Source organism: Pseudomonas sp. S12(2018), assembly GCF_024355235.1.
Classification (GTDB): domain Bacteria; phylum Pseudomonadota; class Gammaproteobacteria; order Pseudomonadales; family Pseudomonadaceae; genus Aquipseudomonas; species Aquipseudomonas palmensis.
This window is the reverse complement of sequence record NZ_QLAD01000009.1, coordinates 1-112,238: the sequence shown is the minus strand read 5'-3', so window position 1 is coordinate 112,238 and position 112,238 is coordinate 1. Positions and strand designations below refer to the sequence as shown.

Genomic DNA, 112,238 nt, shown 5'->3' with positions numbered 1-112,238 from the left:
GGGGCTGCGTCAGGGGCTGGTGCGCTACCGGGCCGCGCTGTTCGTCGCGCTGATCGGCATGTGCGCCACCCCCTTCGGCCTGCTGCTGGCGCATCGCCTGCCCAACGCGCCGCTGGCGCTGGGGTTCAGCGTGGTGCTGGTGTATGCCTGCGCACGCATGCTGCGCAAGGCCCGGCGCGAGCTGCGGGGCGAGCCGCCCTGCGCGGATCGTGCCCTGCAGCCCTGTGTGCTCAACCCGTTGCAGGGGCGCTTGCGCTGGACCCTGCCCTGCGCCCGCGCGTTGGCCTTCACCGGCTTGCTCAGCGGCCTGCTGTCCGGCCTGCTCGGGGTCGGTGGCGGGTTTGTGATCGTGCCTGCCCTGGGGCGCTACACCAACCTTGAGATGAAAAGCATCGTCGCCACGTCGCTGGCGGTGATCGCTCTGGTGTCGCTGGGCAGCGTGTTGAGCGCCAGCCTCAGCGGGGTAATGCACTGGGGTGTCGGCGTGCCGTTTGCCGGCGGTGCGGTGGCGGGCCTGGTGGTTGCGCGCCAGTTCGCCCACCGCCTGGCCGGGCCGCGTCTGCAACAGGGCTTTGCGCTGGTGGGGATAGCGGCTGCACTGTTGCTGGCGGTCAACACCCTGGCGCGCTGAACGCCGCTCACTCGGCGAGCAGTTCGCCCTGCTCGTCGGCGCACAGCGCCAGCAGGTAGTCCCACACTACCCGCAGGCGCACCGACTTGTGCAGTTCGCGCCGGGTGCTGATCCAGTAGCTGCGCTGGATGGTTTCGCTGGGCAGCACGCGCACCAGGTGCGGGTCGTGGCGGGCCATGTAGTTGGGCAGTACCGCGATGCCCAGCCCGGCACGCGCCGCATGCTGCTGGGCGATCACGCTGGTGCTGCGAAACACCACGTTCGGTGCGCGGCAGAAGCTGTTGAGAAACAGCAACTGCTGGCTGAACAGCAGGTCGTCCACGTAGCCGATCCAGCTGTGCCGGGCCAGGTCTTCGCGGCTGTTGAGCGGCGCAGCCCTGGCCAGGTACTCGGGGCTGGCATACAGCGCCAGGCGGTAATCGGTGAGTTTTCGCGTGATCAACAGGTCGGCATGCGGGCGTTCCAGGTGAATGCTGATCTCTGCCTCGCGGTTGATGATGCTGACAAAGCGCGGCACTGCAACCAGCTCCACCTCCAGCCCCGGGTAGCGTTCGAACAAACTGCCCATGCGCGGGGTGAAGAACATGATGCCGATGCCCTCGGTCACCCCCAGGCGAATCTTGCCCAGCGGCGTGATGGCCTGGGTGATCTCCTCCTGCGCCAGCAAGGCGACGTTCTCCATGGCTTCGGCGTGCTTGAGCAGGGCCTGCCCGGCCGGGGTCAGTTCATAGCCCTGGGCGTGCTGCACGAACAGTGCCGTGCCCAGGCTGCTCTCGATGCTCTCGATATGCCGGGCCACGGTGCTATGGGTGGTGTTGAGGCGCTTGGCGGCGGTCAGCAGGCGGCCGCTACGCTGCAACTCGAGAAAAAACCGCAGGTCATTCCAGTCGAACATGCTTTTCCTTGTGAATCAGAGGTTCACTTGCGTTGTTCTAAAACGCACAGCCGTTGCGTGAAATCTAACGTGTTCAACTCGAAAATAATCAATAACACTGGCCTGGACAAGAATAAAAATCAGGCGCGAGGTCTTCATGGCACCAGCCGATCATTCCTACGACTACGTGGTAGTCGGTGCCGGCCCTGCCGGCTGTCTACTGGCCAATCGGCTGTCTGCCGACCCTGGCTGCCGCGTGCTGCTGCTCGAAGCCGGCGGTCGCGACAACTACCCCTGGATCCACATTCCGGTGGGCTACCTCTATTGCATTGGCAACCCGCGTACCGACTGGTGCTTCAAGACCGAAGCGCAACCGGGGCTCGACGGTCGCAGCCTGGGCTACCCACGGGGCAAGGTGCTGGGCGGGTGTTCCTCGATCAACGGCATGATCTACATGCGCGGTCAGGCCCGCGACTACGATCACTGGGCCGAACAGGGCAATCCCGGGTGGGCCTGGAATGACGTGCTGCCACTGTTCAAGGCCAGCGAAAACCATTTTGGCGGCGCCAGCGAGCTGCACGGCAACGCTGGCGAATGGCGGGTCGAACGCCAGCGCTATTCGTGGGCGATCCTCGATGCGTTTCGCGAGGCGGCAGCCCAGAGCGGCATCGCCAGCATCGACGACTTCAACGGTGGGGATAACCAGGGCTGTGGATACTTTCAGGTCAACCAGCGCAGCGGCGTGCGCTGGAATGCGGCCAAGGCATTCCTGCGCCCCGTGCGCCACCGCCCCAACCTGACGGTGCTGACCGGCGTCGAGGTGGACAAGGTGCTGCTCGACAATGGTCGCGCTTCGGCCGTTCAGGCGCGCTGGCAGGGCAGCGAACAGCGTTACCAGGCCCGCCGCGAAATCATCCTGTGTGCCGGGGCGGTGGGCTCGCCGGGCATTCTTCAACGCTCCGGCATCGGCCCGCGGCCATTGCTGGAACGCCTAGGCATCCCGGTACTGCACGAATTGCCCGGCGTGGGCGGCAACCTGCAGGATCACCTGCAACTGCGCCTGATCTACAAGGTCAGCAACGTGCGCACCCTCAACCAGGTGGCCAACACCCACTGGGGCAAGCTGGGCATGGGCCTGCGCTATCTGTATGACCGCAGCGGCCCATTGGCCATGGCGCCGAGCCAGCTGGGGGCGTTCGTGCGCTCGCACCCCGAGCAGCCCACGCCCAACCTGCAGTACCACGTGCAGCCCCTGTCGCTGGACCGCTTCGGCGAGCCGCTGCATCGCTTTGCCGCATTTACCGCCTCGGTGTGCAACCTGCGCCCGCTCAGCCGCGGGCGTGTGGATATCCGCTCGGCCAACCCGGGCGATGCACCGGTCATCGACCCCAACTACCTCAGCGAGCCTGAAGACCTGCGCGTCGCCGCCCAGGCCATCCGCCTTACCCGACAGATCGTGCAGGCCCCTGCCCTCGCCGCTTTTGCACCGGTCGAATACCTGCCAGGCGCAGCACTCGATACCGAGGAGCAGTTGCAGCAGGCTGCCGGGCAGATCGGTACCACCATTTTCCACCCGGTAGGTACCTGCCGCATGGGCAACGGCCCGCTGGATGTGGTGGACGCACAGTTGCGCGTGCATGGCGTGGCGGGGTTGCGCATCGCCGATGCCTCGATCATGCCGCAGATCACCTCTGGCAATACCTGTTCACCCACCCTGATGATCGGCGAAAAGGCCGCGCAACTGATTCTTAAGGCCGCACCCGCAGCCAGCAACAGCAGTGGCAAGACCGCGTTAGCGACGCCCTGAGGGCGGCGTGCAGTGACGTCGGCAGCAGTCGGCCGGCGACGACAGTGGAACAACAACAAGAATCACTGTGCCCGCAAGGGCCGAGGACAGCACGATGTCGGACACTCTTCAACAGCAGGGCGCTGCAGCAGCGGGCAACAGCCGCCGCGAAGAACGCAAGATCATTTTCGCGTCATCCCTCGGGACGGTTTTCGAGTGGTATGACTTTTTTCTCTATGGGGCGCTGGCGGTCGTCATCAGCAAGCAGTTCTTTGCCGGGGTCAACGACACCACGGCGTTCATCTTCGCGCTGATGGCGTTCTCCGCCGGGTTCCTGGTAAGGCCCTTCGGCGCTCTGGTGTTCGGGCGCCTGGGCGACATGATCGGGCGCAAATACACCTTCCTGGTCACCATCGTGCTGATGGGCCTGTCGACCTTCGCGGTGGGCCTGCTGCCCAACTACGCCAGCATCGGCATTGCCGCGCCGATCATCCTGGTGGTGCTGCGCATGCTCCAGGGCCTGGCCCTGGGCGGCGAATACGGCGGCGCGGCCACCTATGTGGCCGAGCACGCGCCGCCCGGCAAGCGCGGCTTTCACACCGGGTTCATCCAGTCCACCGCTACCCTCGGCCTGCTGCTTTCGCTGCTGGTGGTGCTGGGCAGCCGTTACCTCACGGGCGACCAGTTCGAGGTATGGGGCTGGCGCCTGCCGTTTTTGCTGTCGATCGTGCTGCTGGGTATCTCCACCTGGATCCGCATGAGCATGCACGAGTCGCCGGCCTTCGTGAAAATGAAAGCCCAGGGCAAGACCAGCAAGTCGCCGATTCGTGAGTCGTTCGGCTCGTGGGCCAACCTCAAGATCGTGCTCACCGCACTGTTCAGCATCAACGCCGGCCAGGCGGTGACCTTCTACACCGCGCAGTTCTACGTGCTGTTCTTCATGACCCAGATGCTCAAGATGGACCCGGCCCAGGCCAATACCCTGCTGATCATCAGCGTGGTGATCGGCGCGCCGTTCTTCGTGTTCTTCGGCTGGCTGTCGGACCGGATCGGGCGCAAGCCGATCCTGATGCTCGGCCTGCTGCTGGCCACCGTGCTGTACTTCCCGCTGTTCAAGGGCCTGAGCCACTACGCCAACCCGCAGATCGACGCGGCCAGCCGCCAGGCGCCGATCGTGGTGATGGCCGACCCGCAGGGCTGCACCTTCCAGTTCGACCCGGTGGGCAAGGCACGTTTCGACAGCACCTGCGACAAGGTCAAGACCTTCCTGGTCAAGCAGGGCCTGCCGTACAGCTCGCAATCGGTGCCTGCCGGTACCGAGGTGGTGGTGACCATCGGCGAGCAGCGTATCGACGGCTTCGACGAAGCGGCCATGCGTGCGGCCATCGAAAAGGCTGGCTACCCGGCCAAGGCAGACCCGGCCAACGTGAACCAGCCGATGGTGGTGCTGCTGATCGTGGTGATGATCCTGATCGCGACCATGACCTATGGTCCGCTGGCGGCGGTGATGGTGGAGCTGTTCCCCACGCGCATCCGCTACACCTCGATGTCGCTGCCGTATCACATCGGCAATGGCTGGTTCGGCGGCTTCCTGCCGACGGTATCGTTCGCGCTGGTGGTGTATACCGGGGATATCTTCTACGGGCTGTGGTACCCGGTGCTGATTACCGGGGTGAGCCTGGTGGTGGGGATCTTCTGCCTGAAGGAGACCAACAAGGTGGACCTGGACAAGGTGTGAAAGGGCCTTAAGTAATCCACAAAAAAACCGGCCTAAAAGCCGGTTTTTTTATCGCGCGAAAAAACTTATGCACGATTTTCGCAAAACAGTCATACAGAGAAATAAGCAGTTAAATCATAAGGTTAGCGAATTTTTCTGAAAGAAATCCAAATACTGTACACACGTTATCCACAGAACGGTCAGGTCACCGGCTGGGCGTCGTCTGGGGCGTGCGCCGGCAGCGAACCGAGGTCGCGCTGGGTTTGCTCGTTCCATGCCGCCGCACGGTCGTTGAGCGCTGCGATGGCGCGTGGCCCGGTGCCTTCGGCATACATAGGCTCGCCGATCACCACCTCGATGGTGCCGGCGCGCTTGCCCCAGCCTTCCTTGGGCCAGTACTTGCCGGCGTTGTGCGCGATCGGCAGCACCGGCAGGTTGGCATTAACCGCCAGCGCGGTACCGCCACGGGAGAACTTGCCGATCTTGCCGAACGGCACGCGGGTACCCTCCGGGAAGATCAGCACCCACACACCGTCCTTGAGCAGCTTGTCGCCTTCGGTGGCCACCTGCTTGAGCGCAGCCTTGGGATTGTCGCGGTCGATGGCGATGGGCCGCAGCATGGCCATGGCCCAGCCGAAGAACGGCACGTACAGCAGTTCGCGCTTGAGCACCTGGCTCAAGGGCTGGAAATAGGCGGAGAGGAAAAACGTCTCCCAGGTGCTCTGGTGATTGGAGAGGATCACGCAGGGTTGCGCCGGAATGTTCTCGGCCCCGGTGACGTTCACCCGAATGTTCAGGAAAACACGCACCAGCACCAGCGCAAAACGGCACCAGTACACATTGATGAAGCGGTAACGGGCGCGGAACGAAAGGAACGGCGCGATAAAGAAGCTCAGGGTGCACCACAGCAACGAGCTGGTACCCAGCAGCAGGTAAAAAAGAAAAATTCTGATCGCCTGCAGGATCGACATAGCGGAATGTACCGTTGCGGGCTAACCCGCCTGTGTGTGGATAAGTGCACTGGCGATCGACGCCAGGTCATCGAAAATCAGCGTTGCCTCGGGCACGCCCTTGCTCAGGGTCTGCTCGCCTTTGCCGGTCATTACCAGAACCGGTTGTGCATCGACGGCGCGCGCGGCTTCCAGGTCACCCTTGCTGTCACCCACGAACCACACCCCGGCCAGGTCGACCGCGTAATGGTTGGCAATGGTGCGCAGCATGCCCGGCCTGGGCTTGCGGCAATCGCAGCCGTCGTCCGGGCCATGCGGGCAATAGACGATCAGGCCCACCTCGCCGCCCTGCGCCGCCACCAGCTCGCGCAGGCGCGCGTGCATGGCGTCGAGGGTGGCCAGGCTGTAATAGCCACGGGCGATGCCCGACTGGTTGGTGGCCACCGCCACCGTCCAGCCGGCCTTGCTCAGCTGCGCAATGGCCTCGATCGAACCCGGGATGGGAATCCATTCGTCCAGCGACTTGATGTAGGCGTCGGAGTCCTGGTTGATCACCCCGTCCCGATCGAGAATCAGCAGCTTCACGTCCTACCCCAGCAGCGAGATGTCGGCCACGCCCAGGAACAGACCGCGCAGGCGGCTGAGCAGGGCATAACGGTTGGCTCGCACGTTGGCGTCGTCGGCGTTGACCATCACCGCCTCGAAGAACGCATCCACCGGCTCGCGCAGCGCGGCCAGGCGCGCCAGCGACTCGCTGTACTGACGCGCAGCGGCCATCGGTTGTACCGCCTGATCGGCCTGTTGAATGGCCGAGTACAGCGAGAACTCGTTGGCGTTGTCGAAGTACTTGGGCTCTACCGAGGTAGCCACCGAACCTTCGGCCTTGCTCAGCAGGTTGGACACACGCTTGTTCACCGCAGCCAGGGCTGCGGCTTCCGGCAGCTTGCGGAACGCCTGCACGGCTTGCACGCGCTGGTCGAAGTCCAGTGCCGAGCCTGGCTTGAGCGCACGTACCGACAGGTAGGTGGCCACGTCGATGCCTTCATCTTCATAACGCGCACGCAGGCGGTCGAAGACGAATTCCAGCACCTGCTCGCTAAGGCCGGCAGCCTTGACCTTGGCACCGAACTGGGCGACGGCGACGTTCACAGCCTCGTTCAGGTCCAGGTCCAGCTGCTTCTCGATCAGGATACGCAGCACGCCCAGGGCGGCGCGGCGCAGGGCATAGGGGTCCTTGCTGCCGGTTGGCAGCATGCCGATGCCGAAGATGCCGACCAGGGTGTCGAGCTTGTCGGCGATGGCCACGGCCGCACCGGTCAGGGTCGAGGGCAGTTCGGCACCGGCACCGCGCGGCATGTACTGCTCGTTCAGGGCCAGGGCGACGTCTTCGGGCTCGCCGTCGTTGAGGGCGTAGTAGTAGCCGGCAACGCCCTGCATTTCAGGGAACTCGCCAACCATCTCGGTGGCCAGGTCGCACTTGGACAGCAGGCCGGCACGCGCTGCGCGCTGGGCGTCGCCGCCGATGCGCTGGGCAATGAACGCAGCCAGCTTGGCCACGCGCTCGGCCTTGTCGAACACGCTGCCCAGCTGTGCCTGGAACACCACGTTCTGCAGGCGCTCGTTGAAGCTTTCGAGCTTCTGCTTCTTGTCCTGCTTGAAGAAGAACTCGGCGTCGGTCAGGCGCGGGCGCACGACCTTCTCGTTGCCTTCGATGATCTGCTTCGGATCGCGGCTCTCGATGTTGGCCACGGTGATGAAGCGCGGCAGCAGCTTGCCGTCCACGTCCAGCAGGCAGAAGTACTTCTGGTTGTCCTGCATGGTGGTGATCAGGGCTTCCTGCGGCACCTCGAGGAAACGCTCCTCGAACGAGCACACCAGCGGCACCGGCCATTCGACCAGCGCGGTCACTTCGTCGAGCAGGGCCGGCGGCACGATCGCGGTGCCTTCCTGCAGGGTGGCCAGTTCGGCGGTGCGTTTGCTGATCAGCTCGCGGCGCTCGTTGGCGTCTGCCAGCACATAGGCGGCGCGCAGGTCGGCCAGGTAGTTGGCAGGCGAGGTGATGCGCACGGCTTCAGGGTGGTGGAAGCGGTGGCCACGCGAGTCGCGGCCGGCCTTCTGGGCGAGGATGGTGCAATCGATGACCTGGTCACCGAGCAGCATCACCAGCCACTGGGTCGGACGCACGAATTCTTCCTTGCGTGCACCCCAGCGCATGCGCTTGGGAATCGGCAGATCGTTGAGCGAGTCTTCGACGATGGTCGGCAGCAGGCTGGCGGTCGGCTTGCCGACGATGTTCTGGCTGTAGCGCAGCTTCGGCCCGCTCTGGTCGATTTCACTGAGGTCCACGCCGCACTTCTTGGCAAAACCCAGGGCGGCCTGGGTCGGGTTGCCGTCGGCGTCGAACGCGGCCTGGCGTGGCGGGCCGTCGAGGTTGACGCTGCGGTCCGGCTGCTGGGTGGCCAGGGCGGTGATCAGCACCGCCAGGCGACGTGGCGCGGCGTACACGGTCTTGCTCTCGAAGCTCAGGCCGGCCGCTTGCAGGCCCTTGTCGATGCCGGCCAGGAAGGCTTCGGCCAGGGTGTTCAGGGCCTTGGGTGGCAGCTCTTCGGTGCCCAGTTCTACCAGGAAATCTTGAGCACTCATTGTGCAGCCTCCAGCTTGGCCAATACTTCGTCACGCAGGTCCGGGGTCGCCATCGGGAAGCCCAGCTTGGCACGGGCCAGCAGGTAGGCCTGGGCCACGGCACGCGCCAGGGTGCGCACGCGCAGGATGTACTGCTGACGCGCGGTCACCGAGATGGCGCGGCGTGCATCCAGCAGGTTGAAGGTGTGCGAGGCCTTGAGCACCATTTCATAGCTTGGCAGCGGCAGCGGCTGGTCCAGTTCGATCAGGCGCTTGGCTTCGCTCTCGTAGAAGTCGAACAGTTCGAACAGCTTGTCGACGTTGGCGTGCTCGAAGTTGTAGGTGGACTGCTCCACCTCGTTCTGGTGGAACACGTCGCCGTAGGTCACCTTGCCGAACGGGCCGTCGGCCCATACCAGGTCGTAGACCGAGTCCACGCCCTGCAGGTACATGGCCAGGCGCTCCAGACCGTAGGTGATCTCGCCGGTGACCGGGTAGCACTCGATGCCGCCGGCCTGCTGGAAGTAGGTGAACTGGGTCACTTCCATACCGTTGAGCCAGACTTCCCAGCCCAGGCCCCAGGCGCCCAGGGTCGGCGACTCCCAGTTGTCTTCGACGAAGCGGATGTCGTGCACCAGCGGGTCCAGGCCCACGTGCTTGAGCGAGCCCAGGTACAGTTCCTGGAAGTTGTCCGGGTTCGGCTTCAGGACCACCTGGAACTGATAGTAGTGCTGCAGGCGGTTGGGGTTTTCGCCGTAGCGGCCGTCAGTCGGGCGACGACTGGGCTGCACATAAGCGGCGTTCCAGGTTTCCGGGCCGATGGCGCGCAGGAAGGTGGCGGTATGAAAAGTGCCGGCGCCTACTTCCATATCGTAGGGCTGAAGTACCACACAACCTTGCTCGGCCCAGTACTGCTGCAGGGCGAGGATCAGGTCTTGGAAGGTACGCACGGCTGGCGTAGGCTGGCTCACGAAATTCACCTTTTCCAGGGCTGCGAATATAAAGAGCGGGAGTATAACCCGATTCGCCCCCGCCTCTACCCTTGGAGCCTTATGCCACGCTGCTTTTGGTGTACCGATGATCCGTTGTACCAGGCCTACCACGACAGCGAGTGGGGCACGCCCCAGCGCGAGCCTGGCGCGCTGTTCGAAATGCTGCTGCTCGAAGGCTTTCAGGCCGGGTTGTCGTGGATCACGGTGCTGAAGAAGCGCGAGCGCTACCGTGAGGTGCTGTTCGGCTTCGACCCGCAGCGCCTGGCGCAGATGACCGATGCCGAGATCGAGGAGCGCATGCTCGACCCCGGCATCATCCGCAACCGCCTCAAGCTCAACGCCGCGCGGCGCAACGCCAGGGCCTGGCTGGCGCTGGACGAGCCGGCGCAGTGGCTCTGGTCGTTCGTCGGCGGGGTGCCGAAAATCAATCATTTCAGCCAGCGCAACGAGGTGCCGGCCGTGACCGACGAGGCCACGGCCATGAGCAAGGCCCTGAAGAAGGCCGGCTTCACCTTTGTCGGGCCGACCATCTGCTATGCCTTCATGCAGGCCACTGGCATGGTCATGGATCACACCACCGATTGCGATCGTTACGCCGCTCTGCGCCGCTGACGGTTACAATGCGCGGCTTGCAGAAGGAGGAACCTGCCTGTGGATAAGTTCAAGGGCGCCTTGATGGTCGGGGCGTTGCGATTGTTTGCCAAGTTGCCCTGGGGCGCGGTGCAGCGGGTTGGCGCGGCCATCGGCTGGATCATGTGGAAGGTGCCCAACAGCTCGCGCAACGTGGTGCGCATCAACCTGGCCAAGTGTTTCCCCGAGATGGACCCGGCCGAACGCGAGCGCCTTGTGGGCCGCACGCTGATGGATATCGGCAAGTCGTTCACCGAAAGCGCCTGTGCGTGGATCTGGCCAGCGCAGCGCTCCATCGACCTGGTGCGCGAGGTCGAGGGCCTGGAGGTGCTGCACGAGGCACTGGCATCGGGCAAGGGCGTGGTGGGCATCACCAGCCACCTGGGCAACTGGGAAGTGCTTAACCACTTCTATTGCAGCCAGTGCAAGCCGATCATCTTCTACCGCCCGCCCAAGCTCAAGGCGGTGGATGACCTGCTGCGCGAACAGCGCGTGCAACTGGGCAACCGCGTGGCGGCGTCGACCAAGGAAGGCATCCTCAGCATCATCAAGGAAGTGCGCAAGGGCGGCCAGGTGGGTATTCCGGCCGACCCGGAGCCGGCGGAATCGGCGGGGGTGTTCGTGCCGTTCTTTGCCACCAAGGCACTGACCAGCAAGTTCGTGCCGAACATGCTGGCCGGTGGCAAGGCGGTGGGGGTGTTCCTGCATGCGTTGCGCCTGCCGGACGGTTCGGGCTTCAAGGTGATCCTGGAAGCGGCGCCGGATGCGATGTACAGCACCGACGTGGAGACCTCGGCGGCGGCCATGAGCAAGGTGGTGGAGCGTTATGTGCGCGCGTATCCAAGCCAGTACATGTGGAGCATGAAGCGCTTCAAGAAGCGCCCGCCGGGCGAGACGCGCTGGTACTGAGCGCCCCTTCGCGGGTCAAGCCCGCTCCCACAGGGATATCAGTGATCTCAGGATCTGCTCTGTACCTTTGGGAGCGGGCTTGACCCGCGATGGGCTGCACAGCAGCCCTAAACAGCCTTGTCGAGCTTCCTGAGAAACACCGTCATCTCCTTCTCCGCCTGCTTGTCCCCATGCGCCTGCGCTGCAGCCAGCCCTTCGGTCCAGGCCTGGCGCGCGCCGGCCACGTCGCCCTGCACCTGATACGCCTTGCCCAGCAGCTTCCACGCCGCCGAGTACTTGGGGTCGAACTCCACGCAGCGGCGCAGGTGCAGCGCGGCCTCTGCGCCGTTGCCCTCATCCAGCCAGGCCTTGCCCAGGCCGAAGCGCAGCAGCGAGTTATCCACACCCTTGGCCAGCATCTTTTCCAGTGATTCGCGCATTCCGGTTTCTCCCTAGAAGAAGCTCAGGCCCACGTGGAACAGCTTCTCCACGTCGCGGATGTACTTTTTATCCACAACGAACAGGATCACGTGGTCGCCGGACTCGATCACCGTGTCGTCGTGGGCGATCAGCACCTGCTCGTCGCGGATGATCGCACCGATGGTGGTGCCCGGCGGCAGCGCGATGTCCTCGATGGCCTTGCCGATCACCTTGCTCGACTTCGAATCGCCGTGGGCAATGGCCTCGATGGCTTCGGCCGCGCCACGGCGCAGCGAGTGCACGCTGACGATGTCGCCGCGGCGTACGTGGGCCAGCAAGGTGCCGATGGTGGCCTGCTGCGGGCTGATGGCGATGTCGATCTCGCCGCCCTGCACCAGGTCGACATAGGCCGGGTTGTTGATGATGGTCATCACCTTCTTCGCGCCCAGGCGCTTGGCCAGCAGCGAGGACATGATGTTGGCTTCGTCATCGTTGGTCAGGGCCAGGAAGATGTCGGCGTCGGCGATGTTCTCTTCCAGCATCAGGTCGCGGTCCGAGGCGCTGCCCTGCAGCACCACCGTGCTGTCGAGGGTGTCGGACAGATAGCGGCAACGGGCCGCGTTCATCTCGATGATCTTGACCTGGTAGCGGCTCTCGATGGCCTCGGCCAGGCGTTCGCCGATCTGCCCGCCGCCGGCAATCACCACGCGCTTGTTGGTTTCGTCGATGCGGCGCAGCTCGCCCATCACTGCGCGGATGTGGTTCTTGGCGGCGATGAAGAACACCTCGTCGTCGGCCTCGATCACCGTGTCGCCCTGTGGCTTGATCGGCCGGTCGCGACGGAAGATCGCCGCCACGCGGGTGTCCACGTTGGGCATGTGCTCGCGGATCTGGCGCAGCTGCTGGCCCACCAGCGGGCCGCCGTAGTAGGCCTTGACCGCCACCAGCTGGACCTTGCCCTCGGCGAAGTCGATCACCTGCAGGGCGCCGGGGTGCTCGATCAGGCGCTTGATGTAGTGGGTGACCACCTGTTCGGGGCTGATCAGCACGTCGACCGGGATCGCCTCGTTGTTGAACAGGCCGCTGCGGGTCAGGTAGGCCGACTCGCGAACCCGGGCAATCTTGGTCGGGGTGTGGAACAGGGTGTAGGCCACCTGGCAGGCGACCATGTTGGTCTCGTCGCTGTTGGTCACCGCCACCAGCATGTCGGCATCATCCGCACCGGCCTGGCGCAGCACCGTCGGCAGCGAGGCGCGGCCCTGCACGGTGCGGATGTCGAGGCGATCGCCCAGATCGCGCAGGCGGTCGCCATCGGTGTCGACCACGGTGATGTCGTTGGCTTCGCTGGCCAGGTGCTCGGCCAGCGTGCCGCCGACCTGCCCCGCGCCCAGGATGATGATCTTCATCCGCTCTCCCTTGTGCTGGTTAGTGTCCGCGAACGGCGGCGATCTTGATCAGCTTGGCATAGTAGAAGCCATCGTGGCCGCCTTCCTGCGCCAGCAGCTGCCGGCCATGGGGCTGGCGGATGCCGGCCTCGGTGGCCAGGTCCAGCTCGCGCGCGCCCGGCGTGCGGGCCAGGAACGCCTCGATCACTTCGGTGTTCTCGGTCGGCAGGGTCGAGCAGGTGGCGTAGAGCAGGATGCCGCCCACTTCGAGGGTTGGCCACAGCGCGTCGAGCAGCTCGCCCTGCAGGCTGGCCAGGGCAGCGATGTCATCGGCCTGGCGGGTCAGCTTGATGTCCGGGTGGCGACGGATCACACCGGTGGCCGAGCAGGGAGCGTCCAGCAGGATGCGCTGGAAGGTCTTGCCGTCCCACCAGCTGGCGGTGTCGCGGGCATCGCAGGCGATCAACTGGGCCTCCAGGCCCAGGCGGTCGAGGTTTTCACGCACGCGGGTCAGGCGCTTGGCTTCCAGGTCGATGGCCACCACCGCCTCCAGCCCGGCATGCGCCTCGAGCAGGTGGCAGGTCTTGCCCCCGGGGGCGCAGCAGGCGTCGAGCACGCGCTGGCCGGGCGCCAGGTCGAGCAGGTCGGCGGCCAGCTGCGCGGCTTCGTCCTGCACGCTGATCCAGCCCTGTTCGAAGCCCGGCAAACCGCGCACGTCGCAGGCCTCGGCGAGCAGGATACCGTCACGGCTGTACGTGCACGGCGCGGCATCGATGCCGGCTTCGCGCAGCAGGCCCAGGTAGGCATCGCGGCTGTGGTGGCGGCGGTTGACCCGCAGGATCATCGGCGGGTGGGCATTGTTGGCGGCGCAGATGGCTTCCCACTGCTCGGGCCAGAACGCCTTGAGCGACTTCTGCAGCCAGCGCGGGTGCGCGGTGCGCACCACCGGGTCGCGTTCGAGTTCGGCAAGAATCTCGCTGCTCTCGCGCTGGGCGCGGCGCAGCACGGCATTGAGCAGGGCCTTGGCCCAGGGCTTTTTCAGCTTGTCGGCGCACCCGACCGTTTCGCCGATGGCGGCGTGGGCCGGCACGCGGGTGTACAGCAGCTGGTAGAGGCCCACCAGCAGCAACGCCTCGACATCCGCGTCGGCGGCCTTGAACGGCTTTTGCAGCAGGCGCTCGGCCAGTGCCGACAGGCGTGGCTGCCAGCGTGCGGTACCGAAGGCCAGGTCCTGGGTGAGGCCGCGATCGCGGGCCTCGACCTTGTCCAGCTGGGCGGGCAGCGAACTGTTGAGCGAGGCCTTGCCGCTGAGCACGGCGGCCAGGGCGCGGGCGGCGGCCAGACGCGGGTTCATTGGCCCAGCACCGTGCCGCTGGCGAATTTTTCGCGGCGGCTGTTGTACAGGTCGCTGAAGTTCAGCGCCTTGCCGCCGGGCAGTTGCAGGCGGGTCAGGCACAGCGCCTGCTCGCCGCAGGCCACGATCAGGCCGTCCTTGCTGGCAGACAGGATCTCGCCCGGCGTGCCCTTGCCATCGGCCAGGCGCGCACCCAGCACCTTGAGGGCTTCGCCGCCCAGGGTGCTGTGGCAGATCGGCCACGGGTTGAAGGCGCGGATCAGGCGCTCCAGTTCCTCGGCGGGGCGCGACCAGTCCAGACGCGCCTCGTCCTTGTTCAGCTTGTGGGCATACGTGGCCAGCGCGTCGTCCTGCACTTCGCCGTGCAGGGTGCCCGCGCCCAGGCCGTCGATGGCCTGCAGCACCGCGGGCGGGCCCAGTTCGGCCAGGCGATCGTGCAGGCTGCCGCCGGTGTCGCTGGCGCTGATCGGGGTGCTGACCTTGAGCAGCATCGGCCCGGTGTCCAGGCCGGCCTCCATGCGCATGACCGTCACGCCGCTTTCGGCGTCGCCGGCCTGCACCGCGCGCTGGATCGGCGCGGCGCCGCGCCAGCGTGGCAGCAACGAGGCGTGGCTGTTGATGCAGCCCAGGCGCGGAATATCCAGCACCGCCTGGGGCAGGATCAGGCCGTAGGCCACCACCACCATCAGGTCGGGCTTGAGTGCGGCCAGCTCGGCCTGCGCCTCGGGGCTGCGCAGCGTCGGCGGTTGCAGCACCGGGATGGCGTTATCCACAGCCAGCTGCTTGACCGGGCTGGGCATCAGCTTCTGGCCACGGCCGGCCGGGCGGTCTGGCTGGGTGTAGACCGCGACGATTTCATGGGGGCCGGCCAGCAGGGCCTTGAGGTGTTCGGCGGCAAACTCGGGGGTGCCCGCGAAGACGATGCGCATGCAGTTCTCGCTTAAAAAGAAAAAGGCTTGCCGGAGCAAGCCTTCTGGAATGAGGGATCAAGCGTTCTGGCGGTGCTGCTTTTCCAGTTTCTTCTTGATGCGGTCGCGCTTGAGGTTCGACAGGTAGTCGACGAACAGCTTGCCGTTGAGGTGGTCGCATTCGTGCTGGATGCACACGGCCAGCAGGCCTTCGGCGATCAGTTCGAAGGGCTTGCCGTCGCGATCCAGGGCCTTGACCCTGACCTTCACCGGGCGGTCGACGTTCTCGTAGAAGCCGGGTACCGACAGGCAGCCTTCCTGATACTGGTCCATGTCGTCGGTGAGCATTTCCAGCTCGGGGTTGATGAAGACCCGCGGTTCGCTGCGGTCTTCGCTCAGGTCCATGACCACCACGCGCTTGTGCACGTTGATCTGGGTGGCGGCCAGGCCGATGCCAGGGGCTTCGTACATGGTTTCAAACATGTCATCGATCAACTGACGGATGCTGTCGTCCACTTCCGTCACCGGTTTGGCGATGGTGCGCAGGCGCGGGTCCGGGAATTCGAGGATGTTCAAGATGGCCATAAGCGTATGAGCTGCACTGTGCGATGGGTTGCAAACATGAATGCACATAATAAAGGTATTCGGCGCGTTCGGCACCCTTCTCAAGGTCGGCTAGGGTTTTGAAGGCGACTGGCGGCCCGCACCGGGCGGCGAGTTGTCAAACTATTATCAACAGAGTTATCCACAGGTTTTCACGCGTGGCTGACCCGCCTTCGATCAAGGATGATCCGATGCCCCTCCCGCCTGTTGCGGCGTGCTCGCCGGTTGAACTCGAGGCACGTCTGCGCCTGCACCGCCTTCCCGATATCGGGCCAAAGGGCTTTGGCCTGCTGCTGGAAGCCTTTGGCAGCGCGGCCGCCGCGCTTGATGCGCCCGCCACACAATGGCGGGCGCTGGGCCGCAGCCCGGCCAGCATAACGGCCCGCCACAGTGCCGAGGCTTACGCCGGCGCAGCGGCTGCAATGGCCTGGCTAGAGCGGCCCGGGCAGCATCTGCTGATGTGGGACGCCCCCACCTACCCTGGCTTGCTGGCCGAGCTTTGCGATGCCCCGCCCCTTCTGTTCATTGCCGGCGACCCGATGATTCTGGAGCAGCCGCAGGTGGCCATCGTCGGCAGCCGGCGTGCTTCACGCCCGGCCCTGGACACCGCGGCCGCGTTTTCCAGGCAACTGGCCCAGGCCGGTTTCGTGATTACCAGCGGCCTGGCACTGGGGGTCGACGGTGCCGCTCACCAGGCTGCAATGGATGCTGGCGGACGCACTATCGGCGTGCTCGGCACCGGCCTGCAAAAACTTTATCCACAGCGACATCATGCCCTCGCGCAGGCCATGGCCGAGCGCGGTAGCGCAGTGGTCTCGGAGTTCCCGCTGGATGCCGGACCGGTGGCGGCCAACTTCCCGCGGCGCAATCGCATCATCAGCGGGCTGTCGCTCGGCGTGCTGGTGGTGGAGGCCAGCCTGGCCAGCGGTTCGCTGATCACCGCGCGCCTGGCGGCCGAACAGGGGCGCGAGGTGTACGCGATTCCTGGCTCCATCTACTATCCGGGGGCCAGGGGCTGCCATCAATTGATACGTGATGGCGCGATGCTGGTGGAGAGCATAGAGCAGATTCTGGAAAGTTTGCGTGGCTGGCAGAACCTTCCGTCGGCCGCCCCCGAGCCGGTGGTGCACCCGCTGCTGGGGTTGCTGCTGGCGGCGCCGCACACCACCGAGGCGTTGGCGCTGGCCAGCGGTCAGGCCCTGCCCCAGGTGCTGGCCACGCTCACCGAACTGGAGCTGGACGGGCGTGTGTGCAGTGACGCGGGGCGTTGGTTTGCCCGGCCGGGCTAAGTACACTGCGTACCAGCCTTTGAACGCGGAGTGACAACGATGGTGAACAGTTGGCGTGTGCAACAAGCCGCGCGGGAAATTCGGGCGGGTGCGGTACTGGCCTATCCGACCGAGGCGGTCTGGGGCCTGGGCTGTGACCCGTGGAACGAGGAGGCGGTGGACCGCCTGCTGGCGCTCAAGTCCCGCTCGGTGAACAAGGGGCTGATCCTGATTGCGGACAACATCCGCCAGTTCGACTTCTTGTTCGAGGACTTCCCCGAGCTGTGGCTGGACCGCATGGCCAGCACCTGGCCGGGGCCCAATACCTGGCTGGTGCCGCACCAGGGCATGTTGCCGGAATGGATCACCGGCGTGCATGACACCGTGGCGCTGCGGGTCAGCGACCACCCGGTGGTGCGCGACCTGTGTTCGCTGGTGGGCCCGCTGGTGTCGACCTCGGCCAACCCGCAGGGCCGGCCGGCAGCGCGCTCGCGCCTGCGCGTGGAACAGTACTTCCACGGGCAGCTGGATGTGATCCTGGGCGGCAGCCTGGGCGGGCGGCGCAACCCGAGCGTGATTCGCGACCTGGCCACGGGGCAGGTCGTCAGAGCGGGTTGAAGGCCCTTCGGGCCTTTTTCGCGGGTCAAGCCCGCTCCCACAGGCGTTGTGGATAACCTTGTGGGAGCGGGCTTGACCCGCGATGGCGTCACTGCTGAATCAAGGCAACAACACCGTAGACCCCACCGTCCGCCGCGCCGACAGCTCTGCCTGAGCCTTGGCCGCCTCGGCCAGCGGATAGCGCTGCTGGATATCCACAGCCAGCTTGCCGCTGGCGATCATTTCGAACAGCTCGTCGGCCATCGCCTGGGTGTTCTCGGCATTGTTGGCATAGCTGGCCAGCGTCGGCCGGGTCACATACAGCGAGCCCTTCTGCGCCAGGATCCCCAGATTGACTCCGCTCACCGCGCCCGACGCATTGCCGAAGCTCACCATCAGCCCGCGCGGCGCCAGGCAGTCCAGCGAGGTCAGCCAGGTGTCCTGGCCCACGCCGTCGTACACCACCGGGCACTTCTTGCCGCCGGTCAGCTCCAGCACGCGCTGCGCCACGTCTTCACGGCTGTAGTCGATGGTTTCCCATGCACCCAGGGCCTTGGCCCGCGCCGCCTTCTCCGGCGAGCTCACGGTACCGATCAGCTTCACGCCCAGGGCCTTGGCCCACTGGCAGGCCAGCGAACCCACCCCACCGGCGGCGGCATGGAACAGCACCGTCTGGCCGGTCTGCAGCGCGTAGGTCTGGCGCAGCAGGTACTGCACGGTCAGGCCCTTGAGCATCACCGCGGCGGCCTGCTCGAAGCTGATGCTCTCGGGCAGCTTCACCAGGTTTGCTTCAGGCAGCGTGTGCACCTCGCTGTAGGCACCCAGCGGACCGCCAGCGTAGGCCACCCGATCGCCCACCTTGATCCGCGTCACGCCCTCGCCCACCGCCTCGACCACGCCGGCAGCTTCGGTGCCCAGGCCCGAGGGCAGTGCCGGCGGCGCGTACAGCCCGCTGCGGAAATAGGTGTCGATGAAGTTCAGACCAATGGCGTGGTTGCGCACGCGGACCTGTTGCGGGCCGGGCGCGGCGGGTTCGAAGTCCACCAGGGTCAATACCTCGGGGCCGCCATGCTGGCTGAACTGGATACGCTTGGCCATCTGCACTCTCCTGCTGGATCCGGGAAAACCCCTATCGGACGCCTTTGCTTGATCGCCGTCAACTGCGGGTGGCCTGCCGCCGGTGGTATGCTACGCGCCGAATTCAGCGCCGGCCCCCGCCTGGCCCGGCCCTAGCCCGTTTCCAAGGTGACCTGATGACTACCCGCACCGAGGCCGTGAAGGCCTACCTGCTCGACCTGCAAGACCGGATTTGCGCCGCCCTGGAAAGCGAAGACGGCGGCGCCCGCTTCGTCGAGGACGCCTGGGTACGCGAAGCCGGTGGCGGTGGGCGCACGCGGGTGATCGGCGAAGGCAACGTCATCGAAAAAGGCGGGGTCAACTTCTCGCACGTGTTCGGCAGCGGCCTGCCGCCGTCTGCCAGCGCGCACCGCCCCGAACTTGCTGGCCGTGGTTTCGAGGCACTGGGGGTGTCGCTGGTGATCCATCCGCACAACCCCCATGTGCCGACCTCCCACGCCAACGTGCGCTTCTTCATTGCCGAGAAGGAAGGCGAAGAGGCGGTATGGTGGTTCGGCGGCGGCTTCGACCTCACGCCCTACTACGCCCACGAAGAAGACTGCATCCACTGGCACCGCGTGGCCGAGCAGGCCTGCGCACCGTTCGGCGCCGATGTGTACCCGCGCTACAAGGCCTGGTGCGACCGCTACTTCCACCTCAAGCACCGGGGCGAGCCGCGGGGCATCGGCGGCTTGTTCTTCGACGACCTGAACGAGTGGGACTTCGACACCTGCTTCGCCTTCATCCGCGCCATTGGCGATGCCTACGTCGAGGCCTACCTGCCCATCGTGCAACGGCGCAAGGCGCAGCCGTACACCGCCCAGCAGCGTGAATTCCAGGAGTTCCGCCGCGGGCGCTACGTGGAATTCAACCTGGTGTACGACCGTGGCACCCTTTTCGGCCTGCAATCGGGCGGCCGTACCGAGTCGATCCTGATGTCGCTGCCGCCGCAGGTGCGCTGGGGCTATGACTGGAAGGCTGCGCCGGGCAGCGAAGAAGCACGCCTGACCGAGTACTTCCTGCAGGACCGCGACTGGCTGGGCCTGGACAAGGCCGCTCACTGAACCCATTGTGGATAACGTGCCCGATTCGCCGGGCGGACTCAGGAAACGCGTCATGGACCAGTACGTTGTATTCGGCAACCCGATCGGCCACAGCAAGTCGCCGCTGATTCACCGGCTGTTCGCCGACCAGACCGGCCAGCAGCTGGAGTACAACACCCTGCTGGCGCCGCTGGACGACTTCAGCATGTGCGCGCTGGGCTTCTTCAAGCAGGGCAGTGGCGCCAACGTCACCGTGCCCTTCAAGGAGGAAGCCTACCGCCTGGTGGGTGACGGCCTGACCGCACGCGCCTGGCGAGCCGGGGCGGTGAACACGCTGACCCGGCTGCCCGACGGCAGCCTGCAGGGCGACAACACCGACGGTGCCGGCCTGGTGCGCGACCTCACGGTGAATGCCGGGGTCGAGCTCAAGGGCAAGCGCATCCTGCTGCTGGGGGCCGGCGGCGCGGTGCGCGGGGTGCTCGAGCCGTTGCTGGCGCATGAGCCTGCGTCGCTGGTGATTGCCAACCGTACGGTAGAAAAGGCCGAGCAGCTGGCCCGCGAGTTCGATGACCTGGGGCCGGTGGCCGCCAGCGGCTTCAGCTGGCTGGAAGAGCCGGTGGACCTGATCATCAATGCCACCTCGGCGAGCCTGGCCGGCGAGATGCCGCCGATTGCCGCGAGCCTGATCGAACCGGGCGTGACCGTGTGCTACGACATGATGTATGCCAAGGAGCCCACGCCGTTCTGTCGCTGGGCCACCGAGCACGGGGCGGCCAAGGTGCTGGACGGGCTGGGAATGCTGGCTGAGCAGGCGGCGGAGGCGTTCTTCATCTGGCGCGGGGTGCGCCCGGACACCGGGCCGGTGCTCGATGAGCTGCGCCGGCAGCTGGCGCGGGGCTAGAACGCGCGCTGCCTTCGCCGGCAAGGCCGGCCCCTGTAGGCGCCGGCCTTGCCGGCGAAGGGCGCAACTCAATCCTCAAACTGGACCGGGCAATCAGCCGTCCCTTCCAGCTTCTGCAACTCCTCCACCACCTGCCCCCTCGCTCGCCGCAGCACCAGCTGACGGCCCTGCCGGCGCAGCCGCCGCGCCTCCTGGTGCAGCATCTCCACCCCCGAGTAATCGATGAAGTTGATCTGCCGCGCATCGATCACCACCACAGGTGCCTGGCACCGCTGCAGGCGCACCTGCAGATAATGGCTGGCGCCGAAGAAGATCGAGCCGAACACCCGCAGCACATCCGCCTCGCCTTCGCGCGACTGCTGTACCCGTGGCTGCGAAGTGCGCTTGAGGTAGAAGAACAGCGATGCCAGCACCCCGGCATAAATCGCCGTCTGCAGTTCCAGCAGCAAGGTAGCGACGCAGGTCAGCAGCATCACCAGAAACTCCGGCCGGCTGACCCGGTACAGCGCCCGAATCGCACGGTAATCCACCAGCCCCCAGCAGATCAGCAGGATGCTGCCGGCCATCGCCGGGATCGGGATGTGCGCGATCAGGCTGGCGCCCGCCACGGCGAACAGCGCCACCCACAGGGCCGAGAACACCCCCGCCAGCGGTGACTGCGCCCCGGCCTCATAGCTGAGCCCGGAACGGGTGAACGAGCCCGACGACAGGTAGCCGGAGAACCACGCACCGCCCAGGTTGGACAGGCCCTGGGCGCGGATCTCCTGGTTGGCGTCGATCAGCTGTTCGGAGCGGATCGACAGCGAGCGCGCAATCGACAGGCTGGTGACCAGCCCCAGCATGCCCACCGCCACGGCACTGGGCAGCAGGCGCAGGATCAGCTCCAGGTCCAGCAGCGGCAGCGGGCTCAGCGGTGGCAGCCGGCCAATGAACGCCGGCACCAGCGCCACATGGCCGAACAGTGCCGGCCACAGCCACACCAGCAGGCTGGCGCCGGCAAGGCTGATCAACAGCGCCGGCCAGCGCGGCCGTGCGAGCTTGATCGACAGCCCCAGCAGCAAGGTGCCCAGCCCCAGCAGCAGCGAGGGCCAGTCGATGTCGCCGGCATGCTGCAGCAGGCCTTGCAGGGTTCTGAGGGCGGTGGCCTGGCTGGCGAGGTCGAGCCCCAGCAGGTTCGGCACCTGGCCCAGCGCGATCACCACTGCAGCGCCGAGGGTGAAGCCGAGCACCACCGAGTGCGAGACGAAATTCACCAGCGCGCCGAAGCGCAGCATGCCCAGCAGCCACTGGAACACCCCGGCCAGGAAGGTCAGCAGCAGGATCAGGCGGATGTAGTCGTCGCTGCCGGGCACCGCCACGGGGCTGATGCTGGCGTAGAGCACGATGGAGATGGCGGCGGTGGGCCCGCAGATCAGGTGCCACGACGAGCCCCACAGGCACGCGATCAGCACCGGCACGATGGCCGCGTACAGCCCGTACTCGGCGGGCAGGCCGGCGATCAGCGCATAGGCGATCGACTGCGGCAGGGCCAGGATCGCCCCGCTGAGCCCCACCAGCAGGTCGCGCCGCACGCTGGCACGGGTTTGCCGAGGCAACCAGGCGAGAAAGGGAAACAGACGGTGGCGCTCTAGCCAGGCCATGAAGCTCTCTATGCAGTGCGGTGAAGGCTCAGGGTGCAGGCTATGGCGGCCCGGTGCAAGTCAGGGGGCCTCGATGAAATTCACCTGTTCGCCAACATGCAGGTTCAGGTCCAGCAGGTCGGCAATGCCCGCAGCGATGCCTGCCAGGCTGTCCGGGTGCTCGCTCAGTGGCGTGTTGACCAACGTCCAGCGCAGGCCGCCGGCCTGCAACAACTCCGCCAGCGGCGCCGCGCCGCCGCCAAACTGGCCCACCAGCACGATGCGACGCAGGGGCGTGCGGGCCATGCCCGCGAGCAGGGCCTGGGTCATCAGCCCCTGGCGCGAGAAGTCGCCGGGCGCCAGGCCGTCGAGCAGGCACACCACGGCCGAGCCGCCGGCGATGCTCTGTTCGGCCTGGTCTGCGCTGGCCAGGCCGCCGTTCTTGACGTGCAGGCCGGGGCGCGCCTGGGGCTGGTTGAGGTCGTCGAGGATCAGGGTCACCTCGTGCTGGCGCTGCAGCAGTTCGCTTACCAGCGCATCGCCCAGGGTGCACTGGCCGCCGAGCAGGATCAGTTTGAAGACAGGTGTTTCGGCGTTTTTCACGATAGCGCTCCGGGGGTATCCTGATGGCTTTTGGACCTGCGGGAGCACCTGGGGGTTCGGTCGAATTCAGGAGGCAGCGTGCAGCGGATAAAGGGGTATCACGCCCATGTGTATTACGACGCAGGTACGATGGAGCAGGCGCGGGCGCTGTGCGAGGAAGCGGCCACGCTGTTTGGCGTGAGCATGGGGCGCATGCATCAGAAACCGGTGGGGCCGCACCCGGACTGGAGCTGCCAGCTGGCATTCGGGCCGGAGATGGTGGGCGTGGTGCTGCCGTGGCTGGCGTTGTACCGCAAGGGGCTGGTGGTGTTTCTGCATCCGCTGACCGGCGATGAGCTGGCCGATCATCGGGACCATGCGATCTGGATGGGGGCCGTGCGGCCGCTGGATCTTTCGATGTTCGAAGGGGCCTGAAGCGGCGGTGAGGCTTTCGCCGGCAAGGCCGGCTCCTACAGGACTGCGGTGTCTGTAGGAACCGGCCTTGCCGGCGAATGAGGCGACGCGGTATCAGCCTTTGCGCGCGCCGCGCACACCTTCGGCCAGCGCCGAACACAGCGCCAGCACATCGCTTACCGCCTGCTCGCCCGTGCTGGCGTTGGCCACCTTGTCCACCAGCGCCGAACCCACGACCACACCATCGGCCAGCCGCGCAATGGCTGCCGCCTGTTCAGGCGTGCGAATGCCGAAGCCTACGCTGATCGGCAGGTCGGTGTGGCGGCGCAGGCGCTCGATGGCGCCGCTTACCTGATCGCTGGTCGCCGAGCCTGCGCCGGTCACGCCGGCTACCGACACGTAGTACACAAAGCCCGAACTGCGCTCCAGCACGCGTGGCAGGCGCGCGTCATCGGTGGTCGGGGTGGTCAGGCGGATGAAGTCGATGCCCGCGGCCTGGGCCGGGGTGGCCAGCTCGGCGTCGTGCTCCGGCGGCAGGTCGACGATGATCAGGCCGTCCACGCCCGCATCCCTGGCCTCGGCCACGAACTTCTCCACGCCGAAGCGGTGGATCGGGTTGTAGTAACCCATCAGCACGATCGGCGTGGTGGCATTGCCGGTGCGGAACTCGCGCACCATCTGCAGGGTTTTGGCCAGGGTCTGCCCGGCCTCCAGCGCACGCAGGGTGGCCAGCTGGATGGCCACGCCGTCGGCCATCGGGTCGGTGAACGGCATGCCCAGTTCGATCACGTCGGCACCCGCAGCCGGCAGGCCCTTGAGGATCGCCAGCGAAGCGTCGTAGCCCGGGTCACCGGCGGTCACGAAGGTCACCAGGGCAGCGCGACCCTCGCGCTTGAGGTCGGCAAAACGTTGTTCAAGACGGCTCATGCCTGCTTCTCCTGCGCGGCCATGTGGCTCATTACGGTTTGCATGTCCTTGTCGCCACGCCCCGAAAGGCACACCACCATCAGGTGGTCCCTGGGCAGGGTGGGCGCACGCTTGATGGCTTCGGCCAGCGCGTGGGAGGTTTCCAGCGCCGGGATGATGCCTTCAAGGCGGCAGGTGGCGTGGAACGCATCCAGCGCCTCGTCGTCGGTGATGCTCACGTACTCGACGCGCTTCACTTCGTGCAGGTAGGCGTGCTCCGGGCCGATGCCGGGGTAGTCCAGGCCGGCGGAAATCGAGTGGGCGTCGGTGATCTGGCCATCGGCGTCCTGCAGCAGGTAGGTGCGGTTGCCGTGCAGCACGCCGGGCACGCCGCCGTTGAGGCTCGCTGCGTGCTTGTCGGTGTCGACCCCGTGGCCGCCGGCCTCGACGCCGATGATCTGCACACTGGCGTCATCGAGGAAGTCATGGAACAGGCCCATGGCGTTGGAGCCACCACCCACGCAGGCGATCAGGCTGTCGGGCAGGCGTCCTTCCTTGGCCTGCAGCTGCTCGCGGGTTTCCTTGCCGATGATCGACTGGAAGTCGCGCACCATCGCCGGGTACGGGTGCGGGCCGGCCACGGTGCCGATCAGGTAGAAGGTGTCGTCGACGTTGGTCACCCAGTCGCGCAGCGCTTCGTTCATGGCGTCCTTGAGGGTGCCGGTGCCGGCGGTGACCGGCACGATCTCGGCGCCCAGCAGCTTCATGCGGAACACGTTGGCCTGCTGGCGCTCGATGTCGGTGGCGCCCATGTAGATCACGCAGGGCAGGCCGAAACGTGCGGCCACGGTGGCGGTGGCCACACCGTGCATGCCGGCGCCGGTTTCGGCGATCAGGCGCTTCTTGCCCATGCGCTTGGCCAGCAGCACCTGGCCGATGCAGTTGTTCACCTTGTGCGCGCCGGTGTGGTTGAGCTCTTCGCGCTTGAAGAAGATCTTCGCCCCGCCGCAGTGTTCGGTGAGGCGCTCGGCGAAGTACAGCGGGTTAGGACGGCCGATGTAGTCGCGCTGGAAGTACGCCAGTTGCTCGTTGAACTCGGGGTCGGCCTTGGCCGCTTCGTATTCACGGGCCAGGTCGAGCACCAGCGGCATCAGGGTTTCGGCCACGTAGCGGCCACCGAATGCGCCAAACAGGCCGTTGGCATCGGGGCCGCTGCGGAAGTTGGTCTGGGTCATGGGTCGCTCCAGGGCGTGGGTATGAGGTCGCAATGGGCCTACTCTACCCACGACACGCGCCGCTGAAAACCGATAAGATCGCCACAACCTGTCAGGAAAACTCACACGTCAATGGCCAGAGAACTGCCCCCGCTCAATGCCCTTCGGGCCTTTGAAGCCACCGCCCGGCTCAACAGCGTCAGCCAGGCTGCCGAGCAACTGCACGTGACCCACGGTGCGGTGAGCCGGCAGTTGAAGGTGCTCGAAGAGCACCTGGGCGTGAGCCTGTTCGTCAAGGAAGGGCGCGGCATTAAACTCACAGATGCCGGTGTGCGCCTGCGCGACGCCAGCAGCGACGCCTTCGAGCGCCTGCGCAGCGTGTGCGCCGAGCTGGGCCAGGACCGCGCCGACGCACCGTTCGTGCTGGGTTGTTCAGGCAGCCTGCTGGCGCGCTGGTTCATTCCGCGCCTTGGGCGCCTGCAGGCCGACCTGCCGGAGCTGCGTCTGCACCTGTCGGCGGGCGAAGGCGACCTGGACCCGCGCCGGCCGGGGCTGGATGCGCTGCTGGTATTCGCCGAGCCGCCGTGGCCGGCCGACATGCAGGTGCACGTGCTGGCACAGGAATGCATCGGGCCGGTGCTCAGCCCGCACTTTCCAGGGTTCGACCGCCTGCGTCAGGCGCCAGCCAGCGCCTTGCTGGGGGAAACCCTGCTACACACCACCTCACGGCCCCAGGCCTGGCCCGACTGGGCCCGCCAACAGCACATCGACCCGCAGGCAATGCGCTACGGGCAAGGTTTCGAGCATCTGTATTACTTGCTGGAGGCAGCTGTGGCCGGCCTGGGGGTGGCGATCGCCCCGCAGCCGCTGGTGGCCGATGACCTGCGTGCCGGCAGGCTGGCGGCACCGTGGGGCTTTGGTCCTACGCGGGCGTCATTGGCCCTGTGGGTGCCCCGGCGCGCCGCGGACGGGCGCGCCGAGCAGCTGGCGCACTGGTTGCGCGCCGAACTGGGGCGGCAGGCGCTTTAGTCGCCGCGCTTGCACAGCAGGTAGGCGGCCAGCAGGCCCAGTGCGCCCACGGCCACGCCGGCGGTGGTCCAGGGGTGTTGCTGGGCATAGTCACGGGTGGCGATGCCGGTTTCGCGGGTCTTGGTCTTGACCTCTTCATAGGCATCGGTGAGCAAGCTGCGCGAGTGACGCAGGGCATTTTCGGCATTGCCCTTGAGGCTCTTCAGGGTCTTGCGCGACTCGTCCGAAGCATCGTCTTTGAGGTTTTCCAGGGATTTGAGGAGACTTTCGATTTCCGCTTCCATGCTTTGCAACGAGGCTTTACGTAGCGAGCTATTGGCCATGGTGGCTCTCCTTCAGGGTTTGAGTGGCATGTGAAGAATGGGACTGCGCAGTGCCGCGAAAGTGCAGAGCAATCGAACTTTTGCCAGGTTTTTACCCACACAGGTAAACCTGCCTGGCGCTGCTAGGCTCAATGCACACCATTGATGGAGAGTAGTCATGTCTGATCACCACACGTACAAGAAGGTCGAACTGGTCGGCTCCTCGCCCAGCAGCATCGAGGACGCGATCAACAATGCCCTGGCCGAAGCGGCCAAGAGCATCAAGCACCTGGAGTGGTTCGAAGTGACCGAGACCCGGGGCCATATCAAGGATGGCAAGGCGGCGCATTTTCAGGTAACCATCAAGGTGGGCTTCCGTATCGCCAACAGCTGATGGCGGCCGGCTGGCCCTGAACCCTTTTTGATCTGAACAAGGAATGCGATCGATGAAGAAGCTGGTATTGGCGTTTGGCTTGATGACCCTGGCCGGGACTGCGCTGGCGGCGGGCAAGCCGTGTGAAGAATTGAAGAGCGAGATTGCCGCGAAGATCGACGCCAATGGCGTACCGCACTATTCGCTGGAGATCGTCGACAAGGGCGCTGCGACCGATGGCAAGGTGGTGGGGTCGTGTGAAGGCGGTACCAAGGACATCGTGTACAAGCGCGGCTGATCGGTGAGTCTTTCGCCAGCAAGGCTGGCTCCTACGTAGGAGCCAGCCTTGCTGGCGAAAGGGACTTCAGTTGCCCTTGATGACCTGAGACAGAATCTCGTAGGACCGGATCCGGTCCGCATGCTCGTACAGGTCGCTGGTAAAGATCAGCTCATCAGCACCGGTCTGCTCCAGCAGCACGTCCAGTTTGGCGCGGATCTTCTCTGGCCCGCCCACCATCGCCAGGCCCAGGAAACTTCCCACTGCCTCCCGCTCATGGGGCTGCCACAGGCCGTCCATGCTGTCGACGGGCGGGCGCTGCACCAGGCTCTGCCCACGCATCAACGCCAGAATTCGCTGATACACCGAGGTGGCCAGGTACTCGGCCTGCTCGTCGGTATCGGCCGCCACCAGCGGTACACCCAACATCACGTAGGGCTTGTCGAGCACCGTCGAGGGCTTGAAGTGGTTGCGGTACACGCGGATCGCTTCATGCATCATGCGCGGCGCAAAGTGCGAGGCAAACGCATACGGCAAGCCGCGCATCCCCGCCAGCTGTGCACTGAACAGGCTCGAGCCCAGCAGCCAGATCGGCACCTCGGTGCCATACCCCGGCACGGCAATCACTTTCTGGTCGGGCGTGCGCGGGCCCAGGTAGCGCACCAGTTCCTCTACATCGTCCGGGAAGTCGTCGGCGCTGCCCGAGCGCTCGCGGCGCAGGGCGCGGGCGGTCATCTGGTCGGAGCCCGGCGCACGTCCCAGGCCCAGGTCGATACGGCCCGGGTACAGGCTGGCCAGGGTGCCGAACTGCTCGGCAATCACCAGCGGCGCGTGGTTGGGCAGCATCACCCCGCCTGCACCCACGCGGATCGTCGAGGTACCACCGGCCAGGTACCCCAGCAGCACCGAGGTGGCGGAGCTGGCAATGCCGTCCATGTTGTGGTGCTCGGCCACCCAGAAGCGGTTGTAGCCGAATTTCTCCACGTGTTGCGCCAGGTCCAGCGAGTTGCGCAGCGACTGGGCCGGGCCGCTGTCCTGGCGTACCGGTACCAGGTCGAGGGTGGAGTATTTGATGTCCGCGAGTCGCGTCATGGCGTGTACGCCTCCTGAATGGTTAGGCCGACAGCATGCCGCGACCTTTCTGACTCTGTATGGGCAGATCACAGGTATTCAATGCCTGCCCCTGCAATCGGGCTGAACTTGCCCGTGGTGACGCCCTCTGAATTGAACGCCAGGCGCGATCCCCCGCGCTCTCAGGCACTCAGGAGGCTTTATGAGTTCGATAAAAAAGACAGCATCGGCAATTTGGCAAGGCGACCTGAAGACCGGCAAGGGCCAGCTCTCCACCGAGAGTGGCGCCTTGAAGGCCAACCCCTATGGCTTCAACACCAGGTTCGAAGGCCAGCCTGGTACCAACCCTGAAGAACTGATCGGCGCTGCCCATGCAGGCTGCTTCTCCATGGCCTTTTCGATGATCCTCGGCGAAGCCGGCCTGACCGCCGAGCGTATCGACACCATCGCCGAAGTGACCCTGGACAAGCAGCCCGATGGTTTTGCCATCACCGCCGTGCACCTGATCCTCAAGGCCAAGGTGCCCGGTGCCGACAAGGCGAAATTCGAGGAGCTGGCCAACAAGGCCAAGGCGGGATGTCCGGTATCCAAGGTGCTCAAGGCCCAGATCAGCCTGGACGCCACCCTGGTGGACTGACGCCGGCGCAGATCAGAACGACGCACGGCTTCTTGTGGTCAAATGGCTGTCGGCAGATGGTCTGCCGCCACAAGGAGCTGTTCTGATGACTCGTATTGCATTCGCTGTGCTGACCTCGTTGCTGGCCACCAGTGCGCTGGCCGCGCCCAAGGACTGCGCCGAGCTCAAGGCCGAGATCGAAGCCAAGATCCAGGCCAACAATGTCTCTTCCTACACCCTGGAAATCGTGACCAACGATGAAGTCCATGACCAGAACATGGTGGTGGGCAGCTGTGAGAACGGTACCAAGAAGATCATCTACCAGAAAAACGATCGCTAGCCGTCACGGGATGCAGAAGATGTCGTTCTGTTCTTCGGCGACCAGCTTGCGCTGCGCGTCGTACAGATAGGCACTGGGCTGCATGGCCGGGGCGCGGGCTTCGATGCGGTAGCGCTGGCCGGCCTGGAAGTCGTCGTAGCGAATCTTCAGGTAGCAGGTGCGTTCGGTGGGGTCGGTGCTGAAACCGCCTGAATACACCTCGAAATCAAAGCGCACCACCAGTTCATGTTTGCCCGGCGTGACCTGGAAGAAACGACCGTCGTTCAGGCGCTGACCATCCAGGCGGTCGGCCATGAGCACCTTGCCCGGCGTGACGGTATACAGGTCGATCCAGGCCTGCTTGCTGTTGACCGGTGGCAGGGGACTGGCACAGGCCCCCAAGGTACTGATGGCAAGCAGCATCATGGGCTGGCGCATGGCAATCTCCGCTGGCGGGCTACAAGCTACAAGCATAGCGCCATTAGTCTGTTCAGGTACGCTGGCATCCGGCAGGCAAACCGGTGCCGACCAGTTTGCGCTGCTCGTCGTAGAGCTTGGCCCAGGGCCTGAAGCCGATGCTGCCGGCCTGCAACTGATAGCGCTGGCCGGCATTGAAATCCTTGAATTTCACGTTCAGCTGGCAATCGCGCCACAGCGGTTCGTCCACCGGCCCGATGTTGCCGGGCGCTACCGCGAACTGATAGCGCACCGTCAACTCGTGACTGCCCGGCGTGACTTCGAAGTAGCGGGTGTCGGCCCAGCTGCGCTCGTCCACCTCCAGCGCGTGCAGGGTGTCGTCGGCAGCGGGCTGGAGGTCGACCCAGGCCTGGTTCGGGTCGGCGGCGGGCAGGCCGGCGCAGCCGGTCAGAGCCAGCACAGCGCTGGCGGCAAGCATCGTACGCATGGCAAAACTCCGGGCAGGCAGGATAGTCTTGGGCCGATGAGCACTTGAGCGAGACATCCCTGCACATGGTTCGAATTTTTTTCTGGTTGCGCTCAAGCCCCGGGGCACTCGACCGCGTTTTCCGCGGGTTGGTTCCCGTGCTGCTGCTCGGGCTGCTCAACGGTTGCACCAGCCTCGGCTACTACAGCCAGCTGGCCAGCGGGCAATGGCAGCTGCTGCGCGCGCGCGAGCCGGTGGCGGTGCTGGTGGCCGACCCGGCCACCCCCCCTGCCCTGCGCCAGCACCTGGCGAAAGCGCAGCAGGCACGCGCTTTTGCCAGCAGCCACCTTAAGCTGCCGGACAACCGCAGCTACCGGGTGTACGCCGATATCGGGCGCCCGTTCGTGGTGTGGAACGTGTTCGCCACCCCGGAGTTTTCGCTGGAACCGCATACCTACTGCTTTCCCATCGCCGGTTGCGTGGCCTATCGCGGCTACTACAGCCAGGGTGCGGCGCGCGGGGCGGCGGCGTTGCAGAAGGCGCAGGGGCAGGATGTGTATGTGGGCGGGGTGGAGGCCTATTCGACCCTGGGCTGGTTCGACGACCCGATTCTCAATTCGATGCTGGGCTGGGGCGACGAGCGCCTGGCCACGGTGATCTTCCACGAACTTGCGCACCAGCGCGTGTACGTGAAGGACGACACGGCGTTCAACGAGTCGTTTGCCACCTTTGTGGAGCAGGAAGGTTCGCGCCAGTGGCGCGCGGCCCGCGGGCTGGCGCCCTTGCCGCAGGGTGGAGCGCGCCAGCGTGACGAGTTCGTGGGGCTGGTGCTGGCCAGCCGCGAGCGGCTCAAGACATTGTATGCACAGCCGCTGGACGAGGCAGCGATGCGCGCGGGCAAGCAGGCCGAGTTCGAGCGCCTGCGCAGCGAGTACCGGGTGCTGCGCGATACAAGGTGGCAGGGCGACAAGCGCTATGACGCGTGGATCAACGCGCCGATGAACAACGCCAAGCTGCTGCCGTTCGGGCTGTATGATCAGTGGGTGCCTGCGTTTGCAGCGTTGTTCCGGGAGGTTGGCGGAGATTGGGCGGTGTTCTACCAGCGGGTCGAGGCCTGGGGGCGGTTGCCGTTCGAGCAGCGCCAGCAGGTCCTGGAAAGCTCCGCCGGCAAGGCCGGGTCGCACCCCCTGTAGGAGCCGGCATTGCCGGCGAAAAGGCCTTCAGGACCGCATGAAGGCCCGATGCAGCTCGCCCAGCGTGTCGAAATGATACGCCGGCTGCTCTGCGGTCAATTCCTCGCGGCTGCCAAACCCGTAGCCCACCGCCACTGCTTCCAGCCCGTTGCTGCGCGCGCCGATCAGGTCGTGCTTGCGATCGCCGATCATCAGCGTCTGCGCCGGGTCCAGGTTTTCTTCGGCCAGCAGGTGCGCAATCAGCTCCACCTTGTTGGTGCGCGTACCGTCCAGCTCGCTGCCGTAGATGACCTTGAAATGCCGGGCAAAATCGAAGTGCCGGGCAATCTCGCGGGCGAACTCCCAGGGCTTGGAGGTGGCGATGTACAGCGTGCGCCCCTGCGCCTGCAGCCCTTCGAGCAGCTCGCTCACGCCTTCGAACACGCGGTTCTCGTACAACCCGGTGACCTTGAAGCGCTCACGGTAGAAGTTCACCGCCTGCCATGCCTTGGCCTCGTCGAAGCCGTAGAACTGCATGAACGCCTGCAGCAAGGGCGGGCCGATGAAGTGTTCCAGGCGGGTCAGGTCCGGCTCGTCGATGTCCAGCTTGGCCAGGGCGTACTGGATGGAGCGCGTGATGCCTTCACGGGGGTCGGTGAGTGTACCGTCGAGGTCGAACAGAATGGTTTGCTGGTGCATGACAGTCTCGAAAAAAGGGGGCTGTGGATAACTCACTCGGGCTGGTCGAAGCCTTCGGCCAGGTGCAGGTCCTTGAGCTTCACGTAGTTGGCGGCGCTGTAGGGGAAGAACGCGCGTTCCTTGTCGGTCAGCGCCCGTGCCTGCTTCACCGGGCTGCCCACGTACAGGAAACCGCTCTCCAGCGTCTTGCCCGGCGGTACCAGGCTGCCGGCACCGATGATCACCTCGTCCTCGACCACCGCGCCGTCCATGATGGTGCTGCCCATGCCGACCAGAATGCGGTTGCCCAGGGTGCAGCCATGCAGCATGACCTTGTGGCCAATGGTCACGTCATCGCCGATCAGCAGCGGGTAGCCGTCGGGATTGAACGGCCCGGCATGGGTGATGTGCAGCACGCTGGCGTCCTGCACGCTGGTGCGCGCGCCGATGCGGATGCGGTGCATGTCGCCGCGGATCACCGTCAGAGGCCATACCGAGCTGTCCTCGCCGATCTCGACATCACCCAGCACCACTGCGCTGCGGTCGACGAAGGCGCGGGCGCCGAGACGCGGAATGTGTTGCTGGAAGCTGCGGATGGCCATGAATAGTGTCTCTCTGTAAGGCTGATAGCTGCGGTCAGCGTCGATTGTAATTAAGATGGAGCGGTGTTTCTTCTGCCAAGGTGTTTAACCGTGAGTGCGAACAACCCGCTTCTGCAGTCTTATGACCTGCCGCCCTTCTCGGCGATCCGTGCCGAGCATGTGCTGCCGGCGATCGAACAGATCCTGGCCGACAACCGCAGCGCCATCGCCTCGATCCTGAAAACCCAGGGCCAGAACCCCACCTGGGCCGGCCTGGTGCTGGCCATGGACGAACTCAACGACCGACTGGGTGCCGCCTGGAGCCCGGTCAGCCACCTCAACGCGGTATGCAACAGCGCCGAGCTGCGCGAGGCCTACGAGGCCTGCCTGCCGGCCCTGAGCGCCTACGCCACCGAAATGGGCCAGAACCGCGAGCTGTTCCAGGCCTACGAAGCGTTGATCGCCAGCCCCGAAGCTGCCGGCTTCGATGTGGCGCAGAAAACCATCCTCGAACACGCCCTGCGTGACTTCCGCCTGTCGGGTATCGACCTGCCGGCCGACCAGCAGAAGCGATATGCCGAGGTGCAGAGCAAGCTCTCGGAGCTGGGCAGCCGTTTCTCCAACCAGCTGCTCGACGCCACCCAGGCCTGGACCAAGCACGTCACCGACGAGGCCGCACTGGCCGGCCTCACCGAATCGGCCAAGGCGCAGATGGCGGCCGCCGCGCAGGCCAAGGGCCTGGATGGCTGGCTGATCAGCCTGGAATTCCCCAGCTACTACGCCGTGATGACTTACGCCCACGACCGTGCCCTGCGCGAAGAACTGTACGCGGCCTACTGCACCCGCGCCTCGGACCAGGGCCCCAACGCCGGCCAGTTCGACAACGGCCCGGTGATGCGCGAGATCCTCGACCTGCGTCAGGAGCTGGCCGAGCTGCTGGGTTATGCCAACTTCGCCGAGCTGAGCCTGGCCACCAAGATGGCCGAGTCCAGCGACCAGGTGCTGAGCTTCCTGCGTGACCTGGCCAAGCGCAGCAAACCCTTCGCCGCCCAGGACCTGGCCCAGCTCAAGGCCTACGCCGCCGAGCAGGGCTGCCCGGACCTGCAGAGCTGGGACAGCGGTTTCTATGGCGAGAAGCTGCGCGAACAGCGTTACAGCGTGTCGCAGGAAGCCCTGCGTGCCTACTTCCCGATCGACAAGGTGCTGTCGGGCCTGTTCACCATCGTGCAGCGCCTGTACGGCATCGAGATCGCCGAGGTGAAAGGCTTCGATACCTGGCACCCGGACGTGCGCCTGTTCGAGATCAAGGAAAACGGCCAGCACGTGGGGCGCTTCTTCTTCGACCTGTACGCCCGCGCCAACAAGCGCGGCGGTGCCTGGATGGACGGCGCCCGCGACCGTCGCCGCACGGCCGATGGCAGCCTGCAGAGCCCGGTGGCCAACCTGGTGTGCAACTTCACCCCGGCCGCCCCGGGTAAGCCGGCACTACTGACCCACGATGAAGTCACCACCCTGTTCCACGAGTTTGGCCACGGCCTGCATCACCTGCTGACCCGCATCGAGCATGCCGGGGTATCCGGCATCAATGGCGTGGCCTGGGACGCGGTCGAGCTGCCGAGCCAGTTCATGGAGAACTGGTGCTGGGAGCCCGAAGGCCTGGCGTTGATCTCCGGTCATTACGAAAGTGGCGCTGCCCTGCCGCAGGACCTGCTGGAGAAGATGCTGGCGGCGAAGAACTTCCAGTCGGGCCTGATGATGGTGCGCCAGCTGGAGTTCTCGCTGTTCGACTTCGAACTGCACGCCAGCCACGGCGATGGCCGCAGCGTGCTGGAGGTGCTCGAAGGGGTGCGCGACGAGGTTTCGGTGATGCGCCCGCCGGCGTACAACCGCTTCCCCAACAGCTTTGCGCACATCTTCGCCGGCGGCTACGCGGCCGGTTACTACAGCTACAAGTGGGCTGAAGTGCTGTCGGCCGATGCCTTCTCGCGCTTCGAGGAAGAGGGTGTGCTCAACGCCGAAACCGGTCGCGCCTTCCGCGAGGCGATTCTGGCCCGTGGCGGCTCGCAGGCGCCGATGCGCCTGTTCGTCGACTTCCGTGGCCGTGAGCCGTCGATCGATGCGCTGTTGCGCCACAGTGGCCTGAGCGAGGACCTGGCGGCATGAGCAAGACCAAGAAGCGCTTCATTGCCGGGGCCGTATGCCCGGCGTGCAGCGAGCCGGACAAGCTGATGATGTGGAGCGAAGACGGCGTGCCACACCGCGAGTGCGTGGCCTGCGGGTTCTCCGACACGCTCAACGAACAGGGCCTGTCGGTGCCCAAGGAACTGGGCACCCGCGTCAACCAGGCCGAGGCCAAGGCGCCCCAGCCTGCGGTGCAGACGGTGCAGTTCTTCCCCAATCCGAAGCTGAAGAAGCCCTAGCGGGCCGTGTGGCTGGTGCAGGGGCATACATAGTTAGCCCCTGGCGCACCGGCAACCCTTGAAAGTGACGGGACCTTCCCGTCACTCAAGGAGCTGCCCATGACCAGCAATCCCCTGCTCGCCCCCCTCGATCCGCCAGCCTACGCCGACATCCGCCTGGAACACCTGACGGCGGGCATCGACCAGATCATCCTCGACAACCACAACGCCCTGGCCCGCATCATCCTGGCCCAGCGTGGCCTGCCCACCTGGGACGACCTGGTGATGGCCATCGATGCACTGGATGCACGCCTCAACAACGCCGTTCGCCTGATCGTGCCCCTGTACACCCGCGGCGAGGCCTGGAAGGCGGCCGTGGACGAGTGCTGGCTCAAGACCCAGGCCTATCATCAGGCAAAGCTGCAGAACGCCACGTTGCTGGCGCTCTATCAGCGTCTGGCCGACAGCGCCCACGGTGCGCTGTTCAGTCACGAACGCAGGATGTCGCTGCAGCAGTCGATCAAGGCCTTTCGCCTGAGCGGCGCCGAGCTCGGTGAAACCGAGCGTGCCCGCCTGATGGCCCTGCAAACCAGCATCAGTGCCCAGCGCAACCTGTTCCTCGACAACCTGGCACACGCCACCGGCGCCTGGACCCTGCTGATCACCGATGCCCGGCGCCTGCAGGGGGTCGACGCGCTGGAGACCGCCGCCATGGCGCGCAAGGCCCAGGCCAAGGGCCTCGAGGGCTGGCTGGTGACCTTGGAAGAGGCCCCGTGCCTGGCGATCCTGCAGCAGGCCACAGACCGTAGCCTGCGTGAAACCGTGTATCGGGCCTACCATGGCCGCGCGTCGGAGCTGGACGCAGGCCCCGACAACGGCCCGGTGCTGCTGGAGTTGCGACGACTGCGCCATGAGCAGGCGCAACTGCTGGGGTTTGCCAGCTTTGCCGAACTCAGCCTGCAGACCAAGACGGCAGAATCGACGCAACAGGTCACGCGGTTTCTGCAGGACCTGAGCACCCACAGCGCCGCCTGGCGTAGCGCCGAAACCGCGCGGTTGCGGGCCTTCGACCAGCAGGCGCGCCTGGGTGGCCTGCAACCCTGGGACATCGCCTTTTACGCGCAGCGTGCGCATCGGCACCCGCTGGCGCTGTCTGGCGAGGAAATGCGTGGCTACTTTCCGCTGGAGCAGGTGGTGCTGGCCATGACGCAACTGGCCGATACCCTGTTCGGCGTGCAGATCACACCGTCCAGCACGTTGCAGGCCTGGCATGCGGATGTGCGGTGCTTCGAGGTAACCCAGGGCCATGCGTTGGTGGGGTACCTGTACATGGATGCGATCACCCGCCCGGGCAAGGAGGACTACGCCTGGAGCCTGCGAGTATGGAACCGCCACGTGGATGCCGAGGGTCGTTTTCACAAGGGCGCGGCGGCGCTGTTCTGCGCAGTCGAGCGTGGCGACGGGGTTGCCCCACCGTTGCTGACCCACCTGGACCTGCGCAAGCTGTACCACGAGTTCGGTCACTGCCTGCACCAGCTGCTGGTGGCCACCACCGATTACCGCCTGTCCGATATCGACAGCCTGGGGCCGGACGGGATCGAGTTCTTCAGTGAGCTGCTGGAGCGCTGGTGCTGGTCGGCCGAGTACCTGGCCGGTATCTCCCATCACTACCAGACAGGCAAGGCACTGCCGCAGTCCACGGTGCAGGCGTTTCTCGACCAGCAGAAACAGCAGCAAGGGCTCACGTTTGCCCGAGACCTGGCAATGGCGCGCCTGGACCTGCACCTGCATGGCGAGACCTACCCGGCTGCTGCGCAAGGCCTGCAGCAGCAGGTGGTGGAACAGTTCGACGCAGTGCTGCCCTGGCCGCTGGGCGATTTCGAGCTCCCGGCCCAGGCCTTCGATCACCTGGCCAGCGGCTACGAGGCGGGCTATTACAGCTACCTGTGGTCACGGGTCTACGCGATCGATGCCTTCGCCCGGTTCGAAGCCGAAGGCGTGCTCAACCCGGCCACCGGGCGTGCCCTGCTCGAGGCCATTGTTGCCCCGGGGGCCGGGCGCTCGATCACGGCAGGGTTCAAGGTGTTTCGCGGGCGTGACGTGAGCCCCCTGCCGTTTCTGCAGTGGCATGGCCTTAACCCGTAGCCACGTCGGGCGCCGAGCGGTGCTGGAGGTCCTGATGGCGATGCAGTACTGTATATAAAAACAGTACAGGGGCTCGACATGTTCACTCCAGCGCCAGTGCGTGGTCGCGGTACCGCGCACAACCCGCACAACCGCTTCGCCCCTGCCCGCTCTGTGGCCGAGGATGATGGCTGGTACCAGGAGGTGCCGCTGACCCAGGGTACCGAAGTCCGCATCGAGACGGCCAAAACCATCATCACCCGTAACACCTCGCCCGACCTGCCCTTCGACCGCTCGATCAACCCCTACCGAGGTTGCGAGCATGGTTGCATCTATTGCTATGCCCGCCCCAGCCACGCCTACTGGGACCTGTCGCCGGGGCTCGATTTCGAGACCAAGCTGATCGCCAAGACCAACGCGGCGGCGGTGCTGGAACAACAGCTGTCGAAGAAAGGCTACGTGTGCGCCCCGATCAACCTGGGGTCCAACACCGACCCGTACCAGCCCATCGAGCGCGAACAGCAGCTGACCCGGCGCCTGCTTGAAGTGCTGCTGCGCTACCGTCACCCGGTCACCATCGTGACCAAGGGCTCGCTGATCCTGCGCGACCTCGACCTGCTGGCCGAACTGGCACAGCAGCGCCTGGTGTCGGTGATGATCAGCCTGACCACCCTCGACGACGAGCTCAAGCGCACCCTGGAACCGCGTGCCGCCGCGCCCAAGGCGCGGTTGCGGGCGATTCGGGTGATGCGCGAGGCGGGTGTGCCGGTAGGTGTGCTGTGTTCGCCGATGATCCCGATGATCAACGACAGCGAACTGGAGCACCTGCTGGAGGCGGCCAAGCAGGCCGGCGCGCTGCACGCGGCCTACATGCTGCTGCGCCTGCCGCTGGAGGTGGCGCCGCTGTTCGAGCAATGGCTGCAGGATCATTACCCGCAACGTGCGACCCATGTGCTGAGCCTGATCCGTCAGAGCCGTGGCGGCGAGCTGTACGACAGCCGTTTTGGCGCACGCATGCGGGGCGAAGGCGTGTTTGCCGACTTGCTGGCGCAGCGTTTCGACAAGGCCATGCGCCGCCTGGGACTGAACCGGCGTGAAGGCCATGCGCTCGATTGCAGCGCGTTCTGCCCGCCCGGTGGGCAGTTGTCGCTGCTGTAATGCATTAATGGGTAGTTGCCATTAATGCTTTTTTGCTAGTATCTGAGGCCCGCCCTTTTGTTCTGGAACGCCCGTTCTAGAGCCTCCAAATTCAGTTTGAGTTAAGTTTTTCCGCGTAGCGTGAAACGCCAGGCAGCCGCACTGTGCTTTATTGAGCGTGAGCGACATCCAAGCTTCATTGCGTTGTCTGAATCTTGAACCGGTAAAATGGACTTACCTTCAAACCGTCAAAGAGGATCAACAATGAAAGACCAGGACCCCTCTCAAAACGGCCCGGCTGATCAAGCCGAAAGCGCCGATGCCGCACTGAAGCATATCGTCGACGGCTTTTTGCATTTTCATCATGAAGTCTTCCCGCAACAGGAAGAGCTCTTCAAGAAACTCGCCACTGCGCAGAAGCCGCGGGCGATGTTCATTACCTGCGCCGACTCGCGCATCGTGCCCGAACTGATTACCCACAGCTCCCCTGGCGACCTGTTCGTGACCCGCAATGTGGGTAACGTGGTGCCGCCCTACGGGCAGATGAACGGTGGTGTATCCACGGCCATCGAATACGCGGTGATGGCCCTGGGTGTGCAGCACATCATCGTGTGCGGGCATTCCGATTGCGGGGCCATGCGTGCCGTGCTCAACCCGCAGAGCCTGGAGAAGATGCCCACGGTCAAGGCCTGGTTGCGGCATGCCGAGGTGGCGCGCACGGTGGTCGAAGACAATTGCCATTGCCACAACGAACACGAAAGCATGCAGGTGCTGACCAAGGAAAACGTCATCGCCCAGTTGCAGCACCTGCGTACCCACCCTTCGGTCGCCTCGCGCCTGGCGGCCGGCCAGTTGTATATCCACGGCTGGATCTACGACATCGAAACCAGCGAAATCACCGCCTATGACGCGGTAAGCGACCGCTTCCTGCCCCTGCAGAGCGGCCAGCCGATTCCCTGCGCCACCCCGCGCGGGCGCTACTAGCCACACCTCATTCGCAACAGGGTGACTGAAGGCTGCACGTTCGCGTGCAGCCCAGGTAGTCGGCTGCCTTGAATTTCCATGAATGCCTTGCTGGCCTGCCGGCGGCTTGCGGCTGCCCGCGTGGCGGCGTTACTGCGGCGTGCGGGCCAGCGGAATGGCCCGGCGTGATCGATAGAGGGAGAATCAAGGTGAACATGACGCAATTGAAAGCGGCCCTGCCGCGTGAACTGCTGGCTTCGGTGGTGGTGTTTCTGGTGGCGCTGCCGCTGTGCATGGGCATTGCCATCGCTTCCGGCATGCCCCCGGCCAAGGGTCTGATCACCGGCATCGTCGGTGGCCTGGTGGTGGGGTTCATCGCCGGCTCGCCATTGCAGGTCAGCGGCCCGGCGGCGGGCCTGGCGGTGCTGGTGTTCGAGCTGGTACGCCAGCATGGCATGGCCATGCTCGGGCCGATCCTGCTGCTGGCGGGCCTGCTGCAACTGCTGGCCGGGCGTCTGCGCCTGGGCTGCTGGTTCCGGGTCACGGCGCCAGCGGTGGTGTACGGCATGCTCGCCGGTATCGGCGTGCTGATCGTACTGTCGCAGGTGCATGTGATGTTCGACGCCAGCCCGCAGCCTTCCGGGCTGGCCAACCTGACGGCGTTCCCACAGACCGTATTGCAGGCGCTGACCCCGGAAGGCCCCGGCAATGCCTGGCAGGCGGGTGCGTTGGGCCTGGGCACCATCGCGATCATGTGGGGCTGGGAGCGCCTGCGCCCGCAGCGTCTGCGCTTCGTGCCGGGGGCCTTGCTCGGGGTGGCGCTGATGACCCTGCTGAGCCTGTGGCTGGCGTTGCCGGTGAACCGCGTGGTGGTGCCGGACAACCTGGCCGAGGCCATCGATTGGCTGCGCCCCGCCGACCTGCTGCAACTGGCCGACCCGCACCTGCTGGTGGCGGCGCTCGCCCTGGCATTCATCGCCAGTGCCGAGACGCTGCTGTCGGCGGCGGCGGTGGACCGCATGCACAGTGGCCAGCGTTCGGACTTCGACCGTGAACTGTCGGCCCAGGGGGTGGGCAACATGCTCTGCGGCGTGCTGGGGGCGTTGCCGATGACCGGGGTGATCGTACGCAGTTCGGCCAACGTGCAGGCCGGTGCGCAGACGCGGCTGTCGGCTATTCTGCATGGGGCATGGCTGCTGGCGTTCGTGGTGGTGCTGAGCAGTGTGCTGCAGCAGATCCCGGTGGCGAGCCTGGCAGGTGTACTGGTGTACACCGGCTTCAAGCTGGTGGACTTCAAGGCGTTCCGCGGGTTGGGGCGCTATGGGCGCATGCCGATGTTCACCTACGCGGCGACCGCACTGGCGATCATCTTCACCGACCTGTTGACCGGCGTACTGCTGGGTTTCGCCCTGACTTTGCTCAAGCTTGCGCTGAAGGCGGCGCGGTTGAAGATCAGCGTCAACCACCTGGATACGCCGGGGCACCTGGAGCTTCGCTTGAGCGGTGCGGCGACGTTTCTCAAGGTCCCGGCACTCGCCCGGGCGCTGGATAACGTACCGGTATGTACCACGTTGCATGTACCGCTGGCCCAGCTCAGCTACATCGACCACGCGTGTCTCGAGCTGCTGGAGGACTGGGGCCGGGCGAATGCGGGCAATGGATCGGTGCTGGTGATCGAGCCGCGCGGGTTGAAGCGGCGCACCGAGGGGCGGGCGCGCATGGCGGCAGGGCTTGGCGCGTGAACGATTCGCCAGCAAGGCTGGCTCCTACACGGGGTGCAATCCTGTAGGAGCCAGCATTGCTGGCGAAGGCTGCGCCGCCGAGCCGATCAGGCCGACTGATCCAGCTCCAGCCCCACGCCCAGCTGGCGCGACAGGCACGGCCAGCGCTTCCACGCCGCGCCGGTGTCCGGGCTGCTCAGCTTGTCTCGGTAGGCCTCCACCGATTCGAGCGCGAAGCTTTCGTCGTTGAGCATTTCGTCCACCGAGTGGTGCACCACCTCATCCAGCTGGTTGGCGAATGCCTCGCCGATCAGCTGATGCGCGATCAGGTTGGCCACGGTGGTATCCAGTGGGATCAGTGGCTGCTTGAAATGCTTGATGTACAGGTCGTTCACTTCCTCCACCAGGCGGTGCGCCAGGTAGGCCTCATCCAGCAGGCAGCCCAGGCCGACCTGGCCTTGCATGATCGCCGGCGGCTGCAGGAAATAGGCTTCGGCAATTTTCAGTACCGGTTTGATCTGCGACTCGATGCCCGCCTCGCGCGCCACCGCATTGGCGGCCTCCAGCAATTCGGGTACCTGATCGATGTACGCGTCGACAAACCCCACAAGCGCCGCATGCGGGTCTTGCTCAGGCAGGTTGATCGAGGGATGCAGGTGGGGCAGTTGCACTTCAAGTTGCTTTTTCAACTGGCCGGTTTGGACCTCATGTTGACGGGCACGGGTGATCTGCTCGCGCAAAGCGGCGATGTTCATGACAACTCCAGGGACAAGGGAAACACACGGATGACATAAGGTAGCTCGGTTCGAAAAAGAGTTAAGACGGATTTGTCATAAACGATGTGCGTTTATGTCGCTGTAAGGCATATCAAATGGCCATCAACCCCCTCTCGGCGATTTTTTGCGCGGTCCGGGCGGCTGTCTATACTCCGCTTTGAAAGTGATTGGTTGATGAGGCCCGCCTGCTGTCCAGCAGGGGCTCGCCGTCGAAGTTCGCCGTCTTGACGCCGTACCCTTAGCCGTAGGCCCTGCCTCCGGGATAACAAGAATCATAAGGGGAACCCGCAATGATGCGACATCCACATGCCTGGATGGGCCTGCTGTTGTGGTCACTGTTCACGCCGGCACATGCCGCCTGGACCGTGAATATGGCGCCGGGGGCGACTGAAGTCAGCAACGCCGTGTTCGACCTGCACATGACCATCTTCTGGATCTGCGTGGTGATCGGCATCGTGGTGTTCGGCGCGATGTTCTGGTCGATGATGGTGCACCGTCGCTCCACCGGCCAGCAGCCGGCGCATTTTCATGAGCACACCTGGGTCGAGATCATGTGGACGGTGGTGCCGTTCCTGATCCTGGTGGCCATGGCCATCCCCGCCACCAAGACCCTGGTGGACATCTACGATGCCAGCGAGTCGGACGTGGATATCCAGGTCACCGGCTACCAGTGGAAGTGGCACTACAAGTACCTGGGCCAGGACGTGGAGTTCTTCAGCAACCTGGCCACCCCCGCCGATCAGATCCACAACAAGGCACCCAAGGACGAGCACTACCTGCTGGAGGTCGATCAGCCGCTGGTGATCCCGGTGGGTGCCAAGGTGCGCTTTCTGGTGACTGCCGCCGACGTCATCCATTCCTGGTGGGTGCCGGCGTTCGCGGTCAAGCGCGATGCCATCCCCGGTTTCGTCAACGAGGCCTGGACCCGTGTCGAGAAGCCGGGCATCTACCGCGGCCAGTGCACCGAACTGTGCGGCAAGGACCACGGCTTCATGCCGGTGGTGGTGGAGGTCAAGTCCAGGGCCGACTACGACACCTGGCTGGCCGAACGCAAGGCCGAGTCGGCCAAGCTCAAGGAGCTGACCAGCAAGGAGTGGACCCTGCAGGAGCTCAGCGAGCGCGGCGACAAGGTCTACCACACCACCTGCGTGGCCTGTCACCAGGCCGAAGGCCAGGGCCTGCCGCCGATGTTCCCGGCGCTCAAGGGTTCGAAGATCGCCACCGGCCCGATCAAGGATCACCTGAACATCGTCTTCCACGGCAAGGCCGGCACGGCCATGGCGGCGTTCGGCAAGCAGCTCTCGGAAGTGGATATCGCCGCCGTGATCACCTACGAGCGCAACGCCTGGGGCAACAACAAGGGCGACATGGTCACGCCGAAGGATGTGCTGGCGCTCAAGCAGGCCGACAGCCAATGAACCGGGGAGACAGGACATGAGTACAGTCATCGACGACCACGGTCATGCCGCCCATGACCACGCCCACGGCCCGGCCAAGGGCCTGATGCGCTGGGTGCTGACCACCAACCACAAGGACATCGGCACGATGTACCTGTGGTTCGCCTTCGCCATGTTCCTGCTCGGCGGCTCGTTCGCCATGGTGATCCGCGCCGAGCTGTTCCAGCCCGGCCTGCAGATCGTGGAGCCGGCATTCTTCAACCAGATGACCACCATGCACGGCCTGATCATGGTGTTCGGTGCGGTGATGCCGGCCTTCGTCGGCCTGGCCAACTGGATGATCCCGCTGATGATCGGCGCGCCGGACATGGCCCTGCCGCGCATGAACAACTTCAGCTTCTGGCTGCTGCCGGCAGCGTTCCTGCTGCTGGTATCGACCCTGTTCAGCCCCGGCGGCGGGCCGAATTTCGGCTGGACCTTCTATGCCCCGCTGTCGACCACCTACGCACCGGCCAGCGTGACCTTCTTCATCTTCGCCATCCACCTGATGGGCATCAGCTCGATCATGGGCGCGATCAACGTGATCGCCACCATCCTCAACCTGCGCGCCCCCGGCATGACCCTGATGAAGATGCCGCTGTTCGTCTGGACCTGGCTGATCACCGCGTTCCTGCTGATCGCGGTGATGCCGGTGCTGGCCGGTGTGGTGACCATGATGCTGATGGACATCCATTTCGGCACCAGCTTCTTCAGCGCCGCCGGTGGTGGCGACCCGGTACTGTTCCAGCACGTGTTCTGGTTCTTCGGTCACCCCGAGGTGTACATCATGATCCTGCCGGCGTTCGGCGCGGTCAGCTCGATCATCCCGGCGTTCTCGCGCAAGCCGCTGTTCGGCTACACCTCGATGGTCTACGCCACCGGGGCCATCGCTTTCCTGTCGTTCATCGTGTGGGCGCACCACATGTTCGTGGTCGGCATCCCGGTGGTGGGCGAGCTGTTCTTCATGTACGCCACCATGCTCATCGCGGTGCCCACCGGGGTGAAGGTGTTCAACTGGGTGAGCACCATGTGGGAAGGTTCGCTGACCTTCGAGACGCCGATGCTGTTCGCCATTGCCTTCGTCATCCTGTTCACCATCGGCGGTTTTTCGGGGTTGATGCTGGCCATCGCCCCGGCCGACTTCCAATACCACGACACCTACTTCGTGGTGGCGCACTTCCACTACGTGCTGGTGCCGGGGGCGATCTTCGGCATCTTCGCCTCCGCCTACTACTGGCTGCCCAAGTGGACCGGGCACATGTACGACGAAACCCTCGGCAAGCTGCACTTCTGGCTGTCGTTCATCGGCATGAACATGGCGTTCTTCCCGATGCACTTCGTTGGCCTGGCGGGCATGCCGCGCCGGGTGCCGGACTACAACCTGCAGTTCGCCGACTTCAATATGGTGTCGTCGATCGGCGCGTTCACCTTCGGCGTCACGCAGATCTTCTTCCTGTTCATCGTGATCAAGTGCATCCGTGGCGGCAAGCCGGCCCCGGCCAAGCCATGGGATGGCGCCGAAGGGCTGGAATGGTCGGTGCCCTCGCCCGCGCCCTACCACACCTTCCAGACCCCGCCGGAAGTGAAATGAGGGTGCTGCCATGAACGAGCGCACGTCGCTGCGGCGACTGGTGACGCGGCTGATGCTGCTGACCGTGGTGATGTTCGCCTTCGGCTTTGCCCTGGTGCCGATCTACGACGTGATGTGCAAGGCCTTCGGCATCAACGGCAAGACCGGCGGGCAGTACGCAGGCAGCCAGGTCAGCGACCCCACGCGCTCGGTGAAGGTGCAGTTCCTGTCGACCAATGCCAGCGACATGGTCTGGGACTTCTACTCCACCGCCGACCAGATCGACGTCAACCCGGGCGCGGTGAACCAGATGATCTTCGTGGCGCGCAACCCCACCGACAAGCCGATGACCGCCCAGGCTATCCCCAGCATCAGCCCGGCGGAGGCGGCCGCGTACTTTCACAAGACCGAATGCTTCTGCTTCAGCCAGCAGGTGCTGCAGCCGGGTGAGCGCATCGAGATGCCGGTGCGCTTCATCGTCGACCGCGACCTGCCCAAGGATGTGAAACACCTGACGCTTGCCTACACGCTGTTCGATATCACCGCTCGCCAGCCGCCGGTGGCCCACGTGGCCACCCAGACCGTACAGAGCGCCCGATAAGGAGAACGATCCATGGCTGCTCATCAGCACTACTACGTACCGGCGCAGAGCAAGTGGCCGATCATCGCCACCCTCGGGATGCTGATCACGGTGTTCGGCCTGGGCACCTGGTTCAACGACATGAAGGCCGGCCACGAGGACTCCCATGGCCCGCTGATCTTCTTCGTCGGCGCACTGTGCCTGGCCTACATGCTGTTCGGCTGGTTCGGCGCGGTGATCAAGGAAAGCCGCGCCGGGCTCTACAGCCCGCAGCTGGACCGCTCGTTCCGCTGGGGCATGTCGTGGTTCATCTTTTCGGAGGTGATGTTCTTCGTGGCCTTCTTCGGTGCGCTGTTCTACGTGCGCCACCTGGCAGGCCCGGCGCTGGGTGGGGAAGGTGCCAAGGGCGTGGCGCACATGCTGTGGCCGAACTTCCAGTTCGCCTGGCCGCTGCTGCATACCCCCGACCCCAAGCTGTTCCCGCCGCCCAGCGATGTGATCGACCCGTGGCACCTGCCGCTGATCAACACCATTCTGCTGGTCAGCTCCAGCGTGACCATCACCATCGCCCACCATGCCCTGCGCAAGGATCACCGCGGCGCGCTGAAATTCTGGCTGGCGCTGACCATCGTGCTGGGCGTGGCGTTTCTCATCCTGCAGGCCTACGAGTACCACGAGGCCTACACCGAACTGGGCCTGACCCTGCATTCGGGGATCTACGGTGCCACCTTCTTCATGCTCACCGGGTTCCACGGGGCCCACGTGACCATGGGCACGATCATCCTGTTCGTGATGCTGATGCGCATCCTGCGCGGGCATTTCAGCGCCGACAAGCACTTCGGCTTCGAGGCGGCCAGCTGGTACTGGCACTTCGTGGATGTGGTGTGGGTGGGGTTGTTCATCTTCGTGTATGTGCTGTAGCCGCGCCTAGAACGGCGCGTGGGACACCAGTTGGCCGCTGTAGAAACCCCAGGCGACCAGCGCCAGGGTGATGGCGGCCAGGCTGACACGGATTTTCAGGGCGGTGAGCAGGCGGGTCGAGTTGTCATCGTCCTTGACCAGAAAGAACAGGCCGCTGAACAGGCTGATCACGGTCGCCAGCAGCATCAGGACAATCGCGGCTTTGAGCATGGCGGTACTCCGGGGGATGCGATGACTACAACAAGTATAGCGACAGCCGTTGCGGGGCCCCGATGAGGCCGTTCCGCCCCGGCCGGGTGCCGACCCTGGTGGTGATGTTGCTGCTGCCGGGGCTGATTGCGCTGGGCTGCTGGCAGCTGGGGCGCGCCGCCGAAAAGCGCGAGTTGCTGGCCACCTATGCAGAGCGCCGGGTGGCAGCGCCCCTGGCCAGCGAGCAGCTGGCGCAGGCGAGCGACCCGGCCTATCGCCGGGTGCACCTGTATGGCCGTTTCGACCGCACCCACAGTGTGCTGCTCGACAACCGCCTGCGCGACGGCCAGGCCGGGGTCGAGCTGCTGCAACCCTTTCACGACCAGGCCAGCGGCCTGTGGCTGCTGGTCAATCGCGGCTGGCTGCCCTGGCCCGACCGGCGTGTGGCGGTGCAGTTCAGCACCCCCGAGACACCGCTTGCCCTGCAGGCCTGGGTCTATGTGGCGCCGGGCAGCACCTTCCAGTTGCACGCCGACCCGCAAGGGGGCCGCTGGCCGCACCTGCTCACGGCGGTGGATGCCGCGCAGCTGTGGCCGCAGCTGGGCCGCGAGGGCTTTGCCCATGAACTGCGCCTGGAACCGGGCCCGGCCAGCTACCGGCTGGACTGGCCGGTGGTAGCGATGGGCCCGGAGAAACACCTGGGCTACGCCGTGCAATGGTTTGCCCTGGCCGCGGCGCTGGTTGCGCTGTACCTCTATTTCGGCTGGCACAACGACAAGGAGAACCACCATGGGCGCCGTCATGCATCCATCCGGCACGTCTGAAGTGCCGCGCCGTCGTTGGCGCGGGCGGTTGCAGCTGATTCTGATCCTGCTGGTGGTGGTGGGGCCGATGATGCTCGCCACCGGCATGTACAAACTGCAGTTCTGGGTGCCGGAAAGCCGCAGCTACCACGGCGAACTGATCGGCAACGGCCAGGGCCGCGCCGAGCTGGGGGTCGCGACCGACGAGGCGCGTTGGCAACTGCTGGTCAGCACCCCTGGTGACTGTGACGCAGACTGCCAGCAACTGGTGTACCTGGCGCGCCAGGTACAGATCGGCCTTGGCCGCGACGCCGCCCGTGCCAGCCACGCGCTGGCCGCCGGGCAACCGTTGAGCGAGGCGTATCAGGCCAGGCTTGCGCGCGAGTACCCGCAACTGCAGCGCTATGCGCTGGGGCTGGCGCAGTACAGCAGGGCCGCCGGGAGCCTGAAGGGCGCGCAGCTGTGGATCGTCGACCCCCACGGCAACCTGGTGTTGCGCTACGACGCACGGGTCAAGGGCAAGGACCTGCTCAACGACCTGCGCCATCTGCTCAAGCTGTCCAACATCGGCTAGGAGGCACGCACCATGGCCAGACCCGGATACCGCCTCGCCGTGTTCGCCACCTTCCTCGCGCTGGTGGTGGTGCTGCTGGGGGCCTATACCCGCCTGACCCACGCCGGCCTGGGCTGCCCCGACTGGCCGGGCTGCTACGGCTTCATCAGCGTGCCCAAGACCGAGGCGCAACTGGCACATGCCGAACGCCACTACCCGGACACGCCGGTCGAGGCCCACAAGGGCCGCAACGAGATGGTGCACCGTTATTTTGCCGGCACCCTGGCGCTGGTGATCGCCATGCTGGCGGTGCAGGCGCTGCGTCGGCATGGGCACAACGGCCAGCCGTACCGCCTGCCGCTGCTGCTGTTGGCGGTGGTGTTCTTCCAGGCCGCGTTCGGCATGTGGACGGTCACCCTCAAGCTGTGGCCGCAGGTGGTCACGGCGCACCTGCTGGGCGGCTTTGCCACCCTGAGCCTGCTGTTTCTGCTGAGCCTGCGCCTGTCGCGCGCGTTCATGCCCCTGCCCGGCCTGCCGCTGCGGCTAAGGCGCCTGGCGGCACTGGCGTTGCTGCTGGTGATCGGGCAAGTCGCCCTGGGCGGCTGGGTGAGCGCCAACTATGCCGCGGTGGCCTGCGTCGACCTGCCGACCTGTCACGGCCAGTGGTGGCCCGAGGCGGATTTTGCCAACGGCTTTCACCTCACCCAGCACATCGGCCCCAACTACCTGGGCGGACAGCTCGACAGCGAAGCGCGCACCGCCATCCATATCACCCACCGCCTGGGGGCGCTGCTGGTCACGCTGGTGTTGCTGACCCTGGCCTGGCAGCTGCACGCTATCGGTCTGCGGCGCCTGGCCAGGCTGGTGCTGCTGGCGCTGGCGGTGCAGGTGGGGCTGGGCATCAGCAATGTGGCGTTCGGGCTGCCGCTGGCGGTGGCGGTGGCGCACAACGCCGGTGGCGCGGCGCTGCTGCTGACGCTGGTGCTGGTCAACTACCGCACGCGCCTGGCCACGCAGCCCAAGGCGCGCAGGGTCAGCCAGGGCTGGCGCCTGACGCCGCTGCGCCCGGTGGGCGTGGTGCATTATCTGGGAGAGAACCCATGGCAACGCTTCTGAACCCCGCGCGCCAGCAGGCGCTGTGGCGCGACTACCTGGAGCTGACCAAGCCCAAGGTGGTGGTGCTGATGCTCATCACCTCGCTGGTGGGGATGTTCCTGGCCACCCGCGCGGGCGTGCCGTGGACGGTACTTGTGTTCGGCAACCTGGGCATCGGCCTGTGTGCGGGTGCCGCGGCGGCGGTCAACCATGTGGTGGACCGGCGCATCGACGCACTGATGGCGCGCACCCACAAGCGGCCGCTGGCCGAGGGGCGCGTCGCACCGCTGGCGGCGCTGGCGTTCGCCTTGCTGCTGGCGGTGCTGGGCATGGTGCTGCTGCTGAGTTTCACCAACGCACTGACCGCCTGGCTGACCCTGGCCTCGCTGCTGGGCTATGCGGTGCTCTACACCGGCTTTCTCAAGCGGGCCACGCCGCAGAACATCGTGATCGGCGGGCTGGCCGGGGCGGCGCCGCCGCTGCTGGGCTGGGTGGCGGTGACCGGGCATGTGGGCGCCGAGCCCCTGTTGCTGGTGCTGATCATCTTCGCCTGGACCCCGCCGCACTTCTGGGCCCTGGCCATCCATCGCAAGGAGGAGTACGCCAAGGCCGATATCCCGATGCTGCCGGTGACCCACGGCGAGCACTACACCAAGCTGCACATTCTGCTGTACACCGCCGCCCTGCTGGCGGTGAGCCTGTTGCCTTACGTGATCCACATGAGCGGGCCGCTGTACTTGGCGTGCGCCGTGGTGCTGGGCGGGCGCTTCCTGCACTGGGCCTGGGTGTTGTACCGTGGCAGTCGGCCGCACGCGGCGATCAGGACCTTCAAGTACTCTATCGCGTACCTGTTCCTGCTGTTCATCGCGCTGCTTGTTGACCATTACCTACTGTTGAACCTATGACTCGAACCCAGAAAACCGTTTTCATCCTCGTTGCCCTGGTCGCACTGATTCTCGGGCTTACTATCAACAAGGTGCTGAGCAATCGCAGCCAGGGCGACCCCACGGCGCTGATCGATGCCGGGATCATCCTGCTGCCGCAGAGCCGCCAGGTGCCGGCGCTGCAGATGACCGACGAGAACGGCCAGCCGGTGGTGCTGGACCAGCTCAAGGGCAAGTGGTCGCTGCTGTTCTTCGGCTACACCTTCTGCCCGGACATCTGCCCGACCACGCTGGCGCAACTGCGGCAGGTCAAGAGCGAGCTGCCCAAGGAGGCGGTGGACCGTTTGCAGGTGGTGCTGGTGAGCGTCGACCCGAACCGGGATACACCGGCGCAGTTGAAGACGTACCTGGGCTACTTCGACAAGGATTTTCGCGGGGTGACGGGGTCGCTGGAGGATACGCAGAAGCTGGCCAATGCGGTGAGCATCCCGTTCATTCCGGCCGATACCAGCAAGCCGAACTACACGGTCGATCACAGTGGCAACCTGGCGCTGCTCGGGCCGGATGGTACCCAGCGCGGGTTCATTCGGGCGCCGTTCAACAACCAGAAGCTGGTGGCGCAGTTGCCGGGGCTGGTCAAGCGCGACTGAAAGCTTCGCGGGTCAAGCCCGCTCCCACAGGTACAACCCTGGTTTCAAGGGCGGTGGAGAACTTGTGGGAGCGGGCTTGACCCGCGATGGGCTGCGTAGCAGCCCTTGGCATTTCTGAATCAGAACGCTGGCTTGACCGCGCCCTTGTACTTCTCTTCGATGAACTTCTTCACTTCAGGCGTGTGCAGTGCTGCTACCAGCTTCTTCACCGCGTCCGAATCCTTGTTGTCCTCGCGGGTCACCAGGATGTTCACATAAGGCGAATCGCTGCCTTCGATGACCAGGGCGTCCTTTTCAGGGTTGAGCTTGGCTTCCAGCGCATAGTTGGTGTTGATCAGCGCCAGGTCGACCTGGGTCAGCACGCGCGGAATGGTGGCAGCTTCCAGCTCACGGAATTTCAGGCCCTTGTCGTTACCGGTGATGTCCTTCACGGTCGACAGGATGTTGGTGTTGTCCTTGAGCTTGATCACGCCAGCCTTGTCCAGCAGCAGCAAGGCACGGCCGCCGTTGGTGGCGTCGTTGGGGATGACCACGGTGGCGCCCGATGGCAGTTCGTCGAGCTTCTTGAGCTTGTTCGAATAGGCGCCCAGCGGCTCCAGGTGCACGCCGGCAACGCTGACCAGGTGAGTGCCCTTGGCCTTGTTGAACTCGTCCAGGTACGGCTGGTGCTGGAAGAAGTTGGCATCCAGGCGCTTCTCGGCCACCTGCACGTTGGGCTGGACGTAGTCGGTGAACACCTTCACCTTCAGGTCCACGCCTTCCTTGGCCAGCGCCGGTTTGACGAACTCGAGGATCTCGGCGTGCGGTACCGGGGTGGCGGCAACGGTCAGGGTCTCGGCCGCGTGGGCAGAGAAGGCCGCGACGGCGGCAACAGCAGCAAGCAGTCTTTTCATCTAATCGCTCCTTGTGAGGGCCGTTCCGGCCCCCGGCGCGTCGGCGTGGCCGACCCTTGGTTACTTACGGGAAAAATGCACAACCAGTTTGTCGCCGACACTCTGCAGAACTTGAACCAGCACCAGCAGCAGTACCACGGTGACTACCATCACGTCGGTCTGAAAGCGCTGGTAGCCGAAGCGGATGGCCAGGTCACCCAGCCCGCCGGCACCCACCACACCCGCCATCGCGGTGTACGACACCAGGGTGATGGCCGTCACGGTGATGGCTGCGAAGATGCCCGGCCGCGCTTCGGGCAGCAGGGCGTTCATGATGATCTGGCGCGTGGTGGCCCCCATCGACTGGGTGGCCTCGATGATGCCGCGGTCGACCTCGCGCAGGGCGGTTTCCACCAGTCGCGCGAAGAACGGCGTGGCACCGACCACCAGTGGCGGGATGGCCCCGGCCACGCCCAGCGAGGTGCCGGTGATGAGCACGGTGAACGGGATCATCACGATCAGCAGGATGATGAACGGCAGCGAACGCAGCACGTTGACCACCAGCGACAGCAGCGCATACACACGCTTTTCTTCGAACAGCTGGCGCGGGCCGCACAGAAACAGCAGCACGCCCAGTGGCAGGCCCAGCAGTACGGTGAACAGCAGCGAGCCGAACAGCATGATCATGGTATCGATCGTGGCCAGCCAGATTTCGGCCCAGTCGATATTGGCAAAGAAACTCAGGGCGTCCATCAGCGCAGTACCTCCATATGAACATCTGCCGCAATGAAGCGGGCAAATGCCGCCTCGATGTCGCCACCGGTGATGGCCAGGGTCAGCTGACCATAGGGGGTGTCCTTGATGCGGTCGATACGCCCGGCGAGGATGCTGTAGTCCACCCCGGTTTCACGGGCCACGGTGCCCAGCAGCGGCGCATAGGTGGCGTCGCCCTGGAAGGTCAGGCGCACGATGCGCCCCGGTACATGGGCAAAATCGTCGCGCTGTTCGCTTTCGTCGACCTGCTCGTCTTCCTGCACGAAACGCTTGGTGGTCGGGTGCTTGGGGTGCAGGAACACCTGCGCCACCGGGCCCTGTTCGACGATCTGCCCGGCGTCCATCACTGCCACCTGGTCGCACACCCGGCGGATCACGTCCATCTCGTGGGTGATGAGCACGATGGTCAGCTTCAGCTCGCGGTTGATCTCGGCCAGCAATTGCAGCACCGAGGCGGTGGTTTGCGGGTCCAGGGCGCTGGTGGCTTCGTCGCACAGCAGGATCTTGGGCTTGGTGGCCAGGGCGCGGGCGATGCCGACGCGCTGCTTCTGGCCGCCGGACAGCTGTGCCGGGTATTTCCTGGCATGCTCGCTCAGCCCTACCCGGGCCAGCAGCTCGCCGACGCGCTGGTCGATCTCGGCGCGCGACATGCGCCCGGCCAGGGTCAGCGGCAGCGCCACGTTGTCGGCCACGGTCTTGGAGGCCAGCAGGTTGAAGTGCTGGAAGATCATCCCGACCTGCTGGCGGAAGCGGCGCAGGTCGTTGGCGTTGAACGCCGTGACGTCTTCGCCGTCGACGATGATCTTGCCGCCGCTGGGAGCCTCGAGACGGTTGATCAGGCGCAGCAGGGTACTTTTGCCGGCACCGGAATGGCCGATCAGACCGAACACCTGGCCGTCTTCGACGCGCAGGCTGGTCGGATGCAGTGCGGGGATGTCCCTACCGGCGACGCGGTAGGTTTTATGGACTTGTTGAAACTCGATCACGTAGCGAACCTTGTGGGGCGCATGAAATAGGGTCAGCTGTTAGCCGGGGGCGCATTTTAGCCTGTTCGTATATAGGTTCTTAGCATTTATTTCGTGTTTGACCAACGCTTGAGGAATAACGCGATCAGTGGTTGCTCGCTGGTCATTCGAAAGGAACGCCCGGCACTCCAGTCAGTCACTACCTGAAGAGCCCCATCCAGGGGCCCCGCGTACGATGATGAGGAGTTGCAGACCCATGCCCACCAAGAAGAATGCGCCCCAGGAAAGTCAACTCGCCGGCGCCCAGACGCCCGACAAGGCCAACACCAACGCCAAGCTGCAGAGCCTGGAGCCGTTTCGCAGCGATGCCACCGGCCAGGCGCTGCGCACCAACCAGGGGGTCAAGGTTGCCGACAACCAGAACACCCTCAAAGCCGGTGACCGCGGCCCCTCGCTGCTTGAAGACTTCATCATGCGCGAGAAGATCACGCATTTCGACCATGAGCGCATTCCCGAGCGCATCGTGCATGCCCGCGGCACCGGCGCCCACGGCTACTTCCAGGCTTACGAGTCGCATGCCGCACTGACCAAGGCCGGCTTCTTGCAGGACCCGGACAAGATCACCCCGGTGTTCGTGCGCTTCTCCACCGTGCAGGGGCCGCGTGGCTCGGGCGACACGGTGCGCGACGTGCGCGGCTTTGCCGTCAAGTTCTTTACCGATGAGGGCAACTTCGACCTGGTTGGCAACAACATGCCGGTGTTCTTCATTCAGGACGCGATCAAGTTTCCCGACTTCGTGCATGCGGTCAAACCCGAACCGCACAACGAGATCCCCACCGGCGGCTCGGCCCACGACACCTTCTGGGACTTCGTCTCGCTGGTGCCCGAGTCGGCGCACATGGTGATCTGGGCGATGTCCGACCGCGCGATACCGAAAAGCCTGCGCACTATGCAGGGCTTTGGCGTGCACACCTTCCGCCTGATCAACGCCGAAGGCGTGGCCAGTTTCGTCAAGTTCCACTGGAAGCCCAAGCAGGGTGTGCATTCGCTGCTGTGGGACGAGGCGCAGAAGCTGGCGGGCAAGGACACTGACTATCACCGCCGCGACCTGTGGGAAGCGATCGAGACCGGCAACTACCCGGAATGGGAACTGGGCGTGCAGATCGTGCCCGAGGCCGACGAGCATAAGTTCGAGTTCGACCTGCTCGACCCGACCAAGATCATCCCCGAAGAGCTGGTACCGGTGACGCCGCTTGGCAAGATGGTGCTCAACCGCAACCCGGACAACTTCTTTGCCGAAATCGAGCAGGTGGCGTTCTGCCCCGGTCATATCGTGCCGGGCATCGACTTTTCCAACGACCCGCTGCTGCAGGGCCGGCTGTTCTCCTACACCGACACGCAGATCAGCCGCCTGGGTGGCCCGAACTTCCACGAGATCCCGATCAACCGGCCCGTGGCACCCAACCACAACGGCCAGCGCGATGCCCAGCACCGTACCACCGTGCACAAGGGCCGGGCGTCCTACGAGCCCAACTCCATCGATGGTGGCTGGCCGAAGGAAACCCCGCCGGCGGCGCAGGATGGCGGCTTCGAGACCTACCCCGAGCGCATCGAGGCGCACAAGGTGCGCCAGCGCAGCCCCTCGTTCGGCGATCACTTCTCCCAGGCGCGGCTGTTCTTCCAGAGCATGAGCCCGACCGAGCAGGAGCACATCATCAGTGCCTACAGCTTCGAGCTGGGCAAGGTGGAGCGCGAGCATATCCGTGCCCGCGAGGTGAACGAGATTCTCGCCAACATCGACCTCAAGCTGGCGGCGCGGGTAGCGCAGAACCTTGGCCTGCCGGCGCCCAAGACCGGCACCGTGGACGTCAAGCCACAGTCGCTCAAGGCTTCGCCGGCGCTGAGCCAGATGAACCTGCTGGGCGAAGGCATCAAGGGGCGCAAGGTGGCGATTCTGGTGGCCGATGGCGTGGATGCCACGCTGGTGGACCCGCTGGTGAAGGCGTTGCAGGCCGAGAGCGCCCAGGGCGTGCTGCTGGGGCCGACCTCGGCGCCGGTGAAGACCGCTGCCGGCAAGACCCTGTCGGTGGATGCCTCGATGGAAGGCATGCCGTCGGTGGTGTTCGATGCGGTATGGATCGCCGGTGGCAAGGCCAGCCTGCAGGCCCTGAGCGGCGATGGCGTGGCGCTGCACTTCGTGCTGGAGGCCTACAAGCACCTCAAGCCGCTGGGCACCGACAGCGATGCCAAGGCCGTGCTCGACAAGCTGGGCCTCAAGGCGGATGAAGGCATGGTGGTGGGCAGCGATCAGAAGGCCTACAAGGCGTTGATCGCGGCGATTGCCAAGCACCGGGTGTGGTCGCGGGAAGCGGCCGCCAAGGCCATTCCGGCGTAGTCAAAAAGGCCGGCTCCTGCAGGAGCCGGCCTTGCCGGCAAAGAAGGCAACGCCGACATCACTCGGCGCGCCGCGGCGTAAGCACCACCTGCGCCGGCTGGTTGCGATGAATCTCGTGGGCCTGCTGCAAGGCGAAGCTCGCGTCGCGCTTGCTTACCCGCTTGGCCAGCAAGGTCTGTAGCCACGGCGCGTCATCACGGCGCGGCACCTGGAACACCACGTCACACTGGTAATTCACCACATCGGTGGCGATGTCATCCAGTTGTCGGCGCAGTTCTTCTATTTTCGTGATTTTCAACGCCACTACGGTGCTCGGCGCCGTGGGGTCGATGACTTTTGCCGGCGGCTTGGCTTCCGCCGCCTTGAGCGCGGCCTCGGCCTTGTCCAGCTCGGCCTTGCGCGCCTGGGTGATGGCGCCATTCACGCCGCCGGTCAGCGCCGGGGCCTTGGGCATCAGCGCACGGGCACGTGCCAGCGCGGTGGCTGCGGCATTCACATCGCCCTTCTGCAGCACGATCTGGCTGCGCTGCAGGTAGGCTTCGGCCAGCTGGCGCTGCATGGGTTCGAGGCGTGCATCGTCCGGCGACTGGGCCTGCAAGGTGGCCAGCTGGTCTTCGGCGGTGGCCAGCTCGCTGCTGGCGATGTTCTGCTCCAGCAGCTGCCAGGCATCGGGCTGCGCGGGCGGCGGCGGGTCGACCGGCGCGCTGGAACAGGCGGCCAGCAGCACGGAAAACGCGGCAAGGAGCAGATAACGGGAGGCGAACGGCTTCATTCCTGCGACTCTCTATTTGCGCAAAAAGCGAGCAAGTCTACACCCAGCGCGCTGGCGCGAAAATAACTCTTCAGGATGTAGCGGCGATTAAAATGTCGCAGGGCGCGACCCTGTCGGCCGCACCCTGCCCATGGGGCTGCGCGCTCAGCGCCGGGGCAGCGCCAGGCTCACCAAGAATAGCACTGCCGCACACACCACGATGGATGGGCCGGCCGGGGTGTCCTTGAACCACGACAGGGCCAGCCCACCACACACCGCCACTACGCCGATCAGGCTGGCGCCCAGGGCCATCTGTTCCGGCGAGCGCGCATGCCGCTGTGCGGCTGCGGCGGGGATGATCAGCAGCGAGGTGATCAGCAGCACGCCGACGATCTTCATCGCCACCGCGATCACCACCGCAATCAGCAGCATCAGCGCCAGGCGCAGCGCAGCCACCGGCAGGCCTTCGACCCGGGCCAGTTCCTCGTGCACGGTCACCGCCAGCAGCGGGCGCCACAGCGCCACGATCAGCAACAGGACCAGCGCACTGCCGCCCAGGATCCACGCCAGGTCGCCCGGGCTGATCGCCAGCAGGTCGCCGAACAGGTAGGCCATCAGGTCGATGCGCACATCGTGCATGAAGCTCAGCACCACCAGGCCCAGCGACAGCGTGCTCGGCGCGAGAATCCCCAGCAGGGTGTCGGAGGCCAGCGGCTGGCGCTGCTGCAGGGTCACCAGCAACAGCGCCAGCAACAGGCAGCCGACGGTCACCGCCAGCGTCGGGCTGACGTCCAGCACGAAGCCCAGGGCCACGCCCAGCAGCGCCGCGTGGGACAGCGTGTCGCCGAAATACGCCATGCGCCGCCACACCACGAACGAGCCCAGCGGGCCCGCCACCAGCGCCAGGGCCAGGCCTGCAAGCAGGGCATACAACAGAAAATCAGCCATGCTTGCAGTGGTCTCCGTGCACATGCCCGCCAGGGGCCGGGGTGACCACCGACCCGTGCAGGTCGTGGGCGTGGTCGTGATGATGGTGGTAGATCGCCAGGCTTGGCGCGTTGTTGCCGAACAGCTCGACGAAGGCCGGGTCGCCGCTGACCTGCTCCGGGTGGCCCGAGCAGCACACGTGGCGGTTGAGGCACACCACCTGATCGGTGGTGCTCATCACCAGGTGCAGGTCGTGGGAAACCATCAGCACGCCGCAGCCGTAGCGGTCGCGCAGGCGCGTGATCAGGCTGTAGAGCTCGGCCTGACCGGCCACGTCGACGCCCTGTACCGGCTCGTCGAGCACCAGCAGTTCTGGCTTGCGCAGCAGCGCGCGGGCCAGCAGCACCCGCTGCATCTCGCCGCCGGACACGGTCTGGATGGGGCTGTCGATGACGTGTTCGGCGCCCACTTCGTTGAGGGCCGCCAGTGCTGTCTTGCGGTCCACGCCCGGCACCAGGCGCAGAAAGCGCAGTACCGACAGCGGCAAGGTGGCGTCCACCTGGATCTTCTGCGGCATGTAGCCAATGCGCAGTCGCGGCTTGCGCCATACGCTGCCGGTATGCGGCGCCAGCAGGCCGAGCACGGCGCGTACCAGGGTGGTCTTGCCGGCGCCGTTGGGGCCGATCAGGGTCACGATCTGCCCGGGCTCCACGCACAGGTCGATGCTGTCGAGCACGGCCTGGCCGCCGAAGGTGACGCCCACCTGCTCGAGGCGGATCAACGCGTTGCTCATCAGGCGCTCCGGCAGGTGCCGCACAGACCGACTACTTCGACGGTCTGGGTCTCGACACTGAAACCCACATCATTGGCGCTGGCCACGATGGCGTCGCTGATGGAGGCTTGCTCCAGTTCGATTGCCACGTGGCATTGGCGGCAGATCAGGAACTGGCCCTGGTGGGCATGTTCGGGGTGGCTGCAGCCCATGAAGGCATTGAGCGACGCGATGCGGTGGACCAGGCTGTTTTCCAGCAGGAAATCCAGTGCGCGGTACACGGTGGGCGGTGCGGCGCGGCGGCCGTCCTGCTCGCTGAGCACGGCAAGGATGTCGTAGGCGCCCAGCGGCTTGTGGCTTTGCCATACCAGCTCCAGCACGCGGCGGCGCAGGGCGGTCAGGCGCAGGCCCTGACGCGCGCACAGCGCATCGGCCTCGGCCAGCGCGCTGTGCACGCAGTGGGAGTGGTCGTGGGGACGGTTGGCCAGCGGGGTATTGGGCATGGGCAGCGACGGTTCTGTTGAGAGACGTTATTATGTTACCCGTTCCTGCCCCGATGAGTGCCTATCGTGTCCCGATTTTTTGCCCTTTTTGTCGCTTTTGTCACAAGCAGCCTGTTGATGACCCCGGCGCAGGCCGAGGTTCAGGTGCTGACCAGCATCAAGCCGCTGCAGCTGATCGCCGCCGCGGTGCAGGACGGTGTCGGTACGCCGGATGTGCTGCTGCCACCGGGCGCTTCGCCGCACCATTACGCCTTGCGCCCTTCCGATGTGCGCAAGGTGGGCCAGGTGGACTTGCTGTACTGGATCGGCCCGGACATGGAGGGTTTTCTGCCCCGTGTGCTGGGTAGCCGCAGCAAGCCGACGGTGGCGGTGCAGAGCCTGCCGGGCCTGACCTTGCGCCATTTCGGCGAGGACAGCCATTCCCACGCGCAAGACGCCGACGAGCACGACCATGACCACCGCCCAGGCAGCCTGGATGCGCACCTGTGGTTGTCGTCGGTGAACGCGCGGGTGATTGCGGCGAAGATGGCGGCTGACCTGGGCGCGGCCGATCCGCAGAACCAGGCGCGCTACACCGCCAACGCCAAGGCATTCGGCGAGCGCCTGGATGCCTTGGATGCGCGGCTCAAGGCGCGGGTGAGCGCTGTTGCGGGCAAGCCGTACTTTGTCTTCCATGAAGCCTTCGATTACTTCGAGACGGCCTACGGGCTCAAGCACACCGGCGTGTTCAGTGTGGCGGCGGAGGTGCAGCCGGGCGCGCAGCACGTGGCCGCGATGCGCAAGCGCCTGCAGGAAGTGGGCAAGACCTGTGTATTCAGCGAGCCGCCGCTGCGCCCGCGGCTGGCCGAGACGCTGACAGCGGGGTTGCCGGTGACGCTGGCCGAGCTGGATGCGCTGGGCGGCACGATGCCAGCGGATGCCAATGGCTATGAGCGGTTGCTGGAGAACCTGGGCAATGGGTTGGCGGGGTGCCTGGAAAAGCTCTGACCCACCGATCTGTAGGAGCCGGCCTTGCCGGCGAAGGGCTGCGCTGCAGCCCAACGGCTCCGCCGGCAAGGCCGGCTCCTACCTGGAGTGGCTCAGTTACAACGCGAACGGCAGGGCGATGTCCACCTGCTGACGCGCCGCCAGGCGCACCTCGAAATCCGCCGGGTCGTGAATCAGCACGTCCATCCCGGCAAACGACTCGGCCGCAATCAGCCGCGACAGCCAGAACCGCACGCAGGCCACCCGCAACATCACCGGCCACAGGTGTGCCTCGGCTGCGGTGAACGGGCGCAGCGCCGCATATGCACCGAGCAACGCCCGCGCCCGCGGCGGGTCGATCTGCCCGGCATCGTCGCAGCACCAGTCGTTCAGGGTGATCGCCAGGTCATACAGCATCGGCCCGGAGCACGCATTGTAGAAATCGATCAGCCCGGTCAGGTGGGTGCCTTCGAACAAGGCGTTGTCGCGGAACAGGTCGGCGTGCAGGTTGGCCCGCGGCAGCGCCATGATCTGGCCCTGGTGCGCGACGATCTCGTCCAGGCAGCCCTGCAGCAGCGCCTGTTGCGTCGGGTTCAGGCGCGGCATCAGTTCGGCGCCGGTCGCCAGCATCCAGTCCAGGCCACGGTCGGTCTTGCGCTCCAGCACCTTGTGCTGGGTCGCGGTGTGCAGGTGGCCGAGCAGTTCGCCCACCTGTACGCAATGCTGGTTGTTCGCCACCTTGATGTGCTTGCCCGGCAGGCGCGGCTGCAGCAGCGCCGGCTTGCCGGCCAGCTCGCGCAGGGCCACGCCGTCGCGGGTGCGCAGCGCATAGGGCACCGGCAGGTCGGCCTCGTGCAGCACGTCGAGCAGTTCGATGAAGAACGGCAGGTCCTGGATCGGCCCGCGTTCGACCAGTGTCAGCACGAACTCACCCTGTTCGAGGCTGACGAAGAAGTTGCTGTTCTCGGTGCCGGCGGCAATTCCTTGGAAGTCCCGCAGGCGACCCAGTCCATAGGGCGCCAGAAAGGTTTCCAGCTCGGGCCGGGTCAGTGGGGTGAAGACAGACATGGTCAAAAACTGCTCATTCGGGCACTTCCCGCAGGAAGTGCCAGGTGGATGGTAGGGGCCCGCATTACCACTCGAAGATTTTCCAGGAAGGAATCAGCATGTCGGGTTGGTCGGAACGGATGAAGTTGCCTTCCGAGCCGTCTGCGCGCACCAGAAAGTAAGGCTTGCCCCCTTTGGGGGTGACCTTGATGGCATACAGGAAGCCGTTCTGGCGGTATTCCTGGATGGTCTTGTCGCCTTCCGTGCGAATGGTTACATCCGGATCGGCCGAAGGCGCTTCATCCGCCGCATTGGCTGCCAGTGGAGCGGCAGCCAACACACCGAGCAGCAACAGGCGATTTAGTCTACGCATGATAACCTTGTCCCTTTGTCGTCAATGTTCCGGACATTCTAGCGCCGGGCCCGTTGAAAAGGTTGATTCTGCTCATGAGCCAAGCTCCCCTCGTCCTGGTGGACGGTTCGTCCTACCTGTACCGCGCGTTCCACGCGCTGCCACCGCTGACCAACTCCAAGGGCATGCCCACCGGCGCGGTGAAGGGTGTGCTGAACATGCTCAGGAGCCTGCGCAAGCAGTACCCGGACAGCCCCTTCGCGGTGGTGTTCGACGCCAAGGGCGGCACCTTTCGCGACGAGATGTACGCCGAGTACAAGGCCAACCGGCCGAGCATGCCCGACGACATGCGTGTGCAGATCGAGCCGCTGCACGCCAGCGTCAAGGCGCTGGGCTTCCCGCTGCTGTGCGTGGAGGGGGTCGAGGCCGACGACGTGATCGGCACCCTGGCCCGCAGCAGCGCCGCGGCGACCCGCCCGGTGGTGATCTCCACCGGTGACAAGGACATGGCCCAGCTGGTGGATGCGCACATTACCCTGGTCAATACCATGTCGGGCTCGTCGATGGACATCGAGGGCGTGAAGGAGAAGTTCGGCGTCGCACCCGAGCAGATCATCGACCTGCTGGCGCTGATGGGCGACTCATCCGACAACATCCCCGGGGTCAAGGGCGTGGGCGAGAAGACCGCCGTCGGCCTGCTGGTGGGCGTCAATGGCGGTATCAAGGAGCTGTACGAGAATCTCGACCTGGTGCCGAGCCTGCCGATCCGCGGGGCCAAGACCCTGCCGGCCAAGCTGCTGGAGCACAAGGAGCTGGCGTTCCTGTCGTACCAGCTGGCCACGATTAAGGTCGACGTGCCGCTGGAGGTCGGGCTGGACGACCTGCACCTGGGCGAACCTGACCGCGAAACGCTGCTGCAGCTGTACACCGAACTCGAGTTCAAGGGCTGGATCGACGAAGTTCAGCGCGAGAACAAGCGCCTGGAGCTCGCCCCGCCCCCTGCCGCCACACCCGACGCCGAGGCGCCCCCGGTGGCCGTTGCCGAGCCGGCAGCCCCTGTCGAGGCCACCTATGAAACCATTCTGGACAAGGCACGTTTCGACGTGTGGCTGCAAAAGCTCAAGGACGCCGAGCTGTTCGCATTCGATACCGAAACCACCGGGGTCGATGCACAGCAGGCCCAGCTGGTCGGCCTGTCGTTTGCGGTCAAGCCCCATGAGGCCGCCTACATCCCGCTGGCACACGACTACGAAGGCGCTCCGCAGCAGCTGGACCGCGAGCTGGTGCTGAACGCGCTCAAGCCGCTGCTGGAAGACCCGAACAAGGCCAAGGTCGGGCAGCACGCCAAGTACGACATCAACATCCTGGCCAACTGCGCGGGCATTACCGTGCGTGGGGTGGCCTTCGACACCATGCTCGAATCCTATGTGCTGAATTCCACGGCCACCCGCCACGACATGGACAGCCTGGCCAAGAAGTACCTGGACCACACCACCATCGGCTTCACCGACATTGCCGGCAAGGGTGCCAAGCAGCTGACCTTCAACCAGATCCACCTGGACAAGGCCGGCCCCTACGCCGCCGAAGATGCCGACATCACCCTGCGCCTGCACCACAAGCTGCACGCCGAGCTGGCGGCGCTGCCAAGCCTGGCCAGCGTGCTGAGCGATATCGAGATGCCGCTGGTGCCGGTGCTGGCGCGTATCGAGCGCGAGGGCGCGCTGGTGGATGCCGACCTGCTCAGGATCCAGAGCGGCGAGCTGGGCGACAAGATGGACGCGCTGGAGCGCGAAGCCATCGAGCTGGCGGGCGAGCCGTTCAACCTGGGTTCGCCCAGGCAGCTGGGCGCCATCCTTTATGACAAGTTCGGCCTGCCGGTACTGAAGAAGACCCCCAAGGGCCAGCCGTCGACGGCTGAAGAAGCCCTCGAGGCGCTGGCCGAGGAAGGCTTCCCGCTGCCCAAGGTGCTGATGCAGTACCGCTCCATGAGCAAGCTCAAGAGCACCTACACCGACCGCCTGCCCGAGCAGATCAACCCGCGTACCGGGCGTATCCACACTTCCTACCAGCAGGCGGTGGCTGCCACCGGCCGCCTGTCGTCCAGCGACCCGAACCTGCAGAACATCCCGGTGCGTACCGCCGAGGGCCGGCGCATTCGCCAGGCCTTCATCGCGGCGCCCGGCTACAAATTGCTGGCGGCGGACTACTCGCAGATCGAGCTGCGCATCATGGCCCACCTGGCCAAGGACGAAGGCCTGCTCAGCGCCTTCCGCAACGGCCTGGACGTGCACACTGCCACCGCGGCCGAAGTGTTCAAGGTGGAGCTTGGCGACGTGACCTCCGACCAGCGGCGCAGCGCCAAGGCGATCAACTTCGGCCTGATCTACGGCATGGGCGCAAAGAAGCTGGGCAAGGACATCGGCGTCGACAGCAAGACGGCCAAGGCCTACATCGACGTGTACTTTGCCCGCTACCCGGGCGTGCGCGACTACATGGAGCGCACCCGCAAGCAGGCGGCCGACCAGGGCTACGTGGAAACGCTGTTCGGGCGGCGCCTGTACCTGCCGACCATTCACTCCAACCGTCCGCAGGAGCGCGCTGGCGCCGAGCGTACCGCGATCAACGCGCCGATGCAGGGCACCGCAGCTGACATCATCAAGCGCGCCATGGTCACGGTGGACAACTGGCTGGCGAGCACTGCGCTGGATGCCCGGGTGATCCTGCAGGTGCACGACGAACTGGTGCTGGAAGTGCGCGAGGACCTGGTGGAGCAGGTGGCGCAGGAGATTCGCGTGCACATGAGCGGTGCCGCGCAGCTGGATGTACCGCTGGTGGTGGATGTGGGCGTGGGGGCGAACTGGGACGAGGCGCACTGAAAAGCGTGCTTGGCGCCTACCAAAAACAGAAATCTGCTGCGGCATAAGGTCGCGGCAATTTCTGCTTTTTCGGCCTATGGAAAATAGTTTCCCGCGCCGAGGAACTAAACCGGTGAACCACGACTCAGAGTAACTGAATGGCTGGTGAAGCCCTTCGATGCTCCTATGTTGTGTTAAGTGTTGGCAGATATCTGGACCCCGCCCTAGCGGTCCGGAACTTGAACCCCGAACTTCCCCCTCCCCATACGAAGTCCGGGGTTTTTTTTGCCCGGCATTTGCCGGGCAGCCCTTATTCTGCGGGCTTGTCCGGCAGTTGCAGCCAGCGAGCCAGTACCGTGTAGGCCTCTTCCAGCCCCTGGCGCTTGGGCGCCGAGAACAGCTGGATGGTCACGCTGTCGCCCCACCCCTTGCGGATTTCGGCCTGTACCTTGAGCAGCGTGCCCTTGGCCGCGCCGAAGGTCAGCTTGTCGGCTTTGGTCAGCAGGATGTGCATCGGCATGCCGCTGGCCACGGCCCAGTCGAGCATCATCTTGTCGAAGTCGGTCATGGGATGGCGCACGTCCATCATCAGGATCAGGCCCTTGAGGCTCTCCCGGCTGCCCAGGTAGGCCTCCAGGTGGCGCTGCCAGTGCTGCTTGAGCGGGATCGGCACCTTTGCATAACCGTAGCCTGGCAGGTCGACCAGACGCCGATCGTCGTCCAGACTGAAGAAATTCAACAGCTGGGTACGCCCCGGGGTTTTCGAGGTGCGCGCCAGGCTCGCGTGGGTCAGGGTGTTGAGGGCGCTGGACTTGCCGGCGTTGGAGCGGCCGGCAAAGGCCACTTCGAAACCTTCGTCGTCCGGGCACTGGTCGACTTTGGCGGCACTGAGGGCGAATTTGGCCTGCTGGCAGAGTCCGAGGATGGGGTTTTTGACTTGCATGGTATTTCCGATTGGGCGTTGCTCGAGGGGGTCTCGGCAAGCGGTGTCGTTTCCGTTTCAGGCACGGGAGTATATAATGCCCCAGTTTTTGTGTGCGCATTATCCCAGCGTAGGAGGATGTGCACGGGAGCTGCTTGACCAAGCTTGCGCAGTAGACGCAGTGCAGCCCCAACCCTGAAAGGGTCGTATTCGGCGCTCAGGCTACACAGGATCCCTACAGCGTGGAAGTCACGCCTGACATAAGGGACCGCAGAGGCTGTCGAAGCAGCTCCCCAGGGTTTCAAGGCTATGCCGCCGCGTGGTTTGTGCATGGACTGCAGTAACGAGGACGATCAGGCCACCCTGACCGGGTGAGTCAACAAGACAGGTTGCCTCGATACATAACTCTTTCACCCTTAGCCGTAGTTGGATTAGCTGATGAACAAACTATTCGTGAGTCTGCTGTTGACCTTAGGCATCACCGGGGCTGCCAACGCTGCCGGCAATATCGTTGGGGATGCTGCTGCCGGTCAGGCAAAAACCGCTGTATGTGGCGCGTGTCACAACCCCGACGGCAACAGCATGGCGCCGAATTTCCCGAAACTGGCCGGCCAGGGCGAGAAATACCTGGAGAAGCAACTGCACGACATCAAGTCGGGCAAACGTACCGTGCTGGAAATGACCGGCATGCTGGCCGCGTTCAACGATCAGGACCTGGCCGATATCGCGGCCTATTTCGCCAGCCAGAAAGGCAGCGTGGGCGCCGCCGACCCGGCGCTGGTCGAGCGTGGTCGCGCACTGTTCAACGGCGGTGATCTGGAAAAAGGCCTGCCGGCCTGCACCGGTTGCCACTCGCCCAACGGCGCGGGCATTGCCGCCGCCGGCTTCCCGCACCTGGGTGGTCAGCACGCAAGCTACGTGGCCAAGCAGCTGACGGACTTCCGTGAAGGCAACCGCACCAACGATGGCGATGCCACCACCATGCGCACCATCGCCAGCAAGCTGAGCAACAAGGACATCGACGCGTTGTCCAGCTACATCCAGGGCCTGCACTGAGCCCCGGTTTAACGCTGGGTTAATACAGCGGCGCAAAAATGAAAAGGGTGGCCCGGGCCACCCTTTTTTGTGCCCGCTGCCGTTACACTAACGAACTCGGGCCTGCCCCGGCCTGTCTGAACCCAGGTCGCGACGAGGCGACACATCACTGCTCAGGAGTAACGCATGCGTAATCTGATTCTCGGCGCCGCGCTGGTCGCCGCCAGCGCCTTCGGTATGACGGTCCAGGCCGCAGACCCTGTGATCGCCGGCAAGGAGTATGTCGAGCTGAGCAACCCGGTACCGGTGTCCCAGCCTGGCAAGATCGAAGTGGTCGAGCTGTTCTGGTATGGCTGCCCGCATTGCTACAGCTTTGAACCGACGATCAACCCGTGGGTCGAAAAGCTGCCCGACGACGTGAACTTCAAGCGTATTCCCGCCATGTTCGGCGGCCCATGGGACGCCCACGGGCAGATGTTCCTGACCCTGGAAGCCATGGGCGTGGAGCACAAGGTGCATGCGGCCGTGTTCGATGCCATCCAGAACCAGCGCAAGCACCTGACCAAGCCTGAAGAGATGGCCGACTTCCTGGCCACCCAGGGTGTGGACAAGGACAAGTTCCTGGCCACCTTCAACTCGTTCGCCATCAAGGGACAGGTCAACCAGGCCAAGGAACTTGCCAAGCAGTACAACATCAAGGGCGTTCCGAGCATGGTCGTCAACGGCAAGTACACCTTCGACCTGGGCACCGCAGGTGGCCCGAACGGCGTACTGAACGTTGCTGACCAACTGATTGCCAAGGAACGCGCCGCCAAATAAGAGGCGAAACTATGCGCCGCTGGAAATCCGAGCGCCTCGTCGGCCTGCACGAACCGCAGGTCAACGAGCACCATATCGATGCAAGTGGTCTACCGTCCGACGGTCGCTTGCGTCTGCTCAGCTTCAATATCCAGGTAGGCATCAGCACCGAGCGTTACCGGCACTACCTGACCCGCAGCTGGCAGCACCTGCTGCCGCACATGGGGCGTGCCGGCAACCTGCAGAAGATCGGCAACCTGCTGGGCGACTTCGACCTGGTGGCCCTGCAGGAAGCCGACGGCGGCAGCCTGCGCTCGGGCTACGTCAACCAGGTTGAACACCTGGCGCAACTGGGTGCTTTCCCCTACTGGTACCAGCAGCTCAACCGCAACCTCGGGCGCCTGGGCCAGCACAGCAACGGCGTGCTCAGCCGCCTCAAGCCGCAACTGCTCGAAGACCACCCGCTGCCCGGCCCGGCCGGCCGCGGTGCGATCCTGGTGCGGTTCGGTGAAGGCGAGGATGCGCTGGTGGTGGTGATGATGCACCTGGCGCTTGGCGCGCGAACCCGCGCCCTGCAACTGGGCTACATCCGCGAGCTGATCGGCGGCTATCGTCACCAGGTGCTGATGGGCGACATGAACACCCATGCCACCGACCTGTTGCAGCACTCCCCGCTGCGCGACCTGGGCCTGATTGCGCCGCAGGTCGAAGCGACCTTCCCCAGCTGGCGACCACAGCGTTGCCTTGATCATATTCTGCTCAGCCCGAGCCTCACCCTGGAACGGGTCGAGGTGCTGTCCCAGCCGATTTCCGACCATCTCCCCGTGGCGGTCGAGATTCGTTTGCCTGATGCCCTGACTGTCGATACCCTTCCGGCCTTGCGTTAGTCCCCTTATCTGCGGACCTTGGCATGACCGACGAAGCTCAACGCTGGAAAGAAAAATACCTCAAGAGCATCGAGCAGCAGGAAAAGCTCGAACGCCGGTGGGACGCCCGTCTCGACCTGCTGCGCCGCGGCCTGGTGCGCAGCACCCTGGCGGCCGAAGGCAGCGACCGCGCGGTAGACCAGTGCATGAAGGAAATGCGCGAGGTCATCCGTACCGACAACATGGACGCCGCCCTGGCCGGGTTGATCCCGCGCCTGGAAAAGGCCGTGCTCGATTCCGAGCAGCGCCGTGAAACCCGGATCGCCCAGGTAGGCACCGCGCTCAACGCGCTGGTGGCCCAGTTGCAGAAGCTGCCGTTGCCCAGCGAGGTCAGCCGACCGCTGAAGAAATTTGCCAAGCAGCTGGATGCGCGGGCCAGCCAGTCACGCGAGATGCCGTTGCTGCTGAGCGAGCTCAGTGGCTTGCAGGGCAAGGCGCTGGCGGTGCTGGAGCACCCAGAAGAGGCGAGCAAGCCGGGGTTTCTGCAGCGCTTGTTTGGCGGGCGTGAAGAAGAGACGCAGGTCGCTCAACCCGAAACGCAGGCCCTGGAGCCGGTGGCGCAAGCAGCGGTTGAACCTGTGCATGAGCAGCCTGCGCCGGCTGCGGCGGATGTGGATGAACTGCAGCCGTTGCCCGAGCCCCAAGCCTTGGTCGACACAGAGGACGCCGAGGCTGCTGCGCAGCCCATCGCCGGCAATGCCGGCTCCTACACTGTAGGCGCCAGCCTTGCTGGCGAAGAGGCCCCAGCGCTCACACCGCCACCCACGCCTGCCCCGGTGCTGACCGAGCACGCGGACGCTGTCGAAGTCGATGGGGCACCCGAACCCACCCCTGAAGAACTCCTCTACGCCCTCCCCGACGGCACCGAGCCTTCCTATAGCTCCGTCGCCACCCATATCGAGCAGACCCTGCTCGGTTTGCTCGACGACCTGACCCTGCCCGAACGCCACAAGCCCCAGGCCCTGGCGGTGCGTCAGCGCCTGGAGCACGGGCTGAACTGGTACGAGCTGCTGCCGGTGCTGGATGACCTGGCGGTACTGATGCTGGCCATCACCGACAGCGGCCAGCATGAATTCGAAGCCTACCTGCAACAGCTCAACGAGCGCCTCGAGACGTTCCAGAGCCACCTGCAGGAGGCCAGCGAAGGGCATGCCGACAACAGCTCCGTCGCCCGCGACCTCAATACCCAGCTGCGCGAACAGGTCGATGGCCTGCAAAGCAGCGTGCAGGGCGCTGCCGACCTCGACAGTCTCAAGCACATCCTCGAGAACCGCCTCGAGGGCCTGCTCGGCACCATGGACGAGCACCAGCATCAGCGTGACCTGCGCGAGCAGGAACTGGCCAGCCGCCTGCAAGGCCTGGCCGAGCGGGTCGCGAGCATGGAGCAGGAAGCCCTGGGCTACCGCGAGCACCTTGAAGAACAGCGCCAGAAGGCCCTGATCGACCCGCTCACCGGCTTGCCCAACCGCGCCGCCTGGGCCGAGCGCCTGGAGCAGGAAATGCTCGCCTGGCAGGAAAACGGCGGCCACCTGCTGATGGCCATGCTCGACCTCGACCACTTCAAGCGCATCAACGACAGCTTCGGCCACCAGGCCGGCGACAAGGTGCTCAAGATCGTTGCCAACGAGCTGCGCAAGCGTCTGCGCAGCCGCGATTTCATCGCCCGCTTCGGCGGCGAGGAGTTCGTCCTGCTGGTGCCGCAGACCGCGCTGGGTAGCGGTATCGAGCTGGCCGAGACGCTGCGCGGCGCCATCGAAGCCTGCCCGTTCCACTTCAAGGGCGAACGGGTGACCATCACCCTGTCCATCGGCATCACCGCGTTCCGCTCCGGCGAGCGCAGCGACGCAGTGCTCAAGCGCGCCGACGAGGCGCTGTACCGCGCCAAGCACCTGGGTCGCAACCGCGTCGAACAGGGGTGAACGGGTTTGCGCAGGATACGTTATGCTATTGCATTACCGACTGCCCAGGCCCTGCCCCATTTCCATGAAAGCCTTCCTTACCGCGCTTGTGATGCTGACATTGGCCGGTTGCGCCACCGGCCTGAAGATCGACCGTAGCCACCCCTCGGTCAACCAGGACAACCGCATCCAGTTCGTGGTGCTGCATTACACCAATGCCAACCTCGAGCGCTCGCTGGCCCTGCTGACCCACGGTGAGGTCAGCAGCCATTACCTGATCGGCGACAACCCGGCAACCATCTATCAGCTGGTGGATGAAAGTCGTCGCGCCTGGCATGCCGGCGACAGCCAGTGGGAGGGCCGGACCTGGCTCAACTCCACTTCCATCGGCATCGAGATCGTCAACCCGGGCTTCACCGACACCCCCACCGGGCGCGTGTGGCACCCCTACAGCGAGGCGCAGATCCAGGCGCTGATCGTACTGCTCAAGGACATCGTGCAGCGCAACGGCATCCAGCCGCGACACATCATCGGCCACAGCGACATCGCACCCCTGCGCAAGCTCGACCCGGGCCCGATGTTCCCCTGGAAACGCCTGGCCGACGCCGGCCTTGGCGTCTGGCCCAACGCTCAGGCGGTGGCGCAGCAGCGCGCGCGCTTTGACGTCAACCCGCCAAGCATCACCTGGTACCAGCAGCAACTGGCGCGCTTTGGCTACGCCATCGAGCAGACCGGCGAGCTGGACGTGAGCACCCGGCATGTACTGGCAGCGTTCCAGATGCGCTTTCGGCCACAGCTGTTCGACGGCCAGCCGGATGCCCAGACTGCCGCGATTCTGCAGGTGCTGAACAGCCAGCGCTGAGCGGTACCGCCCAACGGGCAGGCTGATTCGTCCGGCAGTTGCTATACCTCATGGTATTCAACGGGATGATTCTTGATGTCGCCTGCCCTTGCCACGTTGCGTCGCCTCCTCTATCGACCCTGGCTGCTGGCCACGCTTGCGGCCACGGCGAGTGCAACCCTGTTGCTGCTGGCCAGCCTCGGCGTGGCCATGCACCAGGTGCAGCAGCGCGAAAGCGCGCAGATGAACGCCAAGGGCGAGCGCTTTCTCGAACGCCTGGAGCAGATCTTCGGCCAACTGCGCGAAAGCGTCGACGCCCTTCAGGCACAGCCCCTGCGCGGGTGCAGCAGTGCGATGCAGGCAGCCTTGCAGCAGGTGACCTTCGACAACCGCTTCGTGTTCGAGGCCACTTACCTCGACGGCACGCAGTCGTGCTCCAACCGGCTGGGCAGCAGCAACTTCGACCCGCTGCGGGCACCGGACATCCAGGGCCCCACCTACAGCTACTGGCTCAATACCACCACCGAACCCGACGACAACCGCGCCGCACTGGTGCTGGGGCGTGGGCACTTTCGCGTGTCGACGTCGCGCGGGCACCTGACCGACGTGGTCGACCTGCCGCCCGGTGGCAGCCTGCTGGTGGTGCTCGACCACGGCGCGCGTGCCGTGCCGGTACTGGGCCCGGAGCAGCCGTGGCCGCCCGGCGACCAGTGGCCGCCACCGCCCAGGGTGGACCTGATGGAACTGCCTGATCGCCTGGTATACCGCATGCCCACCAAATCGCCTGACTACCAGCTGGTGCTGATCACCCCGCGCGAAAGCCTGTCGCTGAAGATGAACGGCGTGCTCTGGCTGCTGTTCCCCGGCAGCCTGCTGTTGGCCTGGTGCATCGGCTGGCTGGTGCTGCAGCTGGTGCGCCAGAGCCGTTCGATGAGCTCGGAGCTGCAGGGCGCGCTGCGCCGTGGCGAAATGCAGGTGCTGTATCAGCCGATCTTCGAGCTGGCCAGCCGGCGCTGCGTGGGCGCGGAGGCCCTGGTGCGCTGGCGTCGCCCCGACGGTACGCTGACCAGCCCCGACCTGTTCATCCCGCTGGCGGAGAACACCGGGCAGATCCGCCAGATCACCGACTTCGTGCTGCAGCGTGTGCTCGAACAGCTGGGCCAGCTGCTGCGCGCCAACCGCCAGTTGTATATCTCGGTGAACCTGGCGGCGTGCGATGTGATGGTGCCGCGCATCGGCCGGGTGGCGGCGCGCCTGCTGGCCTTGCACCATGTGTCGGCCAGCCAGATCGCCTTCGAGGTCACCGAGCGCGGGCTGATCGACGTGGTGGTGGCGCGGGACAACCTGCAGGCCTTGCGGGCGGTGGGGCACCAGGTGCTGATCGACGACTTCGGTACCGGCTATTGCAGCCTGGCCTACCTGCAGACCTTGCCGGTGGACTGCCTGAAGATCGACAAGGCGTTCATCGATGCCCTGGGGCACGACGCGGCCAGCAGCGGCGTGGCCCCGCACATCATCCGCATGGCCCACGCCCTGCAGTTGCGGGTGATCGCCGAGGGTATCGAGTACGAGGACCAGGCGTTGCTGCTCAACAGCGAGGGGGTCAACTATGGCCAGGGCTGGTTGTTCGCGCACCCGCTCAGTGCGCGCCAGTTCGTCGAGCTGGTGACCCGGGGGCGGCGGCTGGGGCCGCGGCGGATCGATGACGAGGCGTAGCGCCCCTTCGCCAGCAAGGCTGGCGCCTGCAGGCGAAGGCGGTTACACCGGCAGCGCCATGTAGAACTGCGTGCCCTGCCCTGGCCGTGAGTACACGCCCATGCGCCCGCCATGCAACTGCACGATCTCCTTGCACAGTGCCAGGCCCAGCCCGGCACCGCCTTTCTTGCGCCCAACCTGCACGAAGGGCTCGAAAATCCGCCCCTGCTGGCCATAGGCAATGCCTTCGCCATTGTCCTCGATACTGATGATCACCCGTTCGGCATGCCGCCGGGCATTGAGGCGGATACTGCCCGCCACCGGCGTATGGCGGATGGCATTGTCCAGCAGGTTGTCCAGCACCCGGTCCAGTTGCGCCGGGTCGGCCTGGATGCGCGGCAGTGGCGCGGCAAGCTCCACGCGCAACTCGATCTGCTTGTCGGCCAGCGCCGTTGCGAAGCGCTCGCGGGCCCGCGACAGCAACTCGTCGATCGCGCAGGGTTGCAGTTCGAGCTTCTGCAAGCCGCTCTGGTAGCGCGAAAAGTTGAGCAGGTCGTTGATCAGCTGGGTCAGCCGCTGCATCTCCTCGCCAATGGTGTCGAACAGGTCCGCCTCGCGGCTCTCGGCTGGAAACGTCAGGCGCTCGCGCAACAGGCCGAAGGCCATGTGCATGCCGGTCACCGGGGTGCGCAACTCGTGGGAGGCGCGCAGCACGAACTCGCTGCGCACCCGTTCGAAGGCGCGCTGCTCGGTGACGTCGTGCAACACCATCACCGCGCCCAGGATCTGCCCCTGCGGATGGCACACCGGGGTCAGGCTGTAGGCCAGCAAGCGGGTTTCTTCATCTATTTCCAGGCTCAGGTCGTCCGGCACGCGGTCCAGGCTGCCGCCACGCAATATCAGGCGCAGTTGGTCGTCCAGCTCCGGGCGTTGCAGCGCCTTGCCCAGGCCCTGGCCCAGGCGGCTGGCGTCCCAGCCCAGCTGGCGCTGGGCCACCGGGTTGAGGTGTTCCAGATGGCCTTCGCGGTCGATGATCAGCAGGCCGTCGTCGATGCTGTCGAGCACCGCCTGCAGGCGCTGCTGGCCGGCCAGCAGTTCGTCGACATTGGTGGCCTGATGCTTGCGCAGCGCCTCGGCCATCAGCCCGAAACGGCGGGTGAGCTGGTTGATCTCCACGGCTGGGGTTACTGGCAGGGTGACCTCGAAATTGCCCTGGCCGATCTGGTCGGCGGCCTTGGCCAGCGCCTCGATCGGCTGGCCGAAGCGGCGTGCGATGCCGTGGGCAGTGATGAAACCCAGCACCAGCACGGCAAGCCCGAGCAGGCCCAGCATGCTGGAGACCAGCAGGGCACGTTCGCGGGCCTTCTGTTCACTGTGGTTGATATGCGCCAGGGCCTGCTTGTGCGAGTCGATCAGGTCGGTGCGCAACTGGTTGAAGGCTTCGCCCAGGGGTTGGTCCGGGCCCAGGTTGCGGCTGGGCTCGGGGCTGTCGCGAAAGGCCTTGAGGAAGGCCTGGTAATCACGGTTGGCGGTACTGAAACCCGCAAACCCCTCGGCCTGGCGTTCATGGCTCAGGCCCTCGTCGAGCAGTTGCTGAAACTTGTCCTGCAGCGGTTGCAGCGCCTGCACCTCGCTGTCCGGGTCCAGCAGCAGGGACAGCTGTTCACCCAGGTTCTGACGCAGCTTCAGGCCCAGGTCGAGGATGTAGGAGTTGTCGCTGATCAGCTTCTGCTGCGAGCTGGCCATCTGCTGCACGCTGACCAGGCCCAGAATCAGGCCCAGCAGGGCCACGGTGATCAGCGCCGAGATGCTGAGAAAAAGCCGCGTGCGCAGCTTCATTGCCAGCTTCACAGGTTGTACTGCTTGCGCTTGCGGTACAGCGTCGAGGCATCGATGCCCAGTGTCTTGGCGGCCTGGTCAAGGGTGTCGCTGGTGGCCAGCACTGCACCGATGTGCGCGCGCTCCAGCTCGTCGAGGCTCAATGCAGCCCCCACCCGCGGCGCGTTGCTGGTGGGTTGTTCGGCCATGCCCAGGTGGCTGACCTCTACCCGCTCCTGCGGGCAGATGATGCTCGCCCGTTCGATCACGTTGCGCAGCTCGCGAATGTTGCCCGGCCAGCGGTAGTTGAGCAGCGCGGCGCGGGCCTCGTCGCTGAAACCGCGGGCGGGGCGCGCGTATTCCTTGACGAAGCGGGCCAGGAAGCGGTCGGCCAGGGTCAGGATGTCTTCGCTGCGTTCGCGCAGCGGCGGCAGGTGCAGGGTAATCACGTTCAGACGGTACAGCAGGTCTTCGCGAAAACGCCCGTCGCGCACCATGTCCTCCAGGTTGAGGTTGGTGGCTGCCAGAATCCGCACGTCGGCGCGGCGCGTGACCGGGTCGCCGACCCGCTCGTACTCCTTGTCCTGGATGAAGCGCAGCAGCTTGGGTTGCAGGGTCAGCGGGAAGTCGCCGATCTCGTCGAGAAACAGGGTGCCGCCGTCGGCCTGGTTGACCCGGCCCAGGGTGCTTTCACTGGCCCCGGTAAATGCCCCGCGACTATGGCCGAACAGCTCGCTTTCCATCAGTTCGGCCGTCAGCGACGGGCAGTTGATGGTCACGCAGGCCTTGCGCGAGCGCTTGCTCCAGCCATGAATGGCGCGTGCCAGCTCGCCCTTACCGGTACCGGACTCGCCAAGGATCAGAATGTTGGCGTCGGTGTTGGCCACCTGGCGCGCGGTTTCGAGTACCACCATCATGGCCGGGCTGTGGGAATCCAGGCCGTCCTTGGGTTTGCGCACTTCCCCTTCCAGGGCCTCCAGACGCGCCGAGAGCTGGCGCACCTCCAGTTGTTTGGCAGTGGCCAGGCGCAGCTGGTCAGGGCTGCACGGTTTGACCAGGTAATCGGCGGCGCCGGCCTGGATTGCATCGACAGCGGTGTCGACCGCCGAATGCGCGGTCACTATGACCACGCGCATCCACGGCGCCTGGATACGCATCTGCGCCAGTACGTCCAGGCCGTTGTCCTCGCCCAGGCGCAGGTCCAGAAAGCACAGGTCGAACACCTGGCGCTGCAACAGGGTTTCGGCCTGGGCGGCGCTGTTGGCCGTGGCCACGCTGTAGCCTTCATCTTCCAGGCAATAGCGGAAGGTACGCAGGATTGCGGACTCGTCGTCTACCAGCAGAATGCGGCCCTGATGTTCCGTGGCAGATTCCATTTTCCTACGCTCCTTTAAGAATGTTCTTGGTTAGTCTCGGAAAAATCGGGCAAGTTGCATGGTCGATTCTGATTGATTCCGCGCCCTGCATGCTAGCTCCCTGCTGCGAATATGACTAACTCATTGAAAATAATGAGTTTGTTTATTTTTTGAGCACTGGCACAACGATTGCGATGATGTTCCTTCTGACCAACAGGAGGCTTCATCATGCGTGCAATACGCCCGTTGGCAGTTCTGACTGCCGCACTTCTGCTCACCCCGCTGGGTGTCACCAGCGCCTCGGCGGCCGAACCCGGCCTGCAGCAGGCCCGTCAGGAAGGCGCCTTGCAGACCGCCCTGGCGCTCAACCGACTGCTCAACCCGTTCAAGATCGAAGTGGCCATCCAGGGTCAGACCGCCCGCCTGCAGGGCGAGGTGGAGAACGAGGTGGAGCGCGAGCTGGCGGCGCAGGTGGCACTGGCCACCGCCGGCATCGAGCAGGTCGACAACCAGTTGCAGGTCAACCCCGAGCTGGTGGATGAAACCCTGCAACGGCGCGCCTATGCCCAGCGCCTGGAGGACGCCACCCTGGGGGCGGTTATCCGCGCCCGCCTGCTGTGGAGCAGCCAGACCCAGGGCCTGCCCATCGAAGTCGACAGCCGGGCCGGGGTGGTCACCCTGCGTGGGCGGGTGACCAGCGCAGAGGCCAAGCAGATGGCCGGCAGCGTGGCGGCCTCTACCGATGGCGTGTACCTGGTCAACAACCTGATCAGCCTGGGCGTGAGCGACCCGGCCCAGGGCCGCGAGCAGGCCGCTGCGGCAGCGGCCGAGGTGCAGAGCGACGCGTGGATCAACGACAAGGTGCAGACCAGCTTCTTATATAGCCGCAACCTGGACGGGCCCAACATCAAGGTGGCGACCCAGGAGGGCGTGGTGCGCCTGTCCGGGGAAGTCATGAGCAACGAGCAGAAGACCATCGCCCAGGAGATTGCCCGCCAGATCCGCGGCGTGCGCGGGGTGGACGCAGACATGCTCAAGGTGGCGATCAAGGTGGAGGGCTGATCGTGCAAATCGCACGAGGCCCTGGGGGGCATCGTGCAGGATGCGTCCTGCAGCTGCCCTCGGTACATACCTAAGATGTTGATTTATAAGCGTTTTATTTGATTTCAAAAGCTGGCATGCAGGCTGCAATGACTCTATCAGTCAATAACAACGATGCAGCAGAGGAGCCCGGCATGAACCTGTTAACCGCCGCCCTAGTGCAGATTTCCCCGCTTCACGTACGCCAGTTGCTGTTTCTCTGCCTGGCGGCGCTTCTGACCCTGGTTGCAGGGCAGATGTACAGCATCTGGCAATCCAAGCAGATCGCCAACCAGATGTCCGTACAGGCTTATCACGTGGCCCATGTGCAGGCCACGCGTGCTTCGATGCTGGAAGCCAGGACCGCGCCACGTACCCACTCGGTCGATGCGGCCACCGTGGAAACCGTCGTGCCGCAGGAACGCTGGGTGTTCTGACCGAGCAATGCCCCACATCTGACACAACCGCTTTCAAAAACGGTAAGGAGAAACACCATGTTAAGTTGGGCCATCACCTTCCTGATCATCGCCATTGTCGCTGCCGTACTGGGCTTCGGTGGTATCGCCGGCGCCGCTACCGGTATCGCGAAGATTCTCTTCATTGTCTTCCTGGTACTGTTCGTCGCTTCCTTCTTCTTCGGTCGTCGCGGTAGAGGTTGACTATGAAAGGGACGCTCTACAGAGCCCTGGCAGGCGCCCTGATGGTGGGGGCCTGTACAGCGGCGATGGCGGCCAATGACGGCCAGGTCCGGACCAGCCAACTGCTTGGTTCGGACCCCGAGTACCGGGAAACCTGGCAGAAAGTGGTCAAAAAGCAGGAGCGGCTGCCCGATTGGGTCATCAACCTCAGTGGTGCTTCCACCGAGCAGATGACGGCGATCGAGGAAGACGGCGACAAGTATCTGGTCGGCCCCTTGTGTGAGACCGAGCAGAGCTGCGACAGCAGCCGTCTTATCGTGGCCTTCAGCTGGGACAAGGATGAGGCATACGCGCTGTGGGTCCAGGTACCCGCCGGCCTGCCTGCCGACAAGTCACCCAGCCGTCACACCGACAAGCGTTGGTTGGGCGAGCCGAATGACGGCATGAAACAGATGCTCGAAGAGCAGCTGAAGAAAGACCCGAACTACTACTGAGTGTCGCCGGACGCATCAGTATCACCATGGAAGCTGAACCTTTTGCCTGTTCCAGTTTCTATGCTGCGCCCGCTCGAGGAGAGCGGACGCATGACCAGGGGGCCGGGCTGCTCTGATTGCTACAGGATCGGAGGGGCCTAGGGGTACAGGGAGTACCTCCTTCATGGGCCGGGTCAGGGTGGTAAACGGCAACACAGTCGTGGACCGGGGTCGCATGCCGCCAGGGCAGCCCCCGGTCAGACTTGTGCACCCGGCGCAAGCCTGATGCATTTTCCCGCTTGAAAGTGACAGATCGGCCAGACGGCTGACCACCCATCAAAAAAATTCCTGACTTCTTTGACCTGCCAAATGACGTTTTTCACGCATTCGGATTGTCGAACAACGCTGTTTTGCCGGTTTGTGGATACCGCTGTATCGGCCTAATCATGGCGCTTTGGCCTTATTCGGGATTCCGAACGGGTAGGTTTTCTGCCGCTGGGACGTCCGTTTCATGCCAAAAAGATCATGCCGATTCGGCATAGGGTAGTCATTTACGGCATTAGACTCAGTGCGCCTGCATCGGAATAGTTGCGCCTTTTTCGCTGGTCCGAGCGCCCCTTGCGCTCACTTGCGGTGACCTTCTACGGCGCATTGCCTGCACCATGAAAACTCCAGGGAATCGCTTTAAGCGGCTCTAGAATGCAGGTTTCAAGGCAGTGACCGTGTCCACTTGAACAAAGGGTAACGACATGAAGAAGGCAAAACTAAGCCTCGCCTGGCAAATCCTCATCGGTCTAGTATTGGGGATCGCCATCGGGGCGTTGCTGAACCATTTCAGTGCAGAAAAGGCATGGTGGATCAGTAACGTCCTGCAACCGGCAGGTGACATCTTCATTCGCCTGATCAAGATGATCGTCATCCCGATCGTGATTTCGTCGCTGGTCGTGGGTATCGCCGGGGTTGGCGATGCGAAGAAACTTGGCAGTATCGGCCTCAAGACCATCATCTATTTCGAGGTGGTGACCACCATCGCGATCGTGGTCGGCCTGGTGTTGGCCAACCTGTTCCACCCGGGCGCCGGCATCGACATGAGCACCCTGGGCACCGTGGATATCTCCAAGTACCAGGCCACCGCCGCCGAGGTGCAGCATGAGCATGCGTTCATCGAGACCATCCTCAACCTGATCCCGTCGAACATCTTTGCAGCGCTGATGCGTGGCGAGATGCTGCCGATCATCTTCTTCTCGGTGCTGTTCGGCCTGGGCCTGTCGAGCCTGCAGGCAGACATCCGCGACCCGCTGGTGAAAACCTTCCAGGGCGTGTCGGAAGCCATGTTCAAGGTCACCCACATGATCATGAACTACGCCCCGATCGGCGTGTTCGCCCTGATTGCGGTGACCGTGGCCAACTTCGGTTTCGCCTCGCTGCTGCCGCTGGCCAAGCTGGTGCTGCTGGTGTACTTCGCCATCGCCTTCTTCGCCTTCATGGTGCTGGGCCTGATCGCCCGCCTGTTCGGTTTCTCGATCCTGAAGCTGATGCGCATCTTCAAGGACGAGCTGATCCTGGCCTATTCCACCGCCAGCTCCGAGACCGTGCTGCCGCGCGTGATCCAGAAGATGGAAGCCTACGGTTCGCCCAAGGCCATCTGCAGCTTCGTGGTGCCGACCGGCTACTCGTTCAACCTGGACGGTTCGACCCTGTACCAGAGCATCGCGGCGATCTTCATCGCGCAGCTGTACGGCATCGACCTGTCGATCAGCCAGCAACTGCTGCTGGTGCTGACCCTGATGGTCACCTCCAAAGGCATTGCCGGTGTGCCGGGCGTATCGTTCGTGGTGCTGCTGGCGACCCTGGGCAGCGTGGGCATCCCGCTCGAAGGCCTGGCGTTCATCGCCGGTGTCGACCGCATCATGGACATGGCGCGTACCGCCCTGAACGTGATCGGCAACGCCCTGGCGGTACTGGTCATCTCGCGCTGGGAAGGCATGTATGACGATGCCAAGGGCCAGGCGTACTGGAACTCGCTGCCGCACTGGCGCAGCAAGACCCCGGCGCCGGCTGGCGAGACCGCTCAGCACTAAGCTGCTGACGGCCTGAAACACAAGAGCCCCGACCTGTCGGGGCTTTTTGTTGCCTGCCAGAAGCTTCGCCGGCCAGGCCGGCTGCTACAGACGACGCCGAACCTGTAGGAGCCGGCCTTGCCGGCGAATGGGCCGCCGCCGTTTATGGCGTCTGCCTACCCACCCCGCTATCATGCGCTCCAACTTGCAAGGGAAACGACCAATGCTCAACGGCCTCTGGCTCGGCTTTTTCGTGGTGGCCGCCCTCTCCGCACTGGTGCAGTGGCTGGTGGGTGGCAACGCGGGCATCTTCGCCGCCATGGTCGAGAGCATCTTCGCCATGGCCAAGCTTTCGGTCGAAGTCATGGTGCTGCTGTTCGGTACCCTGACCCTGTGGCTGGGCTTTCTGAAGATCGCCGAAAAGGCCGGTATCGTCGACTGGCTGGCCAAGGTGCTTGGCCCGCTGTTCCGTCGCCTGATGCCCGAGGTACCGCCCGGCCACCCGGCGCTGGGCCTGATCACCCTGAACTTCGCCGCCAACGGTCTGGGCCTGGACAACGCCGCCACGCCTATCGGCCTCAAGGCCATGCGCGCCCTGCAGGAGCTCAACCCCAGCTCCACCACGGCAAGCAACGCGCAGATCCTGTTCCTGGTGCTCAATGCCTCGTCACTGACCCTGCTGCCGGTGACCATCTTCATGTACCGCGCCCAGCAAGGCGCGATGGACCCGACCCTGGTGTTCCTGCCGATCCTGCTGGCCACCAGCGCCTCGACCCTGGTGGGCCTGCTGTCGGTGGCGGTGATGCAGCGCCTGCGCCTGTGGGACCCGGTGGTGCTCGCCTACATGGTGCCCGGCGCGCTGCTGCTGGGCGGCTTCATGGCGCTGCTGGCGGGCCTGTCGGCCACCGCGCTGGCCACCCTGTCGTCGATCCTGGGCAACCTCACGCTGTTCGGCCTGATCATGCTGTTTCTGCTGATCGGCGCATTCAAGCGGGTGCCGGTGTACGAAACCTTCGTCGAAGGTGCCAAGGAAGGGTTCGACGTGGCCAAGAGCCTGCTGCCCTACCTGGTGGCGATGCTGTGCGCGGCCGGCGTGCTGCGCGCCTCGGGAGCGCTGGAGTTTGGCCTGGACGGCATTCGTCATGTCATCGAATGGCTGGGCTGGGACACGCGTTTCGTCGATGCCCTGCCCACCGCGCTGGTCAAGCCGTTCTCCGGCAGCGCGGCGCGGGCCATGCTGATCGAGACCATGCAGACCCACGGGGTGGACAGCTTCCCGGCACTGGTGGCCGCGACCATCCAGGGCAGCACCGAAACCACCTTCTACGTACTGGCGGTGTATTTCGGCGCCGTGGGTATCCAGCGCGCACGCCACGCCGTGGGCTGCGCGCTGCTGGCCGAGCTGGCCGGGGTGCTGGCGGCCATCGCGGTGTGCTACTGGTTCTTCGCCTGAGCCACGGTCCAGTCCACCAGTTGTGCCATCAGTCGGTCGGTGGCCTGGCCGAAGCCGCCGACCACCGCCGGTACCTGGGTCTGCGCCACCGGCTGGCGTACCTCGAAGCTGTGGCTGGCCAGCACGCGCTGGGTACGCCCCTGCACCAGTCGCGCATCCAGGCGCACCACTACTGCCAGCCCGGCATCGCTGTACTCGCTCTGGAACGCCTGCAGTTCGCCGACGATCTCGTAGTCGGCCTGCAGGTTGGCGTCGTCGGCACTTACCCGCTGTACCCGGCCATCGCGCTGGAAGGCGTCGAGCATGCGGTTGCGCAGCAGTGCCGGCACCGGGTCGGCCCAGCGTGCGCCCTTGTAGCTGCTGATCAGGTCGCCTGCCGGCACCACGGCAATGCGCGGTGTACCGAGGATCTCGCTGGCCAGCGGCTTGTTGATACGCAGGGTCCAGGCCACGGGTGCGGCGTTGCTGCGCACCGGTTGCGCCGCCGGCAGGCGGTACACGTCGGCCGGCTCCGCCTTGGGCAGGATCGAGCAGGCGCTGCTCAGGCTCAGCAGCGCGGCCAGGGCGAGGGTGCGGCAGGGGCGGCTCATGGGGTGAACTCCTTGTTTTTGTCGCGGCCCAGCAGGTAACCGCTGGGGTTGGCCTCCAGGCGCTGGGAGATGCCCTTCAAGGCAGTCAGGGTATCGCGCAGTTCGCGGATCGCCGGGGCCAGTTCGTTGAAGCCCTGGGCGCCGCTGGTGATCGCCTCGCGGTTGTCGGTGAGCAACGCGTCGATGGTGGCGGTGCTGCGCGCCAGCGACTGCATGGCCTGGTCGGCACTGTTGACGATCTGCTTGCCGTCGCTGCCGAGCAGGCTGTTGGCGTTGCGCATCAGCTGGCTGGTCTGCTCCAGCGCCGCGCCGGCCTGCTTGCCCACCTGGGCCATCTGCTGGATGGCCAGGCGGATGTCGTCGCGCTGCCCGGCAATCGCGCCGGTGGTCTGCTCCAGGTTGGCCAGGGTGGCGCCCAGGCGGGTGGCATTCTCTTCGGAGAACAGCCGGTTGGCGTTGTGCAGCAGCAGGTTGATGTTGGTCACCAGGTCGCTGCTGTTGTTGAGCAGGCGCGCAATCGGCGATGGCGAGGCGACGATCACCGGCAGCCGGCCGCCCTTGCCTTCCAGCGGCGGGCTCTGCGGGGTGCCGCCGCTGAGCTGGATCAGCGAGGTGCCGGTGACGCCGGTCAGGGTCAGCTTGGCCTGGGTGTCCTGCTTGATCGGGGTCTCGGCGCTCAGGCGGATCTGCGCCAGCACCCGGCGGGGGTCGTTGGGGTCCAGGCGCAGGCTGATCACATCGCCCACCTTGATCCCGCTGTACTGCACCGCACTGCCCTTGGACAGCCCGGTGACGGCCTCGTTGAACACCACCTCGTAGTCCTTGAAGGTGCTGTCGACGCTCGACTTGGCCAGCCACAGGCCGAACAGCATGGCGCCGGCCACCACCAGCACGGTGACCAGCCCGATCAACACATGGTGCGCGCGGGTTTCCATTTCAGTTCTCCTTGAGCGCTGTGGCGGCCTGGTAGGCCGCACGGCCGCGCGGGCCATGAAAATAATCGTGAATCCACGCGTCGTCGGTTTCCGAGACCTGGTCGATGGGGCCGGCCACCAGCACCTTCTTCTGCGCCAGCACGGCCACACGGTCGGTGATGGTGTAGAGGGTGTCCAGGTCGTGGGTGATCAGGAACACGCTCAGGCCCAGCGCATCGCGCAGGGTCAGGATCAACTGGTCGAAGGCGGCCGCGCCGATCGGATCGAGCCCGGCGGTGGGCTCGTCGAGAAACAGGATGTCCGGGTCCAGCGCCAGGGCGCGGGCCAGGGCGGCGCGCTTGATCATGCCGCCCGACAGCGACGCGGGGTATTTGTCGGCCGCCGACAGCGGCAGCCCGGCCAGGGCCAGCTTGACCCCGGCCAGGTGCTCGGCGTCGGCGCGGCTCAGGCCGGCATGTTCGATCAGCGGCAGTGCGACGTTCTCGGTGACGGTCAACGACGAGAACAGCGCGCCCTTCTGGTACAGCACACCGAAGCGACGTTCCACCTGCGAGCGCTGCTGGTCGCTGGCCTGGCTGAGGTCCTGGCCGAAGATCCTCACCGTGCCTTCGTTGGGCCGGCGCAGGCCGACGATGCTGCGCAGCAGCACCGACTTGCCACTGCCCGAGCCGCCGACCACGGCGAGGATCTCGCCGCGGTACAGGTCCAGGTCGAGCTGTTCGTGCACGCTCTGGGTGCCGAAGCGGTTGCACAGGCCCCGCACCTCGATGACCTTCTCGCGGCTTGCCTCACTCACCAGCTCATCTCCATGAAGAACAGCGCGAACACCGCATCCAGCACGATCACCACGAAGATCGACTGGACCACCGCCGAGGTGGTGTGGGCGCCGACCGATTCGGCGCTGCCGGTCACCTTGAAACCTTCCAGGCAACCGATGGCCGCGATCAGGAAGGCGAAGAACGGCGCCTTGGCCAGGCCCACCAGGAAGTGCTGCACGCCGATGTCGCTTTCCAGCAGCGACAGGAACATCGCCGGCGAGATGTCCAGCGACACCGCGCACACCACGGCGCCGCCGATGATGCCGCACAGCATCGCGACGAAGGTCAGCAATGGCAGCGCGATCAGCAGCGACAGCACCCGCGGCACCACCAGCAGCTCGACCGGGTCCAGGCCCAGGGTGCGGATCGCATCGATTTCCTCGTTGGCCTTCATCGAGCCGATCTGCGCGGTGAAGGCGCTGGCGGTGCGTCCTGCCATCAGGATGGCGGTAAGCAGCACGCCGAATTCACGCAGGAACGAGAACGCCACCAGGTCGACGGTGAAGATGCTCGCGCCGAAACTGGCCAGCACCGTGGCGCCCAGAAAGGCCACCACCGCACCCACCAGAAAGGTCAGCAGCGCGACGATGGGCGCCGCGTCCAGGCCGGTCTGTTCGATGTGCGCGACCACGGCGGTCATACGCCAGCGCCTGGGTTGCAGCAGGCGCCGGGCCAGGGTGGCGATGATCAGGCCGATGAAGCCGAGCAGTTGCCGGGTGTCTTGCCACAGCACGTCGACTGCCCGGCCGATGCGGCACAGCAGTTGGGTCAGCACGGACGTTTCCGGCTGGCGCTCTGGCAGGCAGTAGTCCTGAAGCGAGCAGTACACGGTGTGCAGCAAGGCGCGGTCGGCGGCCGACAGCGGGCTGGCGTGGTCATCGGCCAGTTGCCCCAGGCGCTCGGCACCCAGCAGTTCGACCAGCAGCGAGGCGCCGGCGGTGTCCAGCTTGCCCAGCTGGGCGAGGTCGACCTGGGCGCTGGCATCGTACTGGCCGTGCAGGGCCTCGGTGCTGCGCTTGAGCGGCGTGTAGTTGGCCAGGGTCCAGTCGCCGGCGATGCGCAGGCAGGCCGGGCTGCGCGTGGTATCGAGGGTGGCGCTGGCGGGGGTGACGGTGGTGGTCATAGGCTCCAGACAGTCCGGCAGGCGCTCCAGTGCGCCGGGTCAGAGCATAGCGTCACTTGGCGACGGATGCTTGACCGTCATCAACCACCTCGAAGCGCAGCACGCCGATCACCTGGCCGTCTTCGGTGAGCACGCGCACCTGCCAGTGCCCGACCGGGTTGCTGGGGAACACCTGCTTGTGGGTCCAGGCGCGGTAGCCCTCCTTGCGCCCGCCATTGATGTTCAGGGCAATGCGATCGACCTCTTTGCCGTCCTGTTTCCATACGTGGTAGATGCGTTCGTTGAGGCCGCGCGGGGCCTTGATCGCGGTATAGGCATAGAGCCCGGCGCTGCGGATCTGGCTGGCGCTGACCTGCTCCAGGCTGTCGCCGGGGGTGCGGTTCTGCAGCTGGGTGCTGATGGCCACTTCGGTCATCCACAGTGTCGCCGGCGGCACCCACGAGCGCAGCAGCCAGCCGCTGCCGCCAACGGCCAGGGTGACCAGCACCAGCATGGCGGCACGGCGCCAGTGATTGATCGGGAAGCTGCTGGCCAGGCTCGGGAACGACAGCAGCATGGCGATGCCCAGCGCCAGCTTGAAGCTCTGCGACGTGGTCAGGTGCAGGATGATCGGCAGCGCCGTGAGCAGTGCGGCGAACAGGGTCAGGGTGTGCAGGGCCAGGAACAGCCAGCGGCGCGGCGCCAGCCAGCGGTAGTACAGCGGGTCGACGATCGACACCAGCCCGGCGCCGGCCAGCAGGCCGGTGAACACCAGCTGGCCGCTGTTCCAGGTGGTGGTGACGAAGAAGAACGGCAGCACGAAGAACAGGCTTTCCTGGTGGATCATCTGCGTGGCGTAGCGCAGCAGCGGCTGCGGGATCTCGCGCTTGAACAGGCGGGTGAACAGCTGGGTGAAGGTGTTCTCGAACATCAGCCACAGCCAGCTCACCAGCAGCAGGATGGCGACCCAGCTGGCCAGGCCTTCCTGACGGTCGACCAGGATGAAACTGCCGATACCGGAAATGAAACCGCCGAGGGCGATGACCCCCGGGTAGCGCTTTATCAGGTCGATCAGGCGCAGGAGAAGTGCGGGCATGGTGGGGCGTTCGCTGGGTGAGGTAAAAATCTGTTACAGGATACGCTGCTTTCGGGTGTCAGTAATGGCCCTATCGCGGGTCAAGCCCGCTCCCACAGGGTGCACGTGATCATTGTGGGAGCGGGCTTGACCCGCGATTGCGTCAGCCGCGGCGTCGACGCCACAGCAGCAAGGCCGCGAACACCAGCCCTAGCCCCAGTGCACCCAACCCATACAGCTGGTCATACCCCAGCAACGGCTTCTCTACCCGCACATACCCAGGCTCGGCGAACAGCGCCTGCAGCGCCGCATCCGCATCCTCCAGGCTGACCTCGCGCAACCGGGTCTTCGCCTCGCCGACCCGACCGTCGGCATAGTCGTTCAACGCTCCCCAGTAGTAGTCGGCCAGCGCGCTGTTGCCCTGGCTGGTCCACGCTTCGCGGGCGATTGCCGCGGCCTTGATGCGCTCGAACGTGGCGCGGTCCAGGCCGTCTTTGCGCAGGCGCTCGATCATCTGCCCCAGGATCTGCTCGGCCGCCTCGACCTGATCGCTGTCCAGGTCGGCATTCAGGCTCAACAGGCCGGTGTCGCCAAAACGCTCGCGCTGCGCCGACGGCCCGTACGACAGGCTGTGCTGCAGGCGCAATTCGCGATACAGCGCCCAGTCCAGGTAGCGCTGCAGCAGGTCGTAGGTGGCGTCGTGGTTTTCATCCAGCACCGGCTCCAGGAACATCCAGTGCAACCGCGCACTGTCGCCCAGCCAGCCGCGGATCAGCTCGCGGCGCGCCTGGGCCTTGTGGGTCACGCCATCGAGTACCCGGCGCTCGCCCGGTTCCACCGGCTCCAGCTGGCCCCAGGTGCGCTCCAGGTAGGCGGGCAGCACGCGGTCCAGGCCGCCGACCACGATCAGGCTCATGTTGTTGGGGGCGTACCAGTGCTGGCGCAGTTCATTCACTTCTTCCAGGGTCATGTCCTGCACCGAGGAGCGCTCGGCACACTTGAGCCCCAGCTCCACCGCCAGCTGGTCGCTGGCGCGGTGGCCGAGGTCCTGGCGGTCCAGCCAGCGCTGCAGGTGGGTGTAGTGCCCGCCGTCTTCACGCTCGACGATGCTCTTCGACACCTGCAAGGCGTCGGCATCGATACGTGTGTCCTGGAGCACGGCCAGCAGCAGGTCGAGCACCTTGCGCTGGTTGCGCGCCGGGGCCTCGATGACGAAGGTGGTGTCGGCGCTGCTGGTGTAGGCGTTCCATTCACCGCCCAGGGCCTGCATGCGTTCTTCCAGCCCGCCTTCGCCCGTGTCGTCGATACCGCTGAACAGCAGGTGTTCGAGCAGGTGCGGCAGTTCCTGGCGCGCGCACGGGAAGTCGTCGAAGCCGATGCCCACCACCAGTCGGATCGACACATGGTCGCGCTCGTAGCCGGGCTTGAGCAGCACCTGCAGACCGTTGGGCAACAGGTAGCCCTCGACCTGGGTGCGGTCGAGGGCAAAGCTTGAAGAGGCGCCCAGCAACAGGCAGATGAACATCAGGCAACGCATCACAGGCTTCCTTGCACGGGTTCGGGGCAGCGCCGGGTCAAGGCGAATGGGCATCGTCCGGTACGCTGTCGATCATCAGGGCGCCGGTATCGCTGCCGCCCAGTACCGCATAGGCACTGCTGCAGAACAGCGAGTTGAGACGTTTCATGTCGGCGATCAGTTCCAGGTGCAGCGAGCTGGTCTCGATGCTCTGCACCACCTTGCGCTGCAGGCGGCTGACGTGGGCATGGGCCAGGCGCCGCTCCTGGGCGCGGAAGCGACGCTTCTCGCGCAGCAGCTGGCGTGCGCTGTGCGGGTCGCCACTGAGGAACACCGACAGGCCCAGGCGCAGGTTGGACAGCAGCTGGGTCTGCAGCACGGTCAGCTCCTCCAGGCCCACCTGGGAGAACTCGCGGCGCTGCGACGTCTTCTGCTGCTGCACCTTGCGCAGCATGCGCTCGATCAGGTCGCTGGCCAGCTTGAGGTTGATCGCCAGCTCGATGATCTCGGCCCAGCGCTGGCTGTCGTGCTCGCCGAGGTCTTCGCGGGGCATCTGCGCAAGGTACAGCTTGATGGCGTTGTACAGGCCCTCGACGTCGTCGCTGAGGGTGCGCACCTGCTGGGTCAGGGCGGTCTGGCTGCCGCGCAGCACGTTGAGCATGGCATCGAGCATGCTGTCGACCAGGTCGCCCAGGCGCAGGGTCTCGCGCACCGCGTTGGCCAGTGCCAGGCTCGGGGTGTCCAGCGCGGCAGGGTCCAGGTGGCGGGGCTTGGCGTGGCCGTTGGTTTCCTCGCGCTCGGGCAGCAGCCAGCGGCACAGGCGCCCCATTGGCGTTGCGGTGGGCAGCAGGGCCAGGCAGCGCAGGGTGTTGTAGATGAGGTGGAAGCCGATCACCAGCTCCTGCGGGCTGAAGGTCAGGCTGTCCATCCAGTGCACCAGCGGGTCGAGCACCGGGATGACCACCAGCAGGCCGATCAGCTTGTACAGCAGGCTGCCCAGCGCCACCTGGCGCCCGGCGGCGTTCTGCATGCTGGTGCTCAGGAACGCCAGCAGGCCGCTGCCGATGTTGGCGCCGATCACCAGGCCGATGGCCACCGGCAGGCTGATCATTTCGGCGCCGGCCAGGGTGGCGGTGAGCAGCACCGCGGCCAGGCTGGAATACGAGATCAGGGCGAACAGCGCGCCCACCAGGGCGTCGAGCAGGATGTCGCCGGTCAGCGAGGCAAACAGCACCTTGACGCCCTGGGCCTGGGTAATCGGTGCAGCGGCCTCCACGATCAGTTGCAGGGCCAGGATGATCAGGCCCAGGCCGATGCCTACGCGCCCCAGTTGCCCGGCGCGGGTCTGCTTGCGCGAGAGGAAGAAGATCACCCCGAGGAAGATCAGCAGCGGCGACAGCCACGACAGGTCCAGGGTCAGCACCCGCGCCATCAGCGCGGTCCCCACGTCGGCGCCGAGCATGATGGCCAGGGCCGGGGTGAGGGTCATCAGGCCCTGGCCGACGAACGAGGTCACCAGCATCGCGGTGGCGTTGCTGCTCTGCACCATGGCCGTGACCAGGATGCCGGCGATGAACGCCAGGGGCCGCTTGGCCATGTTCTGGCTCAGCAATCGGCGCAGGTTGGAACCGTACACCCGCAGGATGCCGGTACGTACGATATGTGTGCCCCAGATCAGCAGGGCCACGGCCGAGAGCAGGTTGAGCAGGGTCAGCATACTTACGGCCCCCTGTTAAGGCGCCCCAGTGGGGCAAGTGGATGACGCGGCGAGCCTGGCCTGGTGACCGGCGGTTTTTTCCAGTGCTCACTTAAGCTGTAGTCGGCCAAGGGCCGTGGCGCCAGCATGGCATGCATGCACAGGCTTTGAAACCTCGCGCGCCGGTTCGGGCATCTTCGCTGGCGCGTTGCCGTCCCAAAAGACAAAAGGCCCCATTCGGGGCCTGTTGTTCAGCGCAGCCAGTGTTACTGACCCGGAATGTCCTTGCGAAGTTTCACCGGGTCGCTCTGCTGTTTCTTTTTCGCCGCCGCGGTGCGCATCTTGATGTTGATCGCCTCCACCGCCAGCGAGAAGGCCATGGCGAAGTAGACGTAGCCCTTGGGCACGTGCACGTCGAAGGCTTCTGCAATCAGCACGGTGCCGACCACGATCAGGAACGACAGCGCGAGCATCTTCAGCGACGGGTGCTTGTCGATGAACTCGCTGATGGTCCTGGCGCACAGCATCATCACCAGCACCGCGACGATGATCGCCGCCACCATCACCGGCACGTGGGACACCATGCCCACTGCGGTGATCACCGAGTCCAGCGAGAACACGATGTCGATGATCGCGATCTGGATGATGGTGTACAGGAACTTGCCACCGGCCTTGCCGGAAGACGGCTCGTCGTGGGTTTCGTCCTCGCCTTCGAGGCCGTGGTAGATCTCCTGGGAGCTCTTCCACAACAGGAACAGGCCGCCGAAGAACAGGATCAGGTCACGCCCGGAAATGCCCTGGCCGAACACATGGAACAGGTCGGCGGTCAGGCGCATGACCCAGGCGATCGACAGCAGCAGCAGGATGCGCGTGACCATCGCCAGCGCCAGGCCGAAGATCCGGGTGCGCTGCTGCATGTGCTTGGGCATGCGGCTGACCAGGATCGAGATCATGATGATGTTGTCGATGCCCAGGACGATCTCGAGAGCCGTCAGGGTAAAAAAGGCAACCCAGATTTCCGGGTTGGTCAGCCATTCCATGTGTGTTCCTTCGAGCGTGTGGGGCGTTGCGCGCCGCAGGGGTCGACGCGCAAGCGTTGGGATGAAACGGATGAATTATAGGCTGCTGAACAGCGGGAAAATTCCCATCAGCAGCGCCGCGAACATGATGCACAGGCACACCAGCACCGCCCATTTGAGGGTGAAGCGCTGGTGATCGCCGAATTCTATACCGGCCAGGGCTACCAGCAAGTAGGTCGAGGGTACCAGCGGGCTGAGCAGGTGGACCGGTTGCCCGACGATCGAGGCACGGGCCATCTCCACCGGGCTGATGCCGTAGTGGCTGGCAGCTTCGGCCAGCACCGGCAGCACGCCGTAGTAGAAGGCGTCGTTGGACATGAAGAAGGTGAACGGCATGCTCACGATCGCGGTGATCACCGCCAGGTACGGGCCCATCGCTTCGGGGATCACCGCCAGCAGGCTCTTGGACATGGCCTCGACCATGCCGGTGCCGGACAGGATGCCGGTGAAGATGCCCGCCGCGAAGATCAGCCCCACCACCGCCAGCACGCTGCCGGCGTGGGCCGCGACGCGGTCCTTCTGCTGTTGCAGGCACGGGTAGTTGACCACCATGGCGATGCTGAAGGCGATCATGAACAGCACCGGCAGCGGCAGCAGGCCGGCGATCAGCGCGACCATCAGGGCCAGGGTCAATGCGCCGTTGAACCACAGCAGCTTGGGCCGGCGTGCGTCGGGATATTGCGATACGCTGATTTCACTGTGGTCGATTTCATCGCCCGGCAGGTGCAGTTCGCCCAGGCGGGCACGTTCGCGCTTGCCGTACATATAGGCGATGGCCAGGATGGCGAACACGCCGAAGGCCATGGCCGGGATCATCGGCACGAAGATGTCCGACGGGTCGACGTGCAGCGCGCTGGCGGCGCGGGCGGTGGGGCCGCCCCAGGGGGTCATGTTCATCACCCCGCCGGCCAGGATGATCAGGCCGGCCATGATCCGCGGGCTCATGCCCAGGCGGCTGTACAGCGGCAGCATGGCGGCCACGCAGATCATGTAGGTGGTGGCGCCGTCACCGTCCAGCGATACCACCAGGGCCAGCGCGGCGGTGCCCACCGAGACTTTCAGCGGGTCTCCCTTGACCAGCTTGAGGATCTTGCGCACGGCCGGGTCGAACAGCCCGGAGTCGATCATCAGGGCGAAGTACAGAATGGCGAACATCAGCATCACGCCGGTGGGTGCCAGCTTGCTGATGCCCTGCAGCATCATCGGGCCGATCTCGCCCGAGAAGCCGCCGAACAGGGCGAAAATGATCGGTACCAGAATCAGCGCGATCAAGGCCGACAGGCGCTTGGTCATGATCAGGTACATGAAGGTGATGACCATGGCGAAGCCGAGGAAGGTCAGCATGGGGCAGTTACTCCAGGCGAGGCGCGTCGAGAAAGGGACGAACGGATCAGCGCAAGGTGCGCGGTGCTGGGAGTGACGGCGGGAGGGCAGGCAGAACGCGGGCGTGGAAGGACATCAGTATCACCATTGTTGTTGTTGATTGGGCCGGGCACTGCAGTAAAGTCAGAGCCCTGGCTGACCGGTCTTTTGCCGGAGGTGAGGCGATGCTAAGTGCCCAAGCTTTCAGCCAGCTTTCGGCGGCACAAAGGCGACAGAAGGTTTCATCAACCAGTGCGGGTCTGCAGGAGCGACGAGGATGGGCGAAGTGCATGAAGGCGGCTGCCATTGCGGCGCCGTGCGGTATCGGGTGGCAGGTGCGCTGGAGGATGTCGCGCACTGCCATTGTTCGGTGTGCCGGCGCGTGACCGGCGGGTTGCTGGTGACCTGGGCGACGGTGCGCTGCGAGGACTTCCAGTGGCTGCTGGGCACGCCGCAGCGCTACGACTCGTCGGCCAGCTGCGTGCGCTACTTCTGCAGCCGCTGTGGCGCGCACATGGCGCTGACCACCGACCTGAGCCCCGAAAGCATCGATATCACCATCACCACCCTGGACGCACCGGAGCAGGTGCAGCCGCGCCGGCATATCTGGACCGACAGCCGGCTGCCCTGGGTGCACCTGGACGAGCAGCTGCCGGGCGAGCCCGGCGAGACGCTATAGCGCGGGCTACTCGATGATCACCCCGCCCAGGCCCTTTGGCGTGTTGAACGACTGAGCGCGCAGTTGCTCGGCCTGGCGCAGGATGATCTGCGCCTGGCGGTTGCCAGGGTCCTGGCTGAGCACGCTGTTGGCCAGCGAACGGGCGGTGGCACCGTCACGACGGGCCAGGGCGCTGCGTGCCTGGCTCAGTTGCTGGCCCACCAGCCCGGCATTGGCTGCGCTGGCAGGGCGTTGTACGGGCGGGCGCGGGGTGGTGAGCGGACGCTGCTGCGCCGGCTGCACGACGCGAGCCTGTTGTTCCAGCTGTTGCTGGCGCTTGGCGAGCTGGGTTTGCTCGTCGCGTAGCTGCTGCTCCTTGGTGGCCAGCTCACGGGCCTGCTGCTCGCGTTGCGCCCGTTCGGCAGCAGCCTGACGAGCGGCTGCCGCACTGGCCGCAGCGGCGGCCGCCTGGGCCTTGGCCTGCTGGTCGCGCTGCTGGCCCTCGAGCCCGGCCTGGGCGCGTTGCAGCAGGCTGATGGCGCGTGGGTCCTTGCTCTCGATGCGCAGCGCGCTTTCGGCTTTTTCCAGCGCACAGTCGAACTGGCTGCCGCGCAGGCAAGCCTGGCCGGCGGCCAGTTCGGCTTCGAACTGCTGCAGCGACTGGCGCTGGCTGGCCTGGTAGGCACCGTAGCCGAGTACCGCCACAACCACACCGGCGGCCAGGGCAAGCTTGCGCCCGAGGTTGCGCGACTTGGCCACCGGCGCCCCTTGCACTACCGGCGGTACGGGCGGCGGCGTCACTACCGGTGTGCTCACGATGCCTGCCGGGGCCAGCGTGTGCACCGGTTCGATCACCGGCGCGGGCGCCGCTGCGGGCATGGCGGTCGGGGCCGCGCTCACCACGACCACCGGCGCCGGCGCGGCGGGTGCAGCGGCCACAACCTGGCTGCTGGCGCAGCAGTACGGACAGAACGCCACCGGGCCGCTCAGGGGCTGGTTGCACGCGCTGCTGGCGCAGTTGAGCGGGAAGGCCGGATTTTTCGCGGATGCGGACATGGGGCCTTCCTCAGTTCACAGGCGGTGGCGCCATCGGCGCAACGGGCGGTGGGGTACCGACAGGCGGCGCTGCGGCGGGCGTCGGGGCGAACAGGTGGGCCAGCTCGGCGATCTGCCCGGCGCCCAGCCAGGCGGCCATGCCTTCGCGCCACAACAGGCTGTCGCGGGTCACCTGGCCGGTCTGCACGTACTGCTGCAGCTGGCTGGTGGTGTACGGGCCATAGTTGGTGCCGGCCACGCTCAGGTGGTAGCTGTACTGCGGTGCGGCCACCGGCGGCGGCACCATGCCGGCTGCGCCTGGTGGCGGCGGTGGCGCCATGCCCGGCATGGGGGCGGCAACTGGCGCTGTGCTGGCGGCCGGCTGGAACAGGCTGTCGAGCCAGCCGCTGGTGAAGAAGTCCTTGAGCAGGGTGCGCTTCTCGCTGTGCTCGTCGTGCACTTCGTCGCGGTACACATCGGCGCGCGAGCCGCTGACCGGCTCGGTGAACTGCTGCAGCAACGCGCGCGCCTGCTCGACAAGGCGCTCGGCGTTGTCCGGGGCCTGGCGCTTGAGGCGGTTGTCGTACTCGTTTTTCAGCAACTCGGCGATCTTGTACGGGAAGGTCTGGTACAGCGACGACACGCCGATTTCGTCCTGGCGCATCTGCGGCTTGTAGGCGCCGCGGCGCAGGTCTTCGAACAGCGCGACCATGGCTGCCAGTTGCTGCGGGCTGCGCAGTTGCTCGTAGCGTTGGCGCAGCTGGTCTTCGATGTCCTTGCGCTGCAGCTGGTTCAGGCCGTTCTGGCGGATCGCGAACTCGTCACCGACGCTGAAGTAGTCCTGGTCGATCATCAGTTCGTAGCGTTCCGACGGGTTGCGGCGCAGTACCCCCATCACGACCGCGTGCAGGTACAGCTTGAAGTCCTCGGCGAACTGGCGGTACTGCTCCTGGGTGAACTGGATCGGCTGCACGAACTGGCTGATGCGCTTGTGGCTGTGCAGCGGGATGGTGGTGCTTTCCTTGCGGTAGCTGGCCAGGTAGGTCGGCAGCGGGGTCAGCGCCGGCAGAGGGAAGCCGCTGAGCTCGGTAAAGCAGATCAGCTTGCCCGGGGTGCCCGACTCGACGAACTGGATCTGCCCGGCGGTCATGCCGGTGCCCTGTGGCAGGCACTGGCCGAGCATGGCGCCATAGGTGCGCTTGAACTCATTGGCGTCCTGCACGCCGACCAGGCAGGTGTAGCGGTCCTTGCCGATGCCGAAGCCGCCGGTGAGGTTGAGCGGGGTCCACGGCATGGCACGTTGCAGCAACTGGCGGAACTTCTCGCGCTGCTCGTCCGGGGTCAGCGCGGCCAGCGCACTGAGCAGCGGGTCGGTGCCCTGGGTCTGGCGCGGCAGTTGCTGTACGGCCTTGGCGCGCAGCTTGGACAGCAGCTCTTCCTGGCCCTCCTCGTCCTGCAGCTTGCCGAACAGGGTCTTGGAGCCGCCGAAGTCCTTGAATGCGTCCTTGGCCCACTCGCGCACCTGGGCGCCGTCCACCGGTTGCTCTTCGCTGTTCTGCACCAGCGCCAGGGGGATCAGCGTGGCGTGTTTTTCCTTGATGCTGGCGTCGATCTTGCTGATGTCGGTCTCGATCCGGCGCAGCAGCTGGTCGACTGCGTTGCGCCCGTCCTGCAGGCGACCGACGAAGCCGTTCCACACCGCGCGACCGCTCTGGTCCACCGACTCCTTGCGGCCCAGCCAGTCGGACAGCTCGCGCAGCAACTGGGCCGCCTCGCGAGCGGCCACATGGCGCACGTAGAACAACAGGCTGTCGCGCAGGGTGTCCTTGACCTGGGTGAGCACGGTCTCGGCCTGCTTGTCCTTGCCGCTGAGACGGGCCATCAGGCCGCCGCCGGTGGTCTCCTTGAGGCGCTCGAATTCGCGGGCCAGCTCCGAGGACTCCAGCTTCTCGGCCAGTTCCTTGAAGCGTGCGGCGTTCTTTTCCAGCGCCGGGATGATGCCGCTGCCTTCGTTTTCCAGGCGGTCCTTGAGCATCTCGACCAGGGCCAGGGTGTAGTCCAGGCCACCGCGCTCATCGTCGTCCAGGCGACGGAAGAGTTTTTCCGGCAGGGCGTCTTCGCGCACCAGCTCGGCCAGGCGGCGCTGGCGGTTTTCCTTGATGCGCACCTCATGGTTGCGCTCGGCACTGTCGATGTTGCTGCCCTTGGTGTCGCGTTCCAGCTGCTGCTGGATCTCGCGCACATGGGTCAGCCATTGGTCCTTGTCGGCGCCGCCGCTGTGCAGGCGTTCGAACAACGCTTCGACCTTCTGCTCGATCTGGGCGGTGATGCTGTTGTCGCCTTCCACCAGCAGCAGGTCGTCGGCGATCTGGTAGTGGGTGAACTCGCCGGTGGCCAGGGTCAGCTCGACCTTGGACAGGAAGTCCGGCAGTTCGGTGAAGGTACGCGGGGTGACGTTCAGCTGCTCGCGCAGGAAGTCGTCACGCTCGCGGTCGGTAGGACGGTTGTCGTTGGCCGAGGCGTTGGCGATGCCGAAGAACGCCTTGAGCATCTGCTGTACCTGACGGCTCAGGCGCACGTTCTGGCGCGCGTCGATCTGGGTGTCGAGCACGGCCTGGCCGAGCGAGGAGTACGAGCACGGGAAGCGCAGCTCGGTGTCGTCGCCGTAGTCCTGGGGCAGGCGCACAGTGTAGGAGCGGATCTTGTGCTGGTTCTGGTTGACCGCGATCGAACGCTTCTTGTTGGCGAAGTCCTGCGAGGTGAAGTCGGTGAACAGCACGTCCGAGAGCATCTCGTAGACGTCTTCCTGGTCGCTGGTCTTGGCCTGGGCGACGTTGCTGTTGTCGATGATGTAGACGTCATCGTACGGGCGGTTGTCGATGAACAGGTTGTCGGTGGCGTCCCAGTGCTTGACCAGACGGTTGCCGCGCATGCTGGTTTCCAGCTCCATCAGCGCCGCATAGCCGTTGGCCTGCACGCGCTCGGTGTTGTAGGCATGGAAGCCGCCGGGCAACACGAAGAACAGGTCGACCTTGCCGGCGATGTTGTGTTCCTTGAGGATCGCCTTGGCCAGGTAGCCCATGTCCAGGAACGAACCGGACCCGGTGCCGCCGGCCGCCGAGCCGCTGATGACGATGCGGATCTTGCCGGGGTCGATTTCCAGGCCGAGCTTCTTGAGCTTGTCGGCGTTGCCGCCGATGTTGGCCAGCAGGCGCCCGACCTTGTCGCGCAGCTTGTCGCGGATCACCGGGTACTTGTCGTAGAAGTACAGGCGCGACAGCGCACGGATCTGCCCGGCGCCCTTGGAGGGGTCGATGCCCAGGGCGCGGATCTTGTCCGGGGTCAGCGGGAACCATTCGGCCACTTCACGGTGGCGGTTGAGCTCGTCCATCGAGTGGGTGTACTTGCTCAGGTTGAGCGGCTCGATGATCTTCTCTTCGGAGGTAAAGGCCACTTGCTCGGCCAGCACGTCGGTCTTGATCGACTTGCCGTCCTGGGTGACTTCGCCAGCATCCAGGTCGAAGTTGATGAACTGCACCAGGGGGAAGTCGGCAATCTGCTGCACCTGGTTGTTGCCGCCCCAGATGGCATTGAGAATGCGCCGGCGCAGGCGAATGTTGACCTTCATGCCGGTACCGCCCAGGGCGATGAACAGCGTCGGGTGGATCTTCTCGCTGACCATGTTCAGCGCTGCCGGGCCGGAAGGTTGTGCATTCTCGTTCATCTGAAACTCCATGAGCCCTGGCTGGGCTGGCCGAGTCGGGTCGGCGGGCTAAATCCGTGGATCAAATTGAAGCGTCAGGCCAGGCCTGACGCGGGCAGTGCAGGCCGGGCTCAGCGCTTGGCCGAGAAGGTCATCAGCCAGGCCACCAGCGAAATGCCGGCCACGCCAGCCAGTGGCGCAAGGTACAGCGGGGTGAGGAACTGACCGGAGTTGATCACCGCCAGCACGGCCATGGCCGACACCAGCAGCAGGCCCAGGAACAGGAACCAGCCCGAGGCGTTGGCGCGGCTGGGGGCCACGCGCTCGCGCACGCGCCAGTTGGCGTAGGCGTTCTTGATCACGAAGAAGATCAGCGCCAGTACCACCAGTACGGCCACGCCGATCAGGGCGTCACGGCTGTCGACCTTTTTCGGGCCCAGGTCCATCAGCGGCGCCGGAGCGCTCAGGGTGGAGGTGGTGGTGGCCGGTGCGGCGTCGTTTTCTACGGGGGCTGGCAGGGAGCTGGTCTGGGTCATGATCGGGGTCCTGGGTTATTTGAGGCGCACGGCGACGTCGGCGGCGAGTTTTTCGAGGGTGGCGCCGAACAGGCCGCGCTTTACGGTCGCGACCTTGTTCTGCCGGGCGTCATAGACGCTGGCGCTGCTGAACGGCTTGAGCGGGTACTGCTGGGCGATGCCTTCGACCATCACCGTGACCGGCTTCTTGCCGCCGATCAGGGCCTTGGCCAGCAACAGGCCGATCAACGCCAGCACCAGCAGGGCCAGCAGCAACAGCACCGGGCCCAGCGGGTAGCTGATCTGCAGCACGATCGGCAGGCGGGTGGCCGAAGCGCTGGCTTCGCTGGACGGCAGGAACACATCGGGCAGTGCATCGTTGGGGAACAGCTCGTTCATGCGCTCGATGAACTGCTGGGAAATCTGCAGTTGCTGCTCGCTCAGGCGCACTTCGATGGCCCCGGCACGCTGGTAGCCGCTGGACAGCAGCACTTCGCTGGACCACTGCGACGGCAGCGGCGGCAGTTGCAGGCTGATCGACAGCTCGTCGGAGCGGGCGCCGGGTTCGAGGTTCTCGATGCGGTCCATCGAGATCGCCGACTGCAGGGCTTCGCCGGGCATGTCCAGGCTCATCGCGACCTTGGCCGAGTGGATCTGGTAGGGGTTGAACTGGTTCTCGAAGCGGCCCAGCAACACCGCGGTCTTGGGCGAGCCGTCGACGTTGATGTTGAGCACCACGGTCTGCTGGTCGGGGGCCAGCTCTGCACTGACGTCGGGGGTGTCCTTGACGCCGGTCGGGATGAAGCGCACGGCGGCCTGGGTCAGCGGCTTGAGGCGTACACGCGCGTCGTTCAGCAGTTTGGCCAGGGCCGGCTGGGCCAGCACCTGTTCCAGCGCGGCACCGGCATTGGCGCCGTAGGCCAGGGCGTAGATCATCAGGCCGTTGGCTTCGAAGTTGCTGCTCTTGACCGGCATCTTCTGCGGGAAGGCGGCGATGCGGCTGATCACGTCTTCCTTGTGCAGCAGGTCGTAGAACTCGCGGTTCTTGAGCTGGGTCTCGCTGCTGTTATTGGGGCTGTTCTTGTTGTTGGTGACGATCCAGATGATGCCTTCGCGCCCTTCCAGGCCGGTCTTGATCGCGGCCAGCAGGGCTTCCTTGAAGTCGGTGTCGGCATAGGCGCCACTGGCCTTGCGTGCCAGGGCCAGTGCATTGACGCTGTCACCGAGCTTGGCGTGGGTGCCGGGGCCGCGGTAGGTCCATTGCGGCGAGGGGTGGCTGCTGTCGGCCTGGTTGAAGGCGCCGATCACCACTTCGCCGTTGCCGGCGGCGGTGGCGGCCAGTTGCGTGATCAGCGGTTTGAAGCCCGAAGCCGGGTCGAGGTAGAACGGCTCCATCCAGCCGGAGTTCTGTACCAGAAACACCTGGCGCAGCGGTTGCGCCTGGGCGCTCAGGCACACCAGGCTCAGGGCCAGCAGCAGGCCACGGCGCAGCAGGCGGTTCATGCGTTCCATCGGTAGAGCGCTCCAGTCGAATCGATGTACAGCCACAGGGCGTTGTCGTGGAAGAACCACTGGGCGTTCCAGGGTTGGGCCACTTTGAGGGTGATGCTCAAGGGCGGCTGGCCCACACGTTCCAGGCAGAACTGGCTGTCGATGGCCTGGTCGTTGCCGAAGAACTGTTGCAGGCTCGACGGCCACTCGACGCGCACCGACAGCAGGTACTGGCTGTCGATGAACTCGATGAAGGGGTAGACCACTTCGCGCCGGGTGGGGGTGTTGTCGACGTCGTGCTCGCCCCAGGGCGCATCCAGGCGCACGTTGAACATGTAGTTCAGGTGGCCGGTGCTCAGGCGCGAGCCTTTGACTTCCTTGCGTTCGTCCGAGTCCAGGCGCAGGCAGTACTGCTCGCTGCCCTCGAACAGCTGCTGCCAGATGCCGTAGCCGTTGACGAACGGCGGGCCGTATTCGGGGCGGGCCTGGGCACCGGCGGGCCAGCTCAGCCACTGGGCGTCCAGCTGGGCGCCGAGCTTGACGCTGAGGTAGCCGTGGGCGCCGATCCACAGCAGGCGCCGCGAGGCCGGGTCGCGCAGTGGCGCGGACAGGCCCTGCAGGTGCGCCGGGTTGGCGTGGGCGATGGGGTGCAGGGTCCACTGTTCATTGTGGCGTGCCACCAGGCTGAAGCTGCCGTCGGGCATCTGCTGCGGGATCAGTACCTGGTCGTCGAGATCGCCGGGGGCGGCGATGGCACGGCCCGGGCAGCGGTCGACATGGTAGCGGCCATCGAGCGGGTCGACCCGCACCTCGGTGGCACCCTCGTCACAGGCCAGCAGCAGGCGTTGCTGTTCGCCCACCTCGCGCAGGCTCACGCCCCACGCCCAGCTGGGCAGGCTGCAACGGCCGATCGGGGTGCTGTGCGGCAACAGCGCCGCCCACTCCTGGGCCTGGCGCTGCCAGCGGAACAGGCTGCCGTCGCGGGCCAGCGCAAACAGCGCCTCGCGATGACCGCCCAGGTTGGCGACGAGAAAATTCAAGCCGTTCTTGCGTGGCAGCTGGTCGTACTTGTGCGCGGTGTTCAGGCTGCGCGGGGTGGCGCCGTCCAGCTTGCGGTACAACGCGGCGAGGGTGTGCTCGGCACCGTCGAGCCGGCAACTGCCCTCCACCACCCGGCGTCCGCTACCGTTGCCATAGGGCGGCAACCAGCGTTGCTGGCGGTCGAAGCGCACGGGTGTGAGGGCTGTACCGGTCTGCGGGCAATGGCGGAAGCTGGCCGGCAGCCAGCCCTGCGCACCGGGCGCCTGCTGCGCACCGACGAGAAAGTCCAGGTCGGGCTGCGCGTCTTCCAGCGCCTTGCCGGCGACGTGGGTCAGGGAGAACCTGCCATGGGCATCCTGCAACCAGCGTTGCCCATCCAGCGACCACTCGTACTCGCGGTCGTCTCCGACTACGTCCATATAATCCCACCATGCCAACGGTCGTCCGTGCGCGGCAGTGCCTGCTTGAGGTCAGGCCGTCACGTCGAAAGAAAGAGGTTCTGCGAAATGTCCCGGCGCCTTTCGGCGGGGCGCAATGGCAGCCAAATGCCATTTTTCAAGCGGCGAAATAGTGGCACAGGCAGTTACAAAGTCAACTACCGACTCAGGGCAATTGCAGCCCGCCAGCGGCCTTGTGCAATGCGCGCAGGTGTTCGCCGAGCTGCTTGAGGTTGGCTTCGACGGCGGCGATTTCGGCGGCGCGCTCGGGGCCGAGCAAGGCGCGTACTTCCTTGTCCAGGTCGCCGGTCAGGCGCTGCAGTTGCTGCTGGCGCTGGCTGCTGGCCTGCTCCAGCTGCTGGCGTTCGCTGGCCTGGGGCAGCCCGTAGCCGCTGCCGCTCAGCAGTTCGGCCGGTTTGCTGAGAAAGCCGCTGTTGGCAAGGATCTGCTGCAGGGTGCTGTTGGCCTGGGCCACGTTGGTGTCGTTGAGCTCGCGACCGCTGAGGTAGCGCTGCTTGACCTCGTCCTGGGCCAGCAGCAACTGGCGGCGCAGGCCGGCCTGTTCCAGCAGCAACAAGGCCGCGCTGGTGCGCAGGTCGGCCTGGGCGAACCATTGCTGGCGCTGGGCGGGTGGCTGTTCGAGCCAGGCCTCGACGCTGGCCTGCGGCACCGGCAGGTGCTGCTTGAGCACCTGGAACATGGCCTGGTAGCGGTCGCGGTAGGAGTCGAAGCGGTAGCCCAGGCGCAAGGCTTCGCGCGGGTCGTCGAGCACGCTCATGTCGGCCAGGCCACGACCCTGCAGCACCTCGAGCAGGCCATTGGGCATGATGCTGTCGAGCCCGGCCAGGCGCGGGTTGCCGGTGCCGCTGCGCAGCAGCTTGAGGGTTTCGACCGCGCAGTTGTTCGACAGGAAGTAATAGTGGCCGTCGTAGTTCCAGTGCATCTCGGCGGCCTGGCGCACCAGGTCTTCGATTTCGTCCCGGTCGAGCTTGAGCGGGATCGAAGCCAGGCTGCGCAGTTCGGTCTTGGTGTACTCGTCGATCACCTGTGCCAGTGGCAGCACGAACAGGCGCGAGGGGTAGGCGCCGGTCAGGCCGTCCCAGCTCGATAGCTGCACGTCGTTGACGAAGGCACGGTACGAGAGCACCAGGTGCTGGTCCAGGTCCAGGCGGCAGTCCGGACCGCGTGGGCGCCCCGGCGCGCAGATCACCAGGCGCAGCATGCTGTGGCCCCAGCGGCTGACCCAGTTCTGGTTGGCTTCGGCCAGCAGGAAGTCCACGGCGTACACGCGTTCGGGGTCGACCTGGCCCAGCGGCTGCTTGTCGAAGTCGTTGCCGGCGTTGAGGAACGGCAGCCCCGGCGCGCACTCGGCAACGGCAGGCGCCCAGTCGAAATGCTCGCGCAGGTACTTGTAGAGGGCCGGGCGGCGACAGGCGTAGCTCGGGTCGAGGAGGAAGTACTCCATGTTGACCGCGATGAATTCCTTGGGGCTGCTCAGCTCGTAGCTGTCCGGGGTGCGTGCGATCTGGCGGTTGTGCTGTTCGCGCTCGCCACGCCGGCCCACGTATTGCGGCCAGCCGGCGAGGTCGAGCAGGCGCGGGTCGTCGCTGAGGGTGAAGCGGCGTTCGGTCTGGCCGCGGCATTCATCGGGCAGCCCGACTTTGCCCAGGCTGGTGTTCTGGCGCACGCAGCGGCTGATCAGCCGGCGCTCGGGCGCTGGCCACAGGCGGGCGCGGTCATACAGGTGAGTGAGCTCGTGGAGAACGGTGGCCAGCAGCTCCTGGCGCACCGTGCCATGCGGCCGGCCGGTCTGCGCGGTGGCAGCGCTGCCATCGGTGAGGCCCGGCAGCAGGCGCCGGTTGAGCTCCAGGCTCGATACCAGCGACGCCTGGCCATAGGCGTCTTCGGGCATGCGGGTGGTCCAGGAGACGTCGACGCGGCGGTCCAGCTCAGCCTTCAAGCGTGGCGGCAGGGCCTGCAGGGCTTCGTCGAGCAATGCCTGGCTGGCCCGCTGCTGTTGCGGGTCGAGGCCGTCTGCCTGCAGGTGCAGTTGCAGGTCGGCCAGCGCAGGGGCGCCGAGCAGCGTCAGTACGCTGCCCAACAGCCAGGCAAGGGGTTTCACAGCGACAGGATGGCTTCGGCCAGCACCTGGTCGCTGGCGTCGCGTGCTTCGGGAACGCGCTGGCGCAGGGTATCGAAGGCAGCTTCCAGTTGCGCGCCACGGATATCGCCACGGCTGGCGACGAAGCTGGCGGCATCGTCACGGGCCTCGCGCACGACCTTGGAGTCGCGGATCGAGGTGGTGGTGTCGGAGGTGAAGTCGATCGAGCGGCCAAAGGCACGCACGATGATATTGCTGGTGGCCACCAGGGTTTGTGCCTGGACCACGTCGGCCAGCAGCATCAGGCCGAGGGTGGCGGCAATCAGCGGTTTACGCATGGAGCATCTCCGGAAAATCGGTTGTGATCATTGGACGAGAATTGCCTGCGCCAGTTCAAGGTCGCTGGCATGAAGTTCGGGGGTGTGCTGGCGCAGTGCGTTCAGGGCGGCTTCCAGCTGTGCGCCACGCAGGGCGCCGTCGCTGGCGACGAAGGCGGCGGCATCGTCGTGGGCGGCCAGGATCAGCTTGCGATCGAACGGGGCGGTGGTCACCTTGCTGGTGGCGTAGCCCGCAATCACAAGGCTTTGAGTGGTCAGGTCGAAGGCCTGGGCAGCAGTCGACGCGCAGAGTGCGAGCAGCAGCGGTAGCAAATAACGCATGAGGTCTGGTTGGCTGTGAAATCAGGCGGCAAGGCTATCCCAATGCGCGGGTGGGGACCAGCGCAGGGTACCCGGCTTTTACACGTTGTTACGTGTACCGGGCCCTTGCGCGGTTCAGATGGCCAGGATCGCCTGGGCCAGTTGGGCGTCGGAAGCCTGCAGGGTCGGGGCCTGCTGGCGGATGTGGGCGAAGGCGCTTTCCAGTTTCACACCGCGGATGGCGCCCTGGCTGGCGACGAAGCTGGCGGCGTCGTCACGGGCGGCGCGCACGATCTTGTCATCGCGCAGCGATGAGGAGGCATCGGAGGTCGCGTTGGTGGAGGCGGCAACGCCACGCACCACGGTATCGGTGGTGACCACGAAGCTGGATGCGTGGGCAGTGGAGGCCAGGGCCAGCAACATTGCGGCGCCAAGCAGGCGGGTACGGGACATGGTCGATCTCCTGAATATGGGCCCGGCTATTATGCAGCAGGTGGTGCAGCGGCGTCTGCTTCGCCGGCTCCTGCAGCGCAGCTGTACGATTGTACTAGTGGTATTTTGGTTTATAAAAACTGTACTGGTATTGGGTTCGAATGCTCTGGCACGGGCCTTTCAAACAAAAAACCCGTCAGCAGTCACCTGCGACGGGTTTTTGAATTCGGGGTGCCGGCGTTGGCCGGCGGGCCCTGCATCAACGCCAGAAAGGCTTGCTCAGCTCTTCGTAACGTTGTGCTTCGCTGATACCGGCATCAGCCAGCAGACGCGAGTCCAGGCGAGCCAGTTGGTGGCGGCTGGCGATGCGGCGTTGCCACAGCATCAGGTTGGCCAGCAGGCGCAGTGGCAGCGAACCCTGGGATTGTTGAGCGTTGTTTTCAAAAGCCAGATCGGAACTGAGTGTACGTTCCATGGTGTCATCCTTCCGCTTGTGGCGGCATTAGGTAGTGATTTAACTGATGCCAATGATCCTCCTGTGTCGTCCATAACAGTAGATACAGTTCACCTGCATTGTGATGGCCCAGTTAACTGTTTATGCAGACTGTTGCACTCGGATTGGACGCAACTGTACTGGTCCGCACTGAAATGGTGCAATTTAGGGTCAATGAGGGGATTTTGCGTAGGAAGGTACCGTCAAAACACCGGTACAGGAGAACAGTTTGTGTAACGGTTGAGCCGGGCAACTGTACAGCCGGTGCGCATTGCGCGCCACCGGCTGTACAGGGACGGCTTCAGCTGGCCAGCATGCGCCCGGTTTCTTCCAGGTTTTCATGCCACTGCAGGGCTTCGCGCAGGATGTGCGGGGTGTGCCCACCCTTTTCGCAGGCGCGGGTGAAGTAGTCGTTCAGTGCGTCGCGGTAGTCCGGGTGCACACAGTTGTCGATGATCACCCGGGCGCGCTCGCGCGGCGCCAGGCCACGCAGGTCGGCCAGGCCCTGCTCGGTGACGAGGATGTCCACGTCGTGCTCGGTGTGGTCCACATGGCTGACCATCGGTACCACGCTGGAGATCGCGCCGCCCTTGGCGATGGACTTGGTGACGAAGATGGCCAGGTGCGCGTTGCGCGCGAAGTCGCCCGAGCCACCGATGCCGTTCATCATGCGCGTGCCGCACACGTGGGTGGAGTTGACGTTGCCGTACAGGTCGAACTCCAGTGCGGTGTTGATGCCGATGATGCCCAGGCGCCGTACCACTTCAGGGTGGTTGGAGATTTCCTGCGGACGCAGCACCAGCTTGTCCTTGTAGCGCTCCAGGTTGCCGAACACGTCGGCGTTGCGACGGGTCGACAGGGTGATGGAACTGCCCGAGGCAAAGCTCAGCTTGCCGGCGTCGATCAGATCGAAGGTCGAGTCCTGCAGCACTTCGGAGTACATGGTCAGGTCTTCGAACGGCGAGTCGATCAGACCGCACATCACCGCGTTGGCGATGCTGCCGATGCCGGCCTGCAGTGGGCCGAGCTTGTTGGTCATGCGCCCGGCGTCGACTTCCTGCTTGAGGAAGTTGATCAGGTGGTTGGCGATACCCTGGGTTTCGTCGTCCGGCGGCAATACGGTGGACGGCGAGTCCGCCTGCTCGGTGATGACGATGCCGACGATCTTGGCCGGGTCGATCGGGATCGCGGTGCTGCCGATGCGGTCATCGACTTTCACCAGCGGGATCGGCGTGCGGGTCGGCCGGTAGGTCGGGATATAGATGTCATGCAGGCCTTCGAGGTTGGCGTTGTGCGCCATGTTGATCTCGACGATGACCTGCTTGGCGAAAATGGCGAAGCTGGCCGAGTTGCCCACGGAGGTGGTCGGCACGATGTGGCCGTCTTCGGTGATCGCGACCGCTTCGATGACCGCGATGTCCGGCAGCTTGAGCTGCTGGTTGCGCAGTTGCTCGACGGTTTCCGACAGGTGCTGGTCGATGAACATCACCTTGCCGTCGTTGATGGCCTTGCGCAGGGTGCTGTCGACCTGGAACGGCATGCGACGGGCCAGCACACCGGCTTCGGTCAGCTGCTTGTCGAGGTCGTTGCCCAGGCTGGCGCCGGTCATCAGGCTGATTTTCAGCGGCGACAGCTTGGCTCGCTCGGCCAGTGCGTGGGGCACGGCCTTGGCTTCGCCGGCACGGGTGAAACCGCTCATGCCGACGGTCATGCCGTCCTCGATCAAACCTGCGGCATCGGCCGCACTCATTACCTTGCTGTGCAAAGAGGACAAGCGAATACGATCACGGTACATGGATTATTATCTCGGGCTACTAAAGCTAGATGCGCAGTCTATTGATTTCGCCTGTCGGCGTCCCGCGACCAAGGTCGAATGCGAAGGCCTGAAGTAGAGCCTTCTGTCGGCTGGGCGGGCATGAAAAAGCCCCAGCCGGTACCGCGCTGGGGCTATTTGTCACAGCCTTTTCAAGGGCTTATTCCACGGCTTTGACCATGTCTTCGATGACCTTCTTGGCATCGCCGAACACCATCATGGTCTTGTCCAGGTAGAACAGTTCGTTGTCCAGGCCGGCATAGCCGCTGGCCATGGAGCGCTTGTTGACGATGATGGTCTTGGCCTTGAAGGCTTCGAGGATCGGCATGCCGGCAATCGGCGACTTGGGATCGTTCTTGGCCGCCGGGTTGACCACGTCGTTGGCACCGAGCACCAGTACCACGTCGGCCTGGCCGAACTCGGAGTTGATGTCGTCCATCTCGAACACCTGGTCGTAGGGCACTTCGGCCTCGGCCAGCAGCACGTTCATGTGCCCGGGCATGCGCCCCGCCACCGGGTGGATCGCGTACTTCACGGTCACGCCGTTGTGGGTGAGCTTTTCGGTCAGTTCCTTGAGCGCATGCTGCGCACGGGCCACCGCCAGGCCGTAGCCGGGCACGATGATCACGGTGTCGGCGTTGCTCAGCAGGAAGGTGGCGTCGTCGGCCGAACCGGATTTCACCGGGCGCGCCTCCTTGGCACCGGCCGGGCCGGCCGCTTCTGCAGCGCCGCCGAAGCCGCCGAGGATCACGTTGAAGAACGAACGGTTCATCGCCTTGCACATGATGTACGAGAGGATCGCGCCGCTCGAACCCACCAGCGAACCGGCAATGATCAGCATCGAGTTGTTCAGCGAGAAACCGATGCCCGCCGCTGCCCAGCCCGAATAGCTGTTGAGCATCGAGACCACCACCGGCATGTCGGCGCCGCCGATCGGGATGATGATCAGCACACCCATCACGAAGGCCAGGGCCAGCATCAGGGCGAAGGCGGTCAGGTTGCCGGTGAAGGTGAAGATCAGGCCCAGGGCGATGGTGGCCAGGCCCAGCACCAGGTTGAGCTTGTGCTGGCCGCTGAACTGTACCGGCGCGCCCTGGAACAGGCGGAACTTGTACTTGCCCGACAACTTGCCGAAGGCGATGACCGAACCCGAAAAGGTGATCGCACCAATGGCGGCGCCAAGGAACAGCTCCAGGCGGTTGCCGACCGGAATCGGGTCGCTGATGCTGGCCACGATGCCCAGCGACTGTGGCTCGACCACGGCCGCGATGGCGATGAACACGGCCGCCAGGCCGATCATGCTGTGCATGAAGGCGACCAGTTCCGGCATCTTGGTCATTTCGACGCGTTTGGCCATGATCGAGCCGGCAGTGCCGCCCACCAGCAGGCCGACGATCACGTAGCCGATGCCGTCGGTGGCCAGCTGCGCGCCCAGTTTGTAGATCAGGCCGACGGTGGTGATCACCGCCAGGGCCATGCCGAGCATGCCGAACAGGTTGCCGCGCCGCGAGGTGGTCGGGTGCGACAGGCCCTTGAGCGCCTGGATGAAGCACACCGAGGCGACAAGGTAGAGCAGGGTTACCAGGTTCATGCTCATGTTTACTTCTTCCCCTCAGCCTTCGCGGCCTTTTTCTTGAACATCTCCAGCATGCGCCGGGTGACGAGGAAACCGCCGAACACGTTGACCGCTGCCAGGGCCACCGCGAGGGTGCCCATGGTCTTGCCGAGCGGGGTCACGGTCAGCGCGGCGGCCAGCATGGCGCCGACGATGACGATGGCGGAGATGGCGTTGGTGACCGCCATCAGCGGGGTGTGCAGCGCCGGGGTCACGTTCCATACCACGTGGTAGCCCACATAGATGGCCAGCACGAAGATGATCAGGTTGTAGACGCCGTGAGAGATCAGCATGTCTTCCATTGTCTGGCTCCTTATCCGTTCTTGCGGATGACCTGGCCGTCGCGGCACATCAGGCACGCGGCGACGATGTCGTCTTCGAGGTTGATCGTGAGGGCGCCGTCCTTGTCGAACAGCAGTTTCATGAAGTCGAGCAGGTTGCGTGCATACAGGGCCGAGGCGTCCGCACCGACCTGTGCTGGCAGGTTGGTGGGGCCGACGATGGTCACGCCGTTCTCGATCACCACCTGGTCGGCCACGGTCAGCGGGCAGTTGCCGCCCTGTGCGGCGGCGAGGTCGATGACCACCGAGCCCGGCTTCATCTGCGCGACGGTTTCGGCGCTGAGCAGGGTCGGTGCCTTGCGCCCGGGGATCAGCGCGGTGGTGATGACGATGTCGGCCTGTCTGGCGCGTTCGTGCACGGCCTGGGCCTGACGCTGCATCCAGCTGGCGGGCATGGGCCGCGCGTAGCCGCCGACGCCTTCGGCGCACTCGCGTTCCTCATCGGTTTCATACGGCACGTCGATGAACTTGGCGCCGAGCGATTCGATCTGCTCCTTTACCGCCGGGCGCACGTCCGAGGCCTCGATCACCGCACCCAGGCGCTTGGCCGTGGCGATGGCCTGCAGGCCGGCCACACCGGCGCCCAGGATGAGCACGCGGGCAGCCTTAACGGTGCCTGCGGCAGTCATCAGCATCGGCATGAAGCGTGGGTAGTGATGCGCGGCCAGCAGCACGGCCTTGTAGCCGGCGATGTTGGCCTGCGATGACAGCACGTCGAGGCTCTGCGCGCGGGAGGTGCGCGGCGCGGCTTCGAGAGCGAAGGCGGTGATCCCGCGTTCGGCCATCCTGGCAATCACGTCATTGTTGAACGGGTTGAGCATGCCCACCAGAACGGTGCCGCTGTTGATCTGGCCCAGTTCGCTTTCGTTGGGCGCCACAACCTTGAGTACAAGCTGTGCGCCAAACGCATCGGCAGCGCTGCCGATGGTCGCGCCTGCTGCTTCATAGGCACTGTCGGGCACGCTGGCATTGACGCCCGCGCCACTTTGCACAGTGACCTGATGACCCTGGCCGATCAGTTTCTTGATGGTTTCGGGGGTGGCAGCGACACGTGTCTCGCCCGTCTGCGTTTCGAGAGGAACACCAATGTGCACGTCAATTTCTCCTGCGTGATCTTTTGTTGGTAAACCAGCGCACTGCGGATGGTGCGTCTGGGGCGGCCGATCAGCACGATCCCGCCCTGAATCCGGGCGGGGCGCGGCATTTTGCAGGCGATCCTGAATCGCTTCAACCGGTTCTGAAGGGTGACGAACGATAAACTACAAGTCACCCTGTGACCGAATGTCGCAATAAACGGCCTGAAGCCCGCGAACCGTGGGCTTCAGGGACATTACGCAAAATTTGAAATTTTTTCAGACAAATTTCGCGAAAGCGCATTTGTGCACAGGCTTTATGTCGCGAAGGCCCCGTAAACAGCAGGGTTAAGGGGTGTTTTGGCGTGCACCGGAACAGTCTGCTCATTTGCGACATTTTCGTATATCTGTAGGGCTCGATATTTGCTGACTACGGGGTCAACAAACCGCTCTGATCCTTGTGCTGCGCGGCATAGCGCTGGGCCTCGGCTACCAGCCAGTCGCGAAAAGCACGCAGCGAGGCGGATTCCACCTTGCGCTCCGGGATCATCAGGTAGTACGCCTTGATGCTCGACAGCGCATGCGGGTTGGCAATCACCAACCTGCCCTCCCCCAGTTCATGCTGGATGAGAAAGGGGGGGATCAACGCCACGCCCATCTCGTGCATGGCGGCCTGGGCCAACATCGAGAATAGCTCATAGCGCGGGCCGGTCATGTCGCGGGCCACGTTCATTTCCAGGCTGTTGAACCACTGGCGCCAGGCATAGGGTCGGGTGGTCTGCTGCAGCAGCGGCAGTTGCGCGAGGTCCTCGGCGCTAAGGCTAGCCTGCCCTGCCAGCAAGGCCGGGCTGCACACCGGCACGGGGTTCTCGCCCATCAGGCGGTGGGACTGGGTACCCGACCAGTCGGCGTCGCCAAAATAGATGGCGGCGTCGAAGTGGGTGTCGGCGAAAAGGAACGGACGGGTGCGGTTGGTCAGGTTGACGGTGACTTCGGGGTGCAGGCGCTGAAAGTCCTTCAGTCGCGGCAGCAGCCATTGCGTGCCGAAGGTCGGTACCAGGGCCAGTTCGATCACGTTGGCGCCCTGCTGGCCCATCACCGACAGGGTATCGCGCTCCACCGCGTCCAGCTGGGTGGCGACGCGGCGGCTATAGGACAGGCCGGCTTCGGTGAGCTTCACGCCACGGCGCGAGCGGCGAAACAGCTCCACATTCAGAAACTCCTCCAGCCCGCCCACCTGTCGGCACACCGCGCCTTGGGTCAGGGAGAGCTCCTGGGCCGCCTTGGTAAAGCTTTCGTGGCGGGCTGCAGCCTCGAAGCACACCAGGGCCGTGGTGCTGGGGATCTTGCGCCGCATATACGTCAACCTCACTAATCAGTCGTAAAAATGGCCGTTGGTGCCGTTACGAAGTGAGAAATTATCACAAGACTATGCGCAATCCTCGTTTGTCGCCACGCCCGTTACGGCCTAGGATCAACCCACGACAAAACGTTTCCGAGGATTCGCACATGGCTGGCAAGGCAAGCTTCAACTGGATCGACCCGCTGCTGCTCGATCAGCAGCTCACCGAAGAAGAGCGCATGGTGCGTGACAGCGCGTTCCACTTCGCCCAGGACAAGCTCGCCCCGCGTGTGCTCGAAGCCTTCCGCCATGAGCAGACCGACCCGGCGATCTTCCGTGAAATGGGCGAGGTTGGCCTGCTGGGTGCGACCATCCCCGAGCAGTACGGTGGCAGCGGCCTCAACTATGTGTGCTACGGCCTGATTGCCCGTGAAGTGGAGCGTATCGACTCCGGCTATCGCTCGATGATGAGCGTGCAGTCTTCGCTGGTGATGGTGCCGATCAACGAATTCGGTACCGAGGCGCAGAAGCAGAAGTACCTGCCCAAGCTGGCCAGCGGCGAGTGGATTGGCTGCTTCGGTCTCACCGAACCCAACCATGGCTCCGACCCGGGCTCGATGATCACCCGCGCCAGGAGCGTCGACGGTGGCTATCGCCTGAGCGGCAGCAAGATGTGGATCACCAACAGCCCGATCGCTGACGTGTTCGTGGTGTGGGCCAAGGACGATGCGGGCGACATTCGTGGCTTCGTGCTGGAGAAAGGCTGGGAAGGCCTGAGTGCCCCGGCGATTCACGGCAAGGTCGGCCTGCGTGCCTCGATCACCGGCGAGATCGTGATGGACAACGTGTTCGTGCCTGAAGAAAACATCTTCCCGGATGTACGTGGCCTGAAGGGCCCGTTCACCTGTCTCAACTCGGCGCGCTACGGCATCTCCTGGGGCGCCCTGGGTGCAGCGGAAGCCTGCTGGCACACCGCGCGCCAATACACCTTGGACCGTCAGCAGTTCGGCCGCCCATTGGCCGCCAACCAGCTGATCCAGAAGAAGCTGGCCGACATGCAGACCGAGATCACCCTGGCCCTGCAAGGTTGCCTGCGCCTGGGCCGCATGAAGGATGAAGGCACTGCTGCGGTCGAGATCACCTCGATCATGAAGCGCAACTCCTGCGGCAAGGCGCTGGACATCGCCCGCCTGGCCCGCGACATGCTGGGCGGCAATGGTATCTCCGACGAGTTCGGCGTGGCCCGCCACCTGGTCAACCTCGAGGTGGTCAACACCTATGAAGGTACCCATGACGTGCACGCGCTGATTCTGGGGCGTGCGCAAACCGGTCTGCAGGCTTTCTATTAATAAGGAGCCAGCCCATGGGCGCGCTATCTCATCTGCGGGTGCTGGATCTGTCGCGAGTGCTGGCCGGACCGTGGTCCGGACAGATCCTCGCGGACCTGGGGGCCGAGGTGATCAAGGTCGAGCGTCCCGGGGCGGGCGACGACACGCGCGCCTGGGGCCCGCCGTTTCTCAAGGACGCCTATGGCGAGAACACCAGTGAGGCGGCCTACTACCTTTCGGCCAACCGCAACAAGCAGTCGGTCACCATCGACTTCACCCAGCCCGAAGGCCAGCAACTGGTACGTGAGCTGGCGGCCAAGTCCGACATCCTGATCGAGAACTTCAAGGTTGGCGGGCTGGCGGCCTACGGGCTGGACTACGAAAGCCTGCGGGCGATCAACCCGCGGCTTATCTATTGCTCGATCACCGGCTTCGGCCAGACCGGACCCTACGCCAAGCGTGCCGGTTATGACTTCATGATCCAGGGCCTGGGTGGCCTGATGAGCCTTACCGGCCGCCCGGAGGGTGAGGACGGTGCGGGGCCGGTGAAGGTCGGGGTGGCGTTGACCGATATTCTCACCGGGCTGTATTCGACGGTGGCGATATTGGCCGCCCTCGCCCACCGGGATCACGATGGCGGCGGGCAACACATCGACATGGCGTTGCTGGATGTGCAGGTGGCTTGCCTGGCCAACCAGGCGATGAACTACCTGACCACGGGTGTTGCGCCGCGTCGCCTGGGCAATGCGCACCCGAACATCGTGCCTTACCAGGATTTTCCTACCGCCGATGGCGACTTCATCCTGACCGTGGGTAACGACGGGCAGTTTCGCAAGTTCGCCGAGGTGGCCGGCCAGCCGCAGTGGGCGGATGACCCACGGTTTGCCACTAATAAACTGCGTGTTGCCAACCGCGCCGAGCTGATCCCGCTGATTCGCCAGGCCACGGTGTTCAAGACTACCGCCGAGTGGGTCAGCCAGCTGGAGCAGGCGGGTGTACCGTGCGGGCCGATCAACGACCTGGCGCAGATGTTCCAGGACCCTCAGGTGCAGGCGCGTGGCCTGGCCATAGAGATTCCTCACCCGTTGGCCGGCAGCGTGCCGCAGGTGGCCAGCCCTATTCGTTTGTCCGAGACGCCGGTGGAGTACCGCAATGCGCCGCCGCTGCTGGGGGAGCATACCGAACAGGTGCTGATGCAGGTGCTGGGGCTGAAGGGTGACGAGGTGCAACGCCTGCGTGGCGCGGGCGTGCTGTAGGCGCCCTCTCCTATCTATCTAGAGGGTGGCTAGGGCTGATTTGATAAAGTTTCAAATTAG

Annotated in this window: 108 protein-coding genes (1 of these 108 running past the window's edge); 49 read left to right on the top strand and 59 right to left on the bottom strand. The window is 65.1% G+C overall.

Annotation, left to right across the window (positions count from 1 at the left end; translation table 11 throughout):
* Positions 1-631: the 3' portion of a sulfite exporter TauE/SafE family protein gene (locus tag DN388_RS20955; protein WP_043862235.1), read on the top strand. 188 nt of this gene lie to the left of the window's left edge; 631 of the gene's 819 nt are visible here — the last part of the coding sequence; its start codon lies off the left edge, out of view; its stop codon occupies positions 629-631.
* A 7-nt stretch (positions 632-638) separates the two neighbouring features.
* On the opposite strand, the gene DN388_RS20950 is transcribed toward DN388_RS20955, so the two are convergent.
* Entirely contained in the window at positions 639-1,526 is an 888-nt protein-coding gene (locus DN388_RS20950; protein ID WP_054916053.1) for a LysR family transcriptional regulator, read from the bottom strand.
* A 136-nt stretch (positions 1,527-1,662) separates the two neighbouring features.
* Between DN388_RS20950 and DN388_RS20945 the strand changes: the two genes are divergently transcribed.
* Both DN388_RS20945 and DN388_RS20940 read left to right on the top strand, forming a co-directional pair.
* Positions 1,663-3,312: a GMC family oxidoreductase gene (locus DN388_RS20945; protein ID WP_104571753.1), complete on the top strand. Its 1,650-nt coding sequence runs from the start codon at positions 1,663-1,665 to the stop codon at positions 3,310-3,312.
* A gap of 94 nt (positions 3,313-3,406) precedes the next feature.
* A complete protein-coding gene (locus DN388_RS20940; RefSeq protein ID WP_043862238.1) occupies positions 3,407-5,029 on the top strand; it encodes an MFS transporter in 1,623 nt (540 codons plus the stop codon).
* Positions 5,030-5,208: 179 nt separating this feature from the next.
* Here the strand turns inward: DN388_RS20940 and DN388_RS20935 are convergent, their stop codons facing one another.
* Genes DN388_RS20935 through glyQ form a run of 4 tightly spaced genes read right to left on the bottom strand, consistent with a single transcriptional unit; the run spans position 5,209 to position 9,551 of the window.
* Positions 5,209-5,979 (bottom strand): 1-acyl-sn-glycerol-3-phosphate acyltransferase, encoded by a 771-nt coding sequence (locus DN388_RS20935; protein ID WP_043862239.1) that lies wholly within the window; start codon positions 5,977-5,979, stop codon positions 5,209-5,211.
* A gap of 21 nt (positions 5,980-6,000) precedes the next feature.
* Complete coding sequence (gene gmhB, locus DN388_RS20930; protein WP_100634899.1) at positions 6,001-6,543, bottom strand: D-glycero-beta-D-manno-heptose 1,7-bisphosphate 7-phosphatase; 543 nt, start codon at positions 6,541-6,543, stop codon at positions 6,001-6,003.
* 3 nt (positions 6,544-6,546) lie between these two features.
* Positions 6,547-8,601, bottom strand: a complete 2,055-nt coding sequence (gene glyS / locus DN388_RS20925; protein WP_043862241.1) for a glycine--tRNA ligase subunit beta — start codon at positions 8,599-8,601, stop codon at positions 6,547-6,549.
* The gene (gene glyQ, locus DN388_RS20920) at positions 8,598-9,551 is read right to left on the bottom strand and encodes a glycine--tRNA ligase subunit alpha (protein WP_043862242.1); all 954 of its coding nucleotides are present in this window, start codon (positions 9,549-9,551) and stop codon (positions 8,598-8,600) included. The genes glyS and glyQ overlap by 4 nt, the downstream gene beginning before the upstream one ends.
* 81 nt (positions 9,552-9,632) lie before the next feature.
* Here glyQ and DN388_RS20915 point away from each other — a divergent pair, with 81 nt between their 5' ends.
* Both DN388_RS20915 and DN388_RS20910 read left to right on the top strand, forming a co-directional pair.
* Positions 9,633-10,184, top strand: a complete 552-nt coding sequence (locus tag DN388_RS20915) for a DNA-3-methyladenine glycosylase I (RefSeq protein ID WP_043862243.1) — start codon at positions 9,633-9,635, stop codon at positions 10,182-10,184.
* A 39-nt stretch (positions 10,185-10,223) separates the two neighbouring features.
* Positions 10,224-11,111: a lysophospholipid acyltransferase gene (locus DN388_RS20910; protein ID WP_054916050.1), complete on the top strand. Its 888-nt coding sequence runs from the start codon at positions 10,224-10,226 to the stop codon at positions 11,109-11,111.
* A gap of 107 nt (positions 11,112-11,218) precedes the next feature.
* Here DN388_RS20910 and DN388_RS20905 read toward each other — a convergent pair whose 3' ends face one another.
* Genes DN388_RS20905 through def form a run of 5 tightly spaced genes read right to left on the bottom strand, consistent with a single transcriptional unit; the run spans position 11,219 to position 15,742 of the window.
* Positions 11,219-11,530, bottom strand: coding sequence for a tetratricopeptide repeat protein (locus DN388_RS20905; protein ID WP_043862245.1), 312 nt, complete (start codon positions 11,528-11,530; stop codon positions 11,219-11,221).
* A gap of 12 nt (positions 11,531-11,542) precedes the next feature.
* Positions 11,543-12,916 carry a Trk system potassium transporter TrkA gene (trkA, locus tag DN388_RS20900; protein WP_043862246.1) on the bottom strand — a complete coding sequence of 458 codons (1,374 nt, stop codon included), beginning with the start codon at positions 12,914-12,916 and terminating at the stop codon, positions 11,543-11,545.
* A 19-nt stretch (positions 12,917-12,935) separates the two neighbouring features.
* Positions 12,936-14,249 carry a 16S rRNA (cytosine(967)-C(5))-methyltransferase RsmB gene (gene rsmB, locus DN388_RS20895; RefSeq protein WP_255002007.1) on the bottom strand — a complete coding sequence of 438 codons (1,314 nt, stop codon included), beginning with the start codon at positions 14,247-14,249 and terminating at the stop codon, positions 12,936-12,938.
* Positions 14,246-15,178 (bottom strand): methionyl-tRNA formyltransferase, encoded by a 933-nt coding sequence (gene fmt / locus DN388_RS20890; protein ID WP_255002006.1) that lies wholly within the window; start codon positions 15,176-15,178, stop codon positions 14,246-14,248. The genes rsmB and fmt overlap by 4 nt, the downstream gene beginning before the upstream one ends.
* Positions 15,179-15,235: 57 nt before the next feature.
* Positions 15,236-15,742, bottom strand: a complete 507-nt coding sequence (gene def / locus DN388_RS20885; RefSeq protein ID WP_043862249.1) for a peptide deformylase — start codon at positions 15,740-15,742, stop codon at positions 15,236-15,238.
* Between the two features lie 209 nt (positions 15,743-15,951).
* On the opposite strand from def, the gene dprA reads away from it, so the two are divergent.
* Together dprA and DN388_RS20875 are read left to right on the top strand one after the other, a co-directional pair.
* Positions 15,952-17,049, top strand: coding sequence for a DNA-processing protein DprA (gene dprA / locus DN388_RS20880; RefSeq protein WP_255002004.1), 1,098 nt, complete (start codon positions 15,952-15,954; stop codon positions 17,047-17,049).
* 39 nt (positions 17,050-17,088) lie between these two features.
* Positions 17,089-17,646: an L-threonylcarbamoyladenylate synthase gene (locus DN388_RS20875; protein ID WP_043862251.1), complete on the top strand. Its 558-nt coding sequence runs from the start codon at positions 17,089-17,091 to the stop codon at positions 17,644-17,646.
* Positions 17,647-17,745: 99 nt separating this feature from the next.
* Here DN388_RS20875 and DN388_RS20870 read toward each other — a convergent pair whose 3' ends face one another.
* Entirely contained in the window at positions 17,746-18,723 is a 978-nt protein-coding gene (locus DN388_RS20870) for an NADPH:quinone reductase (RefSeq protein ID WP_255002003.1), read from the bottom strand.
* A 155-nt stretch (positions 18,724-18,878) separates the two neighbouring features.
* Here DN388_RS20870 and hemF point away from each other — a divergent pair, with 155 nt between their 5' ends.
* Entirely contained in the window at positions 18,879-19,805 is a 927-nt protein-coding gene (gene hemF / locus DN388_RS20865) for an oxygen-dependent coproporphyrinogen oxidase (RefSeq protein WP_043862252.1), read from the top strand.
* 52 nt (positions 19,806-19,857) lie between these two features.
* Positions 19,858-20,685: a shikimate dehydrogenase gene (gene aroE, locus DN388_RS20860; RefSeq protein WP_043862253.1), complete on the top strand. Its 828-nt coding sequence runs from the start codon at positions 19,858-19,860 to the stop codon at positions 20,683-20,685.
* A gap of 68 nt (positions 20,686-20,753) precedes the next feature.
* Here aroE and DN388_RS20855 read toward each other — a convergent pair whose 3' ends face one another.
* Positions 20,754-22,325: a SulP family inorganic anion transporter gene (locus tag DN388_RS20855; protein WP_255002002.1), complete on the bottom strand. Its 1,572-nt coding sequence runs from the start codon at positions 22,323-22,325 to the stop codon at positions 20,754-20,756.
* A 60-nt stretch (positions 22,326-22,385) separates the two neighbouring features.
* Complete coding sequence (locus tag DN388_RS20850) at positions 22,386-22,907, bottom strand: NAD(P)H-binding protein (protein ID WP_058541986.1); 522 nt, start codon at positions 22,905-22,907, stop codon at positions 22,386-22,388.
* 78 nt (positions 22,908-22,985) lie between these two features.
* Here DN388_RS20850 and DN388_RS20845 point away from each other — a divergent pair, with 78 nt between their 5' ends.
* On the top strand, positions 22,986-23,321 hold the full coding sequence (locus DN388_RS20845; RefSeq protein ID WP_043862256.1) for a DOPA 4,5-dioxygenase family protein: 336 nt from the start codon (positions 22,986-22,988) through the stop codon (positions 23,319-23,321).
* 93 nt (positions 23,322-23,414) lie between these two features.
* Here the strand turns inward: DN388_RS20845 and trpA are convergent, their stop codons facing one another.
* A complete protein-coding gene (gene trpA / locus DN388_RS20840; protein WP_043862257.1) occupies positions 23,415-24,227 on the bottom strand; it encodes a tryptophan synthase subunit alpha in 813 nt (270 codons plus the stop codon).
* A complete protein-coding gene (gene trpB / locus DN388_RS20835; RefSeq protein WP_043862258.1) occupies positions 24,224-25,441 on the bottom strand; it encodes a tryptophan synthase subunit beta in 1,218 nt (405 codons plus the stop codon). The genes trpA and trpB overlap by 4 nt, the downstream gene beginning before the upstream one ends.
* A 111-nt stretch (positions 25,442-25,552) precedes the next feature.
* On the opposite strand from trpB, the gene DN388_RS20830 reads away from it, so the two are divergent.
* Positions 25,553-26,449, top strand: a complete 897-nt coding sequence (locus DN388_RS20830) for a LysR family transcriptional regulator (protein WP_043862259.1) — start codon at positions 25,553-25,555, stop codon at positions 26,447-26,449.
* Here the strand turns inward: DN388_RS20830 and DN388_RS20825 are convergent.
* Positions 26,446-26,772 carry a YqjD family protein gene (locus DN388_RS20825; RefSeq protein WP_043862260.1) on the bottom strand — a complete coding sequence of 109 codons (327 nt, stop codon included), beginning with the start codon at positions 26,770-26,772 and terminating at the stop codon, positions 26,446-26,448. The two genes, DN388_RS20830 and DN388_RS20825, sit on opposite strands and share 4 nt — an antisense overlap.
* A gap of 157 nt (positions 26,773-26,929) precedes the next feature.
* On the opposite strand from DN388_RS20825, the gene DN388_RS20820 reads away from it, so the two are divergent.
* Positions 26,930-27,145: a dodecin gene (locus tag DN388_RS20820; protein WP_043862261.1), complete on the top strand. Its 216-nt coding sequence runs from the start codon at positions 26,930-26,932 to the stop codon at positions 27,143-27,145.
* A 52-nt stretch (positions 27,146-27,197) separates the two neighbouring features.
* Positions 27,198-27,422, top strand: coding sequence for a DUF1161 domain-containing protein (locus tag DN388_RS20815; protein WP_043862262.1), 225 nt, complete (start codon positions 27,198-27,200; stop codon positions 27,420-27,422).
* Between the two features lie 66 nt (positions 27,423-27,488).
* Here DN388_RS20815 and DN388_RS20810 read toward each other — a convergent pair whose 3' ends face one another.
* Positions 27,489-28,493: an LLM class flavin-dependent oxidoreductase gene (locus DN388_RS20810; RefSeq protein ID WP_255002001.1), complete on the bottom strand. Its 1,005-nt coding sequence runs from the start codon at positions 28,491-28,493 to the stop codon at positions 27,489-27,491.
* Positions 28,494-28,674: 181 nt separating this feature from the next.
* Between DN388_RS20810 and DN388_RS20805 the strand changes: the two genes are divergently transcribed.
* On the top strand, positions 28,675-29,109 hold the full coding sequence (locus DN388_RS20805) for an OsmC family protein (protein WP_088514205.1): 435 nt from the start codon (positions 28,675-28,677) through the stop codon (positions 29,107-29,109).
* 85 nt (positions 29,110-29,194) lie between these two features.
* Positions 29,195-29,428: a DUF1161 domain-containing protein gene (locus DN388_RS20800; protein ID WP_043862264.1), complete on the top strand. Its 234-nt coding sequence runs from the start codon at positions 29,195-29,197 to the stop codon at positions 29,426-29,428.
* 3 nt (positions 29,429-29,431) lie between these two features.
* Here the strand turns inward: DN388_RS20800 and DN388_RS20795 are convergent, their stop codons facing one another.
* Positions 29,432-29,845 (bottom strand): hypothetical protein, encoded by a 414-nt coding sequence (locus DN388_RS20795; protein WP_210014017.1) that lies wholly within the window; start codon positions 29,843-29,845, stop codon positions 29,432-29,434.
* 52 nt (positions 29,846-29,897) lie between these two features.
* Positions 29,898-30,311 (bottom strand): hypothetical protein, encoded by a 414-nt coding sequence (locus tag DN388_RS20790; RefSeq protein WP_054916040.1) that lies wholly within the window; start codon positions 30,309-30,311, stop codon positions 29,898-29,900.
* A gap of 65 nt (positions 30,312-30,376) precedes the next feature.
* On the opposite strand from DN388_RS20790, the gene DN388_RS20785 reads away from it, so the two are divergent.
* Positions 30,377-31,483 carry an aminopeptidase gene (locus tag DN388_RS20785; RefSeq protein ID WP_255002062.1) on the top strand — a complete coding sequence of 369 codons (1,107 nt, stop codon included), beginning with the start codon at positions 30,377-30,379 and terminating at the stop codon, positions 31,481-31,483.
* 27 nt (positions 31,484-31,510) lie between these two features.
* On the opposite strand, the gene DN388_RS20780 is transcribed toward DN388_RS20785, so the two are convergent.
* Together DN388_RS20780 and DN388_RS20775 are read right to left on the bottom strand one after the other, a co-directional pair.
* On the bottom strand, positions 31,511-32,161 hold the full coding sequence (locus tag DN388_RS20780) for an HAD family hydrolase (protein ID WP_255002000.1): 651 nt from the start codon (positions 32,159-32,161) through the stop codon (positions 31,511-31,513).
* A 32-nt stretch (positions 32,162-32,193) separates the two neighbouring features.
* Positions 32,194-32,742 carry a gamma carbonic anhydrase family protein gene (locus tag DN388_RS20775; protein WP_043862269.1) on the bottom strand — a complete coding sequence of 183 codons (549 nt, stop codon included), beginning with the start codon at positions 32,740-32,742 and terminating at the stop codon, positions 32,194-32,196.
* A 90-nt stretch (positions 32,743-32,832) separates the two neighbouring features.
* Here DN388_RS20775 and prlC point away from each other — a divergent pair, with 90 nt between their 5' ends.
* From prlC to DN388_RS20745, 6 genes are all read left to right on the top strand, one after another.
* Positions 32,833-34,884, top strand: coding sequence for an oligopeptidase A (gene prlC, locus DN388_RS20770; RefSeq protein WP_043862270.1), 2,052 nt, complete (start codon positions 32,833-32,835; stop codon positions 34,882-34,884).
* The gene (locus tag DN388_RS20765; RefSeq protein WP_043862271.1) at positions 34,881-35,141 is read left to right on the top strand and encodes a YheV family putative zinc ribbon protein; all 261 of its coding nucleotides are present in this window, start codon (positions 34,881-34,883) and stop codon (positions 35,139-35,141) included. Before prlC ends, DN388_RS20765 begins: the two co-directional genes overlap by 4 nt.
* 99 nt (positions 35,142-35,240) lie before the next feature.
* Positions 35,241-37,265 carry a M3 family metallopeptidase gene (locus tag DN388_RS20760; RefSeq protein WP_255001999.1) on the top strand — a complete coding sequence of 675 codons (2,025 nt, stop codon included), beginning with the start codon at positions 35,241-35,243 and terminating at the stop codon, positions 37,263-37,265.
* A 78-nt stretch (positions 37,266-37,343) separates the two neighbouring features.
* On the top strand, positions 37,344-38,402 hold the full coding sequence (locus DN388_RS20755; RefSeq protein WP_043862273.1) for a PA0069 family radical SAM protein: 1,059 nt from the start codon (positions 37,344-37,346) through the stop codon (positions 38,400-38,402).
* Between the two features lie 243 nt (positions 38,403-38,645).
* On the top strand, positions 38,646-39,365 hold the full coding sequence (locus tag DN388_RS20750) for a carbonic anhydrase (protein ID WP_043862274.1): 720 nt from the start codon (positions 38,646-38,648) through the stop codon (positions 39,363-39,365).
* A 194-nt stretch (positions 39,366-39,559) separates the two neighbouring features.
* Positions 39,560-41,086 (top strand): SulP family inorganic anion transporter, encoded by a 1,527-nt coding sequence (locus DN388_RS20745; protein WP_255001998.1) that lies wholly within the window; start codon positions 39,560-39,562, stop codon positions 41,084-41,086.
* A gap of 86 nt (positions 41,087-41,172) precedes the next feature.
* Here DN388_RS20745 and DN388_RS20740 read toward each other — a convergent pair whose 3' ends face one another.
* Positions 41,173-41,820, bottom strand: coding sequence for a hypothetical protein (locus DN388_RS20740; protein ID WP_054916034.1), 648 nt, complete (start codon positions 41,818-41,820; stop codon positions 41,173-41,175).
* A 311-nt stretch (positions 41,821-42,131) separates the two neighbouring features.
* On the opposite strand from DN388_RS20740, the gene coxB reads away from it, so the two are divergent.
* The 4 genes from coxB to DN388_RS20720 are packed head-to-tail and all read left to right on the top strand — an operon-like array spanning position 42,132 to position 46,348.
* Positions 42,132-43,259: a cytochrome c oxidase subunit II gene (gene coxB / locus DN388_RS20735; RefSeq protein ID WP_043862277.1), complete on the top strand. Its 1,128-nt coding sequence runs from the start codon at positions 42,132-42,134 to the stop codon at positions 43,257-43,259.
* Positions 43,260-43,275: 16 nt separating this feature from the next.
* Positions 43,276-44,868 (top strand): cytochrome c oxidase subunit I, encoded by a 1,593-nt coding sequence (gene ctaD / locus DN388_RS20730; RefSeq protein WP_054916033.1) that lies wholly within the window; start codon positions 43,276-43,278, stop codon positions 44,866-44,868.
* A gap of 10 nt (positions 44,869-44,878) precedes the next feature.
* Complete coding sequence (locus DN388_RS20725) at positions 44,879-45,448, top strand: cytochrome c oxidase assembly protein (protein WP_043862279.1); 570 nt, start codon at positions 44,879-44,881, stop codon at positions 45,446-45,448.
* A 12-nt stretch (positions 45,449-45,460) separates the two neighbouring features.
* Positions 45,461-46,348, top strand: coding sequence for a cytochrome c oxidase subunit 3 (locus DN388_RS20720; protein ID WP_043862280.1), 888 nt, complete (start codon positions 45,461-45,463; stop codon positions 46,346-46,348).
* 6 nt (positions 46,349-46,354) lie between these two features.
* Here the strand turns inward: DN388_RS20720 and DN388_RS20715 are convergent, their stop codons facing one another.
* Positions 46,355-46,558, bottom strand: a complete 204-nt coding sequence (locus DN388_RS20715) for a twin transmembrane helix small protein (RefSeq protein ID WP_043862281.1) — start codon at positions 46,556-46,558, stop codon at positions 46,355-46,357.
* 62 nt (positions 46,559-46,620) lie between these two features.
* On the opposite strand from DN388_RS20715, the gene DN388_RS20710 reads away from it, so the two are divergent.
* The 5 genes from DN388_RS20710 to DN388_RS20690 are packed head-to-tail and all read left to right on the top strand — an operon-like array spanning position 46,621 to position 50,522.
* On the top strand, positions 46,621-47,361 hold the full coding sequence (locus DN388_RS20710; RefSeq protein WP_054916032.1) for an SURF1 family protein: 741 nt from the start codon (positions 46,621-46,623) through the stop codon (positions 47,359-47,361).
* Positions 47,327-47,914, top strand: a complete 588-nt coding sequence (locus DN388_RS20705) for a hypothetical protein (RefSeq protein ID WP_255001997.1) — start codon at positions 47,327-47,329, stop codon at positions 47,912-47,914. The genes DN388_RS20710 and DN388_RS20705 overlap by 35 nt, the downstream gene beginning before the upstream one ends.
* 12 nt (positions 47,915-47,926) lie before the next feature.
* Positions 47,927-49,009: a heme A synthase gene (locus DN388_RS20700; RefSeq protein ID WP_054916030.1), complete on the top strand. Its 1,083-nt coding sequence runs from the start codon at positions 47,927-47,929 to the stop codon at positions 49,007-49,009.
* Positions 48,994-49,893 carry a heme o synthase gene (cyoE, locus tag DN388_RS20695; protein ID WP_043862285.1) on the top strand — a complete coding sequence of 300 codons (900 nt, stop codon included), beginning with the start codon at positions 48,994-48,996 and terminating at the stop codon, positions 49,891-49,893. Before DN388_RS20700 ends, cyoE begins: the two co-directional genes overlap by 16 nt.
* On the top strand, positions 49,890-50,522 hold the full coding sequence (locus DN388_RS20690) for an SCO family protein (RefSeq protein ID WP_043862286.1): 633 nt from the start codon (positions 49,890-49,892) through the stop codon (positions 50,520-50,522). The genes cyoE and DN388_RS20690 overlap by 4 nt, the downstream gene beginning before the upstream one ends.
* Positions 50,523-50,641: 119 nt before the next feature.
* Here the strand turns inward: DN388_RS20690 and DN388_RS20685 are convergent, their stop codons facing one another.
* From DN388_RS20685 to DN388_RS20675, 3 genes are read right to left on the bottom strand one after another with little or no spacing between them, the layout of a single operon-like run.
* Positions 50,642-51,415, bottom strand: a complete 774-nt coding sequence (locus DN388_RS20685) for a MetQ/NlpA family ABC transporter substrate-binding protein (RefSeq protein WP_043862287.1) — start codon at positions 51,413-51,415, stop codon at positions 50,642-50,644.
* Between the two features lie 60 nt (positions 51,416-51,475).
* Positions 51,476-52,147, bottom strand: coding sequence for a methionine ABC transporter permease (locus tag DN388_RS20680; RefSeq protein WP_043862288.1), 672 nt, complete (start codon positions 52,145-52,147; stop codon positions 51,476-51,478).
* A complete protein-coding gene (locus DN388_RS20675; RefSeq protein ID WP_054916029.1) occupies positions 52,147-53,154 on the bottom strand; it encodes a methionine ABC transporter ATP-binding protein in 1,008 nt (335 codons plus the stop codon). Before DN388_RS20675 ends, DN388_RS20680 begins: the two co-directional genes overlap by 1 nt.
* A gap of 127 nt (positions 53,155-53,281) precedes the next feature.
* Here DN388_RS20675 and katE point away from each other — a divergent pair, with 127 nt between their 5' ends.
* Positions 53,282-55,528, top strand: coding sequence for a catalase HPII (gene katE / locus DN388_RS20670; protein ID WP_255001995.1), 2,247 nt, complete (start codon positions 53,282-53,284; stop codon positions 55,526-55,528).
* A gap of 58 nt (positions 55,529-55,586) precedes the next feature.
* Here katE and DN388_RS20665 read toward each other — a convergent pair whose 3' ends face one another.
* From DN388_RS20665 to zur, 4 genes are all read right to left on the bottom strand, one after another.
* On the bottom strand, positions 55,587-56,300 hold the full coding sequence (locus tag DN388_RS20665; RefSeq protein WP_043862291.1) for a PA5502 family lipoprotein: 714 nt from the start codon (positions 56,298-56,300) through the stop codon (positions 55,587-55,589).
* Between the two features lie 144 nt (positions 56,301-56,444).
* Positions 56,445-57,227 carry a zinc ABC transporter permease subunit ZnuB gene (gene znuB, locus DN388_RS20660; RefSeq protein WP_043862292.1) on the bottom strand — a complete coding sequence of 261 codons (783 nt, stop codon included), beginning with the start codon at positions 57,225-57,227 and terminating at the stop codon, positions 56,445-56,447.
* Entirely contained in the window at positions 57,220-57,999 is a 780-nt protein-coding gene (gene znuC, locus DN388_RS20655; protein WP_043862293.1) for a zinc ABC transporter ATP-binding protein ZnuC, read from the bottom strand. The genes znuB and znuC overlap by 8 nt, the downstream gene beginning before the upstream one ends.
* Positions 57,999-58,481, bottom strand: coding sequence for a zinc uptake transcriptional repressor Zur (gene zur / locus DN388_RS20650; RefSeq protein ID WP_043862294.1), 483 nt, complete (start codon positions 58,479-58,481; stop codon positions 57,999-58,001). The genes znuC and zur overlap by 1 nt, the downstream gene beginning before the upstream one ends.
* A gap of 66 nt (positions 58,482-58,547) precedes the next feature.
* Between zur and DN388_RS20645 the strand changes: the two genes are divergently transcribed.
* Positions 58,548-59,468 carry a metal ABC transporter solute-binding protein, Zn/Mn family gene (locus DN388_RS20645; RefSeq protein WP_255001992.1) on the top strand — a complete coding sequence of 307 codons (921 nt, stop codon included), beginning with the start codon at positions 58,548-58,550 and terminating at the stop codon, positions 59,466-59,468.
* Between the two features lie 96 nt (positions 59,469-59,564).
* On the opposite strand, the gene DN388_RS20640 is transcribed toward DN388_RS20645, so the two are convergent.
* Together DN388_RS20640 and DN388_RS20635 are read right to left on the bottom strand one after the other, a co-directional pair.
* Complete coding sequence (locus DN388_RS20640; protein ID WP_043862339.1) at positions 59,565-60,515, bottom strand: homoserine kinase; 951 nt, start codon at positions 60,513-60,515, stop codon at positions 59,565-59,567.
* A 64-nt stretch (positions 60,516-60,579) separates the two neighbouring features.
* On the bottom strand, positions 60,580-60,867 hold the full coding sequence (locus tag DN388_RS20635) for a DUF2782 domain-containing protein (protein WP_229589204.1): 288 nt from the start codon (positions 60,865-60,867) through the stop codon (positions 60,580-60,582).
* 74 nt (positions 60,868-60,941) lie between these two features.
* Between DN388_RS20635 and polA the strand changes: the two genes are divergently transcribed.
* Positions 60,942-63,722, top strand: a complete 2,781-nt coding sequence (polA, locus tag DN388_RS20630) for a DNA polymerase I (RefSeq protein ID WP_255001991.1) — start codon at positions 60,942-60,944, stop codon at positions 63,720-63,722.
* 289 nt (positions 63,723-64,011) lie between these two features.
* Here polA and yihA read toward each other — a convergent pair whose 3' ends face one another.
* Entirely contained in the window at positions 64,012-64,644 is a 633-nt protein-coding gene (yihA, locus tag DN388_RS20625; protein WP_054916024.1) for a ribosome biogenesis GTP-binding protein YihA/YsxC, read from the bottom strand.
* 417 nt (positions 64,645-65,061) lie between these two features.
* Between yihA and DN388_RS20620 the strand changes: the two genes are divergently transcribed.
* The 6 genes from DN388_RS20620 (at position 65,062) to DN388_RS20595 (ending at position 71,837) form a co-directional block, all read left to right on the top strand.
* Positions 65,062-65,679 carry a cytochrome c gene (locus tag DN388_RS20620; protein WP_043862299.1) on the top strand — a complete coding sequence of 206 codons (618 nt, stop codon included), beginning with the start codon at positions 65,062-65,064 and terminating at the stop codon, positions 65,677-65,679.
* A gap of 165 nt (positions 65,680-65,844) precedes the next feature.
* The gene (dsbA, locus tag DN388_RS20615; RefSeq protein WP_043862300.1) at positions 65,845-66,477 is read left to right on the top strand and encodes a thiol:disulfide interchange protein DsbA; all 633 of its coding nucleotides are present in this window, start codon (positions 65,845-65,847) and stop codon (positions 66,475-66,477) included.
* An 11-nt stretch (positions 66,478-66,488) separates the two neighbouring features.
* Positions 66,489-67,343 (top strand): endonuclease/exonuclease/phosphatase family protein, encoded by an 855-nt coding sequence (locus DN388_RS20610; RefSeq protein ID WP_043862301.1) that lies wholly within the window; start codon positions 66,489-66,491, stop codon positions 67,341-67,343.
* Between the two features lie 23 nt (positions 67,344-67,366).
* Complete coding sequence (locus DN388_RS20605; RefSeq protein WP_255001989.1) at positions 67,367-69,301, top strand: GGDEF domain-containing protein; 1,935 nt, start codon at positions 67,367-67,369, stop codon at positions 69,299-69,301.
* Between the two features lie 64 nt (positions 69,302-69,365).
* Positions 69,366-70,142 carry an N-acetylmuramoyl-L-alanine amidase gene (locus DN388_RS20600; RefSeq protein WP_043862303.1) on the top strand — a complete coding sequence of 259 codons (777 nt, stop codon included), beginning with the start codon at positions 69,366-69,368 and terminating at the stop codon, positions 70,140-70,142.
* 75 nt (positions 70,143-70,217) lie between these two features.
* Positions 70,218-71,837, top strand: coding sequence for an EAL domain-containing protein (locus DN388_RS20595; RefSeq protein WP_043862304.1), 1,620 nt, complete (start codon positions 70,218-70,220; stop codon positions 71,835-71,837).
* A gap of 42 nt (positions 71,838-71,879) precedes the next feature.
* Here DN388_RS20595 and DN388_RS20590 read toward each other — a convergent pair whose 3' ends face one another.
* Positions 71,880-73,655 (bottom strand): KinB sensor domain-containing domain, encoded by a 1,776-nt coding sequence (locus DN388_RS20590; protein WP_173925029.1) that lies wholly within the window; start codon positions 73,653-73,655, stop codon positions 71,880-71,882.
* An 8-nt stretch (positions 73,656-73,663) separates the two neighbouring features.
* Entirely contained in the window at positions 73,664-75,010 is a 1,347-nt protein-coding gene (gene algB / locus DN388_RS20585; RefSeq protein ID WP_043862306.1) for a sigma-54-dependent response regulator transcription factor AlgB, read from the bottom strand.
* Between the two features lie 207 nt (positions 75,011-75,217).
* On the opposite strand from algB, the gene DN388_RS20580 reads away from it, so the two are divergent.
* From DN388_RS20580 to DN388_RS20555, 6 genes are all read left to right on the top strand, one after another.
* Positions 75,218-76,051, top strand: a complete 834-nt coding sequence (locus tag DN388_RS20580; RefSeq protein WP_255001987.1) for a BON domain-containing protein — start codon at positions 75,218-75,220, stop codon at positions 76,049-76,051.
* A 173-nt stretch (positions 76,052-76,224) separates the two neighbouring features.
* Positions 76,225-76,506: a hypothetical protein gene (locus DN388_RS20575; RefSeq protein ID WP_043862308.1), complete on the top strand. Its 282-nt coding sequence runs from the start codon at positions 76,225-76,227 to the stop codon at positions 76,504-76,506.
* Positions 76,507-76,563: 57 nt separating this feature from the next.
* Positions 76,564-76,728, top strand: coding sequence for a DUF1328 domain-containing protein (locus DN388_RS20570; RefSeq protein WP_009401691.1), 165 nt, complete (start codon positions 76,564-76,566; stop codon positions 76,726-76,728).
* Between the two features lie 2 nt (positions 76,729-76,730).
* Positions 76,731-77,201: an inhibitor of vertebrate lysozyme family protein gene (locus DN388_RS20565; RefSeq protein ID WP_058542001.1), complete on the top strand. Its 471-nt coding sequence runs from the start codon at positions 76,731-76,733 to the stop codon at positions 77,199-77,201.
* Between the two features lie 728 nt (positions 77,202-77,929).
* Positions 77,930-79,261: a glutamate/aspartate:proton symporter GltP gene (gltP, locus tag DN388_RS20560; protein ID WP_054916020.1), complete on the top strand. Its 1,332-nt coding sequence runs from the start codon at positions 77,930-77,932 to the stop codon at positions 79,259-79,261.
* 202 nt (positions 79,262-79,463) lie between these two features.
* Entirely contained in the window at positions 79,464-80,693 is a 1,230-nt protein-coding gene (locus DN388_RS20555; RefSeq protein WP_255001986.1) for a nucleoside recognition domain-containing protein, read from the top strand.
* Here DN388_RS20555 and DN388_RS20550 read toward each other — a convergent pair.
* The 9 genes from DN388_RS20550 to DN388_RS20510 all read right to left on the bottom strand — a co-directional run bounded on the left by DN388_RS20550 (position 80,675) and on the right by DN388_RS20510 (position 90,848).
* The gene (locus DN388_RS20550; RefSeq protein ID WP_078481270.1) at positions 80,675-81,283 is read right to left on the bottom strand and encodes an ABC-type transport auxiliary lipoprotein family protein; all 609 of its coding nucleotides are present in this window, start codon (positions 81,281-81,283) and stop codon (positions 80,675-80,677) included. The genes DN388_RS20555 and DN388_RS20550 overlap by 19 nt on opposite strands.
* Positions 81,280-82,218: an MlaD family protein gene (locus DN388_RS20545; protein ID WP_043862313.1), complete on the bottom strand. Its 939-nt coding sequence runs from the start codon at positions 82,216-82,218 to the stop codon at positions 81,280-81,282. The genes DN388_RS20550 and DN388_RS20545 overlap by 4 nt, the downstream gene beginning before the upstream one ends.
* Position 82,219: 1 nt before the next feature.
* Complete coding sequence (locus DN388_RS20540) at positions 82,220-83,014, bottom strand: ABC transporter ATP-binding protein (protein ID WP_043862314.1); 795 nt, start codon at positions 83,012-83,014, stop codon at positions 82,220-82,222.
* On the bottom strand, positions 83,011-84,168 hold the full coding sequence (locus tag DN388_RS20535; RefSeq protein WP_173925070.1) for an ABC transporter permease: 1,158 nt from the start codon (positions 84,166-84,168) through the stop codon (positions 83,011-83,013). Before DN388_RS20535 ends, DN388_RS20540 begins: the two co-directional genes overlap by 4 nt.
* A 43-nt stretch (positions 84,169-84,211) precedes the next feature.
* On the bottom strand, positions 84,212-85,234 hold the full coding sequence (locus DN388_RS20530) for a DUF5924 family protein (protein WP_054916017.1): 1,023 nt from the start codon (positions 85,232-85,234) through the stop codon (positions 84,212-84,214).
* A 142-nt stretch (positions 85,235-85,376) separates the two neighbouring features.
* On the bottom strand, positions 85,377-86,750 hold the full coding sequence (locus DN388_RS20525) for a pitrilysin family protein (protein WP_229589207.1): 1,374 nt from the start codon (positions 86,748-86,750) through the stop codon (positions 85,377-85,379).
* A gap of 37 nt (positions 86,751-86,787) precedes the next feature.
* A complete protein-coding gene (locus DN388_RS20520; RefSeq protein ID WP_043862318.1) occupies positions 86,788-88,446 on the bottom strand; it encodes a Na/Pi cotransporter family protein in 1,659 nt (552 codons plus the stop codon).
* 245 nt (positions 88,447-88,691) lie between these two features.
* Entirely contained in the window at positions 88,692-89,465 is a 774-nt protein-coding gene (locus DN388_RS20515) for a TerC family protein (protein WP_043862319.1), read from the bottom strand.
* 75 nt (positions 89,466-89,540) lie between these two features.
* Complete coding sequence (locus DN388_RS20510; protein WP_043862320.1) at positions 89,541-90,848, bottom strand: CitMHS family transporter; 1,308 nt, start codon at positions 90,846-90,848, stop codon at positions 89,541-89,543.
* A 295-nt stretch (positions 90,849-91,143) separates the two neighbouring features.
* Here DN388_RS20510 and DN388_RS20505 point away from each other — a divergent pair, with 295 nt between their 5' ends.
* Complete coding sequence (locus DN388_RS20505; RefSeq protein ID WP_043862321.1) at positions 91,144-91,545, top strand: GFA family protein; 402 nt, start codon at positions 91,144-91,146, stop codon at positions 91,543-91,545.
* A gap of 6 nt (positions 91,546-91,551) precedes the next feature.
* Here the strand turns inward: DN388_RS20505 and DN388_RS20500 are convergent, their stop codons facing one another.
* From DN388_RS20500 to DN388_RS20430, 15 genes are all read right to left on the bottom strand, one after another.
* Positions 91,552-92,580, bottom strand: coding sequence for a hypothetical protein (locus DN388_RS20500; protein ID WP_255001984.1), 1,029 nt, complete (start codon positions 92,578-92,580; stop codon positions 91,552-91,554).
* A gap of 10 nt (positions 92,581-92,590) precedes the next feature.
* Complete coding sequence (locus DN388_RS20495) at positions 92,591-96,283, bottom strand: tubulin-like doman-containing protein (protein WP_054916014.1); 3,693 nt, start codon at positions 96,281-96,283, stop codon at positions 92,591-92,593.
* A gap of 110 nt (positions 96,284-96,393) precedes the next feature.
* Positions 96,394-96,798 carry a hypothetical protein gene (locus DN388_RS20490; RefSeq protein ID WP_255001983.1) on the bottom strand — a complete coding sequence of 135 codons (405 nt, stop codon included), beginning with the start codon at positions 96,796-96,798 and terminating at the stop codon, positions 96,394-96,396.
* A gap of 15 nt (positions 96,799-96,813) precedes the next feature.
* Positions 96,814-98,289, bottom strand: coding sequence for a hypothetical protein (locus tag DN388_RS20485; RefSeq protein ID WP_043862324.1), 1,476 nt, complete (start codon positions 98,287-98,289; stop codon positions 96,814-96,816).
* Positions 98,277-99,728, bottom strand: a complete 1,452-nt coding sequence (locus DN388_RS20480) for a hypothetical protein (protein WP_058542006.1) — start codon at positions 99,726-99,728, stop codon at positions 98,277-98,279. The genes DN388_RS20485 and DN388_RS20480 overlap by 13 nt, the downstream gene beginning before the upstream one ends.
* Before the next feature lie 184 nt (positions 99,729-99,912).
* The gene (locus DN388_RS20475; protein ID WP_255001982.1) at positions 99,913-101,868 is read right to left on the bottom strand and encodes a DUF4105 domain-containing protein; all 1,956 of its coding nucleotides are present in this window, start codon (positions 101,866-101,868) and stop codon (positions 99,913-99,915) included.
* Positions 101,865-102,185, bottom strand: coding sequence for a DUF2388 domain-containing protein (locus DN388_RS20470; protein WP_043862327.1), 321 nt, complete (start codon positions 102,183-102,185; stop codon positions 101,865-101,867). The genes DN388_RS20475 and DN388_RS20470 overlap by 4 nt, the downstream gene beginning before the upstream one ends.
* Before the next feature lie 27 nt (positions 102,186-102,212).
* Positions 102,213-102,506 (bottom strand): DUF2388 domain-containing protein, encoded by a 294-nt coding sequence (locus DN388_RS20465; RefSeq protein ID WP_054916009.1) that lies wholly within the window; start codon positions 102,504-102,506, stop codon positions 102,213-102,215.
* 114 nt (positions 102,507-102,620) lie between these two features.
* A complete protein-coding gene (locus tag DN388_RS20460) occupies positions 102,621-102,938 on the bottom strand; it encodes a DUF2388 domain-containing protein (RefSeq protein ID WP_043862329.1) in 318 nt (105 codons plus the stop codon).
* 238 nt (positions 102,939-103,176) lie between these two features.
* Positions 103,177-103,392 carry a DUF1127 domain-containing protein gene (locus DN388_RS20455; RefSeq protein ID WP_043862330.1) on the bottom strand — a complete coding sequence of 72 codons (216 nt, stop codon included), beginning with the start codon at positions 103,390-103,392 and terminating at the stop codon, positions 103,177-103,179.
* A 319-nt stretch (positions 103,393-103,711) separates the two neighbouring features.
* Positions 103,712-105,205, bottom strand: coding sequence for an acetyl-CoA hydrolase/transferase family protein (locus DN388_RS20450; RefSeq protein WP_043862331.1), 1,494 nt, complete (start codon positions 105,203-105,205; stop codon positions 103,712-103,714).
* 178 nt (positions 105,206-105,383) lie between these two features.
* The gene (locus tag DN388_RS20445; protein ID WP_043862332.1) at positions 105,384-106,820 is read right to left on the bottom strand and encodes an NAD(P)(+) transhydrogenase (Re/Si-specific) subunit beta; all 1,437 of its coding nucleotides are present in this window, start codon (positions 106,818-106,820) and stop codon (positions 105,384-105,386) included.
* Between the two features lie 2 nt (positions 106,821-106,822).
* Entirely contained in the window at positions 106,823-107,140 is a 318-nt protein-coding gene (locus DN388_RS20440; protein WP_043862333.1) for an NAD(P) transhydrogenase subunit alpha, read from the bottom strand.
* Positions 107,141-107,151: 11 nt separating this feature from the next.
* Entirely contained in the window at positions 107,152-108,273 is a 1,122-nt protein-coding gene (locus DN388_RS20435) for a Re/Si-specific NAD(P)(+) transhydrogenase subunit alpha (RefSeq protein WP_255001979.1), read from the bottom strand.
* 409 nt (positions 108,274-108,682) lie between these two features.
* Positions 108,683-109,609 (bottom strand): LysR family transcriptional regulator, encoded by a 927-nt coding sequence (locus tag DN388_RS20430; protein ID WP_054916008.1) that lies wholly within the window; start codon positions 109,607-109,609, stop codon positions 108,683-108,685.
* Positions 109,610-109,761: 152 nt separating this feature from the next.
* On the opposite strand from DN388_RS20430, the gene DN388_RS20425 reads away from it, so the two are divergent.
* Both DN388_RS20425 and DN388_RS20420 read left to right on the top strand, forming a co-directional pair.
* Positions 109,762-110,943: an acyl-CoA dehydrogenase gene (locus tag DN388_RS20425; RefSeq protein ID WP_054916007.1), complete on the top strand. Its 1,182-nt coding sequence runs from the start codon at positions 109,762-109,764 to the stop codon at positions 110,941-110,943.
* Positions 110,944-110,957: 14 nt separating this feature from the next.
* Complete coding sequence (locus DN388_RS20420) at positions 110,958-112,178, top strand: CaiB/BaiF CoA-transferase family protein (protein ID WP_043862337.1); 1,221 nt, start codon at positions 110,958-110,960, stop codon at positions 112,176-112,178.
* Positions 112,179-112,238 lie beyond the last annotated feature (60 nt).

Excerpts from the sequence above, each read along its gene's own strand:
- DN388_RS20950 (WP_054916053.1), bottom strand. The coding sequence starts at position 1,526 with ATGTTCGACTGGAATGACCTGCGGTTTTTTCTCGAGTTGCAGCGTAGC.
- DN388_RS20945 (WP_104571753.1), top strand. The coding sequence starts at position 1,663 with ATGGCACCAGCCGATCATTCCTACGACTACGTGGTAGTCGGTGCCGGC.
- DN388_RS20940 (WP_043862238.1), top strand. The coding sequence starts at position 3,407 with ATGTCGGACACTCTTCAACAGCAGGGCGCTGCAGCAGCGGGCAACAGC.
- DN388_RS20935 (WP_043862239.1), bottom strand. The coding sequence starts at position 5,979 with ATGTCGATCCTGCAGGCGATCAGAATTTTTCTTTTTTACCTGCTGCTG.
- glyS (WP_043862241.1), bottom strand. The coding sequence starts at position 8,601 with ATGAGTGCTCAAGATTTCCTGGTAGAACTGGGCACCGAAGAGCTGCCA.
- DN388_RS20915 (WP_043862243.1), top strand. The coding sequence starts at position 9,633 with ATGCCACGCTGCTTTTGGTGTACCGATGATCCGTTGTACCAGGCCTAC.
- DN388_RS20905 (WP_043862245.1), bottom strand. The coding sequence starts at position 11,530 with ATGCGCGAATCACTGGAAAAGATGCTGGCCAAGGGTGTGGATAACTCG.
- trkA (WP_043862246.1), bottom strand. The coding sequence starts at position 12,916 with ATGAAGATCATCATCCTGGGCGCGGGGCAGGTCGGCGGCACGCTGGCC.
- rsmB (WP_255002007.1), bottom strand. The coding sequence starts at position 14,249 with ATGAACCCGCGTCTGGCCGCCGCCCGCGCCCTGGCCGCCGTGCTCAGC.
- fmt (WP_255002006.1), bottom strand. The coding sequence starts at position 15,178 with ATGCGCATCGTCTTCGCGGGCACCCCCGAGTTTGCCGCCGAACACCTC.
- def (WP_043862249.1), bottom strand. The coding sequence starts at position 15,742 with ATGGCCATCTTGAACATCCTCGAATTCCCGGACCCGCGCCTGCGCACC.
- dprA (WP_255002004.1), top strand. The coding sequence starts at position 15,952 with ATGCCCCTCCCGCCTGTTGCGGCGTGCTCGCCGGTTGAACTCGAGGCA.
- DN388_RS20875 (WP_043862251.1), top strand. The coding sequence starts at position 17,089 with ATGGTGAACAGTTGGCGTGTGCAACAAGCCGCGCGGGAAATTCGGGCG.
- DN388_RS20870 (WP_255002003.1), bottom strand. The coding sequence starts at position 18,723 with ATGGCCAAGCGTATCCAGTTCAGCCAGCATGGCGGCCCCGAGGTATTG.
- hemF (WP_043862252.1), top strand. The coding sequence starts at position 18,879 with ATGACTACCCGCACCGAGGCCGTGAAGGCCTACCTGCTCGACCTGCAA.
- aroE (WP_043862253.1), top strand. The coding sequence starts at position 19,858 with ATGGACCAGTACGTTGTATTCGGCAACCCGATCGGCCACAGCAAGTCG.
- DN388_RS20855 (WP_255002002.1), bottom strand. The coding sequence starts at position 22,325 with ATGGCCTGGCTAGAGCGCCACCGTCTGTTTCCCTTTCTCGCCTGGTTG.
- trpA (WP_043862257.1), bottom strand. The coding sequence starts at position 24,227 with ATGAGCCGTCTTGAACAACGTTTTGCCGACCTCAAGCGCGAGGGTCGC.
- trpB (WP_043862258.1), bottom strand. The coding sequence starts at position 25,441 with ATGACCCAGACCAACTTCCGCAGCGGCCCCGATGCCAACGGCCTGTTT.
- DN388_RS20830 (WP_043862259.1), top strand. The coding sequence starts at position 25,553 with ATGGCCAGAGAACTGCCCCCGCTCAATGCCCTTCGGGCCTTTGAAGCC.
- DN388_RS20825 (WP_043862260.1), bottom strand. The coding sequence starts at position 26,772 with ATGGCCAATAGCTCGCTACGTAAAGCCTCGTTGCAAAGCATGGAAGCG.
- DN388_RS20820 (WP_043862261.1), top strand. The coding sequence starts at position 26,930 with ATGTCTGATCACCACACGTACAAGAAGGTCGAACTGGTCGGCTCCTCG.
- DN388_RS20815 (WP_043862262.1), top strand. The coding sequence starts at position 27,198 with ATGAAGAAGCTGGTATTGGCGTTTGGCTTGATGACCCTGGCCGGGACT.
- DN388_RS20810 (WP_255002001.1), bottom strand. The coding sequence starts at position 28,493 with ATGACGCGACTCGCGGACATCAAATACTCCACCCTCGACCTGGTACCG.
- DN388_RS20805 (WP_088514205.1), top strand. The coding sequence starts at position 28,675 with ATGAGTTCGATAAAAAAGACAGCATCGGCAATTTGGCAAGGCGACCTG.
- DN388_RS20800 (WP_043862264.1), top strand. The coding sequence starts at position 29,195 with ATGACTCGTATTGCATTCGCTGTGCTGACCTCGTTGCTGGCCACCAGT.
- DN388_RS20795 (WP_210014017.1), bottom strand. The coding sequence starts at position 29,845 with ATGCGCCAGCCCATGATGCTGCTTGCCATCAGTACCTTGGGGGCCTGT.
- DN388_RS20790 (WP_054916040.1), bottom strand. The coding sequence starts at position 30,311 with ATGCGTACGATGCTTGCCGCCAGCGCTGTGCTGGCTCTGACCGGCTGC.
- DN388_RS20785 (WP_255002062.1), top strand. The coding sequence starts at position 30,377 with ATGGTTCGAATTTTTTTCTGGTTGCGCTCAAGCCCCGGGGCACTCGAC.
- DN388_RS20780 (WP_255002000.1), bottom strand. The coding sequence starts at position 32,161 with ATGCACCAGCAAACCATTCTGTTCGACCTCGACGGTACACTCACCGAC.
- DN388_RS20775 (WP_043862269.1), bottom strand. The coding sequence starts at position 32,742 with ATGGCCATCCGCAGCTTCCAGCAACACATTCCGCGTCTCGGCGCCCGC.
- DN388_RS20765 (WP_043862271.1), top strand. The coding sequence starts at position 34,881 with ATGAGCAAGACCAAGAAGCGCTTCATTGCCGGGGCCGTATGCCCGGCG.
- DN388_RS20760 (WP_255001999.1), top strand. The coding sequence starts at position 35,241 with ATGACCAGCAATCCCCTGCTCGCCCCCCTCGATCCGCCAGCCTACGCC.
- DN388_RS20755 (WP_043862273.1), top strand. The coding sequence starts at position 37,344 with ATGTTCACTCCAGCGCCAGTGCGTGGTCGCGGTACCGCGCACAACCCG.
- DN388_RS20750 (WP_043862274.1), top strand. The coding sequence starts at position 38,646 with ATGAAAGACCAGGACCCCTCTCAAAACGGCCCGGCTGATCAAGCCGAA.
- DN388_RS20745 (WP_255001998.1), top strand. The coding sequence starts at position 39,560 with ATGACGCAATTGAAAGCGGCCCTGCCGCGTGAACTGCTGGCTTCGGTG.
- DN388_RS20740 (WP_054916034.1), bottom strand. The coding sequence starts at position 41,820 with ATGAACATCGCCGCTTTGCGCGAGCAGATCACCCGTGCCCGTCAACAT.
- coxB (WP_043862277.1), top strand. The coding sequence starts at position 42,132 with ATGATGCGACATCCACATGCCTGGATGGGCCTGCTGTTGTGGTCACTG.
- ctaD (WP_054916033.1), top strand. The coding sequence starts at position 43,276 with ATGAGTACAGTCATCGACGACCACGGTCATGCCGCCCATGACCACGCC.
- DN388_RS20725 (WP_043862279.1), top strand. The coding sequence starts at position 44,879 with ATGAACGAGCGCACGTCGCTGCGGCGACTGGTGACGCGGCTGATGCTG.
- DN388_RS20720 (WP_043862280.1), top strand. The coding sequence starts at position 45,461 with ATGGCTGCTCATCAGCACTACTACGTACCGGCGCAGAGCAAGTGGCCG.
- DN388_RS20715 (WP_043862281.1), bottom strand. The coding sequence starts at position 46,558 with ATGCTCAAAGCCGCGATTGTCCTGATGCTGCTGGCGACCGTGATCAGC.
- DN388_RS20710 (WP_054916032.1), top strand. The coding sequence starts at position 46,621 with ATGAGGCCGTTCCGCCCCGGCCGGGTGCCGACCCTGGTGGTGATGTTG.
- DN388_RS20705 (WP_255001997.1), top strand. The coding sequence starts at position 47,327 with ATGGGCGCCGTCATGCATCCATCCGGCACGTCTGAAGTGCCGCGCCGT.
- DN388_RS20700 (WP_054916030.1), top strand. The coding sequence starts at position 47,927 with ATGGCCAGACCCGGATACCGCCTCGCCGTGTTCGCCACCTTCCTCGCG.
- cyoE (WP_043862285.1), top strand. The coding sequence starts at position 48,994 with ATGGCAACGCTTCTGAACCCCGCGCGCCAGCAGGCGCTGTGGCGCGAC.
- DN388_RS20690 (WP_043862286.1), top strand. The coding sequence starts at position 49,890 with ATGACTCGAACCCAGAAAACCGTTTTCATCCTCGTTGCCCTGGTCGCA.
- DN388_RS20685 (WP_043862287.1), bottom strand. The coding sequence starts at position 51,415 with ATGAAAAGACTGCTTGCTGCTGTTGCCGCCGTCGCGGCCTTCTCTGCC.
- DN388_RS20680 (WP_043862288.1), bottom strand. The coding sequence starts at position 52,147 with ATGGACGCCCTGAGTTTCTTTGCCAATATCGACTGGGCCGAAATCTGG.
- DN388_RS20665 (WP_043862291.1), bottom strand. The coding sequence starts at position 56,300 with ATGAAGCCGTTCGCCTCCCGTTATCTGCTCCTTGCCGCGTTTTCCGTG.
- znuB (WP_043862292.1), bottom strand. The coding sequence starts at position 57,227 with ATGGCTGATTTTCTGTTGTATGCCCTGCTTGCAGGCCTGGCCCTGGCG.
- znuC (WP_043862293.1), bottom strand. The coding sequence starts at position 57,999 with ATGAGCAACGCGTTGATCCGCCTCGAGCAGGTGGGCGTCACCTTCGGC.
- zur (WP_043862294.1), bottom strand. The coding sequence starts at position 58,481 with ATGCCCAATACCCCGCTGGCCAACCGTCCCCACGACCACTCCCACTGC.
- DN388_RS20640 (WP_043862339.1), bottom strand. The coding sequence starts at position 60,515 with ATGTCTGTCTTCACCCCACTGACCCGGCCCGAGCTGGAAACCTTTCTG.
- DN388_RS20635 (WP_229589204.1), bottom strand. The coding sequence starts at position 60,867 with ATGCGTAGACTAAATCGCCTGTTGCTGCTCGGTGTGTTGGCTGCCGCT.
- polA (WP_255001991.1), top strand. The coding sequence starts at position 60,942 with ATGAGCCAAGCTCCCCTCGTCCTGGTGGACGGTTCGTCCTACCTGTAC.
- yihA (WP_054916024.1), bottom strand. The coding sequence starts at position 64,644 with ATGCAAGTCAAAAACCCCATCCTCGGACTCTGCCAGCAGGCCAAATTC.
- DN388_RS20620 (WP_043862299.1), top strand. The coding sequence starts at position 65,062 with ATGAACAAACTATTCGTGAGTCTGCTGTTGACCTTAGGCATCACCGGG.
- dsbA (WP_043862300.1), top strand. The coding sequence starts at position 65,845 with ATGCGTAATCTGATTCTCGGCGCCGCGCTGGTCGCCGCCAGCGCCTTC.
- DN388_RS20610 (WP_043862301.1), top strand. The coding sequence starts at position 66,489 with ATGCGCCGCTGGAAATCCGAGCGCCTCGTCGGCCTGCACGAACCGCAG.
- DN388_RS20605 (WP_255001989.1), top strand. The coding sequence starts at position 67,367 with ATGACCGACGAAGCTCAACGCTGGAAAGAAAAATACCTCAAGAGCATC.
- DN388_RS20600 (WP_043862303.1), top strand. The coding sequence starts at position 69,366 with ATGAAAGCCTTCCTTACCGCGCTTGTGATGCTGACATTGGCCGGTTGC.
- DN388_RS20595 (WP_043862304.1), top strand. The coding sequence starts at position 70,218 with ATGTCGCCTGCCCTTGCCACGTTGCGTCGCCTCCTCTATCGACCCTGG.
- DN388_RS20590 (WP_173925029.1), bottom strand. The coding sequence starts at position 73,655 with ATGAAGCTGCGCACGCGGCTTTTTCTCAGCATCTCGGCGCTGATCACC.
- algB (WP_043862306.1), bottom strand. The coding sequence starts at position 75,010 with ATGGAATCTGCCACGGAACATCAGGGCCGCATTCTGCTGGTAGACGAC.
- DN388_RS20580 (WP_255001987.1), top strand. The coding sequence starts at position 75,218 with ATGCGTGCAATACGCCCGTTGGCAGTTCTGACTGCCGCACTTCTGCTC.
- DN388_RS20575 (WP_043862308.1), top strand. The coding sequence starts at position 76,225 with ATGAACCTGTTAACCGCCGCCCTAGTGCAGATTTCCCCGCTTCACGTA.
- DN388_RS20570 (WP_009401691.1), top strand. The coding sequence starts at position 76,564 with ATGTTAAGTTGGGCCATCACCTTCCTGATCATCGCCATTGTCGCTGCC.
- DN388_RS20565 (WP_058542001.1), top strand. The coding sequence starts at position 76,731 with ATGAAAGGGACGCTCTACAGAGCCCTGGCAGGCGCCCTGATGGTGGGG.
- gltP (WP_054916020.1), top strand. The coding sequence starts at position 77,930 with ATGAAGAAGGCAAAACTAAGCCTCGCCTGGCAAATCCTCATCGGTCTA.
- DN388_RS20555 (WP_255001986.1), top strand. The coding sequence starts at position 79,464 with ATGCTCAACGGCCTCTGGCTCGGCTTTTTCGTGGTGGCCGCCCTCTCC.
- DN388_RS20550 (WP_078481270.1), bottom strand. The coding sequence starts at position 81,283 with ATGAGCCGCCCCTGCCGCACCCTCGCCCTGGCCGCGCTGCTGAGCCTG.
- DN388_RS20545 (WP_043862313.1), bottom strand. The coding sequence starts at position 82,218 with ATGGAAACCCGCGCGCACCATGTGTTGATCGGGCTGGTCACCGTGCTG.
- DN388_RS20530 (WP_054916017.1), bottom strand. The coding sequence starts at position 85,234 with ATGCCCGCACTTCTCCTGCGCCTGATCGACCTGATAAAGCGCTACCCG.
- DN388_RS20525 (WP_229589207.1), bottom strand. The coding sequence starts at position 86,750 with ATGCGTTGCCTGATGTTCATCTGCCTGTTGCTGGGCGCCTCTTCAAGC.
- DN388_RS20520 (WP_043862318.1), bottom strand. The coding sequence starts at position 88,446 with ATGCTGACCCTGCTCAACCTGCTCTCGGCCGTGGCCCTGCTGATCTGG.
- DN388_RS20515 (WP_043862319.1), bottom strand. The coding sequence starts at position 89,465 with ATGGAATGGCTGACCAACCCGGAAATCTGGGTTGCCTTTTTTACCCTG.
- DN388_RS20510 (WP_043862320.1), bottom strand. The coding sequence starts at position 90,848 with ATGCTGACCTTCCTCGGCTTCGCCATGGTCATCACCTTCATGTACCTG.
- DN388_RS20505 (WP_043862321.1), top strand. The coding sequence starts at position 91,144 with ATGGGCGAAGTGCATGAAGGCGGCTGCCATTGCGGCGCCGTGCGGTAT.
- DN388_RS20500 (WP_255001984.1), bottom strand. The coding sequence starts at position 92,580 with ATGTCCGCATCCGCGAAAAATCCGGCCTTCCCGCTCAACTGCGCCAGC.
- DN388_RS20495 (WP_054916014.1), bottom strand. The coding sequence starts at position 96,283 with ATGAACGAGAATGCACAACCTTCCGGCCCGGCAGCGCTGAACATGGTC.
- DN388_RS20490 (WP_255001983.1), bottom strand. The coding sequence starts at position 96,798 with ATGACCCAGACCAGCTCCCTGCCAGCCCCCGTAGAAAACGACGCCGCA.
- DN388_RS20485 (WP_043862324.1), bottom strand. The coding sequence starts at position 98,289 with ATGGAACGCATGAACCGCCTGCTGCGCCGTGGCCTGCTGCTGGCCCTG.
- DN388_RS20480 (WP_058542006.1), bottom strand. The coding sequence starts at position 99,728 with ATGGACGTAGTCGGAGACGACCGCGAGTACGAGTGGTCGCTGGATGGG.
- DN388_RS20470 (WP_043862327.1), bottom strand. The coding sequence starts at position 102,185 with ATGCGTAAACCGCTGATTGCCGCCACCCTCGGCCTGATGCTGCTGGCC.
- DN388_RS20465 (WP_054916009.1), bottom strand. The coding sequence starts at position 102,506 with ATGCGTTATTTGCTACCGCTGCTGCTCGCACTCTGCGCGTCGACTGCT.
- DN388_RS20460 (WP_043862329.1), bottom strand. The coding sequence starts at position 102,938 with ATGTCCCGTACCCGCCTGCTTGGCGCCGCAATGTTGCTGGCCCTGGCC.
- DN388_RS20455 (WP_043862330.1), bottom strand. The coding sequence starts at position 103,392 with ATGGAACGTACACTCAGTTCCGATCTGGCTTTTGAAAACAACGCTCAA.
- DN388_RS20450 (WP_043862331.1), bottom strand. The coding sequence starts at position 105,205 with ATGTACCGTGATCGTATTCGCTTGTCCTCTTTGCACAGCAAGGTAATG.
- DN388_RS20445 (WP_043862332.1), bottom strand. The coding sequence starts at position 106,820 with ATGAGCATGAACCTGGTAACCCTGCTCTACCTTGTCGCCTCGGTGTGC.
- DN388_RS20440 (WP_043862333.1), bottom strand. The coding sequence starts at position 107,140 with ATGGAAGACATGCTGATCTCTCACGGCGTCTACAACCTGATCATCTTC.
- DN388_RS20430 (WP_054916008.1), bottom strand. The coding sequence starts at position 109,609 with ATGCGGCGCAAGATCCCCAGCACCACGGCCCTGGTGTGCTTCGAGGCT.
- DN388_RS20425 (WP_054916007.1), top strand. The coding sequence starts at position 109,762 with ATGGCTGGCAAGGCAAGCTTCAACTGGATCGACCCGCTGCTGCTCGAT.
- DN388_RS20420 (WP_043862337.1), top strand. The coding sequence starts at position 110,958 with ATGGGCGCGCTATCTCATCTGCGGGTGCTGGATCTGTCGCGAGTGCTG.